We start from the raw sequence: 94648 nt of genomic DNA on the forward strand, positions 1-94648 counted from the left end.
TCGGCGATCTGGGCGTCGGAGAAGCCGTGCCGCTTGGCCTCGGCGAGCAGGTCCTGGTCCAGCCGGTCGGCGGCGGCCAGCTCGTCCGCGATCTCCTTGATCAGGAACATCTGGTCCACGAACCACGGGTCGATCTTCGTCGCGTCGAAGACCTCCTCCGGGGTGGCTCCGGCGCGGATGGCCTGCATGACGGTGTTGATGCGCCCGTCGGTCGGCCGGACGGCCTCTTCGAGGAGCTGCTTCTTGTCGCCGGGCTCGCCGACGAAGGTGAACTGCGAGCCCTTCTTCTCCAGGGAGCGCAGCGCCTTCTGGAGCGCCTCGGTGAAGTTGCGGCCGATGGCCATGGCCTCGCCGACCGACTTCATGGTGGTGGTGAGGGTGGAGTCCGCGGAGGGGAACTTCTCGAAGGCGAACCGGGGCGCCTTGACGACGACGTAGTCGAGCGTCGGCTCGAAGGAGGCCGGCGTCTTCTCCGTGATGTCGTTCGGGATCTCGTCCAGGGTGTAGCCGACGGCCAGCTTGGCGGCGATCTTGGCGATCGGGAAGCCGGTGGCCTTGGAGGCGAGGGCCGAGGAGCGCGACACACGCGGGTTCATCTCGATGACGATGATCCGCCCGTCCTCGGGGTTCACCGCGAACTGGATGTTGCAGCCGCCGGTGTCGACGCCGACCTCGCGGATGATCGCGATGCCGATGTCGCGCAGCCGCTGGTACTCGCGGTCGGTCAGCGTCATCGACGGGGCGACGGTGATCGAGTCGCCGGTGTGGACGCCCATGGGGTCGAAGTTCTCGATGGAGCAGACGACCACGACGTTGTCGTTCTTGTCGCGCATCAGCTCCAGCTCGTACTCCTTCCAGCCGAGGATGGACTCCTCCAGGAGCACCTCGGTGGTCGGGGAGAGCGTCAGGCCCTGGCCGGCGATGCGGCGCAGCTCGTCCTCGTCGTGGGCGAAGCCGGAGCCGGCGCCGCCCATGGTGAAGGAGGGGCGGACGACGACGGGGTAGCCGCCGAGCGTCTCGACGCCCTGGAGCACGTCGTCCATGGAGTGGCAGATGACCGAGCGGGCGGACTCGCCGTGGCCGATCTTCTTGCGGACCTCTTCGACGACGTCCTTGAAGAGGTCGCGGTCCTCGCCCTTGTTGATGGCCTCGACGTTGGCGCCGATCAGCTCGACGCCGTACTTCTCCAGCACACCCTGCTCGTGCATGGAGATCGCGGTGTTGAGGGCGGTCTGGCCGCCGAGCGTCGGCAGCAGCGCGTCCGGGCGCTCCTTGGCGATGATCTTCTCGACGAACTCCGGGGTGATCGGCTCGACGTAGGTCGCGTCGGCGATCTCCGGGTCGGTCATGATCGTCGCCGGGTTGGAGTTGACGAGGATCACGCGCAGGCCCTCGGCCTTGAGCACGCGGCACGCCTGGGTGCCGGAGTAGTCGAACTCGGCGGCCTGGCCGATGACGATCGGGCCGGAGCCGATGACCAGGACGGACTGGATATCGGTGCGCTTAGGCACGCTGGCCCTCCATCAGGGATACGAAGCGGTCGAACAGGTAGGCGGCGTCGTGCGGGCCGGCTGCCGCTTCGGGGTGGTACTGGACGCTGAAGGCCGGCTGGTCGAGGAGCTGGAGTCCCTCGACGACCTGGTCGTTCAGGCAGACGTGGGAGACCTCGGCGCGGCCGAAGGGGGTCTCGGAGACCCGGTCGAGCGGGGCGTCGACGGCGAACCCGTGATTGTGCGCGGTGACCTCGACCTTGCCGGTCGTACGGTCCTGCACCGGCTGGTTGATGCCGCGGTGGCCGTACTTCAGCTTGTAGGTGCCGAAGCCGAGGGCGCGGCCGAGGATCTGGTTGCCGAAGCAGATGCCGAAGAGCGGGGTCTTGCGGCTGAGGACCTCGCGCATCAGGGCGACGGGCTGGTCGGCCTTCTCGGGGTCGCCGGGGCCGTTGGAGAAGAACACCCCGTCCGGCTGGACGGCGTAGAGCTCCTCGGCGGTCGCGGTGGCGGGCAGCACGTGCACCTCGATGCCGCGCTCGGCCATCCGGTGCGGGGTCATGCCCTTGATGCCGAGGTCGACGGCGGCGACGGTGAACTTCTTCTCGCCGACGGCCGGGACGACGTAGGTCTCCTGGGTGGCGACCTCCTCGAAGAGGCTGGCGCCCTTCATCTCGGGGGCCTGGCGCACCTCGGCGATCATCGTGCCCTCGTCGGGCAGCGCGTTGCCGGAGAAGATGCCGACGCGCATGGCGCCGCGCTCGCGCAGGTGGCGGGTGAGCGCGCGGGTGTCGATGCCGCTGATGCCGACGACGCCCTGGGCGCGCAGCTCGTCGTCCAGGGAGCGGCGGGAGCGCCAGTTGGAGGGCACGCGCGCGGGGTCGCGCACCACGTATCCGGCGACCCAGATCCGCTTCGACTCGGGGTCCTCGTCGTTGATGCCGGTGTTGCCCACGTGCGGGGCCGTCATGACGACGACCTGGCGGTGGTACGACGGGTCGGTGAGGGTCTCCTGGTAGCCGGTCATGCCGGTGGAGAACACCGCTTCGCCGAAGGTCTCCCCCACGGCCCCGTAGGCACGGCCGCGGAAGATCCGGCCGTCCTCCAGGACGAGTACGGCGGAAACCTTCGCGGCTTCCCTTGTGGAGGTCGTCATCGTGCGCCTTCCGTGTCGTTGCTCTTGTTGATCATGGCGTTCAGGGTGTCGACCCACTCGTTGTGTTCGGCCGCGCGGTCCGAGCGGAACCCGGAGTCGATCAGCCGGTCGCCGTGGGCCCAGGTGACGACGAGCAGGCCGCCCTCGGTGAGGACCTTGCCGGCGATGCCCTTGTCGAGCCGGGCCTCGCGCAGTGCTCCGGCCGGGACGAAGAAGTCGGTGGCCCCGGGGCGTACGACGTCCAGTCCCGCGTCCGTCAGCGTGAGCTCGACCCTGCTGCGGGTGCCCAGGCCGTGCGCCACGATGCGGTCGAGCCACTGCCCGGCGGTGGTGGAACCGTGGTAGCGGCCGCTCATCGTCAGTCTCGCCGGACCGGGGCCGGTCGGCATTCCAGGCAGCCGCGGGCCGTCCTCGTCGGGGGCGGCGGGCGCCGGGCGGGTCGGCAGCTCGGGCAGGTCGCCCTGGAGGGTGCCGCGCCACTTCCAGCCCTCGCGCATCAGCCAGTAGACCAGCGCGACGAAGAGGACGAGGCCGACGAGCCAGCCGATCCGGGCGGCCCAGTCGGTCACCTCCGCCGACTTCTGTCCGGCGGCGATATAGGTCGGTTGCAGAGATGTCACGCGAGCTTCCCGTCGACGAGCGTGGCCCGGCCCCGCAGCCACGTGTGCGTCACACGGCCCGGCAGCTCGCGGCCCTCGTACGGAGTGTTGCGGCTGCGCGAGGCGAAGCCCGCGGGGTCCACGGCTCCACGGTATTCCGTGTCGACCAGCGTGAGGTTGGCGGGCTCACCTGCCGAGACGGGACGTCCGTGGCCGGTGGCCCGGCCGATCACGGCGGGCTTGACGGACATGCGGTCGGCGACGCCGGCCCAGTCGAGCAGGCCGGTCTCCACCATCGTCTGCTGGACGACGGAGAGGGCGGTCTCCAGGCCGACCATGCCCATGGCCGCCGCGGCCCACTCGCAGTCCTTGTCCTCGTGCGGGTGCGGGGCGTGGTCGGTGGCGACGATGTCGATGGTGCCGTCGGCGAGCGCCTCGCGCAGGGCGAGCACGTCACGCTCGGTGCGCAGCGGCGGGTTGACCTTGAAGACCGGGTTGTAGCTGCGCACCAGCTCGTCGGTGAGGAGCAGGTGGTGCGGGGTGACCTCGGCGGTGACGTCGATGCCGCGGGACTTGGCCCAGCGGACGATCTCGACGGAGCCGGCGGTCGACAGGTGGCAGATGTGGACGCGGGAGCCGACGTGCTCGGCGAGCAGCACGTCCCGGGCGATGATCGACTCCTCGGCGACGGCGGGCCAGCCGCCGAGGCCCAGCTCGGCGGAGACGACGCCCTCGTTCATCTGGGCGCCCTCGGTCAGCCGGGGCTCCTGGGCGTGCTGGGCGACGACGCCGCCGAAGGCCTTCACGTACTCCAGGGCACGGCGCATGATCACGGCGTCGTCGACGCACTTGCCGTCGTCGGAGAAGACCGTGACGCCGGCCGCGGACTCGTGCATCGCGCCCAGCTCGGCGAGCTTCTTGCCCTCCAGGCCGACGGTGACGGCGCCGATGGGCTGCACGTCGCAGTAGCCGCCCTCCTGGCCGAGCCGGTAGACCTGCTCGACGACGCCGGCGGTGTCGGCGACCGGGAAGGTGTTGGCCATGGCGAACACCGAGGTGTAGCCGCCGCTCGCTGCGGCCCGGGTGCCGGTGAGCACGGTCTCGGAGTCCTCGCGGCCCGGCTCGCGCAGGTGGGTGTGCAGGTCGACGAGGCCCGGCAGCAGCACCCGGCCCTCCGCCTCCACGACCTCGGCGCCCTCGGCGCTGAGGCCGGTGCCGACCTCGGCGATGGTCTCGCCGTCGATCAGCACGTCCTGCGGCTCGCCGCCGAGCACCTTCGCACCGCGAATAAGGATCTTGCTCATCTGTCTTACTTCTCCTCGTCCGCGGAAAGGGTGTGCGCGGAGCGCTCGCTGGAAGGGTGGGGGTGGGAGACGGGCGGGCGGGTGTGGGTGACGGCGGGCTCGTTGCCGCCCAGCAGCAGGTACAGCACCGCCATGCGGATGGACACGCCGTTCGTCACCTGCTCGATCGCCGTGCACCGGTCGGAGTCGGCGACCGCGGCGGTGATTTCCATGCCGCGGACCATCGGGCCGGGGTGCATCACGATGGCGTGCTCCGGCATCTTCGCCATCCGGTCGCCGTCGAGGCCGTAGCGACGCGAGTACTCGCGCTCGGTCGGGAAGAAGGCCGCGTTCATGCGCTCGCGCTGGACGCGCAGCATCATCACCGCGTCGGACTTGGACAGCGTGCTGTCGAGGTCGTAGGAGACCTCGCAGGGCCAGGACTCGACGCCGATGGGCAGCAGCGTCGGCGGGGCGACCAGGGTGACCTCGGCGCCCAGGGTGTGCAGCAGGTCGACGTTGGAGCGGGCGACCCGGCTGTGCAGGATGTCGCCGACCAGCGTGATGCGCCGGCCCGCCAGGTCCCTGCCGAGTCCGGCGTCCCGGCCGACGAGCCGGCGGCGCATGGTGAACGCGTCGAGCAGGGCCTGCGTGGGGTGCTGGTGGGTGCCGTCGCCCGCGTTGATCACGGCCGCGTCGATCCAGCCGGAGGTGGCGAGGCGGTACGGGGCCCCGGAGGCGCCGTGCCGGATGACGACCGCGTCGACGCCCATGGCCTCCAGGGTCTGGGCGGTGTCCTTCAGGGACTCGCCCTTGGAGACGCTCGACCCCTTGGCGGTGAAGTTGATGACGTCCGCCGAGAGCCGCTTCTCGGCGGCCTCGAAGGAGATCCGGGTGCGGGTGGAGTCCTCGAAGAAGAGGTTGACGACGGTGCGGCCGCGCAGGGTCGGCAGCTTCTTGATCGGCCGGTCGGCGACCCGGGCCATTTCCTCGGCGGTGTCGAGGATGAGCACGGCGTCGTCGCGGGTGAGATCGGCGGCCGAGATGAGATGACGCTGCATCTGTCAGGCTCCGTAAGGCAGTTCAGGCATATGGGGGCATACGGGCGCGCGGAGGCGCACTCAGGGGACGTACCGCTGAGTGGGACTACTGCTCGCCGGCCGGGGAGGTCCGCTTCACACCGAGCAGCACGGTGTCGCGACCGTCCTCCTCGGCGAGCTGGACCTTGACCGTCTCCCGCAGCGACGTGGGGAGGTTCTTGCCGACGTAGTCGGCGCGGATGGGCAGTTCGCGGTGGCCGCGGTCGACGAGGACCGCCAGCTGCACGGCGCGCGGACGCCCGATGTCGTTCAGCGCGTCGAGGGCGGCGCGGATGGTGCGGCCGGAGAAGAGCACGTCGTCGACGAGGACGACCAGCCGGCCGTCGATGCCGTCACCGGGGATCTCGGTGCGGGCCAGCGCACGCGGCGGGTGCATGCGCAGGTCGTCGCGGTACATGGTGATGTCGAGGGAGCCGACCGGGATCGTGCGGCCGGTGATCGCCGCGAGCTTGTCGGCCAGCCTGCGGGCCAGGAAGACGCCCCGGGTGGGAATGCCGAGGAGCACCACGTCGTCGGCGCCCTTGGCGCGTTCGACGATCTCGTGGGCGATGCGGGTCAGCACCCGCGCGATGTCGGGACCCTCGAGAACGGGCCGCGCATCGGACTCGTACTGCTGCTTGTCCTGCTCGGTGTCCATACGAAACGGACCTCCTTCTCCGCCTCACGGGACGGATCATTAAAGGACGTCGGATTTGCGCCACCCACGGTACCAGCAAGGCAACGCGCCTGATCACACCCGCGGAATCACCCGTACGGCGGCTGCCGGGGAGGGGCGGGTACGGACCTTTCGGCTTGACGGGGGAGAGTAACGCTGCGTAACCTCACAGTGAGTCACCAGCCGCGCGGCGGAGCCGCACGTTGATACAGCGTCCGGGGAGCTATATGTCCAGCGAATACGCCAAACAGCTCGGGGCCAAGCTCCGCGCCATCCGCACCCAGCAGGGACTTTCCCTCCACGGCGTCGAGGAGAAGTCCCAGGGCCGCTGGAAGGCAGTCGTGGTCGGTTCGTACGAGCGCGGCGACCGCGCCGTCACCGTGCAGCGTCTCGCCGAGCTGGCGGACTTCTACGGGGTCCCCGTGCAGGAGCTGCTTCCGGGCACCACGCCGGGCGGGGCCGCCGAGCCGCCGCCGAAGCTGGTCCTGGACCTGGAGCGCCTGGCTCACGTGCCGGCCGAGAAGGCGGGCCCGCTCCAGCGGTACGCGGCCACGATCCAGTCCCAGCGCGGTGACTACAACGGCAAGGTGCTGTCGATCCGCCAGGACGACCTGCGCACACTCGCCGTCATCTACGACCAGTCGCCGTCGGTGCTCACCGAGCAGCTGATCAGCTGGGGCGTGCTGGACGCGGACGCGCGCCGCGCGGTCTCCCACGACGAAGGCTGATCCCTTCCCCCGCTTGTGAAGAAACGTGCCGCCGGGGTGGCCGGAACACATCGTTCCGGCCACCCCGGCGGCTTTCTGCGCGCCGCGCGGGCCCCGGGGGCACCGGCGGGCCACCGGGCTCCCGCGAGGGCTCAGGGGGGCACAGGAACGCCGGAGGGCCCGCAGCGGGTGCGCTGCGGGCCCTCCGGCGTTTCGTACGTCGTCATCCGGCGCCGTACGACCAGGTCTCGCTCCGGCGGAACCGCCGGTGCTAGGCCTCGTCCCGGCGGAGCGACGGCTTCAGGTCCTTCAGCCGGCCCAGCAGGCCGTTGATGAACGCGGGCGACTCGTCCGTGGAGAACTCCTTCGCCAGCTGGACCGCCTCGTCCAGCACCACGGCGTCGGGGGTCTCGTCGACCCAGATCAGCTCGTAGGCACCGAGACGCAGGACGTTGCGGTCCACGACCGGCATCCGGTCGAGGGTCCAGCCGACGGAGTACTGCGCGAGGAGGTCGTCGATCCGGCGGGCCTTCTCGGCGTACCCCTCGACCAGCTGCATCGTGTACTCGCTGACCGGCGGCTGCCGGGTGTCGGACCGGGAGTGCCGGATCCAGTCCGCGAGGACCGTCAGGACGTCCACATCGCGCTGGTCGCCCTCGAAGAGGATCTGGAAGGCGCGCTTGCGGGCCGTGTTGCGGGCAGCCACGGTTAGCTGTTCACCCGGCCGAGGTAGTCGCTCGTACGGGTGTCGACCTTGATCTTCTCACCGGTGGTGATGAAGAGGGGCACCTGGATCTGGTGGCCGGTCTCCAGGGTGGCGGGCTTGGTGCCACCGGTGGAGCGGTCGCCCTGGACACCGGGCTCGGTCTCCTGGATGGTCAGCTCGACGGCGGCCGGCAGCTCGACGAAGAGCACCTCGCCCTCGTGCTGCGCGACGGTGGCGGTGAAGCCCTCGATCAGGAAGTTGGCGGCGTCGCCGACGGACTTGCGGTCGACCATGAGCTGGTCGTACGTGCCCATGTCCATGAAGACGAAGTACTCGCCGTCCATGTACGAGAACTGCATGTCGCGCTTGTCGATCGTGGCCGTCTCGACCTTGACGCCGGCGTTGAACGTCTTGTCGACGACCTTGCCGGAGAGCACGTTCTTCAGCTTGGTGCGCACGAAGGCCGGGCCCTTGCCGGGCTTGACGTGCTGGAACTCGACGACGGACCAGAGCTGGCCGCCTTCGAGCTTGAGCACCAGGCCGTTCTTGAGGTCGTTCGTGGAAGCCACGGTTGCGGAATCTCCTGGACTGACGTGGACGACCAGAAGACACGCGCTACAGCGCGAGCAGCTCCTTGGTCGTGATGGTGAGCAGTTCGGGTCCGCCGTCCGCCTCGTGGCGCACGACGAGCGTGTCATCGATCCTGACACCGCCCCGGCCCGGAAGGTGGACCCCCGGTTCGACGGTGACCGGCACGCAAGCGTCCAGTTTACCCATGGCCGCGGGGGCCAACTGCGGGTCCTCGTCGATTTCGAGCCCGACACCGTGCCCGGTCATCGCCGGAAGGCCCTCGGTGTACCCCGCGGAGTCCAGTACCTGGCGGGCCGCGCGGTCCACGTCGCGGTAGGCCGCACCGGGCGCCAGCGCCTCGCGTCCGGCGCGCTGAGCGGCGAAGACGAGGTCGTACAGCTCGATCTGCCAGTCCGCGGGAGAGGTCCCGATGACGAACGTCCGGCCGATCTCGCAGCGGTAGCCGCGGTACACGGCGCCCAGGCAGACGGAGAGGAAGTCGCCCTCCTCGACCCGTCGGTCGGTGGGCCGGTGGCCCCGGCGCCCGGAGTTCGGCCCGGTGGCGACGGAGGTCGCGAACGCCCGGCCGTCGGCGCCGTGGTCGACGAGACGGCGCTCCAGCTCCAGCGCGAGGTGGCGTTCGGTGCGGCCCACCAGGATGGATTCGAGGAGTTCGCCCAGGGCCTGGTCGGCGATCTCGGCGCCGATCCGCAGGCAGGAGATCTCCTCCTCGTCCTTGACGACGCGCAGCTGCTCCACCGCGCCGCCCAGGTCCGCCAGCCGCAGCCGGGGGGCCACCGAGGCGAGGGCGCGGTGCCGCCGCACCGTCAGGTGGTGTTCCTCGACCGCGAGGGACTCCGCCCCCTGCTCGAGGGCGAGGCCGGCCGCCGTGACCGCCGCGTCCCCGCCGGGCGCCGGGAGCAGCTGCACCCGCAGCGCCTCGTCGGGCCGCCCCTCCACGGGGTCGCCGCTCGGCAGGGAGGCGCAGAGCAGCAGGTCCTCGGATCTGCCGAGCAGCAGGACGGCGCCCTCCGGTGCCGTACCCGCGAGATACCGCACGTTGGCCGGGCGGGTGACGAGCGCCGCGGCGCTGCCGCCCGCCGTGCTGCGTTCCCGGAGCCGCTCGCGGCGTACCGCGTACACCTCTGACATGTTCCGAGCCTACGAGCGGTGGCCGGATACCGCCGGTCCAGCGGGGCCGACCGGGCGGCGGTCATGCCCGCCCGCGGCGGCGCACGGGACGCCGGCGGGGCCGGGGCGTCCTCAGGCGCCGCAGGTCACCACTGGGGCGGGCTCGCGATCGAGCGGGCCAGGACGTCGTCCAGGATCCGCGCGGTGGCCGGTACGTCGAGCTGCGAGTTGTCGATGATCGGCAGCCCGGAGCCGTACCAGCCGGCCATCCGGCCGTGGATGCGGGCGACCTCCTCGTCGCTGAGGCGGCGGTTGCCGGAGCGCTCGGCGTTGCGCTCCAGGACGATCTCCAGGCCGGGCAGCAGGACGACCGGCAGCAGGCCCGGTCCCACGTGCCGCTTCCAGCCACCGAGGCCGACGACCGGGCGGTCGGGGAACACGGCGTCGTCGAGGATGCAGGAGATGCCGTTGGCCAGGAAGTTCCGTGCGGCGAAGCCGCAGGTCCGGCGGGCCAGGCGGTACTGCGCCTCGGAGTGGTCGTTCCACCCCGACTGGGGGTCCGCGAAGCCCGAGCGGACCCACTCGCGCACGTCGTCCAGGCTGATGTGGGCCGTGGGGACCCGGCGGTGCTCCGCCCAGTACTTGGCGACGCTGGTCTTGCCCGCGCCGGCCGGGCCGATGAGCAGGACCGCGAGCGTGGTGGCGGCCGGGTCGGGGGTGCCCGGGGCGGGCGGCGGGGACGGCATGGCCACGGGGCCGCCCGGGGGCAACTGCACATGGCCGGTGGTGTCCCTCGGGGGCGGTGCGGGCACGTGGTGCGCCGGGGGCTGGTGCGGGGCCTGGGCCGGCGGGACCCCTGGGGGTACGGGCGCACCGACCCCGGGAGGTACGGGCGCTCCGGCGAAGCCCGGGGCGGGCGCGGGTCCGGGACCGGGTCCCGGGTGCTGTCCGGCAGATGACCAGCCGGCGGCCGGTCCGTGCCCCGGCTGATGGGGCGGCGGCAGCGGAGCCCCCACTGCGTGCTGCATCCGGTGCCACTCCGTCTCGTGTCTTTCGGCTCGCTCGCCTCCGGGGCGCCCGCGTCGACTTCCGGAAGCCCGGCCGCGGCAGGACCCGCGGGTCCTGGCGCTCTCCCCCTCGACACCGACACGCCTTCGAACTCGCTCGCCGCAGGCAATTGGCGCTGGCAGCGGGGCCCGAACCCCGCTCCGTACCGAACGGTACCGTCCCCGGCCGCCGTTGTGTGAACGGCCGGGGACGGCCCGGAGTGCCCGTGTGCGGAGCCGGACCGGACCAACCGGTCCGGAGTGGAACTACTCGCCCACCTCGCCGTAGGCGGCGAGCAGGACGGCCGGGTCGGGGCCCTCCAGGACGGTCGGCTTGGCCAGGCCGTCCAGGACGATGAAGCGCAGCAGGTCGCCGCGGGACTTCTTGTCGACCTTCATGTTCTGCAGCAGCTTGGGCCACTGGTCGTAGCGGTAGTGCAGCGGCAGGCCCACCGCCTGGAGGATCGTCCGGTGCCGGTCGGCGGTGGCGTCGTCCAGGCGGCCCGCCAGCCGGCCGAGTTCGGCGGCGAAGTGCATGCCGACGGAGACGGCCGCACCGTGGCGCCACTGGTAGCGCTCGTTCTTCTCGATGGCGTGGGCCAGGGTGTGCCCGTAGTTGAGGATCTCGCGGAGCCCGGACTCCTTGAGGTCCCCGGAGACGACCTCGGCCTTCACCCTGATCGAGCGCTCGATGAGTTCGGCGGTGTGCGGTCCGGCCGGGGTGCGGGCCGCCTGCGGGTCGGCCTCGATGAGCTCGAGGATCGCGGGGTCGGCGATGAAGCCGGCCTTGATGACCTCCGCGAGTCCCGACACGAAGTCGTGGACCGGCAGGGAGTCCAGCGCGGCCAGGTCGCAGAGCACCCCGGCGGGCGGGTGGAAGGCGCCGACCAGGTTCTTGCCCTCGGCGGTGTTGATGCCGGTCTTGCCGCCGACCGCCGCGTCCACCATGCCGAGCACGGTGGTCGGGATCGCGATCCAGCGCACGCCGCGCAGCCAGGTCGCGGCGACGAATCCGGCGAGGTCGGTGGTGGCGCCGCCGCCCACGCCCACGATGACGTCGGTGCGGGTGAAGCCGGAGGTGCCCAGCGCCTTCCAGCAGTACGCGGCGACCTCGGCGGTCTTGGCCTCCTCGGCGTTCGGCACCTGGATGGCGATCGCCTCGAAGCCCTGCCCGGCCAGGTCGGCGCGCAGCGCCTCACCGGTGTCGGCAAGCGCCTCGGGGTGGATGACCGCGACGCGCTTGGTGCCCTCGCCGATCAGACCGCCGAGCTCTTCGAGGAGTTGGCGGCCGACCAGGACCTCGTAGGGGTCGGTGCCCGCCGTGCCGCCGACGTGGATCCGGGTCACTGCCTCGCTCATGCTTCCTTCAACTCCAGTGCGTCGAGGACCGCCTGGGCGACCTCTTCGGGGGTGCGGCCGTCGGTGGCGATCACCGCGCCGGCCACTTCGGTGTACAGGTGGCGGCGGGCCTCCATCAGCTCGCGCCACTGCCGGCGCGGGTTGACCGCGAGCAGCGGGCGCGCGGTGTTCAGCCCGGTGCGCTGGACCGCCTCCTCGACGTCCATCGAGAGGTAGACGACCCGGTGTCCGGCGAGCAGCGTCCGCGTCTCCTCGTCGAGGATCGCGCCTCCGCCGAGCGCCAGAACGCCGTCGTGCTCGGCGAGCGCCCGGTGCACCGCGCGCTTCTCCACGGCACGGAAGGCCGCCTCGCCCTCGTCGACGAAGATGTCGGCGACGGTGCGGCCCTCGGCGGCCACGATGTCGTCGTCGGTGTCCCGGTAGGCGCAGCCCAGCCGCCCGGCGAGCAGCGCGCCCACCGTGGACTTGCCGACGCCCATCGGTCCCACCAGCACGACCAGGGGCGCGGGGCTCACCGGATGGCCAGGTTCTCGAGGTACGAGGTCACGTTGCGGCGGGTCTCGGGGACGCTGTCGCCGCCGAACTTCTCGGCCACGGCGTCGGCCAGGACGAGCGCCACCATGGCCTCGGCGACGATGCCGGCGGCCGGGACCGCGCACACGTCCGAGCGCTGGTGGTGGGCCTTGGCGGCCTCGCCGGTGGCCACGTCGATGGTGGCCAGGGCGCGCGGCACGGTCGCGATGGGCTTCATCGCGGCCCGTACGCGCAGCAGTTCACCGGTCGTCAGGCCGCCCTCGGTGCCGCCGGAGCGGCCGGTGGAGCGGCGGATGCCGTCCTCGGTGTGGACGATCTCGTCGTGCGCCTGGGAGCCGGGCACCCGCGCCAGGTCGAAGCCGTCGCCGACCTCGACGCCCTTGATGGCCTGAATGCCCATGAGCGCGGCGGCGAGCCGGGCGTCGAGCCGCCGGTCCCAGTGGACGTGCGAGCCGAGCCCGACCGGTACGCCGTAGGCGAGCACCTCGACGACGCCGCCCAGGGTGTCGCCGTCCTTGTGGGCCTGGTCGATCTCCGCGACCATCGCCTTCGAGGCGTCGGCGTCGAGGCAGCGCACCGGGTCGGCGTCCAGCCGCTCCACGTCGGCGGGCGTGGGGTACACCCCGTACGGCGCCTTGGCGCCCGCCAGCTCGGTCACGTGGCTGACGATCTCGATCCCGGCCGTCTCCTTCAGGTACGAGCGGGCCACGGCGCCGAGGGCCACCCGGGCCGCGGTCTCCCGCGCGGAGGCGCGCTCCAGGATCGGCCGGGCCTCGTCGAAGCCGTACTTCTGCATGCCCGCGAGGTCCGCGTGGCCGGGCCGGGGCCGGGTCAGCGGGGCGTTGCGGGCCAGGTCGGCGAGGATCTCCGGGGCGACCGGGTCGGCCGCCATGACCTGCTCCCACTTGGGCCACTCGGTGTTGCCCACCATGATCGCGACGGGCGAGCCGAGGGTGAGGCCGTGCCGGACGCCGCCCAGGAAGGTGACCTCGTCACGCTCGAACTTCATCCGGGCACCGCGTCCATAGCCGAGGCGCCGCCGGGCGAGATGGTCCGCCACCATGTCCGTGGTGATCGGTACGCCGGCGGGAAGTCCCTCCAGCGTCGCGACAAGTGCGGGACCGTGGGACTCCCCCGCGGTCAGCCAGCGCAACCTGCTCAACGGTGCTCCTCATGCTCGCGCCCTGGTACTGCTGCTGCGTACACGCGTCCTCGCGTACGGCGACGGCGCGACCGGGTGCGCGGCCCTGGCCCGCCACCTCCGATCCTCCCACGTCCGGCGGCGGGCACCGGCCGCAGGTCCATCAGGCGGACGGCTCCGGGGACGCGTGGGCGCCTCAGCGGCCCGCGAGGGCGTGCTCGCCCGCCTTGCGCATGGCGTCCAGCGGCGCGGGGGAACGCCCGGTCATCTGCTGGACCTGGAGCACCGCCTGGTGCACGAGCAGGTCGAGCCCGCTGACCACGGCACCGCCGTACGCCGACCAGCGGGCGGCGAGATCGGTGGGCCAGGGGTCGTACAGCACGTCGAACAGCGTGGCGGGCCGTTCGGGCACGGCGGCGGCCAGCGCGTCCGTGGTGCCCGCCGGGGTGGTGGCGATCACCAGGGGCGCGCGCAGGGCCTGCGCGGCGTCCGCCCAGTCCGCGGTCCGCACGTCGAGGCCGAGCCGCTCGCCCCACTGCCGCATCTCGGCGGCCCGGGCCGCGCTGCGCACGTACGCGACGACCTCGCCGGTGCACACCCGTGCCAGCGCGGCCAGCGCGGAGGAGGCGGTGGCGCCGGCGCCGAGCACGGCCGCCGAGTCGACCTGCTCGATGCCCCGCTCGCGCAGGGCGGCGACCATCCCGGGGATGTCGGTGTTGTCGCCGACGCGCCGCCCGTCCTCGGTGAACACGACCGTGTTCACCGTCTCGACGGAGGCGGCCGTCTCGCTGATCTCGTCCAGCAGCGGGATGACCGCCCGCTTGAGCGGCATGGTCAGCGACAGTCCCGCCCACTCCGGGCCGAGCTTCCCGACGAACTCGGGCAGCGTCTCCTCGTCCACCTCGAACCGGTCGTAGGACCAGCCGTCGAGTCCGAGCCGCGCGTACGCGGCCCGGTGCAGGACCGGGGAGAGGGAGTGCGCGATCGGGGAACCCAGGACGCCCGCTCTGCGCCCGCCACCGGTGCCGCTCATTGGCCCTTCTGTTCGTCGAGGTACTTCTCGCGGTTGCGGTTCTGCTCCTCGTTCGTCTCCGCGAACAGCGTCTTGTCCTCGCTGACGGAGACGAAGTAGTACCAGTTGCCCTTGGCGGGCTTGAGCGCCGCCTCGATGGCGACCTGACCGGGGTTGCCGATCGGCCCGGGCGGCAGCCCCTTGATCTTGTAGGTGTTGTACGGGTCCTTGAGTTGGCGCAGCTCGTTGACGGAGCCGGTGGCGAGCTTGGACTCCCCGCGGAGGTAGTTCACTGTCGAGTCGAAGTCGAGGAGGCCGTAGGTCTCGGTGTTGTCCGGCTTCAGACGGTTGTAGACGACCGTCGCGACCTTCTCGAAGTCGTGCTTGTACTTGCCCTCGGCCTGGACCAGGCTCGCGACCGTGAGGACCTGCAGGGGGTTCTTCAGGTCCAGGTCGTCGGCCTTGGCCTCGATGCCCAGCTCGGCGTACTTCTCCTTGGCCAGGTCGACCATCTGCTCCAGGACCTCCTTGGGCTTCATGCTCTTGGCCACCGGATAGGTCGACGGGTAGAGGAATCCTTCCAGCGGGTCCTTGATGTCCTTGCCCGTGTTCGCCCAGGACGGCAGGCCGAGGTCGGACCACTGCTTCTCTGCGACGCCCTTGGTCGTGCCCTTCTTGAGTTCGAGGGCCTTGTCGACCGCCGCGTAGACCTGGGCGTTGCGCTCGCCCTCGAACACCGTGAGGTTGTTCCGGCTCTTCGGGTCGAGCATCAGTGCGACGGCGCTCTCGGCGGACATCTGCTTGTTGAGCAGGTAGGAGCCCGCCTGGATCTGGCCGCCGTCGGGGTTGTTCGACTGGGCGGTGACGAAGGCGTCGACGCTCTTGACGACGTCCGCGTCCTTCAGCTTCTGCCCGATCGCGTAGCCGAGGGCGCCCTTGGGGATGACGACCGTGACCTTCTCGCCCGTGCCGTCGCCCGCGTAGTCCGGCGCCGAGCCGAAACGGTTCTGGTAGAACTGGTACCCGAAATATCCGACACCGCCGAGGCCGCCGCCGAAGACCAGGACGACCACGAGGCAGGCGCATCCGCTGCGCCGCTTGCGGTCCTTGCCGCCGCCGCGGCCCCGCCGGTCCCCGCGCCCGCCGCGGCCGGTGTCGTCCGTGTCGCCGTCGGAGTCGTCGTCACCCGCGAAGAAGGCGTGCTCGCCCTGGTCGGGTCCCGGGTCCCAGTCCGTCTGCGGCTCGGGTTCGGCACGGCGCCGGGCGGGCGGCTCGGGCGGCGGGTACGCGTCGGGCGTCTGGTAGAAGTCGGGCTGCTCGCCGCCGGGATACGCGGCCGGCTGGCCCGCGTACGGGTCGACCGGGTCGCCGGGGTACGGGACTTGGGGGTGCGCTCCGGTGGTGTAACCGCCGTTGTCGTAACCCTGCGCCTGGCCCTGGCCGGCGTACTGCTGCTGATCCTGGCCGGGGTACTGCTGCCCCTGGTCCGGGTACGGCCCGCCCTGGCCCTGGAACTGCTGCCCGCCCTGGTCGTACTGCTGCTGCCCGTACTGCTGCTGGTTCTGGTCGGGGTAGTGCCCCTGACCGCCGTACTGCTGCTGGCCCTGCTGGCCCTGGTACGTCGCCTGGCCGGTGCCCCAGTCGCCCTGCTGCGGCTGCTGCGGATGGTGCTGTGGCTGGCCGCCGTAGGGGGACTGACCCTCGTGGGCCTGTCCTCCCCATCCGCCGTCCCCGTACAACGGGTCCTCCGGATGCCACGGTTCGGAGCCTGGGCCCCGGCCATACTCAGTCATCGATCCCCTAGAGCCGCGAGGCGGTGGCTGCTGGCGCTTGTGGCACGGCTCCCGTTCGCCTCTTTCGCTGTGCGGCGGCTGTTCGAACACCGCCGCATCGCGCGGAACGTTACCGTATCGCGATCAGATGACCACTTCGACGCCCTCGCCGGGCGCCGTGCCTGACGCCCGTTCGGACTCCAGGGCCTGCTGGAGGATGACGACGGCCGCCGCCTGGTCGATGACGGACCGGCCCTTCTTGGACTTCACGCCCGAGGCGCGCAGTCCCTGAGTAGCCGTCACCGTGGTCATTCTCTCGTCGAGGAGCCGCACCGCGACGGGTGCGATCCCCCGGGCGAGCTCCTCGGCGAAGGCGCGGACCTTGACCGCGGCGGGGCCCTCGCCCCCCTTGAGGGAGCGAGGGAGTCCGACCACGACCTCGATCGGCTCGTACTCGTCGACGAGCTGCCTCAACCGGCGCTGTGCCGCCGGGACATCGCGTCCCGGCACCGTCTCCACCGGGGTCGCGAGGATCCCGTCGGGGTCGCACGAGGCGACCCCGATGCGGGCGTCCCCGACGTCGATCGCGAGCCGGCGTCCTCTGCGCATCGGCCGGCCCTACTTGGCCGTCTCGGCGACGAGGCGCTCGACGGCGCCGACGGCCTCGCCGATGGCGGCCGGGTTCTGGCCGCCGCCCTGGGCGACGTCCGGCTTGCCGCCACCGCCGCCGCCGAGGGTCTTGGCGGCCGCGCGGACCAGCTCGCCGGCCTTGAGGCCGCGCTCGCGGGCCGCCTCGTTGGTGGCGATGACCGTGAGCGGCTTGCCGCCCACGGTGCTGAACAGGGCGACGACGACGGCCCGTCCGCCCTGGATGCGCCCGCGCACGTCGAGGACCAGCCTGCGCAGGTCGTCGGCGCTCGTGCCGTCCGGGACCTGCCCGGTCACCAGCGCGATGCCGTGGACGTCCTTGGCGGACTCGGCGAGACCGGCGGCGGCCTGGAGCACCTTCTCCGCGCGGAACTTCTCGATCTCCTTCTCCGCGTCCTTCAGCTTGCCGAGCATGGCGGAGATCTTCTCGGGGAGCTCCTCGGGGCGGCCCTTGACCAGCTCCTGGAGCTGGGCGACGACCGTGTGCTCACGGGCCAGGAAGTTGTACGCGTCGACGCCCACGAGGGCCTCGATGCGCCGTACGCCGGAGCCGATGGACGACTCGCCGAGCAGCTTGACCAGGCCGAGCTGGGCCGTGTTGTGGACGTGCGTGCCGCCGCACAGCTCCTTGGAGAAGTCGCCGATGGTCACGACGCGCACGCGCTCGCCGTACTTCTCGCCGAACTCGGCGATGGCGCCCTGCTTCTTGGCCTCGTCGATGCCCATGACCTCGGCGTGCACGTCCAGGTCGCGGGCGAGCACCTCGTTGATCTGCTGCTCGACGTCGGTCATCACGGCCGTGGGCACGGCCGACGGGGAACCGAAGTCGAAGCGGAAGCGGCCGGGCTGGTTCTCGGAACCGGCCTGGGCGGCCGTCGGGCCGAGGGCGTCGCGCAGCGCCTGGTGGGTGAGGTGCGTGGCCGAGTGGGCGCGGGCGATGGACTTGCGGCGGCGCACGTCGATCGTGGCCTGGGCCTTGGCGCCGACCGTCACCTCGCCGACCTGGACGACGCCCTTGTGGACGTAGACCCCGGGGACCGGCTTCTGGCAGTCGCGGACCTCGATCACGGCGCCGGTGTCCACCCGGATGCGGCCGGTGTCGCCGATCTGGCCACCGCCCTCGGCGTAGAACGGCGTGCGGTCCAGGACGATCTCGACCTCGTCGCCCTCGGTGGCGGCCGGCGAGGAGGCGCCGTCGACCAGGATGCCGACGATCGTGGACTCGCCCTCGGTCTGCGTGTACCCGACGAACTCGGTCTCGCCGGCGGCGTCGGCGATCTCGCGGTAGGCACCGAGGTCGGCGTGGCCGGTCTTCTTGGCCTGGGCGTCGGCCTTGGCGCGCTCCCGCTGCTCCTTCATCAGGCGGCGGAAGCCGTCCTCGTCCACGGACAGGCCCTGTTCGGCGGCCATCTCCAGGGTGAGGTCGATGGGGAAGCCCCAGGTGTCGTGGAGCAGGAAGGCCTTGTCGCCGGAGAGCACGGTGCCGCCGGCGGACTTGGTCTCGGTGACGGCAGTGTCGAGGATGTTGGTGCCGCCCTTGAGGGCCTTGAGGAACGCGGCCTCCTCGGCGAGGGCGACGGTCTCGATGCGCCGGCGGTCGGAGACGAGCTCCGGGTACTGCTGCCCCATCATCTCGATGACGACGTCGATGAGGTCCTTGACGACCGGGCCGGTGGCGCCGAGCAGCCGCATGTTGCGGATGGCGCGGCGCATGATGCGGCGCAGCACGTAGCCGCGGCCCTCGTTGCCGGGGCTGACGCCGTCGCCGATGAGCATGACGGAGGTGCGCATGTGGTCGGTGACCACGCGCAGCGAGACGTCGGAGCCGTGGGCGGCGCCGTACTCGACGCCGGTCAGCTCAGTGGCCTTCCTGATGACCGCCATGGAGGTGTCGATCTCGTACATGTTCTGCACGTCCTGCAGAATCATCGCGAGGCGTTCCAGGCCGAGGCCGGTGTCGATGTTCTTGCTGGGCAGCTCGCCGAGGATCTCGAAGTCCTCCTTCGAGGTGCCCTCGCCGCGCTCGTACTGCATGAAGACCAGGTTCCAGATCTCCACGTAGCGCTCGTCGTTGACGGCCGGGCCGCCCTCGACGCCGAACTCGGGGCCGCGGTCGTAGTTGATCTCGGAACACGGGCCGCAGGGTCCGGGGACGCCCATGGACCAGTAGTTGTCCTTCTTGCCGAGGCGCTGGATGCGCTCGGCCGGCACGCCGATCTTCTCGCGCCAGATCTTCTCGGCCTCGTCGTCGTCGAGGTAGACGGTCACCCATAGGCGCTCCGGGTCGAGCCCGTAACCGCCCTTGTCCTGGGGCGAGGTGAGCAGCTCCCAGGCGTAGGTGATGGCGCCTTCCTTGAAGTAGTCGCCGAAGGAGAAGTTGCCGCACATCTGGAAGAAGGTGCCGTGGCGGGTGGTCTTGCCGACCTCTTCGATGTCGGGCGTGCGCACGCACTTCTGCACGCTGGTGGCGCGCGAGAACGGCGGCTTGACCTCACCGAGGAAGTACGGCTTGAAGGGGACCATGCCCGCGGGGACCAGGAGCAGAGTCGGGTCGTCCGCGATGAGCGACGCCGAAGGGACGACGGTGTGACCGCGCTCCTCGAAGAAGCTCAACCAGCGGCGGCGAATCTCGGCCGACTCCATCAGTGGTCCTCATTCCGGTTGTACGAGTACGTCGACCTCTCGACGTACTTGGGGTTGCTGCGGTTCTCGATGGCGGCGACGCGCCGCGGTGCGGGCAGCTCGGGGTCCGTCTCGGCGTTCAGCCCGAGTGCCTCGTCGAGTTCGGCCTGGCGCTGGGCCATGCCCTCGCGGACGTCGAGCGCGAAGTCCTTGAGCCGGTGGCCCGCTTCGATCGCCTTGTTCGCGGCCTGTGCCGCGAGGCTCTCGGGCGTCAGCTGCCTGATCTTGCGGTTGACCTTGGTGGTGGCCCACACGCCGGCGGCTGCGCCCGCGGTGAACCAGAACGTACGGCGGAACATCGCTGCGTCAGTCCTTCTTCCGCTTTCCCCGTCGCGCGGACGGGACGGTGCGTCCCACGATCACGGTGCGGCGGGACGCCCTGGGTGGCTCGTTCTCACGTCGGACCCCGAGTGCCCGGCGGACGCCGTAGCCGAACGCCGCGACCTTCACGAGGGGGCCGCCGAAGGTGGAGGCGACCGTCGTGGAGAGCGCCGACGCGTTCGACGTGACCTCCTGGACGTCGGAGGCGATGGCGTCCACTCGCTCGATCTGGGTCTGTGCGGAGCGCACCGCCGTGGAGGCGTCGGCCAGCAGCGGGACGGCCTGGTCGGTCACGTCCGCCACGAGCTTGGTGGTCGCCCTGAGCGTCTGGGCCAGCCTCGCCAGCGCGACGGCGAGGAAGGAGACCAGGATCGCCCAGAACACGGCCACCAGGATCCCGGCCACCTCTCCACCGGACACTGATTGCACCCGCTCCCTGATACGTGCCTGAACATCGAAAAGTCGTCCCCCGAGCCTATCGCGCCGGGGCCGCGGCTCCGCACCGGATTACCGGCGCCCCCGGCGGGAGTTCCGCGAATCGATTGTACGGAGAGCACATGGGTCAGTACGCTGCGTATCCCATGCACCGTTCTCACCCGGCCCCGCGCGCGGGCTCCCCGCCCCCCGGCAATCTTCCCCTGGAACTCAACGTGTTCGTGGGTCGCTCGGCGGAACTGGGGCGGCTGGACGAGGCCCTGCGCTCGGCGCGGCTGGTGACGGTGACGGGCATGGGGGGCGTCGGCAAGTCGCGGCTCGCGGCGCACGCGGCGGCACGCACCGGCCTGTCCGGCGGGGCGTGGCGGGTGGAGCTGGCGGCGGTCCGCGAACCGGAGCTCGTCGAGTACGCGGTCGTCGAGGCCCTCGGGCTGACGGACCACACCTCCAGGCTGCCCCGCGAGGTGCTGGCCGGCCATCTCGCCGAGCGCGAACTCCTGCTGGTCCTGGACGGTTTCGAGCATCTCGTGGACGCCTGCGCCTCGCTGGTGGGCGAGTTGCTGCGGACGGCGCCGGGGCTGCGGGTGCTGGCCGCGGGGCGCCGGCCGCTGGAGGTGGAGGGCGAGCGGCTGTTCCCGCTGGCGCCGATGACCGGGCCGGAGGCCGCGGAGCTGTTCGCGGAGCGGGCGGCGGCCCGGGTGCCCGGGTTCGCGGTGGACGAGGCGAACCGGGCGGACGTTCTGGAGCTGTGCCGGCGCCTGGACGGGATCCCGCTCGCCGTCGAGCTGGCGGCCGGCCGGCTGAGCACCCTCTCCCCCGCGCAGCTGCTGTCGCGCCTGGAGGACCGGTTCCGGCTGCTGACGGGCGGCGGCCGGGACGTGCCGACGCGCCACCAGACACTGCGTACGGCCATCGGCTGGAGCCACGAGCTGTGCACCCCGCGGGAACGGCTGCTCTGGTCGCGCCTGTCGGTGTTCGCGGGCCGGTTCGACCTGGAGGCCGCCGAGTACGTGTGCAGCGGCGACGGCCTGCCCGCCGACGACGTCCTGGACGTGCTCGGTGAACTGCTCGCCCAGTCCGTGGTCTCCCGCGAGGAGACCCCCGTCGGCGTGCGCTACCGGATGCTGGACACGGTCCGCGCGTACGGCGCCGAGTGGCTGGAGGCGATGGGGGACGCGGAGCGGCTGCGGCGCCGCCACCGCGACTGGTTCATGGGGCTGGCCACCTGGTGCGAGCTGGACTGGTTCTCGCCGCGCCAGGGCGAGGTCGCCGCGCGCGTGGAGGCGGAGCTGCCGAATCTGCGCTGCGCCCTGGAGCACTGTCTGACCGAGCCGGGCGGGACGCATCTGGGCCAGTACCTGGCGGGCAGCCTCTGGTTCTACTGGGTGGGCTGCGGCAGGCTCGCCGAGGGGCGGCACTGGCTGGACCGCTGCGTCGAGCCGACGCCGGAGGACGGGGCGTATGAGCAGTCCCGGCTCAAGGCGCTGTGGGTGCTCGGTTACGTGGCGGTCCTCCAGGGCGACCCGGTGGCCGCTCTCGCCGCGCTCCAGGAGTGCCGCGAGGAGGCGGAGCGGAGCGGGAACGCGACGGCGGTGGCGTACGCGGAGCACCGCACCGGGTGTCTGGCGCTGGTGACGGACGACATGCCGCGCGCGGAGAGCCTGCTCGGCTCGGCGCTGGACCGCTATCACGAGATCGGCGAGCTCAACAGCAACGTGCTGATGGGCCAGGTCGAGCTGGCGATGGCGAAGGCGTTCCAGGGGGATCTGCCGGGCGCGGTGAAGCTGTGCGACGACGTCCGCCGGGTGTGCGAGGACCACGGGGAGCGCTGGGCACTGGCGTACGCGCTGTACGTGCTGGCCTACGGGGCCTGGGCCGAGGGCGACCGGCGGCGGGCCCGGGATCTGCTGGAGGAGTGCCTCGGCATCGGGCACACCTTCCACGATCTGCTCGGCACGGTCCTCGCGGTGGAACTGCTCGCGCTGGTCACCGCGGAGGACGGCGATCCCGCCGAGGCCGCGGTGCTGCAGGGCGCGGCGTCCCGGATGTGGCCCTCGGTGGGCCTGCCGCTGTTCGGTTCGGCGTACTACAACGCGCCGCACGAACGCTGCGAGACGACCGCCCGGGAGCGGCTGGGCGACGAGCGGTACGAGGAGTGCGTACGGGCCGGGGCGCGGCTGGGGCAGGAGGCGGCGGTGGCCCGGGCGCTCGGGCGGCGCGGGGAGCGCACGCTCGGCGCGGTGCCGGCGCCGCGGACGATGCCGGCGTCCGTGGACATGCGAAAGCCCGCCGCCTCGCCCACCCGGAAGGGCGGGGAGACGACGGGCTGACACGCAGTGGTGCTACATCCGCCGGAAAGCGATCAGCGGGCGTAGTACTCGACGACGAGCTGCTCGTCGCAGATCACCGGGATCTCCTTGCGGTTCGGCTCGCGGTCCAGGCGGAAGGCCAGGGCGCGGAGGTTCACCTGGAGGTAGCGCGGGGTCTCGCCGTCGGGGGCGAAGCCACCCTCACGCGCGACCTCGAACAGCGGCTTCTGGCGGCTGCGCTCACGGACCATGACGACGTCGTCCGGCTTGACCCGGAAGGACGGCTTGTCGACCTTCTGGCCGTTGACCTCGATGTGGCCGTGGACGACCATCTGGCGGGCCTGGTAGATCGTGCGGGCGATGCCCGAACGCAGGACCAGCGCGTCGAGACGGCGCTCGAGCTCGATGACCAGGGCCTCACCGGTCTTGCCCTGGGTCTTGGCGGCACGCTCGTAGGCGCGGACGAGCTGGCGCTCGGACACGTCGTACTGCGCGCGCAGACGCTGCTTCTCGAGCAGACGGACCTTGTAGTCCGAGTTCTGCTTGCGGCCGCGGCCGTGCTCGCCCGGCGGGTAGGGGCGGGCCTCGAAGTACTTGACGGCCTTCGGGGTCAGCGCGATGCCGAGGGCACGCGACTTCTTGACCTTGGGGCGGGACTGGTTCGGCATGAACCAAACACCTCATGTTTTCGATACGAATACGGCTTCACCAGGGTTAGGGGAGGTCGCAATCCGCAGCCGGGGAAACCCCGCGGGCCCTTGACGGACCTGCCGGGCAGCCGCTCCCTGGTCTGGGCACATACGTGCAGCACGCGAGTGGCCCACCGACCTGTTCCCGGAGGTCCGGGAGGGTGGTGGGCTGCCCGCGACACCTTCGACGGTGCGCGACGCTCCTGGATCCCCCGCGCCTTGCGGCGCACGGGGTTCCGGCTGGATGTCCCGTTCTGGTGGTGCCGACCGGAGCCGGGCACGGGACGCAGCGCTTCAGGGAGTCTACAGGGTGGTCAGGGCCGCCCTCGACCGAGGCGCTTGCGGGTCCATTCCACCGCGTCCGCGTAACGTGCCTCGGCGCCGTGGCGGGAGGGTGTGTAGTACTCCCGGTCCTTGAGCTCCTCCGGTGCGTACTGCTGGGCGGCGATGCCCTCGGGGAGGTCGTGCGGGTACACGTACCCCTGCGCGTGGCCGAGCTTGGCGGCGCCCTTGTAGTGCCCGTCGCGCAGGTGCATCGGCACGGGGCCCGCGTGGCCCTTGCGGACGTCCTCCATGGCGGCGCCGATCGCGGTGGTCGCGGCGTTCGACTTGGGGGCCAGGGCGAGGGCGATGGTGGCGTGGCTGAGGGTGAGCGCGGCCTCCGGGAAGCCGATCATGGCGACGGCCTGGGCGGCGGCGACCGCGATCGGCAGCGCGTTCGGGTCCGCGAGACCGATGTCCTCGCTGGCGGAGATCATCAGGCGGCGGGCGATGAAGCGGGGGTCCTCACCTGCCTCGATCATGCGCGCCAGGTAGTGCAGGGCGGCGTCCACGTCCGAGCCGCGGATGGACTTGATCAGGGCGCTGGCGACGTCGTAGTGCTGGTCGCCGTCGCGGTCGTAGGTGACGGCGGCGCGGTCGACCGTCTCCTCCAGGGTCTGGAGGGTGATCTCCGGCTCGCCCTTGTCGAGCGCGGACCCGGCGGCGGCCTCCAGCGCCGTCAGGGCCCGTCGGGCGTCGCCGCCGGCGATCCGCAGCAGGTGCTCCTCGGTGTCCCCGGGGAGGGTGACGGCCTCCTTGAGGCCGCGCTCGTCGGTGAGGGCCCGGCGCAGCAGTGCGCGCAGGTCGTCGTCGGTGAGCGGTTCCAGGGTCAGCAGGAGGGAGCGGGACAGGAGGGGGGAGATCACCGAGAAGTACGGGTTCTCCGTGGTCGCGGCGATCAGGGTCACCCAGCGGTTCTCGACGGCCGGGAGGAGGGAGTCCTGCTGGGCCTTGCTGAAGCGGTGGATCTCGTCGAGGAAGAGGACGGTCTCCTTGCCGAAGCCACCGGTGGCACGGCGGGCGCCCTCGATGACCGCGCGCACCTCCTTGACGCCCGCGGTGATCGCGGACAGCTCGACGAAGCGCTTGTTCGTGGCCTTGGAGACGACGTAGGCGAGGGTGGTCTTGCCGGTGCCCGGCGGGCCCCAGAGGATCACGGAGGACGGTCCGGCGGGGCCGCCGCCGCTCTCGCCGACCAGTCTGCGCAGGGGCGAGCCCGGCTTGAGGAGATGCTGCTGGCCCACGACCTCGTCGAGGGTGCGCGGGCGCATCCGGACCGCCAGGGGGCTGCTGGACGGGTCCTTCTCCTGGCGTTCTTCGGCTGCGGCGGTGAACAGGTCGGGCTCCACGTACGAAACCCTATGTCACACCACTGACAACGCCCCCGGGCCCGGTGGACCGGGGCTCCGGCGGGGTCAGCTGGTCCAGAAGTCCCACCAGCGGGTCAGGATCAGCATGCCGATGATGCCGATGTGCAGGACGGGCAGCACCCAGGTGAACTCGCCGAAGAAGCTCCTGACCCAGCGCGGGGTGGGCAGGAAGCCGTTGCGGACGTTGGACGAGGTCACGTACCAGAACATGAGGATGGTGGCGACCCACGCCAGGCAGCACCACAGGCACAGCGAGTTGATCCGGTACAGGGACTGGAACTGGAGCCAGGTGCAGAAGCCGACGCCGAAGAGGGTGCCGGCGTTGAAGGTCAGCCAGTACCAGCGCGGGAAGGTGGCCCTGGCGAGCAGGCTGACGCCGACGCAGACGACGACGCCGTAGGCGACCAGTCCCAGCATCGGGTTGGGGAACCCGAAGACCGAGGCCTGGTCGCTCTTCATGATGTTGCCGCAGGAGACGACCGGGTTGAGGCTGCAGCCCGGTACGAAGCCCGGGTCCTCCAGCAGCTTGAACTTGTCGATCGTGATGACCCAGGCGGCGAGCAGACCGGCCGCACCGGTGATCACCAGCAGCAGGGCGAGGGCCGCGCTGCCGCCCACCGTCCGGGGGGCGTCGACGCGCTCGTCGTCGAGGGAGACGTCGTCCTTGACTGTCGTCTTGCTCATCACGCCGATCCGTTGCTGGGTGGGGGCTTCGCGGGCACGGTCATTGTGCCGCACGCGCCCGCGTGTCCACCGTTCGATGGACATAAGGAGGTACGGACGGACGTCCCGGAACGTTCGGTTCGCGCCGACGCTGGTCGGCATGACGACACACGCGGACGGGCTCGTGGTGGACGTACGGGGACTGCGCAAGCGGTACGGGGACGTGACGGCGGTGGACGGCGTCGACCTGGGCGTCCGGCGCGGGGAGGTGTTCGGCCTGCTCGGGCCGAACGGCGCCGGGAAGAGCACGACGGTGGAGATCCTCCAGGGCGAGCGGGTCCGGGACGCGGGGCACGTCGCGGTCCTGGGCGCGGATCCGGCGAGGAGCACACGCGCGTGGCGTTCACGGATCGGTGTCGTCCGGCAGGACGAATCGGCGCCCGCGGAGTTGACGGTGCGCGAGACGGTGCGGCATTTCGCCCGCTACTACCCGAAGCCGCGGGACCCGGAGGAGGTCATCGCCCTGGTGGGGCTCCAGGAGGAGGCGGACACCCGGATCAAGGCGCTGTCCGGCGGCGAGCGGCGCCGCCTCGACGTGGCGCTGGGGGTGACGGGCGATCCGGAACTCCTGCTCCTGGACGAGCCGACGACCGGCTTCGACCCGGCCGCCCGCCGCCGCTTCGGGGAGATGATCCGGGAGCTGGCCGCCGGGGGCACGACGGTCCTCATGACCACGCACCAGCTCCACGAGGCGGAGACGCTCGCGGACCGGATCGCGGTCGTCGTACGGGGACGGGTGGTCGCCGAGGGCGCTCCCTCCGTCCTGCGGGAACGTCACGGCACCGCGGCGGACGTCGAGTGGACGGAGGCCGACGGCACCCCGCGCCGCGAGCGCACCGGGACACCGGCGCGGACGGTGGCGCGACTCGCCGCCCGCTTCGGCGGGGAGGTCCCGGGGCTGCGCGTGAGCCGCCCCACCCTGGAGGACCTCTATCTGCGGCTGACCGGACAGGAGGGCACCCGATGACCACGACGGCGGCGGTCCGCACCGCGAAGCGTTCCGCGCGGCGGCTCCCCGGTGCCTGGGGCCTCGGGCTCGCCCGCGGCGCGCTGGAACTGCGGCAGTTCTTCCGCCGCCGCGACCAGGTGGTCTTCACGCTCGCCTTCCCGGTCGTCCTGCTGTTCCTCTTCGCCTCGGTCTTCGACGACGACGTGCGGGGCGCCGGGGTCACGGCGGCCCAGCTGTACGTCCCCGCCATGACGGCCGCGGGCATCATGTCCGTCGGCTTCCAGTCCCTCGGCATCTCCGTCGCGGTCGAGCGGGACGAGAAGGTGCTGCGCCGGCTGCGCGCGACGCCGATGCCACCCGCCGCGTACTTCCTGGGGAAGATCTGGCTGGTTCTCGTCAGCGGTGTCCTGGAGACGGCGGTCCTGCTCCTCGCCGGGGTCACCCTGTTCGGCGCCGCCGCCCCCTCCGGCGCGGACGGCTGGTTCCGCCTCGTCTGGATCTTCGTCCTCGGCCTGACGGCGTGCGCCCTGCTCGGCATCGCGGTCGGCTCGCTCCCGGCGTCCGGCAGGAGCGCCACCTCGGTGATCGTCCTGCCGTTCCTGGTGCTCCAGTTCGTCTCCGGGGTGTACGTCCCGGTCGGCAGCGTGTCGGACTGGATGCCGGCCGTCGCCGCCCTGTTCCCGCTGAAGTGGATGTGCCAGGGCCTGCGCGGGGTCTTCCTGCCCGACTCGGCGCGCGTCCTGGAGCAGGCGGGCGACTGGGAGTTCGGCCGCGTGGCCCTGGTGCTCGGGGCATGGTGCGCCGGAGGATTGCTGCTGTGTCTGCTGACCTTCCGGTGGAAGAACCGGCGCGAGGGATGACGGGCCCGGGCGGCGCGCGCGGTTCGTACACCTGGGAACGCTCGTTCCGGCTCTGGGACTCGTACTTCGCGGTCGTGTGGCTGGCCACCCTGGTCTTCGTGCTGGGCACGGCGCGGCCCGGGCCGCCCTACCGGATCGCCTCGGCCGCCCTGCTCGCCCTGCTGGTCCCCTGGTACGTGGCCGTGGGGCGGCCGGTGCTCGGCGGTGACCCGCCCGACGAACGCCGGGCCCTGCGGTACCTCGCCGGGGCCACGGCGCTGTTCCTGCCGTCGGGGATCCTCGTCGGCGAGACCCGCCTGATGACGTTCGCGCTCGTCCCCCAGTGCTTCATGGCGCTGAGTCCGCGCCGGGCGCTGCCGGCCGTGACCGTCCTCAACCTCGCGCCGGTGGCCGGCTGGCTCCTGCTCTGGCGGCCGAGCGGCGCGGACGCCTTCTACAACTCGGTCTTCGCTGTGGTCACCCTGGTCTTCTCAGCGGCCGTCGGCGGCTGGACCGCCCGGGTCGTCGAACAGAGCCAGGAACGCGCCGCGCTGATCGCGGAACTGGACGCGGGCCGCCACGAGATCGCCCGGCTCTCGGCCGCCCATGGCGCGCTGGCCGAGCGGGAGCGGTTCTCCAGGGAGATCCACGACACCCTCGCGCAGGGCTTCACCAGCCTGCTGATGCTGGTCCAGGCCGTCGAGGCGGAACTCGACGGCGATCCAGCCGAGGCGCGCCGGCATCTGGCGCTCATGGCGCGGACGGCGCGGGAGAACCTCGCCGAGGCGCGCGCCCTGGTCGCCGGGTCCGGGCCCGCGGACCTCGACGGCGCCTCGCTGCCCGACGCGCTGCGCCGGCTCGCCGTACGCCACGGCGCCGCCCTCGACGTGACGGGTGAGGTGCGCCCGCTGCCCGCCGGCACCGAGGTGGTCGCGCTGCGCTCCTGCCAGGAAGCGCTCACCAACGCCCGTAGGCACGGCGGGATTTCGGCTTCCGTCGGCCTCTCCCTCGCGTACGCCGGCACGGCGCTCACCGTCTCGGTACGGGACGACGGCTGCGGTTTCGACCCGGAGGCGCCGGCGGGCGGCTACGGTCTGGCGGGACTGCGCACACGGGCGGCGGAGGCGGGCGGCACGGCCCGGGTGAGCAGCGCCCCCGGCGAGGGGACCCTGGTGACCGTCCGGCTTCCGGCACCGCCCGCGAGGAGTGCGCCGTGATCCGGATCGTGCTGGCCGACGACCATCCCGTCGTACGCGAGGGGCTGCGCGCGATGCTCGGAGCCGAGCCCGATCTCGACGTGGTCGGGGACGCGTCCAGCGGGCCGCGGGCGGAGGCGCTGGCCGCCGAACTCCGGCCCGACATCGTCCTGATGGACCTGCGGATGCCGGGTGGCGGGGGCGTCGAGTCGATCGCGCGGATGACCGGGGCGGGGCTGCCGTGCCGGGTGATCGTGCTCACCACCTACGAGACGGACGGCGACATCCTGCGGGCGGTGGAGGCGGGTGCGGCGGGCTATCTGCTGAAGGACCTGCCGCGCGGTGAGCTGGCGGAGGCGGTGCGGGCCGCCGCGCGGGGCGAGACCGTGCTGGCTCCGTCGGTGGCCGCCCGGCTGGTCGACCGGCTGCGGTCCAGACCGGAGCGGCCGCGGCTGTCCGAGCGGGAGACCGCGGTGCTCGCCCTGGTGGCCGAGGGGTGCACGAACGCCGAGATCGGCCGGCGCCTGTTCATCGGCGAGTCGACCGTGAAGACCCATCTGCTGCGGGCCTTCGGCAAGTTGGGGGTCGACGACCGGACGGCAGCGGTGACGAGCGCGATGCGCTGGGGGCTGCTGGGCTGAGGTCCCGCGCCTGCGCCCATGGGCCGGAAGCGGCCGGATCCCCGCCGGTGCGACGAGGATCCGGCCGGCCGCCGTCAGCCCAGGCGGGACTCCAGTTCCGCCACGATCTCGTTGACCCCGACGGCCGTCTGCTCGCCGGACTCCATGTCCTTGAGCTGGACGACACCCTCGGCGAGGTCCCGCTCGCCGGCGACGATCGTGTAGCGCGCGCCGCTGCGGTTGGCGTTCTTCATCGCGCCCTTGAGGCCCTTGCCGCCGTAACTGAAGTCGGCGGCGATGCCGACCTTGCGCAGCTCGTTGACCTTGGCGAAGAGGAACCGGCGGGCCTCGTCGCCGAGCGGGACCGCGAACACGCTGGTGGCCGAGGGGAGTTCGAGCGAGACACCCTCCGCCTCCAGGGCGAGGACGGTGCGGTCGACGCCGAGCGCCCAGCCGACGGAGGGCAGCGCGGGCCCGCCGATCATCTCGGACAGCCCGTCGTAGCGCCCGCCGCCGCCGACCGCGGACTGCGAGCCGAGTCCGTCGTGGACGAACTCGAAGGTCGTGCGCGTGTAGTAGTCGAGGCCGCGCACCAGCTTCGGGTCGTCCTCGAAGGAGACGCCCGCGGCCGTGATCAGCTCGCGCACCTCCTCGTGGTACGCCTTGCAGGCGTCGCACAGGTAGTCGCGCAGCAACGGCGCGCCCACCAGCTGCTTCTGGACGTCGTCGCGCTTGTCGTCGAGCACGCGCAGCGGGTTGATGTCGGCGCGGCGCAGCGTCTCCTCGTCGAGGTCGAGCCCGCGCAGGAAGTCCTGGAGCGCGGCCCGGTAGACGGGGCGGCACTCCTTGTCGCCCAGGGAGTTCAGCAGGATGCGGAACTCGCGCAGGCCCAGCGAGCGGTACGCCTGGTCGGCCAGGATGATCAGTTCGGCGTCGAGCGCCGGGTCCTCGGCTCCGATCGCCTCGGCGCCGACCTGCGAGAAGTGGCGGTAACGGCCCTTCTGGGGGCGCTCGTAACGGTAGTACGAGCCCGAGTACCAGAGCTTGACGGGGAGGTTGCCCGCCTTGTGCAGGTTGGCCTCCAGCGCGGCGCGCAGCACGGAGGCGGTGCCCTCGGGGCGCAGGGCCAGCCGGTCGCCGCCCTTGGTCTCGAAGGCGTACATCTCCTTGGTCACGATGTCGGTGGACTCACCGACGCCGCGCGCGAACAGCTCGACGCTCTCGAAGCCGGGCGTCTCGATGTACCCGTAGCCGGAGGTGCGCAGGGGGGCGGAGATCGCCTCGCGCACGGCGAGGTACCGGGCGCTGTCCGGCGGGATCAGGTCGTACGTGCCCTTGGGGGCCTTGAAGGTGCTCACGGAAGGTCTCGTCACATTCCTCGTCGGGGAGCCTCGGATGCTCCCTGGCCGCCGGCGGCCACCTGCCGCAGATACGGGTTGGTGGCGCGCTCCTGGCCGATGGTCGTCTGGGGGCCGTGGCCGGACAGCACCACGGTCGAGTCGTCGAGCGGCAGGCACACACGGCCCAGCGAGGCGAGCATGTCGTCCATGTCGCCGCCGGGCAGGTCGGTGCGTCCGATGGAGCCGGCGAACAGCAGATCCCCGGAGAAGAACACGGACGGCACGTCCGCGCTCTCGGGCATCCGGAAGGTCACCGACCCCTTCGTATGGCCGGGCGCGTGCGCGACGGAGAAGTCGAGGCCGGCGAGCTTCAGCTCGGCGCCGTCGGTGAGTTCCCTGACGTCGTCCGGCTCGCCCACGGTGATCTCGCCCATCAGCGGCATCCCGATGGAACGGCCGATGCCCTTCTCGGGATCGCTCATCATGTAGCGGTCCCGGGGGTGGATCCAGGCCGGTACGTCGTGCGCTCCGCACACCGGCACGACCGAGGCGACATGGTCGATGTGGCCGTGGGTGAGGATGACCGCGACGGGCTTGAGCCGATGCTTGGCGAGTGCGTCCTCGACTCCCTGGGCGGCCTGGTGGCCCGGGTCGATGATCACGCACTCCTCACCCGCGGCGGGGGCGACCAGATAACAGTTGGTCCCCCAGGCCCCTGCGGGGAACCCGGCAATGAGCACGATCGTCCTTCGTTTGTGTCGTACGAGGTCATACGGCGTCGTACGGGGCGGGTGGCTGCGGATCAGAGCCTACCGGCGCTGCCGTTTCCTCAGCGAACCCATATACGGTACGGGGCACACGCAGGCGGTCGGCTCACAAGACGCACGCGTCCCACTTGACGAACGAGACGCACGAGGAGAAAACCCGGTGGTCAGCCAGGAGCAGCGGCGGCGTCAGCTCGCCCGGGAGAAGTTCTTGCGGCAGCAGCAGCGGCGTACGGCCGCGCGGCGCAAGACGCACGCACGCAACGCGGTGATCGCGTCGGTCCTCGGCGTGGTCGTCGTGGGCAGTGTCGTGTCGTACGCGACCGGGGTCTTCAAGGACGACGGCAAGAAGACCAACGCGGGCGCGGAGGTGACGCCGAGCCCCTCGACGCCGAGCAAGGCGCCGGACCCGTGCGAGAAGCCCGCGGCGGGCAAGGTGGCGAAGCTGAGCTGGAAGAAGGAGCCGGCGGTCACCATCGACAAGTCGGCCGCCTACACGATGAAGCTGGCGACGACGTGCGGTGACATAGACGTCGACCTGAAGACGGCGGCGGCGCCGCACACGGTGAACTCGTTCGGCTTCCTCGCCGGCAAGGGGTTCTTCGACCACACCAAGTGCCACCGCCTGGTCACGAACGGCATCTACGTCCTGCAGTGCGGTGACCCGCAGGGCACCGGCGGCGGCGGTCCGGGCTACACGATCCCGGACGAGAACCTGAAGGACAAGAGCCTCAAGAGCGGGGTCTACCCGGCGGGCACCGTCGCGATGGCCAACACCGGCCAGAAGCACACCGGCGGCAGCCAGTTCTTCCTCGTGTACCAGGACAGCAAGCTGCCGCCCACCTACACGCCGTTCGGAACGATCTCCAAGTCCGGCATGACGGTTCTGAAGAAGATCGCCGCCGCCGGTGAGAGCACCGGACAGGGCGACGGCGCACCCAACGCGACCGTCGTGATCAACAAGCTGACCGTGTCGAAATCCTGACCGCCAGCTGCGAAATTTCGGTCGCGCGGGATGCGGACAGCCGCCCCGCCGGTCGCCTATGTTGGCCGTGACGAAACTGTGGACGATGCCCGGGGGCGCTGAAGCCTCCCGCAGGCATCATGTGGAGGAGGCGCTGTGAGCAGCGACCCGTGGGGCCGCGTCGACGAGACGGGGACCGTGTACGTGCGTACGGCCGACGGCGAGCAGGTCGTCGGTTCCTGGCAGGCCGGCTCCCCTGACGAGGCGCTGGCCTACTTCGAGCGCAAGTACGAGGGCCTGGTTGTGGAGATCGGCCTCCTCGAGAAGCGAGTGAAGACCACCGACCTGTCCGCGAAGGACGCCCAGGCCGCGATCGCGCACATCCGCGAGCAGGTCGACGCCCATCACGCGGTCGGTGATCTGGACGCGCTGCGCAAGCGGCTGGACAAGCTCGTCGAGACGGTGGACGCGCGCCGGCAGGAGCGCAAGGAGCAGCGGGCCAAGCAGTCCGACGAGGCGCGGCACGCCAAGGAGGCCCTGGTCACCGAGGCGGAGGAGCTGGCGCAGAGCGACCAGTGGCGGGCGGCCGGTGAGCGGCTGCGCTCGCTGGTGGACACCTGGAAGGGGCTGCCGCGGCTCGACCGCAAGTCGGACGACGAGCTGTGGCACCGCTTCTCGCACGCGCGCTCGGCGTTCTCCAAGCGGCGCAAGGCGCACTTCGCGTCGCTGGACGCGCAGCGCGAGGAGGCCCGCAAGACCAAGGAGAAGCTGGTCGCCGAGGCCGAGGCGCTGTCCGGTTCGACGGACTGGGGTCCGACGGCGGCCCGCTACCGCGAGCTGATGGCGGACTGGAAGGCCGCGGGCCGCGCCCAGCGTGAGCACGAGGACGATCTGTGGAACCGCTTCCGCGGCGCCCAGGACGTCTTCTTCGCGGCGCGCAGCTCGGTCTTCGCCGAGCGGGACGCGGAGCAGTCGGAGAACCTGAAGCTCAAGGAGGAGCTGGCCGAGGAGGCCGAGAAGCTCGTCCCGGTGCAGGATCTCAAGGCCGCCCGGGCCGCCTTCCGCTCGATCAACGAGCGCTGGGAGGCCATCGGCCACGTGCCGCGCGACGCCCGGCCGAAGGTCGAGGGCCGGATGCACGCGGTGGAGCGGGCTCTGCAGGAGTCCGAGGAGGCCGAGTGGCGCCGGACCAACCCCGAGGCACGCGCGCGTGCGGAGGGTCTGACCGGTCAGCTCCAGGCCGCCGTGGACAAGCTCCGCGGCCAGATCGAGACGGCCCGCTCGGCGGGCAACAACGCCAAGGCCGACAAGCTCCAGAAGGAGCTCGACGGCCGTCAGGCGCTGCTGGACCAGGCCCTGAAGGGTCTGCAGGAGTTCGGCGGCTGACACCCGCCCGTCGCCCGCGGGCGGCTTTCCTCCGGCGCGGCCCGGCGGTGGTTCCCCCACCGCCGGGCCGCGCCGCGTTCAGGAGGCGGTGCGCGGTCCGCCCTGCTCGGCGATGTGCAGGGCGTGCTTGAGGACCTCACAGGCCTGGATGTGGTTCCCGGACTCCTGGAGGAGATCGGCGAGCCGCCGGCACACCAGGATCGCCTCGGGCCCGTACAGCTTGTGCACCTGCTGGAAGGCGAGTTCCAGTACCTCGACGGCCTCCGCGACCTGTCCGGACTCGGCGAGCAGTTCGGAGAGTTCCAGCTGCACGGCGAGCAGGTCGCCCTGTCCGTGCGTGGTCTGTTCCTGGAGGGCGAGCCGCAGCACGGGCAGGGCGTCGCGGGAGTTGCCGGCGGCCCGCAGCGCCCGGGCCACGGCGAGGCCGGTGGCCACCATCGCTGCGCGTACGTCGGCGGCGAGGACCGGTCCCGCGGGAGTGCGCCGGCCGGCGCGGGCCTTGTTGCGGGCGAAGGGGAGCCGTCCCACGCCGTTCTCCTGCGAACGCTGCGGCAGGGGGCGGTTCTTGGCGCGCAGGCGTTCCTCCAGGACGCGGTAGAGGGTGTCCAGGTCGATGAGTTCGGGGCCGTCCTGGACGCCGCCGCGCAGGACGGTGAGGAGTTCGCCGGTGAACGCGGTGTAGCGCTCGCCGTCGGGCGCGAGGGCCAGCCGGTCGCGGGGCGAGGCGGTGAGCACGAAGGCGCCGTCGACGGCGGCCTGGGCGGCGAGCACGTCGCCGCCGACGAGGGTGCGGGCGGCGCGGCCGCTGAAGCAGCAGTCGAGGACGACGACCTTGCGGCGGGCGCGGGAGGCGCGCAGGGCGGACCGCAGGTGCTGGTAGGCGACGGCGGTGTAGCCGAGGTGGTCGCGGGAGTCGCCGAGCGCGAGGTACAGGTCCGCGGACTCGGAGTCGCGCATGCCGTGCCCGGCGTAGTACACGATCAGGGTGTCGGTGGCCTCGTCGCCGGCCTGGTGCACCGGGTCGAGCATGGCGAGGGGGCTCTGCGGATCGGTGACGACCGTGCAGTGCTGGACCGGGAGTCCCCAGACCGTGGCGTCGCACAGCTCCGCGGCGAGGTCGACCACGTTGGCCTCGACGGCGGGCAGTTGCGGCAGATGCCGGTAGGAGGCGGTCCCGATGAGGACGGCGCGGGAGCGGGCCGGGTCAGGAAGCGTCGAGGTCACTCTCGGCTTCCTCCCGGTCGAGGACCGCGACGATCCTGCGCAGCGTCTCCTCGTCGCGCGCCGCCTCCGCGGTGAGCAGCACCTCGACCTCGCCGCGGCGCAGGGTGACGGACGGCGCCCGGCGCCGCGAGGTCTGCCACTGCAGGACGGAGACGACCAGGGAGGCGGTGGACAGCCCGCTGCCGAGGGCGAGTTGGAGCACGTCGAAGCCGGTTCCCATATGGTGCGCGGGAGTCGGACCGCCGGTGACCCGGGCCCGTACGTCGAGCGTCTCGTCCGCGTGCAACCAGCGCAGCAGGGACCGGAGTTCGTCCTCGGCGCCGGGTGCTCCCCCGGCGCCCGGCGGCGGTTCGGCTCCCGCGGCCGCCGGGACCGCTGCGATCCCCGCGACGAAGTCAGTCATCGATCCCGTCCGTTCCTCGGCCGACACGTCTGTTCACGCGCGAGAACAGGTCCAGTGCCTGGTCTCCGGCGTCCAGCCTGGCCAGGCACACGGCCTGCCAGTACTGGCTGGTCAGGGTGGTGAGGTGGTCCGGGCCCAGGGACGACAGGCACACCGGCACGATCACCGACAACATCTGTGCGGCCTCGCGGAGTTCACCGCGCAGCACCAGGTTGACCGCCTCGCGCTGCCGGGACAGCGCGTTCTGCGGGGTCATGCTGCTGAGCACGAGCCGGCGGGTGGCGTCGCTCAGCGTGGGCGGCGCCAGCCTGCCGGCCATGCGGAACGACTCCCGCGGCCGGATCTCACCGTCGTCGTCCGCAGGACCCGCCGCGCCGGCGCCCCACGACGGGCCGGCCCGGTCCCAGTCGTACTCGGGCGCCTCGACCTGCGGCCGGAACACCTCTCCCTCGTGACCGGGGCCGGGTGAGCCCTCGGGCGGTGGCCCGCCCTGGGCGGCGACCGGTCCGGCGAGGCCCTCCAGCGCCTCCTCGCGGATGTGCCCGGCCAGCAGCCCGGCCAGCAGCGCGGTGCCTCCGTCCGCGAGGCCGCGCAGTTCGTGCCCGACCTCCTCGACCCGCTGCGGCCGGTCGGCCGGGTCCTGCCGGCAGAGCCGGTCGACGAGCCGGGTCAGCCCGTCCGGGTACGCCGGTTTCCGGCCGGCCAGCGGCGGGATCCCGTCGCCGAGGGCCTTCTCCACGATCGCTCCGACGTCCACGGTCTCGCCGAACGGCAGCTCGCCCGTGATCATCAGGTACATGCACGCGCCCAGCCCGTACAGGTCGGCGGCGGGTTCCGGCAGCACCCCGCGGATCGCCTCGGGCGCGATGAACTGGGGGGTGCCCATCAGCACACCGGTCCGGGTGATCACCGCCTCCCCGGCGAGACGGGCGAGCCCGAAGTCCTGGAGGACGACCCGCCCTGCCCGGTCGATCCCGACGTTCGAGGGCTTGACGTCGCGGTGCAGCACCCCCGCCTCGTGCGCGGCGGCGAGGGCGTCCGTGACGCCGAGGGCGACGGAGGCGACCGCGGCCGGCGGCAGGGGTCCCGCGGTCGCCACGAGGTCGGCGAGGCTCACACCGTCGAGCACCTGCATGACCAGGTAGGGGGTGCCGTCGTGCACCCCCGTGTCGTACAGCGTGACGACCGAGGGATGGTCGATCCTGGCCAGGGCGCGGGCCTCGCGCATGAAGCGCTCCAGCGCCTCGTTGTCGGCGGCCAGTCCCTCGACGGCGGTCAGCATCTTCACCGCGACGCGGCGGCCGAGCACCTCGTCGACCGCCTCGTACACCACACCCATGCCGCCCCGCCCGAGCAGTCCCACCGGGCGGTAGCGGCCGGCCACTAAGCCGACGTTCTCCATCTCGTCCCCCGTCGTGCGGTCAGGGCCTGCGCGCCGACGTCACCCGGTACACGTCGTACACGCCCTCCACGCCGCGTACGGCCTTCAGGACGTGGCCGAGGTGCTTGGGGTCGCCCATCTCGAAGGTGAAGCGCGAGGTGGCGACCCGGTCGCGGGAGGTCTGCACGGCCGCGGACAGGATGTTGACGTGCTGGTCCGACAGGACGCGCGTGACGTCCGACAGGAGCCGGGAGCGGTCCAGGGCCTCGACCTGTATGGCGACCAGGAAGACCGAGGACTGGGTGGGCGCCCACTCGACCTCCAGGATCCGCTCCGGTTCCCGGGACAGCGAGTCCACGTTGACGCAGTCGCTGCGGTGCACCGAGACACCGCTGCCGCGGGTGACGAAGCCGATGATCGGGTCGCCGGGCACGGGCGTACAGCAGCGGGCGAGCTTGACCCACACGTCGTCGACGCCCTTGACGACGACGCCGGGGTCGGCGTTCGAGCGCCGCTTGCGGCTGCGGCCGCGGGCGGGCGGGACGCTCTCGTCGATCTCCTCGGTGGCCGCCTCCTCGCCGCCGAGCGCCTGCACCAGCTTCTGCACGACGCTCTGCGCCGCGACGTGCCCCTCGCCGATCGCCGCGTACAGCGACGAGATGTCGGGGTAGCGCATCTCGTGCGCCAGCGTGACCAGGGAGTCGCCGGTAAGGATGCGCTGGATCGGCAGGTTCTGCTTGCGCATGGCCCGCGCGATGGCGTCCTTGCCCTGCTCGATCGCCTCGTCGCGGCGCTCCTTGGAGAACCAGGCCCTGATCTTGTTGCGGGCCCGCGGCGACTTGACGAAGCCGAGCCAGTCCCGGGAGGGACCCGCGCCGGCGGCCTTGGATGTGAAGACCTCGACCAGGTCGCCGTTGTCCAGGGTCGATTCGAGCGGGACGAGACGCCCGTTGACCCGGGCCCCTATGGTCCGGTGCCCGACCTCGGTGTGCACGGCGTAGGAGAAGTCGACCGGGGTGGCGCCCGCCGGGAGCGCTATCACGTCGCCCTTCGGCGTGAACACGAAGACCTCGTTGCGCGAGAGGTCGAAGCGCAGGGACTCCAGGAACTCGCCCGGGTCCTCGGTCTCCTTCTGCCAGTCCAGGAGCTGGCGCAGCCACGCCATGTCGTTCAGGTGGTCGTCCTTGCCGGTGGTCCTCGGCTGGTCCGAGCGGACCTTGGAGGTGCCGGCGACGGCCTCCTGCTTGTACTTCCAGTGCGCCGCGATGCCGTACTCGGCGCGGCGGTGCATGTCGAACGTGCGGATCTGCAGCTCGACCGGCTTGCCGTTGGGCCCGATGACCGTCGTGTGCAGCGACTGGTACATGTTGAACTTGGGCATCGCGATGTAGTCCTTGAACCGGCCGGGGACCGGGTTCCACCGCGCGTGCACCGTGCCGAGGGCCGCGTAGCAGTCGCGGACGGTGTCCACGAGGACGCGGATGCCCACCAGGTCGTAGATCTCCGCGAAGTCACGGCCGCGGACGATCATCTTCTGGTAGACGCTGTAGTAGTGCTTCGGGCGGCCGGTGACGGTCGCCTTGATGCGGGCCGCGCGCAGGTCGGACTGGACCTCGTCGGTCACTATGGCGAGGTACTCGTCGCGCTTGGGGGCGCGCTCGGCGACCAGGCGGACGATCTCGTCGTACATCTTCGGGTAGAGGATCGCGAAGGCGAGGTCCTCCAGTTCCCACTTGATGGTGTTCATGCCCAGCCGGTGGGCCAGCGGCGCGTAGATCTCCAGCGTCTCGCGCGCCTTCTTCTCCTGCTTCTCGCGCTTGAGGTAGCGCATGGTGCGCATGTTGTGCAGGCGGTCGGCGAGCTTGATGACCAGGACGCGGGGGTCCTTGGCCATGGCGACGACCATCTTGCGCACGGTCTCGGCCTGCGCGGCCTCGCCGAACTTGACCTTGTCGAGCTTGGTGACGCCGTCGACCAGCAGGGCGACCTGGTCGCCGAAGTCCTTGCGGAGCGTGTCGAGCCCGTACTCGGTGTCCTCGACCGTGTCGTGCAGCAGGCCGGCCATCAGGGTGGCCGGGTCCATGCCCAGTTCGGCGAGGATCGTGGTCACCGCGAGCGGGTGCGTGATGTACGGGTCGCCGCTCTTGCGCTTCTGGCCGCGGTGCCAGCGCTCGGCGACCTGGTAGGCGCGCTCGATCTGGCGGAGCGTGGACGTCTCGATCTTCGGGTCGTTGCCGCGCACTATCCGCAGCAGGGGCTCCAGGACCGGGTTGTACGGGTTGGAGCGCTGGACGCCGAGGCGGGCGAGCCGGGCGCGTACGCGGTTGGAGGAGCCGCCGCCGGTGCGGGCGGGCTGGCCGGCCGCCGGACGGACCACCGGGGTGTGCGGGGAGCGCTCGCCCTCGGACGGAGCCGGCTTGGGACGCGGCTGCTCGGCCGCCCTCTCCTCGGGCGCCGCCTGGGCGTGCTCGACCGGCCCGTGCGTGACGCTCTTCGCGGGCTTGTCCGCGGGGCCCGAGGTCGGTACGGGCTGGGCGGCTGGGGTTCCCCCCTGGCGGTCAGCACTGGGGGCGAGTGGCTGGGCCTCGTCTGGCAAGAGGACTCCTCGTGCGCTTTCCGGGTCCCCCGGTCAGGCTCCGGAGAACCCATGGTAGCGATCCCGGGCTTCGAACTCGCCTTCGGCCGGTGGGACGGCCTCTTACAGCGGAAACACCGAAGGCGGGCACCGGATTCCTCCGGGCCCGCCTCCATGGCGTCGAACGGGTGTCCAAGGCTGCCGCGCGGGCGCCGGAAGCGCCCGTGAGAAGCGGCTCAGACCTGGAGCAGCGCCTCCAGCGGTGCGCCCTGCAGGGCCTGCTCCAGACGGGCCCGGCCGCCCAGGAAGCCGAGCTCCATCAGGACCGCGACGCCCGCGACCTCGGCGCCCGCCCTGCGGATGAGCTGGAGCGAGGCCTCGGCGGTGCCGCCGGTGGCCAGGACGTCGTCGACGACCATCACGCGGTCGCCCGCGGTCAGGTCCTCGGCGTGCACCTCGATCTCGGCGGAGCCGTACTCCAGGTCGTACGTCTGGCTCAGCGTCGCTCCGGGGAGCTTGCCGGCCTTGCGTACGGGGATGAAGCCGACGCCGGCGCGGACGGCCGCCGGAGCGCCCAGGATGAAGCCCCGGGCCTCCAGGCCGACGATCTTCGTGGCGCCGTGGCGCACCGTGATCTCGGCCAGGGCGTCGGTCAGCGCGGTGAACGCCGCCGGGTCCGCGAGCAGGGGCGTGATGTCCTTGAACACCACACCCGGCTCCGGGTGGTCCGCGACGTCGCGGATGCGGCTGAGCAGTAGCTCCTCGATGCCGGTCATCGGCGCTTGCCCGACGGCCGGCCGCGGCCGCGGTTGCGGGACGCGGGCTGGTTGCGCGGGCCGACGACCGCGGGGGCGGCGTCCTGCGGCTCGTCGTCCTCGTCGTCCAGGCCGTCGGCGACGACCGGGGCGTCCAGCGACTCGCCCCGCGCGGCGGCCTGCGCCCGCTTGGCGAGGACCCGCTTCTTGAGGGCCTTCATCTGCGGCTCGCGCTCCTTGAGGTCGGCGACGAGCGGCGTGGCGATGAAGATCGACGAGTACGCACCGGCCGCGAGACCCACGAACAGCGACAGCGAGATGTCGTTGAGCATGCCGGCCCCGAGGACACCGCCACCGATGAACAGCAGGCCCGCGACGGGCAGCAGCGCGACCACCGTCGTGTTGATCGAACGGACCAGGGTGCTGTTGATCGAGCGGTCCGCGACCTCGCTGTAGGTCCAGCGGGTCTGCTTGGTGAGGTCCTTGGTCTGTTCCTTGAGGCTGTCGAACACCACGACCGTGTCGTAGAGCGAGTAACCGAGGATCGTGAGCAGGCCGATCACGGTTCCCGGGGTGACCTCGAAGCCGACCAGGGCGTAGATGCCGACCGTGATGGTGATGTCGTGGATCAGGGCGACGAGGGCCGCGAGGGCCATGCGCCACTCGAAGGCGATCGCCAGGTAGATCACCACCAGGACCATGAAGATCGCCAGACCCTGCCAGGCCTTGTTGGCGATCTGGTCGCCCCAGCTGGGACCGACCAGGTCGGCGTTGATCGACTCGGAGTCGACCTTCAGGTCCTTGGCCAGCTCGTCCTTGATCTGGTCGGACTTGCCGGTGTCGATCCCGGCGATCTGGATGCGCAGTCCGCCGTTGCCGAGCTTCTGGACGATCGCGTCGTGGCCGGAGGCCTCTTCCGCGTAGGTCTCGGCCTGGGACACCGAGACGCTGGTCCGCTCGGTGGTGAAGACGGCGCCGCCCTGGAACTCGATGCCCATGTTCAGGCCGCGCACCGTCAGGCCGAGGATGGCCGTGATGGTGATGAGGATCGAGACGCCGTACCAGATCTTGCGCTTGCCGACGAAGTCGTAGCCGATCTCGCCGCGGTGGAGCCGGGCGCCGAGGGTGCCGAGTTTCGACATCTCACGCCTCCTTCGTGTCGACGGGGGCGGACGCGCGACGGGTGCGGCGCAGCGGAGGCTGGGCGCCCAGTCGCTTCGGGTCGAGGCCCGACCAGCTGTGACCGCTTGCGAAGAACTTCTTGCGGGCGAGGATCGTCATCAGCGGCTTGGTGAACAGGAAGACCACGACGACGTCGAGCAGGGTGGTCAGACCGAGCGTGAACGCGAAGCCCTGGACCTTGCCGACGGTGACGATGAAGAGCACCGCGGCGGCGAGGAACGACACGAAGTCGGAGACCAGGATGGTGCGCCGGGCGCGCGGCCAGGCACGCTCGACGGCCGGGCGCAGCGTACGGCCCTCGCGGATCTCGTCCCGGATGCGTTCGAAGAACACGATGAACGAGTCCGCGGTGATTCCGATCGCGACGATGGCACCGCAGACGGCCGGCAGGTTCAGCGCGAAGCCGATGGCCGGACCGAGCAGAGCCATGATCACGTACGTCAGGACGGCCGAGACCAGCAGCGAGGCGACGGCGATGAGCGACAGGCCGCGGTAGTAGACCACCAGGTAGATGACGACCAGGGCCAGGCCGATCGCGCCGGCGATCAGACCGGCGTGCAGCTGCTCGCCACCGAGGGCGGCGGTCACCGTGGTGACGCTCGCCTCCTTGAAGGTGAGCGGCAGCGCGCCGTACTTCAGCATGTTCGCCAGGTCCTGCGCCTCGGTCTGGTCGAAGCTGCCGGAGATCTCCGCGCTGCCGCCGGTCAGCGCCTGGCTGACGGAGGGGTCGGAGACGACGTCGTTGTCCAGGACGATCGCGAACTGGTTCTGCGGGGGCTGGTTCTGCGAGAGCTTGCCGGTGATGTCGGCGAACTTCTTGGAGCCACCGGACGTGAAGTCCATGGTGACCTTCCAGCCGGCTCCGCTCTGGGTGTCGTAGACGGCCGCGGCCTTCTTGACGTCCGTGCCGGACACCTCGGCCGGGCCGAGCACGTACTTCTGCCACTGCCCGCCCGAGTTCTGGCCGCAGGCGATGGTGGAGTCGGAGGGCTTGGCGCCCGCGCCCGCCTTGGCGCGCTGCGCCGGCTTCGTGCAGTCGAGTGCGGCGTACTGGGCCTGGAGCTTGGCCGTCGCCGGGTCGGCGCTCGCCGAGGGAGAGGCGGCCGCCTTGGGCTTGTCCGAAGCGCTCGCCGACGGGCTGGCGGTGGCCTTCAGGGCGTCGGTGACCGCACGGCCCTGCGAGGTGGCGGAGGCCGAGGGAGTCGCCGAGCCGGACGGGGTCGCCTTCTCGGAGGCCTTGTCCGTCGCCTTGTCCGTCGCCTTGTCCGAGGGAGCCTTGGAGGAGCTGCCGCTCGGCGAGGGGCTGGCCGACGCGTCACCGCCGGAGACCTCGGTCACCAGCACCGGCCGGAAGTACAGCTTGGCGGTGGTGCCGACCTGCTCCCGGGCCTGCTTGGAGTTCGTGCCCTTGGGGATGTTGACGATGATGTTCTTGTCGCCCTGCGTCTGCACCTCCGCCTCGGAGACACCAAGACCGTTGACGCGGCGGTTCATGATGTCGACCGCGGTGTCCATGTTGGTCTTGTTGATCGCGTTGGGCTGGCCGGGCTCGTTCTTCGCCTCGAGCGTGATGCTCGTGCCGCCGGCGAGGTCGATGCCGAGACGCGGGGTGGAATGCCCGGAGAGGAACATCCCCCCGGTGAGCGCCACGATGGCGATCAGGATGAGGGCCAGCGAGCGCCCCGGCCTGCTCTGGGCGCTCGCGCTCCGGCCCTTCTTCGGTGCTGCCACCTTCTCGTACTCCCTCTCGGGCCACCCGACGCCGGGTGAGCGCCGGGGCGGCCATGACATGGTGTCGGGATTCCGTGCGGAACCGCACGTCCCGGGGGAACGCCGGGCGCGAGCAAATCGCGCCGCGCTCCCGGGTCGTGCCTACTTCGCGTCGGACTCGCCGTCGGTCTTCTTCGGCTCGGCCGCGTCGGCCGCGGTGGGCTCGCCGGCCGTGGTGTCCTGCGCGTCCGCGTCCTTCTTGCCGAGGTCGACGATCTTGTCGTCGTCGGCGTCGGCGGACTCGTCGGTCCCGGTGAGGGAGGAGGCGTCGTCCGGCACGACCGCCGCGTCGTCGTCCTTCAGGTCGGGGTCGATGCCGTGGACGATGCGGTTGTACTCGTCGTCGGACAGGACGGCACCGATCGAGTTCTTCGCGAAGATCAGGTGGACGCCGGGGGCGGCGTCGAGGAGGACCGTCTCCTCACTGACCTCCTTCACCGTCGCGTACATGCCCCCGATCGTGCGGACGCCGGTGCCGGGCTGCATCTCGTTGCGCATCTGCGCGGCCGCCTGCTGCTTGCGCTTGGCCGAGCGGGTCATCAGGAACATGGCCCCGATGAGCACGATGAACGGGAGAAGGGTCAAGGTATTCACGGGACGGAGTTTCCTTCGCACGACCGCGCGGGGGGCGGCCTGGTGGATGGGGGTGGTCGGCGCCGTCCTGCAAGGGCGGCATCGGCGGAGTCTAAGCGAGTCCGCACTCATGGAACAACGCTCAGCATGACACCGGGGTTCCTGGGCAGGGAGAGTCCCGCGCCGTCACGCCCCGAACAGGTCCTGTTGTCCGGTTCCCCCCGGTGCCTGGCGGGGCGGGGTGAGTCCGAGATGCGCCCAGGCGGCCGGGGTCGCGACCCGGCCGCGGGGGGTGCGGGCCAGCAGCCCCTCGCGCACCAGGAAGGGTTCGGCCACCTCCTCGACGGTCTCGCGCTCCTCCCCCACGGCGACCGCGAGGGTGGACAGGCCGACGGGACCTCCCCCGAAGAGCTTCAGCAGCGCCTCCAGGACGCCCCGGTCGAGCCGGTCCAGGCCGCGGGCGTCGACCTCGTACACCGCGAGGGCCGCCGCCGCGATGTCCCTGGTGACGATCCCGTCGGCCTTGACCTGCGCGTAGTCGCGTACGCGGCGCAGCAGCCGGTTGGCGATGCGGGGCGTGCCCCGGGAGCGGCCGGCGATCTCGGCGGCGCCCGCGGTGTCGATCTCGACGTCGAGGAGGTGGGCGGAGCGGTGGATGACGCGCTCCAGCTCGGCGGGCTCGTAGAACTCCATGTGCGCGGTGAAGCCGAACCGGTCGCGCAGCGGGGGCGGCAGCAGGCCCGCGCGTGTGGTGGCGCCGACCAGGGTGAACGGCGGCAGTTCGAGCGGGATCGCGGTGGCTCCGGGGCCCTTGCCGACGATGACGTCGACCCGGAAGTCCTCCATCGCCATGTAGAGCATCTCCTCGGCGGGCCGCGACATGCGGTGGATCTCGTCGAGGAAGAGGACCTCGCCCTCCTGGAGGGAGGACAGGATCGCCGCGAGGTCGCCGGCGTGCTGGATCGCCGGGCCGCTGGTGATGCGGATCGGGGCGCCCATCTCGGCGGCGATGATCATGGAGAGCGTGGTCTTGCCGAGCCCCGGGGCGCCGGACAGGAGCACGTGGTCGGCGGTGGCGCCGCGCGCGCGGGCGGCGCGCAGGACGAGGTCGAGCTGCTCGCGGACCTTCTCCTGGCCGATGAACTCGCCCAGGTCCTTGGGACGCAGGGCCGCCTCGACGGCCTGGTCCTCGCGGTCGGCTGACGCGCCGACGAGCCGCTCGTCGGCGCTCTCGTCGGTCGTGTCGTCCCAGTTCATTGCTTGTGCCTCGCGGTCGCGGTGGGGTTCGGGCGGAGGGGCGGGGGGGGCGCCGGAAGGCGGTCAGCGGGTCCGGTTGAGGGTCTGCAGGGCCGCCTTCAGCAGCTGGCCCACCTGGGGGCTGCCGCCGGCGGCCTCGGCCTGGGGCTCGACGGCGGAGACCGCCTCGTCGGCCTCGCGGGTCGCGTAGCCGAGGCCGATCAGCGCGGCGTGCAGCTGGTCGCGCCAGCCTGCGGTGACGGACCTGCCGATCGCCGGGCCGCCGGCGCCGAGGGGCTCGCCGAGCCGGCCCTTGAGCTCCAGCAGGAGCTTCTGGGCGCCCTTCTTGCCGATGCCGGGGACGGCGGTGAGCGCCTTCTCGTCACCGGTGGCGACCGCCCTGCGCAGGGCGTCGGGGCTGTGCACGGCGAGCATGGCCTGCGCCAGCCGCGGTCCTACGCCGCTCGCGGTCTGGAGCAGCTCGAAGACCTGCCGCTCGTCGTCGTCGGCGAACCCGTAGAGGGTCAGGGAGTCCTCACGGACGACGAGGGAGGTGGCGAGCTTGGCGTCCTGCCCCATGCGCAGCCCGGAGAGGGTGTTCGGCGCGCACTGGACGGCGATGCCGATGCCGCCCACCTCCAGCACCGCGGAGTCGGGGGCGAGGGCGGCGACCGGGCCGCTGACGAAGGCGATCATGCGGTACGCCCTTTCGATGCGTGCAGGGCGACGGCCTGCTGGAGTCTGTTCTGAGCGGGTGCGCGCCAGATGTGGCAGATGGCGAGGGCGAGGGCGTCCGCGGCGTCGGCGGGCTTGGGCGGGGCGTCGAGCCGCAGCAGGCGCGTGACCATCGCTCCGACCTGTGCCTTGTCCGCGCGTCCGCTGCCGGTGACGGCGGCCTTGACCTCGCTGGGGGTGTGCAGGGCGACGGGGATGCCGCGGCGGGCGGCGCAGAGCATCGCGACGGCGCTGGCCTGGGCGGTGCCCATGACCGTGCTCACGTTGTGCTGGCTGAACACCCGCTCCACGGCGACGAATTCGGGCCGGTACTCGTCGAGCCACCGCTCGATGCCCTGCTCCACGGCGACGAGGCGCAGGCCCAACTCGGCGTCGGCCGGGGTCCGTACGACTCCGACACCGCACATGGTCAGGGGCCGGCCGGCGAGACCTTCGACCACCCCGACACCGCACCGGGTCAAACCCGGGTCAACACCCAGTACCCGCACCCCGAACCCCTCCGTCGACCGCCTGTTCGTGCAGGTTATCGGGTACCGCCGACAAAGCCGCGGGCCGACGGGGTGTGTGTCCCCGCCGGCCCGTGCTGTGGTCGGCCGCTCAGGCGTCGACCTTGGCCATCACGTCGTCGCTCACGTCGAAGTTGGCGAAGACGTTCTGCACGTCGTCGCTGTCCTCCAGCGCGTCGATCAGCTTGAAGATCTTGCGGGCGCCCTCCTCGTCCAGTTCGACCTGCATGGTCGGGACGAAGTTGGCCTCGGCGGAGTCGTAGTCGATGCCCGCCTCCTGGAGGGCGGTGCGGACCGCGACCAGGTCGGTGGCCTCGGAGAGGACCTCGAAGGACTCACCGAGGTCGTTGACCTCCTCGGCGCCCGCGTCGAGCACCGCGCCCAGGACGTCGTCCTCGGACAGCTCGCCCTTGGGGACGATGACGACGCCCTTGCGGTTGAACAGGTACGACACGGAACCCGGGTCGGCCATGTTGCCGCCGTTGCGCGTCATGGCGACACGCACGTCGGAGGCGGCGCGGTTGCGGTTGTCGGTGAGGCACTCGATGAGCACCGCGACACCGTTCGGGCCGTAGCCCTCGTACATGATCGTCTCGTAGTCGGCGCCACCGGCTTCGAGACCGGCGCCGCGCTTGACCGCGGAGTCGATGTTCTTGTTCGGGACCGAGCTCTTCTTGGCCTTCTGGATGGCGTCGAAGAGCGTCGGGTTACCGGCCGGGTCGGCGCCGCCCGTGCGGGCCGCGACCTCGATGTTCTTGATCATCTTCGCGAAGAGCTTGCCGCGCTTGGCGTCGATCACGGCCTTCTTGTGCTTCGTCGTAGCCCATTTAGAGTGGCCGGACATCTGCCTGTCTCCTTCGCGTAACCCAACTCTTTACGAACGCCAGAGATCCTACAAGGACTCGGGTGTCCGGTTCGCGCGCACCATGTCGACGAACAGTCCGTGCACGCGGTGGTCGCCGGTCAGCTCGGGGTGGAACGACGTGGCGAGCGCGTTGCCCTGGCGGACGGCGACGATGTGGCCCTCGTGCTCGGCGAGCACCTCGGCCGCGGCGCCGACGGACTCGACCCAGGGGGCGCGGATGAAGACGCCCTCCACGGGAGCGCCCTCGACGCCCGTCACGGCGACGGCGGCCTCGAAGGACTCGTTCTGCCGCCCGAAGGCGTTGCGGCGCACGATCATGTCGATGCCGCCGACGGTCTCCTGGCCCGAGCGCGGGTCCAGGATCTTGTCGGCGAGCATGATCATGCCCGCGCAGGTGCCGTAGACGGGCATGCCGTCACGCACGCGCGCGCGGAGGGGCTCCATCAGGCCGAAGAGCACGGCCAGCTTGGAGATGGTGGTGGACTCGCCGCCGGGGATGACGAGACCGTCGACCTCGGCGAGTTCCTCGGGGCGCCTCACCTGCCTGGCCACGGCGTCCGCCGCGGCCAGGGCGATCAGGTGCTCCCGTACGTCGCCCTGGAGGGCCAGGACGCCTATGACAGGTGCTTCGGTCATGAGTGGTTACCAGCCGCGGTTGGCGTAGCGCTCGGCCTCGGGGAGGGTGTCGCAGTTGATGCCGACCATGGCCTCGCCCAGGTTGCGGGACGCGTCCGCGATGATCTTCGGGTCGTCGTAGAAGGTGGTCGCCTTCACGATGGCGGCGGCGCGCTTGGCCGGGTCGCCCGACTTGAAGATGCCGGAGCCGACGAAGACGCCCTCGGCACCGAGCTGGCGCATCAGCGCGGCGTCGGCCGGGGTGGCCACGCCACCGGCGGAGAACAGCACCACGGGGAGCTTGCCGAGCTCGGCGACCTCCTTGACGATCTCGTACGGGGCGCGCAGCTCCTTGGCGGCGGCGTACAGCTCGTTGTTGTCGAAGCCGCGCAGCTTGGCGATCTCGTTCTTGATCTGGCGCAGGTGGCGGACGGCCTCGACGACGTTGCCGGTGCCGGCCTCGCCCTTGGAGCGGATCATGGCCGCGCCCTCGGCGATGCGGCGCAGGGCCTCGCCCAGGTTGGTGGCGCCGCAGACGAAGGGGGTCGTGAACGCCCACTTGTCGGAGTGGTTGACCTCGTCGGCCGGGGTGAGGACCTCGGACTCGTCGATGTAGTCGACGCCGAGGGACTGCAGGACCTGGGCCTCGACGAAGTGGCCGATGCGGGACTTGGCCATGACCGGGATGGAGACCGCGTCGATGATCTCCTCGATCATGGTCGGGTCCGACATGCGGGCCACGCCGCCGTCCTTGCGGATGTCGGCCGGGACCCGCTCCAGCGCCATGACGGCGACGGCTCCCGCGTCCTCGGCGATCTTCGCCTGCTCGGCGTTGACGACGTCCATGATCACGCCGCCCTTGAGCTGCTCGGCCATGCCGCGCTTGACGCGCGCGGTGCCGGTCGCGGGGCTGTCGGAGGACTGGGCGGAGTTGGAGAGCGTGCTGGACACGGGTTGACCTCACTCGGTGGAAAAGAGGGCTGCTGCAGCACCGAGGAAACGCCTGTGGACCAGGCCACAGCAAGGGCCAATAGCCAGCCGGTGGCTCATTTTCCGTTCAGCTCCCGGAAAAGCCCAGGCCACAGCGCTGTCACCGGTTCGGGGTGGGGCCGGCCGCTTCGGCGGACCCGGAGAAGGGGCCACCTCGCCGACCACGAGCCGTGCCCGCGGTGCGGCTACGACGTGGGCCGGTCCGCCAGCGCCACCGGCGGCTCGTCGTCCATCTCGAAGGCGAGCGGGAACGGGGCGTGTCCCGCGAGCCGGAACCAGCGCACCTTGCGGTGCCGGCGCAGCGCGCGGGCCGCCCGCACGGCGTCGTTGTGGAAGCGGCGGGCCATCGGCACCCTGCGCACCGCCTGCGCGAGTTCGTTCGCGGCCTCCTCGCCACCCGGCGCCGCCCGGACGGCCTCGACCTGCGCCGTCTCCCCGAACACGGCCCGCAACGCCTGGCTCAGCTCGCTCTCGGCGACCTCCCGCTGGTCCTCCTCGGCCTGCCGGGCGGCGTGGGCCGCCTCGTAGAGCACGATCGAGGCGGCCGGGTCCAGCACTCCGGAGGTGGCCAGCTCCTGGGCGACCGAGGCGCGGCGCAGGAGCTGGGCGTCCAGGGCGGCGCGCGCGGCGTCGATCCGGGCGTGCAGCCGGTCCAGGCGTCCCGCGGTCCAGCTCAGGTACAGGCCGATGGCTACGAGGCCGACGAGGATCCAGATGAGGGTTGCGGTCACGGGCCGCAAGGCTACCGGTGCGTTGCGCAGGGCTTCGCGCGGCTCCCGGGTACGCCGGCGAACGCCCTGCTCGTCCGCCCGCCGGAGCCCGATCGCCGCTCTCGTCGCGAGGCCCGGACTCCCCCGGCCGGGACGGGCCCGCAGGGGGCGACAGGGCTGGGCGGCACGGGCCCGAGCGGCGGCCGTCCGTCGCCGGGGCGCTCCCGACGCACGCCTGTGGAGTACGTCGGCGAAGGCGCCGGCGTCCGCGACGAAACGGCCGGAAGACGTCCCCGCGCCCCGTGCCTCACGCGCTCCGGACGGCCCGAGGGTCCGGCACACCCCAGGGGCTCCGAGGGCTGCGGACGTGCGCCGCGCAGCGCCCCCGCTCAGTCCCGGGCGAGTCCGAAGCGGGCCATCAGGCCGGTCCGCTCGTCGGCCGCGACCGCCGCCGCCCCGTCCGTCACCGTCTCGTACACGGAGAGGATGTCCGCGCCGACCGTCGACCAGTCGAAGCGCCGCACGTGGGCGCTGCCGCGCTCGCGCAGCTCGGTGCGGCGCGCCTCGTCGCCGAGGAGCCGCACGGCCGCGTCGGCCAGCGCGTCCGCGTCCTCGTTGGCGAACAGCTCCCCCGCCGCCCCCTGGTCGAGGACCTGGGCGAACGCGTCGAGGTCGGAGGCGAGCACCGGGGCGCCCGCCGACATGGCCTCCACGAGGATGATCCCGAAGCTCTCGCCGCCGGTGTTGGGCGCGACGTACACGTCGACACTGCGCAGGAAGCGCGCCTTGTCCTTGTCGCTGACCATGCCGAGGAACTCCACCCGGGAGCGCATCTCGGCCGGCAGGTCCTCCACGGCCTCCTTCTCGTCACCGCGTCCGGCGACCAGGAGCCGGGTCCGGGGCCGCTCGGCGAGGATCTTCGGCAGCGCCCTCATCAGCACGGGCAGGCCCTTGCGGGGCTCGTCGATGCGCCCGATGAAACCGAGGGTCTCGCCCTGCCAGTCGGGGTTGGGCTTGGCGCGCGCGAAGAAGTCGACGTCGACGCCGTTCGGGATGACGACGGCGTCGCCCCCGAGGTGCTCGACGAGGGTGCGGCGCGCGTACTCGCTCACGGCGATGCGCGCGCTGATCTTCTCCAGGGCGGGCTGGAGGATCGGGTACGCGGCGATCATCGCCCGGGAGCGCGGGTTCGAGGTGTGGAAGGTGGCGACGATGGGTCCCTGGGCCGCCCAGCACGTCAGCAGGCCCAGCGACGGCGAGGTCGGCTCGTGGATGTGGATCACGTCGAACATGCCGTCGTGCAGCCAGCGCCGCACCCGGGCGGCGCTCAGGAAGCCGAAGTTGAGGCGCGCGACGGAGCCGTTGTACGGCACCGGGACCGCGCGGCCCGCCGAGACGACGTAGGGCGGCAGGGGCGTCTCGTCGTCGGCGGGGGCCAGCACGGACACCTCGTGCCCGAGACGGATGAGGTGCTCGGCCAGGTCGCGGATGTGGAACTGCACGCCGCCCGGGACGTCCCAGGAGTACGGGCAGACGATGCCGATCCTCACGGGCGCTCCCCGGCGTCGGACGGCTCGGGGCGGGGCTCCAGGTCGGCGAGCCACAGGCGCTGCAGCATGTGCCAGTCCTCCGGGTGTTCGGCGATACCGGTGGCGAAGGCGTCGGCCAGCGCCTGTGTCATCACAGACGTCTTCTCGGCGCGGGTGCCTGACCCGGGGACCGCGACGGGCGGATGGACGCGGCCCTTCATCACGGGCGAGTCGTCGAACCAGAGCGTCACCGGCATGAGCTGGGCGCCGGTCTGCTGGGCGAGCAGGGCGGGTCCGGCGGGCATCCGGGCGGGCTCCCCGAAGAAGTCGACCTCGACGCCGGACGCGGACAGGTCGCGGTCGGCGACCAGGCAGACCAGTCCGCCCTCGCGCAGCCGCCGGGCCAGCGTGCCGAACGCCGAGCCGCCGCTGTGCGGCAGGACCTCCATGCCCAGGCCCTCGCGGTAGGCGACGAAGCGGTCGTAGAGCGACTCGGGCTTGAGCCGCTCGGCGACCGTGGTGAAGGGGATCCCCAGCTTGGTGGTGACCCAGGCGCCCGCGAGGTCCCAGTTGCCCAGGTGCGGCAGCGCCAGCACGACGCCCTTGCCGGCGGCGAGCCCGTCGGTGAGGTGGTGCAGGTCCTTCGGGTCGAAGCCGGTGCGCACGCGCTCCTCGCTCCAGGCGGGCAGCCGGAAGGACTCCATCCAGTAGCGCAGGTAGGAGCGCATGCCCGCCCTGGACAGCTCGGCGAGCCGCTCCGGGGTCGCGTCGGGCACCACGCGCGCGTAGTTGCTCTCCAGACGCTGGACGCCCTTGCCGCGCCGCTTCCAGGCGAGGTCGGCGACAGTGCGGCCGAGCCGTACCGCGACGGGCTCCGGGAGCTTCTTGACGGTGCTCCAGCCGAGTGCGTACGTCCCGTCCGTCAGCCGGTCCCGCAGACCGCTCACGAGGCCGCCTCGCTGCCCTGGGTGGCGGCGTCGGCCTCGGCGGCCTCACGGCGCACGGTGACCACCCGCTGGATCAGCGTGACGAGGCTCCCGACCGCGACGATCCACAGCGCGACGGGCAGCAGCCACTGGATGCCGGGGACCCCGAACTTGTGCAGGCCCGCGAACCCGGCTGCGACCAGCGAGATCACCAGCCGCTCGGCGCGCTCGACCAGGCCGTTGACCGCGACGGGCAGGCCGATCGACTCGCCGCGCGCCTTGGTGTACGACACGACCTGGCCGCTGGCCAGGCAGAAGATGGAGACCGCGCACAGCCCGATGTCGTCGCCGCCGCCCGCGTACCAGAGGGCGAAGCCGCCGAAGATCGCGCCGTCGGCGACCCGGTCCAGGGTCGAGTCGAGGAACGCGCCCCAGCGGCTGGAGCGGCCGAGCTGGCGCGCCATGTTGCCGTCGACCAGGTCCGAGAACACGAACAGCGTGATCACGACCGTGCCCCAGAAGAACTCGCCGATGGGGTAGAAGACCAGCGCACCCGCCATGACTCCGGCCGTGCCGAGGAGCGTCACGGTGTCGGGGCTCACCCCCCGCCGGATGAGAAACGCGGCGAACGGTGTGAGGACACGCGTGAAGAATGCACGCGCGTACTTGTTCAGCATGGCCTTCCCGAGGGTCGGTGTCGCCGCGCGGCCCCTGCTGGCCACCGGCTGGCCCATCGTAGCCACGCGCGCGCCTGTGCGACGGCCGGGCACCCGCGCCCCGTGTCACGGCGGACGCCACCGGGGTCACGGCGCGATCGCGTCCGTCGTATGGACGCACCGTGACGGGAGTGGAAAGCTCGAAGGACCGCGGGCGTCGCCGGAGCCGCCACCGCACGCGGACCGGCATGTCCGCGCCCACAGTGACCTCACCGTGCACGGGAGGCAAGGCCATGGGCGACAAGGCGAACGCACACCCCGGAGCCGCCGGCAGGGCTACGGCGGCCGACCACCCCGCGTCCGTACGGAATGTGGTGCTGGTCGGCCACAGCGGATCCGGCAAGACGACGCTGGTGGAGGCTCTCGCGCTGACCGCGGGAGCGGTGAACAGGGCGGGCCGCGTGGAGGACGGCGGCACCGTCTCCGACTACGACGAGATCGAGCACCGGCAGCAGCGTTCGGTGCAGCTCTCACTGGTCCCCGTCGACTGGGGCGGGTACAAGATCAACATTCTGGACACCCCGGGATACGCGGATTTCGTCGGGGAGCTGAGGGCCGGTCTGCGCGCTGCGGACGCGGCCCTCTTCGTCGTCTCGGCCTCGGACGGGGTGGACGGCTCGACCCGGATGGTGTGGGACGAGTGCGCGGCGGTCGGCATGCCGCGGGCCATCGTGGTCACGCACCTGGAGGCGGCCCGCGCCGACTTCGAGGAGATGACCCGCATCTGCGCGGACGCGTTCGGCGCCGACGATCCCGACGCCGTACTGCCGCTGTACCTGCCGCTGCACGGCGCGCCCGGGCCCGACGGGCACGCCCCGGTGACCGGGCTGATCGGGCTGCTCTCGCAGCGCCTCTTCGACTACTCCTCCGGTGAGCGCAAGGAGTCCGAACCGGGTCCCGAGCAGCTGCCGCTCATCGAGGAGGCCCGCAACCGGCTGATCGAGGGGATCATCGCGGAGAGCGAGGACGAGACCCTCATGGACCGCTATCTCGGCGGCGAGGAGATCGACCTGAAGACGCTCGTGCAGGACCTGGAGCGGGCCGTGGCGCGCGGGACCTTCTTCCCCGTGCTGGCCGCCGCCCCCGCCGCCGAGGGCGCCCGCCAGGGCCTCGGCACGGTCGAGCTGTTCGAGCTGATCACCGGCGGCTTCCCGACCCCCCTGGAGCGACCGGCGCCCGAGGTCACCACCCCGGACGGCCGGGCCCGCGAGGTCACGGCGTGCGATCCGGACGGGCCGCTGGTCGCCGAGGTGGTCAAGACCGCCAGTGACCCCTACGTCGGCCGCGTCTCGCTCGTGCGGGTCTTCTCCGGCACGCTGCGCCCGGACGCGACGGTGCACGTCTCCGGGCACGGTCTCGCCGACCGCGGCCACGAGGACCACGACGTCGACGAGCGCGTCGGCGCCCTGTCCGCACCCTTCGGCAAACAGCAGCGGGTGCTCACGCACTGCATCGCGGGCGATCTGGCGTGCGTGGCGAAGCTGAACCGCGCGGAGACCGGGGACACGCTTTCGGCCAAGAACGATCCGCTGCTGATGGCGCCGTGGCAGATGCCCGACCCGCTGCTGCCGCTGGCCATCGAGGCGCACAGCAAGGCCGACGAGGACAAGCTCTCGCAGGGACTGGCACGGCTGGTGGCCGAGGACCCGACGATGCGTCTGGAGCAGAACCAGAACACGCATCAGGTGGTCCTGTGGTGCCTCGGCGAGGCGCACGCCGACGTCGCCCTGGAACGGCTGCGGAACAGGTACGGCGTCCGCGTCGACGTCGTCCCGCACAAGGTGTCGCTGCGGGAGACCTTCGCGGCCGCCGCCACGGGCCGCGGCCGGCATGTGAAACAGTCCGGCGGCCACGGGCAGTTCGCGGTCTGCGAGATCGAGGTGGAACCGCTGCCGAACGGCTCCGGGATCGAGTTCGTGGACAAGGTCGTCGGCGGCGCCGTGCCGCGGCAGTTCATCCCGTCCGTGGAGAAGGGCGTACGCGCCCAGGCCGCGAGGGGGGTGGCCGCCGGCCATCCGCTCATCGACGTACGGGTCACGCTGCTCGACGGCAAGGCGCACTCGGTGGACTCCTCCGACGCCGCGTTCCAGACCGCCGGGGCGCTCGCCCTGCGCGAGGCCGCCGCGGACGCGGTGATCCATCTGCTGGAGCCGGTGGCCGAGGTGACGGTCCTGGTGGGCGACGAGTACGTGGGCGCCGTGATGAGCGACCTGTCCGGACGGCGCGGCCGGGTCGTCGGGACCGAACAGGCGGGCGGCGGACGCACCGTCGTACGGGCCGAGGTGCCGGAGATCGAGATCGGCCGGTACGCGGTCGACCTGCGCTCGCTCTCGCACGGCACCGCCCGCTTCGGCCGCCACTACGCGCGGCACGAACCGATGCCGACGCAGATCGCCGAGCGGATCCGCGAACAGGCCCGGGCCGCCTGACAGTTCGGGCGGGGCAGCACGTCGGCGGGCGGCTTCGGCCGTCCGCCGACGGATGTCCGCGGCTGCGGATACGCTGATGACCTGATCAAGTTGCGACTCGATCAGCACGATGACCTGATCAACAGGTGTGCGAGGCACGGAAGTCGGGAAAAGCCGCAGCAGCGGACGGCGGCGATGGGGGCGGCAGTGGCCACTGACGGATTCGATTTCAGTCCCGGGGCACAGGTGCCGCTCTCGGGCTCGGCGGGACAGACCGCCGCCACCTACGCCCTGGCGTCGGCGGCGTACCGGGACAACGAGGTCGCGGAGATCCTCAAGGCCAACAACGAATGGCACCAGTCGGTGGTCAAGCCCGGCCGCCGGTGGGCGTCCCTGTGGCGGCCGAACCTGGGCGAGGCCTTCGCCCGGGCCGTCCAGGACCGCATGCTGGGCGCCGGCCGCAAGCCCCTCATCCAGTCGTTCGGCACGGAGCCTCAGGTCGTCGTCGAGCACTGCCTCGCCGCGAACCGCATCCGCCGGGAGCGCGACAACTGGCTCACGGCGGTCTGGGTGCTGTGCGGGCTGCTCTTCCTGCCGGGACTCGTCGTCTGGCTGCTGGTCTTCCAGATCCGGTCGGCGGTGACGAAGCGCGGCGGCGCGCTCGCCACCACCCTGCTGGTGGCCGTCGGCGCCCTCGCCGTGCTCTTCGTGCTCAAGATGCCCTTCGGCGGCTTCTGGGGCTGGTACGCCCGCGCGACCGTGGTGATGCCGGTCGTCGGCTGGTTCTGGGCCAAGCGGATCTGCGAGCGGACCGCCCAGGACCTGCGCGAGCGCTGGGACAGCCTGCTCGCCGGCGGCGGCCTCGGCGCCAAGATCCCCGAGGCGGTGCCGGGCAGCCCCGGGGAGAACGCGGCGGAGCGGCTGCGCCAGTCCCTGGCCCGGCTCAGCGCCGAGCAGCAGTCCAACTCGGTCTTCTACGCGGGCCCCAAGGGCATACTCGGCATGGGCACCCGCTGGGGCAGCTGGCAGCTCGCCGAGAACCTGGTGCCCCGCGACCCCGACCGGGAGATCCACCCCTTCCGCAGCTGGGACGTCGTCCGGTCGATCCACGACCAGCTGCGCATGCTGGAGCGCGGCCCGCTCAACACGGGCGGTTTCCCGAAGCCCTCCATCAAGCACTGGATCGTCACGCCGATCGGTGAGAACGCCAAGGCGGTCTCCCGGCCCGAGGGCACGGACGTGGACGCGTTCCAGGTCAGGAACCACGCGATACAGGACATCTGCAACAAGCAGCAGTTCGGCGGCGGCGACCGCCACTACCTGGGCGTGCAGTGGACACTGTGGGACGGCCAGCTCGTCCTCACCATGCTGATCACGGTGACCGTGCTGCACGAGACGCTGCGCATCGAGGTCACCGGCCACGCGCTGGGCCCGGTCAACTCCCTCTTCACCACCAAGCCGGAGGCGCCCACCAAGGAGGTCGCCAAGTCCGTCAGGTTCTGGGAGACCCGCAAGGTGACCCTGCCCCTGGTCGACACGGACGAGGTGGTACGCCTCACCGCCCGCGCCCCCCTCACCTGGTACCCGCCGCTGCTGAACTGGCTGGGCGGCACGCTGACCCTGCCCGAGCCGTTCGGTCTGCGGCACGCCTGGGCGGACCAGCCCTGGCGGCACCGCTTCATGGCGGACGACGCGCTGCGCGCCGCGACGCCGGTGCTGCGCGTGGTCCACGCGGCGGCGATCAAGGTCCTGGAGGAGAACGGCGTGGACACCGAGAAGTTCGGCACCCGCTCGTCGTTCCTCAGCACCGCGGTCCAGGACGTCTCACCGCGGAAGGCGGACGTGTACGACGCGTAGCGCGTCCGGCGGGGCCGTCGACGCGGCCCCGCCCCGCGTTCCTCTAGCCCTGTGACGGCCAGGCGTCGGCCAGCATCTTCCGGGTGTCGGCGAGCAGCTGCGGCAGCACCTTGGTGTGGCCGACGACTGGCATGAAGTTCGTGTCGCCGCCCCAGCGGGGCACGACGTGCTGGTGCAGGTGCGCGGCGATGCCCGCCCCGGCCACGCCGCCCTGGTTCATGCCGATGTTGAAGCCGTGCGCCCCCGAGGCCGTACGCAGCGCGGTCATGGCCTGCTTGGTCAGGTCGGCCAGCTCCGCGGTCTCCGGGCCCGTGAGGTCGGTGTAGTCCGCGACGTGCCGGTAGGGCACCACCATCAGGTGGCCGCCGTTGTACGGGTAGAGGTTGAGCACCGCGTACACGTGCTCGCCGCGCCGGACGACCAGCCCGTCCTCGTCGGACTTGGCGGGGATCGAGCAGAAGGGACAGCCGTCGTCGGCACCCGGGCCGGTGGGCTTGTTCTCGCCCTGGATGTAGGCCATCCGGTGGGGCGTCCACAGGCGCTGGAACGCGTCCTGCGTCCCCACTCCGATCTGCTGCTCCGGCTCACTCGTCATGAGAAGCAGCATATGACTTCGCCCGTTCGCGGCGTGTCGCCGGGGTTGCGGGAAGCTGCGTCCGGGCCAAGCTGGGCCGGTGGATCCCGACAGCCCCACCGCCCGCTGGGAGCGGCGCACCGAGCTGCTGCTCACCCCGGCCTCGCTGGCCTTCCTCGGCGCGTACGCCTTCCTGGTCCTGGCGCCGGAGGCGGAGGACGCGCACCGGGACCTCGCGCTGGCCGTCCTGCTCGCCGCCTGGGCGGTGTTCGCCGTCGACTACGGGGTGCGCTGGCGGCTCAGCGGACGCCGGCTCGGCTACGTACGGACGCACGTGCTGGACACCGTGGTGCTGATCCTGCCCCTGCTGCGTCCGCTGCGGATCGTGCGCATCTACGAGGTCATGCAGCGCCGGAGCGGCCGGCCCCGGCTCAGCCTGCACGCGCGGGTGATCTCCTACGCGGGGATCTCGGCGACCCTGCTGGGTTTCACCGGTGCCCTCGCCGTGTACCAGCAGGAGCGGGACGCCCCGGGGGCGGACATGCGCACGTTCGGGGACGCGGTGTGGTGGGCCTGCTCGACGCTGACCACGGTCGGCTACGGCGACATCGTGCCCGTCACGACGGGCGGCCGGGTGATCGCCGCCGGGATGATGGCCTGCGGCCTGGCGCTGCTGGGGGCGGTGACCGGCTCGTTCTCCTCGTGGCTGATCCAGGTGTTCTCCCGGGAGGACGAGAGGCCCCCGGGGAGCTGAACTCCCGGGGGCCTCTCGTCACGCGGGGCGGGTCAGACCTGCACGCGGTCCTCGACGACCTGGAGGATCTTGGCGATCGCCTCGTCGACGGGGATGCCGTTCTCCTGGGAGCCGTCGCGGTAGCGGAAGGAGACGGCGCCGGCCGCCATGTCCTCGTCGCCCGCGATGACCATGAAGGGCACCTTCTGCTTCTGCGCGTTGCGGATCTTCTTCTGCATCCGGTCCGAGGAGGAGTCGACCTCGACGCGCAGGCCCTTCCTCTTCGCCGCGGCGGCGAACTTCTCCAGGTACTCGACGTGGGCGTCGCCGATCGGGATGCCGAGCGCCTGCACGGGCGCAAGCCAGGCCGGGAACGCGCCCGCGTAGTGCTCCAGGAGCACCGCGAAGAAGCGCTCGATGGAGCCGAACAGCGCGCGGTGGATCATGACCGGACGCTGCTTGGCGCCGTCGGGGCCGGTGTACTCCAGGTCGAAGCGCTCCGGCAGGTTGAAGTCGAGCTGGACGGTCGACATCTGCCAGGTGCGGCCGATGGCGTCCTTGGCCTGGACGGAGATCTTCGGGCCGTAGAAGGCCGCGCCGCCCGGGTCCGGGACGAGCGGGAGGCCCTGCTTCTCGGCCACCTGCCGCAGCGTCTCGGTGGCCTCCTCCCAGATCTCGTCCGAGCCGACGAACTTCTCCGGGTCCTTGGTGGAGAGCTCCAGGTAGAAGTCGTTCAGGCCGTAGTCGCGCAGCAGCCCGAGGACGAAGGTGAGCGTCTTGTCGAGCTCCTCCGCCATCTGCTCCTTGGTGCAGTAGATGTGCGCGTCGTCCTGCGTGAAGCCGCGGGCCCGGGTCAGGCCGTGCACGACGCCGGACTTCTCGTACCGGTACACGGTCCCGAACTCGAAGAGGCGCAGCGGCAGTTCACGGTAGGACCGGCCCCGCGCGTCGAAGATCAGGTTGTGCATCGGGCAGTTCATGGGCTTCAGGTAGTAGTCCACGCCCTCGTCGAGCTGCATGGGCGGGTACATGCCGTCGGCGTACCAGTCCAGGTGGCCCGAGGTCTCGAAGAGCTTCCCCTTCGTCGCGTGCGGGGTGTAGACGAACTCGTAGCCCTCCTCCTCGTGGCGGCGGCGCGAGTAGTCCTCCATGACCCGGCGGATGATGCCGCCCTTGGGGTGGAAGACGGCGAGGCCGGAGCCGATCTGGTCCGGGATGGAGAACAGGTCCAGCTCGTTGCCCAGCTTGCGGTGGTCGCGCTTCTCCGCCTCGGCGAGGAACTCCAGGTGCGCCTTCAGCTCCTCCTTGGAGGGCCAGGCGGTGCCGTAGATGCGCTGGAGCATCGGGTTCTTCTCGCTGCCGCGCCAGTAGGCGGCGGCGTTGCGCATGAGCTTGAACGCCGGGATGTTGCGGGTGGTGGGCAGGTGGGGACCGCGGCACAGGTCCTTCCAGCACAGCTCGCCGGTCTTGGCGTCCAGGTTGTCGTAGATGGTCAGCTCGCCGCCGCCCACCTCGACGTCCGCGCCGTCGTCGGTGGAGGCCGAGCCCTTGATGCCGATGAGTTCGAGCTTGTACGGCTCCCCCGCGAGCTCCTCGCGGGCCGCCTCGTCGGTCACCACGCGCCGGGAGAAGCGCTGGCCGCGCTTCTGGATCTCCTGCATCTTCTTCTCGACGGCCTTGAGGTCCTCCGGCGTGAAGGGCCGCTCGACGTCGAAGTCGTAGTAGAAGCCGTCCTTGACCGGCGGGCCGATGCCCAGCTTGGCCTCGGGGAAGAGCTCCTGCACGGCCTGCGCCATGACGTGCGCGGTGGAGTGGCGCAGGATGTTCAGGCCGTCCGGGGAGGAGATCTCGACCGGCTCGACCTCCTCGCCGTCCCGGACCGCGTACGCCAGGTCCTTGAGCTCTCCCGCGACCCGGGCCGCGACGATCGAGCGCTCACCGGCGAAGAGTTCGGCGGCCGTAGTGCCCGTCGTCACCACGCGCTCTTCCCGCTCGGAATCGCGATGGATGATCACACGGACGTCTGACACCGGTCTCTCCTGCCTGAAGGGGACGTGCGCATCCTGTGCTGCGCGCGTCGTAACAAAGGCGATCGTACCGATCCCGGGGTCCGCTCCGCGAAACGGTCGCGGACGGCGGTCCGCTCTGCGGTCAGTCGCCGCCGCAGGCCTCTTCGAAGAAGGCCGTGATCTCCGCGGTCCCCTGCGGCGACTTCATCAGCCGGTCCCGCTCCGCCTCGTCGACCTGCACGGCTACGACCCCGGAGGCGTCCGTGAGCCTGCGGAACCCGCCGCGGCTCTCCAGCCGCCCGTGCACCCGCACCGGGAGCCCGGCGAGGTGGGCGTGCCCGGCCGTCCGGTACGCCTCCTCGTCGAGGGTCAGCCGGACGTACGGGACCTCGGCGCCGGCGATCACCCGCAGCCGTACGGCACCGGGGCCACGGACCGTCGACCTGCGCATCCGTACGACCGCCCCGGTGAGCCGCACCGGCACGGACGGCTCCTCGCGGAGGTAGCGGGCGCCGGCCTCGCGCAGCGCGGGCAGGTCACCGGGCGAGAACTCGACGGGCTCGGCGGGTGCGGCGCAGCCGTCCGGTGTCCCGGCGGCGGGTGCCCACCCGACGGCGATCCGGGCGCCCTCGGTGCCGCGGACGAGGGCGATCAGGGATTCGGTGAGTTCGTGGCTGACGCCGGCCTCGACGGCCGCGTCGAAGGCGTCCATGCCGCCGGTGGCCCGCTGGTAGTCGATCGCCTCGCGGGCCGCGTAGAGCGCCTGGTGCAGCCGTACGGCGAGCGGGCGGCCCGTGGCGACGGGCACGAAGGCGGTGAGCCCGCGGCCGTCGGGGGCGGCACCGACGAGGACGCTCTCCAGGAAGGCGGCGGCGGGCCGGCGGTGCCTGGCGCCGTGGTAGCCGGCACGCGCGCGCGTGGCCAGCGCTCCGGCGAGCAGCATCTGGCGGGCGGCGGTCCGCAGTTGTTCCTCCACGGTCCAGGGCGCGGCGCCCACGGGCCCGGCGGGCGCGTCCCGCCACCACCGGATCTCGTCGCTGGGCACGGCGAGCCCGAGCAGGATGTCGCGGGCGGACGGAGAGGCGCTCCGGGACAGCGCCAGGAGCGCCTCGCGGAGCAGGTCGTCGCTGTCGGGGAAAGCCCGGCTCTCCGGGACCAGCAGGCTGGTCCCGCCGCCGCCCGGTCCCGGCGGGGTCCAGCGGCCGTAGCGTCCGGTGACTCCGCCGCGCCGCCGCCAGCCGTGCCGGCGCAGCAGCGCGCCGAGCACGGCGGGGTCCACCTGGCGGGGCTCGGGCATCCGCTCGCCGCGGGGGCCGGCCGGACGGGGTCCGGGCGGGCGCGGGGGTTCGCCGACGGGGCGGTGGGTCATGGTCTGCCTCCCGTCCCGACGCGCGTCATGATCTCGCACAGTGCCCGGTCGTCGAAGATGCGCGCGGTCGGTATCCGGACGGTGGTCCTGCGCCGGCCGGTGACGGCGTGGCCGGCGAGGTTGATCCAGTAGCAGCAGTGCCGCAGGTCGAGGCGGTCGTGCCCGGCCCGCAGCCACTGGTCCTGCGACCTCGGGACGAGCATCACGACCAGGATCTTGTGCACCGAGACCGGGGTGCGGGCGAGCTTCGCCAGATGCGCGTTGTCGAGCGTGAAGGAGAAGGCGGGGCCCGGGGGGTCCGGTGGGATCTGGTACGTGCACTTGAGCTGCACCTTGATGGTGACCTCGTCGTCGACCGTGTGCCCGGGGGCGCTGTGGCTGACGTGCCAGTCGATGCCGTTGTCCGGGAACGGCTGGGACAGGGAGCAGCCGGCGGCGGCCGCGACGGCGTGGAGGTAGCCCACCTGGAGTGTCTCCATGCACGCGGTGGTGGCGAGTGTGCCGCGATGCGGTGCCGTCCGCTGGGGCAGCAGCCCGCCCCGCTCGGGCTGCGCGATGGCCATGTCCAACAGCCCTCCGAGCCAAGGGTTTTCCCACTGCGGGTCGCTGAACTGCAAAGACCCGTACCTGTGTTGTCTCCTTCGGGCGTATGCCGCAAACAGCCCGGGTATCACCGGAACGGGCAGTGGACGGCGCGTCAGCTGCCTTGAGTGAGTGAGGAGTTGTGACCTATGACGTGCTGGTACGAGGGCCCCCTGGCCGCGTTCGACACGGAGACGACGGGCGTGGACGTCGAGACCGACCGGATCGTGTCGGCCGCCGTCGTCGTCCAGGACGCTCCCGGCGCCCGGCCGCGGGTGAGCAGGTGGCTGGTGAGTCCGGGGGTGCCGGTGCCCGAGGGGGCGACGGCGGTGCACGGGCTGACGGACGAGTATCTGCGGCGCAACGGCCGCTGGCCGTCGCCGGTGATGGAGGAGATAGCCAGGGAGCTGGGCGACCAGGCCGCGGCGGGGCGGCCGCTGGTGGTGATGAACGCGCCGTTCGATCTGACGCTGCTGGACCGGGAGTTGCGCCGTCACCGCGCCTCCTCGCTGGACCGGTGGCTGGACTCGACGCCGCTGCACGTCCTCGACCCCCGGGTCCTCGACAAGCACCTTGACCGGTACCGCAAGGGCCGCCGGACCCTGACCGACCTGTGCGCGCACTACGGCGTGGAGCTGGAGGCCGCGCACGACGCGGCGGCCGACGCGCTGGCCGCGCTGGACCTCGTACGGGCGGTGGGGCGGCGTTTCGCGGCCCGGCTGGAGCGGCTGTCGCCGGCCGAGCTGCACACGCTGCAGTCGGTCTGGCACGCGGCGCAGGCCCGCGGTCTGCAGGCGTGGTTCGCGCGGAGCGGGACCCCGGAGGCCGTGGACCCGGCGTGGCCGCTGCGGCCGGAGCTGCCGGCGGCCGCCTGAGGAGTGCCCTGGGCACACGAAAAACCGGCCCGTCGACGACGGACCGGTTCTTTCCGGGTGGGCGATACTGGGTTCGAACCAGTGACCTCTTCGGTGTGAACGAAGCGCTCTCCCACTGAGCTAATCGCCCGGGAACGCACTGAACCATACAGGTCCCGGCGGGTGTCGTTCAAACCGCTTCGAGGTACGCGCCGAGTCCGCGCCGTCCGGCCCTCATCATCAGGGCGTGATTGGCGCGGAAGACGGGCCGTCCGGGCACCGCGAGCCGGCGCATCAGCGGCTTGCGCACCTCCACCTCCTGGTCGTACCGGGCCCGGGTGCCCGTCCCGTCGGCGGTCAGCGTCCAGCGGGCCCAGCCGTCGAGATCGCCGGTCATCCCGATCTCCAGCACCCCGGCCACCGGGTCGCGCCGCACCTCCTTCGCGGTGAACACCAGGTCGTAGGGGACGAACGAGCGGATGCGGATGATCCCGGTGGTGTCGTCGACACGGTCGACCCGGCGCACCTGGGGCCACCACAGCGGGTAGTCCTCGGCGCGTTCGAGGGCGGTGTAGACGTCGCCGACCGGGGCGGGCAGGGTCCACAGGCTGCGGAAGCGGTAACGGCACCAGTCCATGTGCGGAGTCTGCCCGGCGGAGGGTTGAGTACGGCGTGAGTACGCGCACTCATGCCCGGCCGGGTGACGGGGACCAAACTCCGGAGCATGACCCACATCCCGCCCCCGATCGAGGAGTTGCGGCTCGTCGACGGCGAGCTCCGGCAACTCGACCTCCGCCGGGCCCAGTTGCTGGCCCGCCGCGCCTGGCTGGTCGGCGTCCTGCAGGCTCCGTCGGCCCGCGCGCAGGCGGCGCGGCAGCCCGGCCCTCCCCCGGCCCGCCGCCCCGAGGCCACCGCCCCCGGGGTGCAGAACCTGCTGCTGATCCTCGGCGGCACCCTGCTCACCGTCGCCGCCCTGGCGTTCACGCTGGTCAGCTGGGGCAGCCTCGGGATCGCCGGGCGCGCCTCAGTGCTGGGCGCGGTGACGGTGGCGGCTCTCGGGGCGCCGGTGCCGCTGCTGCGCCGCGGACTGCGCTCCACCGCCGAGTCGGTGGCGGGCCTCGGGCTCGCACTGACCGTGCTCGACGCCTACGCGCTGTACGAGGTGGCGTTCGCCGACCGGAGCGGTGCCGGGTACGCGGCCGTGGCGTCGGTGGTGCTGGCCTCGGTGTGGGCGGGGTACGGGTCCGTGCTCGGCGCGCGGGTCCCGTCGGCCGGCACCGAGCCGACCGCGGGCGGCGGGCGTCCGGCGCTGCGGCTGCCCCTGCCGGCGGCCATGGCGATGGCGCAGTCGCCGCTGCTGCTGTGGACGGTGGCGGCCGGTGCCGGCGCTCGCACGTCGGCGGCCGCGCTCCTGGTCACGGCCGCGCTCGACGCGGCGGTGGCGCTGCGGGTGTCGGTGCCGTCCGTGCGCCTGGTCGCCGCCGTCGGCGCGTACGGCACGGGCGCCTGGGGCACTCTGGCGGCCGGTGTGCTCCTGTGGCAGGCGACCGGTCCGGGCACGGCCGCCCCCGCGGCCGCGCTCCTCCTCCTCGCCGCGGCGATCGCCCTGGTCACGGCCCGGCGCGCGCCCGGTCCCGATCTCGCCACCGCCCTAGCGGTGGCCGGCGGCCTGGTCACGACCGGCGCGCTCGGCGGCCTCCTGCGCTCGTGGCTGCCGGACGACTGGACGGTGCCGGGCTTCCTGCTGTGCGGGGTCGCGCTCGCGGCGACGGTACGCACCGGGCTCCCCGAGCCGATGCGGCGCGGACTCCTGCTGGCCTCCGCCGCGGTGCAGGCCCTCGCGGTGCTGTGGGCGCTCCCGGTGTCCCTCGTCGCCGTACTGGGTCCGGTGAGCCGGGTGGCGCACATCTGGTCCGGCGCCCCGGCCGACGCCCGCGCGGCGGTCACCGTCGACCTTCCCTGGCCGGTGCACGCGGCGGCGGCGCCGCTCGTCTCGGCGGTGGTCGCCGTGGTCCTGGCGCTGGCGGTGCGCGCCCCGGCTTGGCGGGACAGGGCGCGCGCGGGTTCGCTGGCGCTGGCCTGGGCGACGGCGTTCGCGCTTCCCGCCGCCCTCGAACTGCCGTACGCGGCGGCCCTGTCGGTGCAGGCGCTCGCGACCGTGGCGGTCCTGGCGGCAGCGGTGTACCTCCGTCCGGCGGAGCCCTTCCTGTCCCCCCTGCCTCTGGTGGGTCTGCTGCTGGCTCTGGCCGGCTCGATGAGTCTCGCCCTCCTCTCTCTCGCCTCCGAGGCGGCGACCCTCGGCGTACTCGCCGCGCTGTCCGTGCTGTTCGCGGTGGCCGCCCGGCGGCCGCGGCCGGGGCCGGTCGCGGTGGCCGCCGCCCTCACCTGGGTCACCGCCCTCGCCTGTGCCGGCGGCGCGTCGCTCGGCTGGCAGCCGGAACACACTGCCCTGCTCGTGCTGGTGGTGCCGGCCGGGGCCGCCCTGCTGGCCGCCCGCGTCGACGGCTCGCCCCTGACCGTGCCGGTGGAGGTGACCGGGGCCGCCGCCGCACTGCTCGCCGTCGGCCTGACGGTCCCGGACCCGCCGATGCTGGCCCTGCTGCTCGCCCTGTGCGGGGTGATCGCCGCGGGCACCGCGATCCGCGAGAGCCGCCGCGGTGTGGGCTGGGCGGCCGCCGTCCTGTTCGTCCTGGCCACCTGGGTGCGCCTGGCGTCCTGGGACGTCGGTTCCCCGGAGGCGTACACCGTGCCGGTGACCGTGCCCGCCCTGATCCTCGGGGCCGTGCGGCGCCGCAAGGACGCGGGGGTGTCGTCCTGGACGGCGTACGGGGCGGGCCTGTCGGCGACGCTCGTGCCGAGCCTCGCGGCGGCGTGGGCGGACGCGCACTGGTTGCGCCCGCTGCTACTGGGTGCCGCGGCCCTGGCCCTCACGCTCCTCGGTGCCCGGCACCGACTGCGGGCGCCGCTCGTCCTCGGCGGTGCGGTGCTCGTCCTGGACGCCCTGCACGAACTGGCCCCCTACATCGCGCAGGTGGCCGACGCGCTACCCCGCTGGGTGCTTCCCGCGCTCGCCGGCCTGGTGCTGCTCGCCCTGGGCGCGACGTACGAGCGGCGCATCCGTGACGCGCGGCGGGTGCGGGAGGTGCTGGGAAGGATGCTCTGAGGCCTCCGTCGTCCGCGTGCGGCATCCGGTCGCCCAGGAAGATCGGGTGCAGCCGCGTCACCGGTCCGCTCGGCGGCGGAGGTACGACTCCGAAGACCTTCTCGTCGACGAAAAGTGACATGGTGTCGGATGCGACCGGAATACCGAGCCGGTTTCCCTCGGCCTGTCCGGCCTTCTCGACATCCGGATGGAAGTTGTCGAGGCCCGGGTTCCCCGCGTCCATCTGCCACTTGAGACCGAGGAACACACCCCTCTTGTCGTACTTCCGAAGTAATTCGACGGCGTTCCGGAATACGTCCGGTGGATTTCCGCCCGCGGCCCGAGTCCGGGGCCTCTCCCAAAAGGCGGCGTAATCCCGGAAGTCGGTCTTCACCTTGATCTTCGCGGACTTCTTGCCGGACAGCTCGATGGACTTGTCGATCTTCCGCACCCTGCGTACTCCCACCGGGCGTAACGGATCGTCACCGTCCCGCCCAGGACCCACCGTCGGCGCCACGGCTCCGGCACGAGACACCGGCCCCTTCCGGGCGCCTCGATGATTCGGACAGGAATCGGCGGGAGGCGACGGCGCCGCCCTCGGAGGAGGTCCGGAGGGGTCCGCCCCCGGTTTCGCGACCTCGCAGGTCGGACACCCGGGGCCGACGGGCCGAACACCGGACGGCGTTCTCCGCGTCACGCACAGCGGACCGAAAAACCCCTGTCGCACGGGGCATCGCTCCCCCGCGGCGAAGGAGGGACGGGTTCCGCAATCACCGAGGGTGGGCGGCCGGGGCACGAGCTGAGTCGCCCACTCAGGGACCGGAAGAACCGCGACGCACTCTCACCGGCGTCCCGCGGGGGCGGCCGTAGGCGGTGACAGCCGATGGGTCGACGGCCGGATCGGGGAGCGCCTGTCCGGTACGGGGAGATCGGCCGCCTCGAATCGCGCGGCCGCCGCGCGCCCGCAGGCGCAGCCGGACCGAGCGGCACGGCAGAGGCCTACGCCGCCAGAAGGGCCCCTGGGGGCCGCCCCTCGACCCCAGGGCTCCCGGCACCCTGCCTGACGTGTTCGGCCGCTGCGAACCGGCTCGGGCGCCGCCTGGCCCCCGTCTCGGCATCTCCGGAAACGCCGAAAGCGGTCTCCGTCCACGGACTGCGTGGACGGAGACCGCCTTCGAACTGGTGGGCGATACTGGGTTCGAACCAGTGACCTCTTCGGTGTGAACGAAGCGCTCTCCCGCTGAGCTAATCGCCCGGGCGCACGGAGAACATTACCCCATGTCAGAGGGTGGCCCGGACCAGCCGAGCGGTTCCGCGGGACGCCGGGGGAACCGCGTCATTCCTTGATCTTCCACGGCATCTCGAAGCCGAACTTCCAGACGTAGACCGCGACGAGGACCACCACGATCACCAGGCCGACGGTCGTCAGGATGATGTTGCGCCGGCGGACCCGGGGGTCGAGCGCGCGCTGTGTCGCCTCGGTCACCTTGCGCTTCGTCCAGCGCAGCACCAGCTGAGCCCAGACGAACTCGGTCGCCCAGATCGCCATACCGCCGAAGATCACCAGCCATCCCGGGCCGGGCAGCGGCAGCATGACCACGCCCGCGCCGACGACCGCGAGTCCGACGACGAAAACCCCCACCTGCCAGCTCAGGTGCAGCGCCCGCCGGGCCTGGACGAATTCCGGCGCACGCGAACCGAGCGGTCGCTCACTCTTCGATTCCTCGTCGGCCACGGCGACCTCGCCGGGCTCGTCACTCCCCGTATTCATACGACCAAACCCTACCCGAGAGAAACCGGTCACCGGAATGGGCGTACCTCGCGAACGTACTCTCGGCCGGATGAGCTACTTAAAGCCACGCAAAACACTCAGAGGGGTTTACAACGGCACCGTAGGTGGCATGTCGATTTCGCCGACGTGCGAATCCCCGAGCGCACACTGAGCGAAAGGCCCTGGCGCTTATGAACACCACGGTCAGCTGCGAGCTGCACCTGCGCCTCGTTGTGTCGAGCGAGTCCTCACTGCCTGTACCCGCAGGACTGCGGTATGACACGGCCGATCCCTACGCCGTGCACGCCACCTTCCACACCGGAGCCGAGGAAACCGTCGAGTGGGTGTTCGCCCGCGACCTCCTCGCCGAGGGCCTGCACCGGCCCACCGGAACCGGCGACGTCCGAGTCTGGCCGTCCCGGAGCCACGGTCAGGGCGTCGTCTGCATCGCCCTCAGCTCTCCGGAGGGTGAAGCCCTCCTCGAGGCCCCGGCACGGGCTCTCGAGTCGTTCCTCAAGCGAACCGACGCCGCCGTGCCCCCCGGCACGGAACACCGGCACTTCGATCTCGACACGGAGCTCTCCCACATCCTGGCGGAGAGTTAGCGAGAGACCCAGAGCCGCCCGGCGCCGTCCACTCGGGGAGACGGCTCGGGCCTGGACAACTGCATACGGCACACACCGGCGCCGTCGCCGCGGAACCCCGCGGAGGCGGCGCCGGTGCGCGTCCGGCGAGCGGCCGGGCCGTCCGGGATCGTTCCCCGGCCCGGCCCGCACCGGTCCCCGCGGGCGCCGAGCCGCTAGGCTCGGCCCCCATCGGCGGGCGCCCGCCCGACTTCTGGCCAGGGAGCGAATCGTGCTGATCACCCACGACACCCGGTGCGCCCTCGACACCGTGGTGGATCTGGTGAACACCGTGCCCGAGGACGACGCGGCGGACCGGCTCCCGGACGTCGCCGCCCTCGCGGACTTCGTACGAAAGCACGAGATCAGCGATGTGGGCGTGCTCTCGGCGCAGGACCTGGCGGCCGTGCAGGAGGTCCGCGCCCGGTTCACCGGGATCTTCGCGGCGGACGATCCGCGGGCCGCGGCCGCGCTGATCAATGAACTGGTGGCCGCCGCGGGGACCACGCCCCGGCTCACGGATCACGACGGCTACGACTGGCACGTGCACTACTTCGCGCCCGGCGCCTCGGTCGCCGACCACCTCGCGGCGGACTGCGGGATGGCGCTGGCCTTCTTCGTGGTCGCCGGGGAGCAGGAGCGCCTGCGCCGGTGCGAGGCGCCGGACTGCCGGCGCGCCTTCGTCGACCTCTCCCGCAACCGCTCCCGCCGTTACTGCGACAGCCGCACCTGCGGGAACCGTCTGCACGTGGCCGCCTACCGCGCCCGGCGCAAGGAAGCGGCGAGCTGACGGAGCCCGCAACGGGTGGCGCCAGGGGCTCCGTGTACGGCTCAGAGCAGCAGCAGATCGTGCAGCGAAGCCATGAGCAGCAGACAGCCGATCACCGCAAGGAAGATCATCAGCGGTGGCTGGGAAAGTGCGAAGAGACAACCCCGCCGTTCCTCGGAAGGGGCGGCGGTGTCGCTCTGTGTTGTGTCCAGCATCTCGCGGTGATGATGACCTACGGCAGACCCCCGGGGCGATCAACACGCCCGAAATGACCGGGAGTTCATGAATTTCGCGAACTGCGGTGATGGACTTGATCACTTGGGCGGGTCCGGCTGATCACTTTCGGCTGGGTCGTTTCGGTTCGTCGTGGAGCGCGGAGGTGCCCGCGGTCGCGAACCGCCGGTCGCGCGCCGCTCAGATGCCGTGCTTCTTCAGGATCGCCTCGATGTCGCTGAAGTCGTCCGAGGAGCCCGCCGGGCGCTGCGCCGGGGCCGGCCGCACCGCCGGTCGCGCGCCCCCGCCCTGGGAGGGCGCCGACGCCTCGGGGGCCACCGCATCGCGACGGGCGGCCCGCGCCGCCTTGCGTTCCTTGCGGGTGCCGCCGCCGCGGCGCTCCACCGCCCGCGTGGCCAGGAACAGCAGCCAGGCACAGCCCAGCACGGCGAACCCGGCCCAGGCGGTCGGGCTGAACGCGGTGTCCGCTGCCCAGCCGACCGCGCCGGTCATCACCAGGCCGACGGGCACCAGCGAGTAGGCGGCGATCCGGGCCGCGGCCAGGAAACGCTTGCGGTAGGCCGTGACCACGGCGATACCCAGCCCGGCCGCGGACACGGCGGAACAGACGGTCTCGGCAATCATCCGGTCCTCCGGCTGGGTGCGGTCGGGAAGGGGGCTTACGTCCCTTCCATCCTGCACCGGCCCCGGCCCGCTGTGCCATGCCCCGGGCGGACCTCAGGGACATCTCCGGGTCGGGGTCCTCCCCAGGTCCCGGTTGGGGTGCCGGGGCCGCGGCTGGAAGACTGGGCACCATGAACGACTCCCCCGCCGCGCGCCCCGTCCCTCCGGTCCTGGACGTCTGGTGCGAACTGCAGTGCCCGGACTGCCGCACCGCCCTGGACGATCTGCGCGCCCTGCGCGCCCGCTACGGCGACCGCCTGGAGCTGCGGCTGCGGCACTTCCCGCTGGAGAAGCACAAGCACGCGTTCGCCGCCGCCCAGGCCGCCGAGGAGGCGGCCGAGCAGGGCAGCGCCTGGCCGTACGTGGAGGCCGTGCTCGGCCGCGTCGAGGAGCTGGACCGCCGGGGCGAGCCGTTCCTCGTCGAGGTGGCCCGTGAACTCGGCCTGGACGCCGAGGAGTTCGACACCGCGCTGATCGACGGCCGGCACATCCTGATCGTCGACGCCGACCAGGCCGAGGGCAAGGCGATCGGTGTCACGGGCACGCCGACGTATGTCATCGGCGGGGAGCGCCTCGACGGCGGCAAGAGCCAGGAGGGCCTGCGCGAGCGCGTCGAGGAGATCGCCGACCGGCTGCTGGCGGAGCACGGGGCCTGACCGGTCCCGGGCCGCCGCCGTCCTACAGCAGGCTCTTGTACATGTGGTAGGCCGTCGTCTCGTAGCCGAGCGACTCGTACAGCCGCTCGGCCGGGGTGTTGCCCGCGAAGACGTTGAGGCCGACGACCGTCCGGCCGGCGGCGACCGCCTGCGCCTCGGCCAGCAGCATGAGGGAACGCCCGTGGCCCCGGCCCCGGTACGCCGCGTCGGCCTCGACGTCGAAGACGAAGGCGCGCTCCTCCTGAAGGGCCAGCCACAGGGTGCCGACCGGGGTCCCCTCGTGCTCCAGGACGCTGATCAGCACGTTCTCGGTGGCCACGCCCTGCGCGAGCAGCTGGTCGTGGTCGCGTCGCGACTTCTCGTACGCCTCCGCCTCGGGCACCCCCCGCTCGATCCACAGCTGCGCGTAGCTCTCCCTGGCCCGGGCCTCCCAGGGGCGGAACTCGTCCTCGGTCATCGGACGCGCGCGGGTGCCCGGGGGCAGCTCCGGGGGTGTGGCGGCGAGGCGCTTCTCCATGCCGCGGTTGCGGGTGACGTAACCCAGCGCGCGGGTCAGCCGGAGCGCGGCGGCGGCGTCGGCGGGCACGGACGCCTCGATCCGCCGGCAGCCCCAGCCGCGGGCCACCTCCTCGACGGCGAGGGCGGCCACCGCGCCCCGCCCGCGTCCGCGGTCGGGCTCGTCGATGCGCAGGTCGGTGGCGAGGGCGACGTCGGCTCCGTAGAGCGCGTGGGTGCTGAGGTGTATCGCGCCCACGGGACGGCTGTTCACGCAGACCTGGAAGTGGCGCGAACGCGTCCCGTCGGCGTGGTGCTGGAGCGGCTCGGTCGGCCGCAGGGTCGTGGTCATCAGGGGTGTTGTACCCGCCCCGCGCTCCGGCGTCATCCGGATTTACCGGCTGTGCACGGTCACGGGTCCAGGTCGTCGCCCGCGCGCTCCTCGAAGATCCGCATGGCCTTTGCGGTCACCGGGCCCGGCGCGCCCGGCAGTTCGCGCTCGTCGACGCGGTGCACCGCCTGCACGTCCCGCAGCGTCGAGGTCAGGAAGATCTCGTCGGCGCGCTCCAGCACGTCGAAGGGCAGATCGGTCTCCCGGGCGCCCGCCCACTCGACGGCGAGGGCGCGGGTGATGCCGGCGAGGCAGCCGGAGACGACCGGCGGGGTGTGGATCTCGCCGTCCAGGACGACGAAGACGTTCGATCCCGTGCCCTCGCACAGCTGCCCCACCGTGTTCGCGAACAGCGCCTCGGAGGCGCCCTGTTCGCGGGCCCGGGCGAGCGCGACGACGTTCTCCGCGTACGAGGTGGTCTTGAGGCCGGTGAGGGCGCCGCGCTCGTTGCGGGTCCACGGCACGGTGACGACGGCGGTCGAGTCGGGACGGCGAGTGGACGCGCCGAGGGCGACGACCAGCGTCGGGCCGTGCTCGCCGCGGTCCGAGCCGAGCGGCCCGTGACCGCCGGTGTACGTGATCCGGAGCCGGCCCAGCGGCATCGGGTTGGCCTCGATGACGGCGGCGCAGGCGCGGCGCACCTCGTCGAGGTCGGGGTCGGGCAGGCCGAGGCCGCGCGCGGAGCGGGTCAGCCGGTCGAGGTGACGGGTCAGCGCGAACGGCCGCCCGTCGACCGCCTTCACCGTCTCGAAGATGCCGTCGCCCACGGTCAGTCCGTGGTCGAAGACGGAGACGCGGGCGGACTCGGTGTCCTGCAGCCCGCCGTCGAGCCAGATCTTCACGAAAGGGTCCCTCCACTCTCCTCGTACGTCCCCGACGCTACCGCGAGCAGCCGGGAGGCCTTCAGCTCGGTCTCCCGCCACTCGCCCTCGGGGTCCGAGCCCCAGGTGATGCCGGCGCCCGTGCCGAAGCGCAGCTCCCCCGCCGTCCGGTCGATCCAGAAGGTGCGTATGCCCACGGCCAGCTCTCCGGTGCCCCGGTCGGCGTCGACCCAGCCGATGCCCCCGCAGTAGGGGCCGCGGGGCGCGGTCTCCAGGGCGTCGATGATCCGCAGTGCGCTGGACTTGGGGGCGCCGGTGACGGAGCCGGGCGGGAAGGCGGCGGCGAGGAGCTCCGGCCAGCCCGCCTCCTCGCGCAGTTCGCCGCGGACGGTCGAGACGAGGTGGACGAGCCCGGGGTGCTTCTCCACGACGCACAGGTCGGGGACGCTCACGGTGCCGGTGGCGCAGACCCGCCCGATGTCGTTGCGGACCAGGTCCACGATCATCACGTTCTCGGCGTAGTCCTTCTCCAGCAGGTCCGCCTCGGTGCGTCCGGTCCCCTTGATCGGACCCGACTCGACGGTCCGGCCGTCGCGCCGCAGGAACAGTTCCGGGGAGGCGGTGGCGATCTCGACGCCGTGCCCGGGCAGACGAATCGTTCCGGCGTACGGTGCCGGGTTGCCCCGGGCGAGCAGCGCGGTCAGCGCGTCCAAGTCGGCGTCGGACGCGACGGGCGCGGAGAGCACCCGGCACAGGTTCGCCTGGTACACCTCGCCGGCCGCGATGTGCCGCCGGATGCGCCGCACGCCCTCGGTGTACGCGGCGCGGTCGAGCGACGACGTCCAGTCACCGGCGGCCGGTCCCCGCCACCGCCCCGGCACCGGAGCGGGCACCGCCTCGGGGCGTACGTCGGCGAAGCGGGCGCAGGTCAGGCGGCCCTCGAAGTCGGCCGCGACGGCCCAGAAGCCGGCGGATTCCAGAGCCGCGGGGTCGCTGGTGACGTCGAGGAGATTGGTCGCCACGAGGCCGCCGAAGCGGGCGAGAGCAGGGAGGTCGTGCACGTTGTCGAGTCTAGGGTGGGTGACCTGCGGGCGGGCCCGGCCGCGTCCTGGCGCGGACGCACCGCAGCACGCTGCGCAAACGCGTTTTTGTGCTGGCCCCGGAATCCGCTAGAGTTCAACACGTCGCCGGGACGCGTGAGCCGACCGGAAACGACAAGCGGACGTAGCTCAGTTGGTAGAGCGCAACCTTGCCAAGGTTGAGGTCGCCAGTTCGAACCTGGTCGTCCGCTCGCAGGAAGAGGGGGATCTTCCCGACCCCCCGCACTCCTGGTGGAGTGGCCGAGAGGCGAGGCAACGGCCTGCAAAGCCGTCTACACGGGTTCAAATCCCGTCTCCACCTCCAAGGACGATTAGCTCAGCGGGAGAGCGCTTCCCTGACACGGAAGAGGTCACTGGTTCAATCCCAGTATCGTCCACTGGATCTCGTCGAAGATCCGTACCCGCGCGATTAGCTCAGCGGGAGAGCGCTTCCCTGACACGGAAGAGGTCACTGGTTCAATCCCAGTATCGCGCACGCAGTACACGCACCACGCAGCACGCCCCGCGCGATTAGCTCAGCGGGAGAGCGCTTCCCTGACACGGAAGAGGTCACTGGTTCAATCCCAGTATCGCGCACCAGCCGAAGCCCCCGGCCGTCTCGACGGCCGGGGGCTTCGTCGTGCGTCCCGCCGGAAGCGGACAGGGGCCCTCCGGTGCGGAGGGCCCCCGCTCGTCAGGACGAGAAGAGCATGCGCCCGAAGCTCTTCTGGCGGTGGTGGCCGCCGTAGTGACCGCCGTGGCCGCCCTGCGGGGCACCCCACGCCGGTGCCGGGGCCGAGGGGTAGGCCTGCGGGGCCGGAGGCGGCGGGGCGGGCTGCGACCACTGGGACTCCAGGCGGGTCAGGGACTCCAGCTCGCCGTAGTCGAGGAAGATCCCGCGGCAGCCGCTGCACTGCTCGATCTGGACGCCATTGCGGTTGTAGGTGTGCATGGGCGCATGGCACTTCGGACACTGCATGCTCGGCTCAACTCCTCGCCGTCGGTGCTGCTTCGTGTGACACCAGGACAGACACTGCCCGGCTGCGGTCGGTTGCACCCTACTTCGCGTGCGCCCGCGTCAACTCGGGCGGGAGGGCCGCCATTCGGTCGCAGGCGTCGACGACGGCGAGCTCGACCTCGTCCAGAGGGCGTTGCGCCGCCGCGGACTTGGCGATCGCCAGGGCCGCGGTCTGCACGGTGAGGGCACGGGCCGGTACGTCCAGCGCCGGCCAGGGGTCGCCGTCGGCGGGAACCGCGGGGCCGTCCGCCTGCCGGTAGGCGGACAGGAAGCGGTGCCACGCCTCGGGCGGCAGGAGACCGCAGGCGTACCAGGCGGCCGGGCGGGCCAGGTCCCAGGCGGGGACCCCGTGGCCCAGGTCGTCCACGTCGATGAGCAGCCAGCGGCCGGTCGTCTCCGGGTGGCGCACCAACTGGCCGAGGTGGAGGTCACCGTGGCAGAGGGCGCGGGGTCCGTCCGGCATCGGCGCTTCGGCGCGGGCCCAGGGCGGCAGGCCGGCCCAGGCCCGCAGGACCGGTGCCGCGGCGGGGTGCGGGCCGGCCGCCCCGAGCCGGGCGATCGCGCGGGCCGCCTTGACGGGGCCGCGCATGGCGGGCAGCCCGTCCGGCACGGGCGCCCGGTGCAGCCGGGCCAGCAGGGCGGCGGCGGCTTCCCAGGGGGCCGCCTCGGGTGTCTCCGGGTCGACCGGGGTGCCGTAGGGCCAGAAGGTCACGGGGCGGCCGTGCAGGTCGACGGGGGCGGGGCGCAGCGGCGGGAGGAGGACGCCGGAGAGGGCCGGGTGGGCGGCGACGGCCAGGCGCCGGGAGAGCTCGCGGTGGTCCGTGCCGGGGTCGTGCGCCTTGGCGACGGTGTCGCCGTGCCGGACGACGGTGCCGTCCCGCCGGTCGGCGAGCACCGCGTCGTCGTGCGCGCAGGCGGCGCCGGCGGGATGGGCCGCGCCGCGCGCCTGGGCGGTCAGCGCGGGCAGCACGTCTGCGGTCACGGGTCCCCCTCGGGTGCGTTCGGTTCGGGGCGAGCGTACGCAGGCGGAGCGCCGCCCCGGTCACCGGCGGTGGGGTCCGCGCGAGGGGGCGGGCCGGTCCGCGGCGCGCCCGGCCGGGCGCGGACATGGCAATGCCCGCGCAGCTCCCCAGCTGCGCGGGCATTTTTGCCGTCCGCCGCACCCCCGTCCCCACGGGGTTTCATGGCCGGATGTCCCCGCCCGGACCGCTCTTCCGGGCCTGGGGCGCCGCTCAGCGCCCCAGCATCACGCCCACGGACGACGCTTGTGTGACCACTGCTTCCCAGCCGCCGAAGACGACCACGAGCAGGGCCGCCAGGGGAAGGACCATCGCTGTCGCCACCAAGGGGTGGCGGCGGCCCGGGCGGCTGGTGCCGAACGCGGCGGTGTACGCCTTGCGTCCCTGCGTGCGGATCGCCGTCCGCGATGCCGTGTGGGCCATGGTCCCTCTCCTGACCGAGCTTCTGTTGTGGTTGGCAGCGGCGGGTGTCTGACCTCGGGGGACGAGTGCTGCACCCGCCGCTTGACCTCAAATCTAGGTGCGCGGCGGACGTGGGTCGTCATGCCCTCGTACCGATTGCCGGGCCTCCCGGAGGATGAGCGATGACCTGCGGCGTACTCCCCTGGGTGGAGACGAGGTCATCCATCTCAGGGTCTTCCCGGAGGGGACGTCCTGTGCGCCCCTACTGTTCCGAGCTGTCCTCCCTCGGGATCGGCTGCTCCACCAGCGCCAGCACCCGATTCGCCATGAACCGGGCGGTGCGCACCACTGATCCGCTGCGGGTGACTTCGCTCACTTCCACGACGCCCCGCCGCACCGCCGTCTCCACCCGGCGGCCCGCCCTGCTCGCCACCACCTCGTACGTACGTGTCGTGTCCCCGGCGTCCACGACTATCTCCACTCGGTCACCCTTCACGCGTTCAATCCCCCTTCTGGGACGGCTGGTTGGGATCCCGGGCAGCTCGCAGCAGGCCCGGTCGCGCGTTCTCTGACCACCTTTCAAGTTTCCCACCCGGCACTGACAATCGATCGGGTCGCGAGGGCGCGGCCTATGCGCGCACCCGGCCGTGGAAACGTAAGCTGTGGCTCGTCAAACGGACCGGGCAGCGGGGATGGACATGGCGATGATGCGCCTGAGGCGCGAGGACCCGCGTGTCGTCGGCTCGTTCAGGCTTCACCGACGGCTCGGCGCGGGCGGGATGGGCGTTGTCTACCTGGGCTCCGACCGGCGTGGTCAGCGGGTCGCCCTGAAGGTGATCCGGCCTGATCTGGCGGAGGATCAGGAGTTCAGGTCGCGGTTCGCGCGTGAGGTCTCGGCGGCCCGGCGGATCAGGGGCGGATGCACGGCGCGGCTGGTCGCGGCCGATCTCGAGGCGGACCGGCCGTGGTTCGCCACGCAGTACGTTCCCGGTCCCTCGCTGCACGACAAGGTCGCCGAGGAGGGTCCGCTGAGCGCGGCCGACGTGGCGGCGGTCGGCGCCGCCCTGTCCGAGGGCCTGGTCGCCGTGCACGAGGCCGGTGTCGTCCACCGCGACCTGAAGCCGTCCAACATCCTGCTGTCCCCGAAGGGCCCCCGGATCATCGACTTCGGGATCGCCTGGGCGACGGGCGCCTCCACCCTCACCCACGTCGGTACGGCGGTCGGGTCCCCGGGGTTCCTGGCGCCCGAGCAGGTGCGCGGTGCCGCGGTCACCCCGGCGACCGACGTGTTCTCGCTGGGGGCCACCCTCGCGTACGCGGCGACGGCCGACTCGCCCTTCGGGCACGGCAGTTCCGAGGTGATGCTGTACCGCGTGGTGCACGAGGAGGCGCAACTGCACGGGGTCCCCGACGCGCTGGCCCCGCTGGTGCGGGCCTGCCTCGCGAAGGACCCCGAGGAGCGGCCCAGCACGCTGCAACTGTCGCTGCGGCTCAAGGAGATCGCGGCCCGTGAGGCCCAAGGGCTCGCGGACGTACGGCCGCCCGCGCCGCGTACCGACCCGGACCGGCCGAGCGGACGGCTCGCCGAGCAGTACGCCGAGCAGCGCACCCAGCGGCGTCCGCAGGGCCCGCAGACCGGGCAGGGCACTCCCCCGGCCCGCGCGGGCGGCTCCCGGACGGGCGGGTCCCGGTCGGGGTCGCGGCCGGCGCCGTCGCGCAACACGACCCGCTCGGGCGGCCGGCCCGCTCCGCGCAGTGGCGCCGGGCGGCAGGGGCCCCGCACCACCGGTACCGGCCGGCGGCCCGCCAATCCGCGGCTGCTGCGTCAGCGGCTGTTCGTGTTCGTCGTGGTGACGCTGCTGGTGGCGCTGGGCATCGCGGCGGCGCAGGGCTGCCAGGGGCCGGCCCGGGGACTCGGCGGCGAGGGCGCCCGTGCGGACGCGGGGCACGCACAGGCGTACGCGCCGCCGGGCGAGGGACACCGCGCCGCTCCGTAGCTGCGGTCGGCGGGTCCCCCTGGGTGGTCAGGCCGTCGGGCGGCCCGTGGCCACGGCGTAGAAGGCGACCGCCGCCGCCGCGCCGACGTTCAGCGAGTCGACTCCGTGGGCCATCGGGATGCGCACCCACTCGTCGGCGGCGACCAGCGCCCGGGTGGACAGGCCGTCGCCCTCCGCGCCGAGCATCAGGGCCACGCGTTCCATCCGGTGGGGCGCGGCCTCGTCCAGGGTCGCGGCCTTCTCGTCGGGGGTGAGCGCGAGGAGGGTGAAGCCGGCCTCGCGGACCGTCTCCAGGCTCTTGGGCCAGGATTCGAGCCGGGCGTACGGCACCGAGAAGACGGCGCCCATGGAGACCTTCACCGAGCGCCGGTAGAGCGGGTCGGCGCAGTCCGGGGAGAGCAGCACGGCGTCCATGCCGAGGGCCGCCGCCGAGCGGAAGATCGCGCCGATGTTGGTGTGGTCGTTGACCGACTCCATGACGACCACGCGGCGGGCCGAGCGCAGGAGTTCGTCCGCCGTCGGCAGCGGTTTGCGCTGCATGGAGGCGAGGGCCCCGCGGTGCACGTGGTAGCCGGTGACCTGTTCGGCGAGCTCGGGGCTGACCGCGTACACCGGGGCCGGCAGCTCGTCGATGACGTCGCGCATGACGTCGACCCACTTGGCGGAGAGCAGCATCGAGCGCATCTCGTAGCCGGCGTCCTTGGCGCGCCGGATGACCTTCTCGCCCTCGGCGATGAACAGGCCCTCGGCCGGTTCGCGCTTGCGGCGCAGCTCCACGTCGGTCAGGCCTGTGTAGTCGCGCAGACGCGGGTCGTCGGGGTCCTCAATGGTGATGAGATCGGCCACAGGGTGATACTGCCTTGTCCTGGGTGCGGTGCCAACGGCTTGGAACGGGTGGGTTACCCGGGGTTACGCGGAGATCCCGGGCGGCGGGCTCTCCGGGTCCTTTCGGCGGCCGGTGACCTCCGGAGGGGTCGCGGGCCGGGTGCTGCACGGCTACTCGGCGAGTCCGGGAGCCGGGTTCGCGGACGCCGCCTCGTCGAACAGGTCCTTGAGGAGACCCGCGCCCACGTTGACGACCTCGCCGACGACGATGACCGCCGGGGGCTTGACCTCCTCGGCGCGCACGGTGTCCGCGACCGTCGCGAGGGTGGCGTCGACGCGCCGCTGGGCGGCCGTCGTGCCCTCCTGGACGAGGGCGACCGGGGTGTCGCCGGCCCTGCCGTTGTCCATGAGGGTGCGGGCGATGGCGCCGATCTTGTCCACGCCCATCAGGACGACGAGCGTGCCGCGCAGCCGGGCGAGGGCCGCCCAGTCGACGAGAGAGCGCTCGTCGTCGGGGGCGACATGGCCGCTGACGACGGTGAACTCGTGCGCGACCCCGCGGTGCGTGACGGGGATGCCCGCGGCGCCCGGGACCGAGATCGAGCTGGAGATGCCCGGGACGACCGTGCACGGGATGCCCGCCTCCGCGAGCGCCTGGGCCTCCTCCATGCCCCGCCCGAAGACGAAGGGGTCGCCGCCCTTCAGGCGGACCACCGCCTTGCCCTGCCGGGCGTGCTCGATCAGCGCGTCGTTGATGGCCTCCTGCGCCATGAAACGGCCGTACGGGATCTTCGCGGCGTCGATCACCGCGACGTGCGGCGGGAGTTCGGCGAGCAGGTCGCGCGGGCCGAGACGGTCGGCGATGACCACGTCGGCCTCGGCGAGCAGGCGCCGCCCGCGGACGGTGATCAGGTCCGGGTCGCCGGGTCCGCCGCCGACCAGGGCGACGCCCGGGACGCGGGTGCGGTGGTGCGGCGCCACCAGCGTGCCGTCGCGCAGTCCCTCCACCACCGCGTCGCGGATGGCGGCGGTGTGGCGGGGGTCGCGGCCCCGGGCGTTCGTCGTCAGCACGGCGACCGTGACGCCCTCGCTGTGTCCGGTGGCCGGGGTCCAGGCGGTGGCCGCGTCGGCGTCGTCGGAGCGGACGCACCAGACGCGGAGCCGCTCCGCCTCCGCGGAGGCCCGCACGTTCGCCGCCGTGTCGCTGGTGGCGATCAGGGCGTACCAGGCCTCGGCCAGGTCGCCGTCCTCGTAGGACCGCCGCGTCCAGGTGATCTCGCCCGCGTCCGCCATCGCCTCGACGGAGGGGGTGGCCCGCGGGGACACGAGGTGGACGTCGGCGCCGGCCGCGATCAGGGCGGGAAGGCGGCGCTGGGCGACCTGGCCGCCGCCGAGGACGACGACGCGGCGGCCGGCGAGACGGAGGCCCACGGGGTAGGCGGGGTGTTCGGCCATGGAGGTGCGGCTCCTCGTGCGGGGCGGTGCGAGACGGGCCCCCTGCGCCTTCGGAGCGGGCCTGACGTGCGGATTTTAAGCTGCGGGTGACAGCGGTGGCTCGGGCGGGTGCGGGTTACCTCCCCGCGCCCGGCCCCGCCCGAAACCGGGACGGCGCCCTCGGGACGCCGTCCGTGCGGTCAGGGGAGGCCCCGCGTCCTGCCGTACCGTCGCCGGGCGACGGGGCGGGACGCGGCGCTCGCGGCTACTTCTCGGTCACGCCCGCGGAGTCGAAGGTCGCCACCTCGTGCATCGCCCGGGCCGCGCTCTGCACCACCGGCAGCGCGAGGAGGGCGCCGGTGCCCTCGCCGAGCCGGAGGTCGAGGTCGACCAGCGGGCGCAGGCCCAGCTTGTTCAGGGCCGCCACATGGCCGGGCTCCGCGCTGCGGTGGCCGGCGATGCAGGCCGCGAGGACCTCGGGGGCGATCGCGCGGGCCACCAGGGCCGCCGCTCCGGCGCTGACGCCGTCCAGGATCACCGGGGTGCGCAGGGACGCGCCGCCCAGCAGCAGGCCGACCATGGCGGCGTGCTCGAAGCCGCCGATCGCGGCCAGGACGCCGATCGGGTCGGCCGGGTCCGGCTGGTGCACGTCGAGGGCGCGGCGCACGACCTCGGTCTTGCGGGCCAGGGTCTCGTCGTTGATGCCCGTGCCGCGCCCGGTGACCTCACTCGGGTCGGTGCCCGTGAAGACGGAGATCAAGGCCGCCGACGCGGTGGTGTTGGCGATGCCCATCTCACCGGTCAGCAGGGCCTTGTTGCCGGCCGCGACCAGGTCGCGGGCCGTCTCGATGCCGACCTCGATGGCCGCCCTGGCCTCCTCGCGGGTCATCGCCGGGCCGGTCGTCATGTCGGACGTGCCCGCGCGGATCTTGCGCGGCAGCAGGCCCGGGGTCGCGGGCAGGTCGGAGGCGACGCCCACGTCGATGACGCAGACCTCGGCGCCCACCTGGTTGGCGAAGGCGTTGCACACCGCGCCGCCGCCCAGGAAGTTGGCCACCATCTGGGCGGTGACCTCCTGCGGCCACGGGGTGACGCCCTGGGCGTGGACACCGTGGTCGCCGGCGAAGATCGCGACGGCCGCGGGCTCCGGGATCGGCGGCGGGCACTGGCGGGACAGGCCGGACAGCTGCGCGGAGATGATCTCCAGCATGCCGAGGGCGCCGGCCGGCTTCGTCATCCGCTTCTGGCGCTCCCAGGCCTCGCCGAGCGCCTTGGCGTCGAGCGGGCGGATGTTGGTGACTGTCTCGGCGAGCAGGTCGTGCGGCTCCTCGCCGGGCAGCGCGCGGCGGCCGTAGGTCTCCTCGTGGACCACCCACGACAGCGGGCGGCGCTTGGACCAGCCGGCCTGCATCAGCTCGGGCTCGTCCGGGAACTCGTCGACGTAGCCGACGCAGAGGTAGGCCACGACCTCCAGGTGCTCGGGCAGGCCGAGGGCGCGCACCATCTCGCGCTCGTCGAAGAAGCTGACCCAGCCGACGCCGAGGCCCTCGGCGCGCGCGGCGAGCCAGAGGTTCTCGACCGCGAGCGCGGAGGAGTACGGGGCCATCTGCGGCTGCGTGTGACGGCCCAGGGTGTGCCGTCCGCCGCGGGTCGGGTCGGCGGTGACGACGATGTTCACCGGGGTGTCGAGGATGGCCTCGATCTTCAGTTCCTTGAACTGCTTGGCGCGGCCCTTGGGCAGGGACTTGGCGTACGCCTCGCGCTGGCGGGCCGCCAGTTCGTGCATCGAGCGGCGGGTCTCGGCGGAGCGGATCACCACGAAGTCCCAGGGCTGGGAGTGGCCGACGCTCGGCGCGGTGTGGGCGGCCTCCAGGACGCGCAGCAGCACGTCGTGCGGGATCGGGTCGCTGCGGAAGCCGTTGCGGATGTCGCGGCGCTCGCGCATCACCCGCAGCACGGCCTCGCGCTCGGCGTCGTCGTAACCGGGCGCGGCCGGGCCGGTGGACTCTCGTACGTCTTCCACTGCGGCCGTGCTCTCTTCCTGGTCGGCGCCCTGGGTGTCCAGGTCGTCCGCCTGCTGTGCGACTACGGGTTCCGGGTCCGCGGCGGGCGGCTCCGGAGCGGGGGGTGCCGGGGGTGCCTCGGCCTCGCGCGGGGCGGGCACGGCGGCGACGGGTTCGGCGTCCGTCGGAAGGCCCGTGACGGGGCCGGGTTCGGCCACCGGTTCCGCGGCGGACTCCGGGACCGCTTCGGCCACCGGCGGGTGGACGGGCTCGGGTTCCTCGGCCGGGACCTGGACGGGTGCGGTCGCCTCGGGCTCTGCTGCGGGGGCGGCCTGCTGGGGCTGCTCCTCCTGCGGGGGCAGCGGCGGCACCGCCATGGCGTGCGGGGGCGTCGGGGCCAGGTGCGGGGTGGTCGGCACCGAGCCGTCCACGGGGACGAACTCGCCGACGGAACGGTGGGCGTGCCGGCCGGCGCGCTGTTCCCGGGGCGTCTCGACAGGCGCGGGCTCGGGGGACCCGGCCGCTTCCTCGGGCAGGACCTCGCCCTGCGAACGGGCCGCCTGCGTCTGGCCGAGGACCGCGTGGGGTGCCGCCGCCTGTGCGCCGACTACCGCCGGGACGCCCCGCTGCGGCTCGGCCGCGAGGCCGGAGAACTGCTGGACGTGCGCCGTCTCCGGGTCGGGGGCGACGAAGCCGGGCGCGGCGTCCGCGAGCGGCTCCTCGGCCACCGGCGCCGTCTCGGCCTCGCTCGGCTGCGGGGCTTCGGCGGGCTGCTGCTGCGGCTCCACGACGGGCGCGAAGGCGGCGGCTGCTTCCGGCAGCCCGGTCGCGGCGTCGGCCTCGAAGGCCACCGGGTCGGCGGTCTGCGTCGGGGTCTGGTGGAGCTCGGGCTCACCGCTCTGCGGGTCCGGGGCCGCGTAGAGGTGCGCGCCGGAGTCCTGGACGGGCGCGGGCTGCGCGACCTCGGCGGGGGCCGGTTGATCGGCGGACGCGGCCGGGTGGACGTCGTCGACGGGCACCGACGGCTCGACGCCCTCGGGGTGGGCCGGCGGCTGCGGAAGGTGCTCCTCCGGCCGGACGGCGTCGAAGGCGGTCTGCCCGGTGTGCGCGTCCTCCGGGCCTTCCGGGGCCTGCGGGGCCACGGGGGCGGCCGGATCCTGCGGCGCGGCCGGGTCCGCCGGGGCGTACGGCTCCGGGGAACCGAGCACGGCGTGCCGGTCGAGGGCGGTGTCGAGGGCCTGCTGGTGCAGGTAGCCCTCCGGCGCGTGCGCGGCGTCGGCCGAGGGCTGGGCCTCGGGCGCCGGTACGGCGTCGGCGGTGTCCGGAGCCGGAACGTCCACGGCTTCCGGCGCCTGGAACTCGCCGGGCGCGGCCTCGGAGGCGTCCGGCGTCTCCGCGGGCTGCGCGGCCTCGGCCGGCTGCTCGAACGCGGTCTCCGGCTCGACGGGTACGTCAGCGGCCTGTGCCGGGGCCTCGGCGGGCTCGGGGGCCTCGGGGGCCTCGGCCACGGCGGTCGGCGCCGCCTCCGGGACGACCGTTTCTGCAGCCGTCCCCCCGGCACTCGCCTGCGGCACCGGCGGCACGTCCTGCGGCTGGGGCGCGGCACCCCAGGGCGCTCCCTGCTGAGGGACCTCCGCGGCCTGCGGGACGTCCAGGTACTCGGGGCCGATGGTCGGCGGGCCGGCCTGGCGCAGGGGCGCGGGTCCCGTGGGCGCACCGGCGGGACCGCGGTCGGCGAGCGAGCGCACGGGGCTGGACGAGCCGTCCGGGATCGGCGGGCCGAGGTGCAGCGGGCGGCGGGGCGTCGTCGGCTGCGGGGCCGGGGCCGGGGGCTGAGCCATGCGGACGGCACCGAGGTCGACCGAGCCGCTGTCGCGGCCGTCCGTCTCGTGCGGTCCGGGCTCGTGGACGAGCTGCGGACCCGGCTCCTGACCGGGCACCGGGCCCGGCTCGAGCGCGAGGGGCAGCGGAGGGGGCGGCGGCACTTCGTTGCCCCACGCGCCCTGCGCGCCCGGCATGAGAAGCAGGTCGTCGTCCTCGGCGGGGGTCTCGGAGGGGTCGAGGAAGGTGTACGCACCGTGCGCGGAGGCGCCCGGCTGCTCCACCATGCCTGCGTTCTCCGGCAGTCCCTCGCCCGGGACCTGGCCGGTGTCGGTCATGCGTACCCCTCGCCCATCGGTTAGTGCTCCTACGACCAGCTCGCCCGGAACGGCGCACCGACCGCCCCCGCAATGAAGAACGAGCGTGCGTGCCCAGCGGCACGAACGACCCGCCCGTAAAGGAGACAAAGCCATTAACTGGCATTGTCCCGGTCGTCCCGCCCTCGCGACAGCGTGATCCGCGACGGTCCACTGTGGACTGCGCCACGTTGCGCGTCCTCCGGTAACGCCGTACCACACCCAACCCAAAAGGGGCGCGTTTTCCGGACATTGGCCGACGAAGCGCCGGGCACGAATGCGGTACGACGATCGGTCAGCCTACCGCGCGCGGTACGACAAGCGGATCACGGGGCGCGATCGGGCAGACGCCCTGTGAGCAGGAACGCGACGCTCCGTTCCTTCTCCGTCCAGGCCCGTGTGTCGAGTTCGACGGCCTGGATGAGGGCGCACTCGACCTGGTAACCGTGCTCGGTCAGGTCCCGGCCGACGAGTTCGGCCGCGTCACGGGTCGCCGCGTGGGTCACGATGCGCTGCGGGCGGCGGTCGGCGACGGCCGAGACCACCGCCGCTCCCCCGCCGCCGACGCGTACGACGTCGGGCTCGGGGAGGTTCTCCAGGACGTGCGGGGCGGTGCCGGGCACGACGTGCACCTGGACGCCGAAGCGGCGGGCCGACTCCTCGGTGCGGGCGCAGGCGGCCGGGTCCCGGTCCACCGCGATGACCGCGGCGCCCGTGCGGGCGGCCTCGGTGGCGAAGGCGCCGCTGCCGGAGCCGATGTCCCACACCAGGTCGCCGATGCGCGGGCCGAGGCGGGCGAGCTGGGCCGCGCGCAGCAGATCCGTTTCGCCTTCGCCGAGTTCGCCGCCGTACGCCGTGGCGGGCAGCGCCCAGCCGCGCGGGCCGGCGCCGGGTTCGCGGCCGGCGATCCAGCCGCCGCCCTCGGTCGCGGCGACGAACCCGCCGATGACGATGACGACGTTGGGGTCGCGCCAGGTGTGGTCGGCGGCCTTGTCGGAGGTGACGACGCTGACCTGCTCGCGGTCGGTGCCCAGTTCCTCGCAGATGACGAAGGTGCGGTGGACGCCTTCGAGGAGCAGACCGAGTTCCGCGGGGCCGGCACCCGGCGAGGTGAGGACGGCGACCTTGGTGTGGGCGCGGCACACGTTCACTGCGCGGCGCAGCGAGCGGGGGTGGGCGACGACCACGTGGGCGTCGTCCCAGGGCATCCCGGCGCGGGCGAAGGCGGCGGCCACGGAGGACACGGCGGGGACGACCTCGACCTCGAGGCCGAACTCGGGGGCGCGCAGGGTGCGTACGACTCCGAAGAAGCCGGGGTCCCCGTCGGCGAGGACGACGGCGGTGCCGCGGTGGTTGGCGATGCGGCGGGCGGCGAGGGCGACGCTGCCGAGGCGGACGCGCTCGGCGGTCGCGGGGATCTCGGGGAGTTCGAGGTGGTGGCCGGCGCCCGCCACCAGTGTGGCGGCGCCGAGAGCGGAGCGCGCCGCGGCGGTCAGCGGCGAGCCGTCCCAGCCGATCACCGTGACCCGGTCGGCCATCGTCGTCAGTCTCCAGAGGGTTTTTCGCAGCGTGTCAGGGGACAGCCCACGCACGGGCTCCGTGAGGGTACCTGGTGCGGCCGCACGGCGCCGCGACGGGCCCCCGGGGGGTGGAAGCGCTCCCGCGGTGTCAGTTCCAGTCGGAGTACGACGTGTAGCCGGTCGTCTCGGCGAGTTCCTCGGCGACACCGTCGAGGTCCTCCGGCAGGAGGCTCCACACGATGAAGTCGGTGCGCAGGTCGGCCCAAGTGCCGTCCTCGGTGCGGGTGCGCGCTATGCAGGCGTTGCGCAGGACGCCCTCGCTGATGCAGCCGATCTTCTGGGCGACCTGCTGGGAGGCGGTGTTGTCGGCGGCCGTGCGCAGTTCGATCCGCTCGAACTTCTGGTCGCGGAACAGCCATTGGGCGGTGGCGAGGGCGGCCTCGGAGGCGTATCCCTCACCGCGGGCCCAGGGGGCGATGATGTACGACAGTTCGGTGGACCGGATGTGCCAGTTGGTCCTGCCGAGTTGGACGACACCGACCAGGCGCTGGGTGAGGAACTCCGTGACGGCCAGGTCGAGTCCGCGGCCGGACGTGCGCTCGTCGGGCGCGTATTCGGAGATCCAGCGGCGGGCGCCGTCCTCGGTGAAGGGCTGGGGCACGGACGTCCAGGCGGCGACCAGTTCGTCGTTCATCATCTCGGCCAGGGCCGGGACGTCGTCCTCCTCGAGCGGGCGCAGCACCAACCGCTCCGTGCTGATGGAGATGCCGGGGAAGGTGCTCGTCATGCGCCGCTCCGTAACCTTCGGGAACCGTCGGGCCGTCGGAAATCGTCGGGCCTGCTGAACTGCCCAGCATGCAGCATGGAAGCACCGGAACGCACCACGGGGTCCACTCCCGGTGAAGAGTGGACCCCGTGCGGTGACGAGGGCGTCCGGCGGTGCTCACCGGCGGGACGGGACCTCGTCCGTTCCCCGGCGAACTGCCCCTCGGCGGAAGGCGCGAGGAGGTTCGCGCCCCGCGGACTCCTCGTCGCGGCGCGGCAGGACGGTCAGAAGGACGCCAGGACGGAACCGGCGTACTTGTCCTCGATGAACTTCTTCACCTCGGGCGAGGTGAGCAGCTTGGCGAGCTTCTTGACACGCGGGTCGTCCTCGTTGCCCTTCTTCACGGCGAGGAAGTTGCCGTACGGGTTGTCCTTGGCGGACTCCAGGACGAGGGCGTCCTCGGCGGGCTTGAGGTCGGACTCGATGGCGTAGTTGCCGTTGATCACCGCGGCGTCGACGTCGTCGAGGGAGCGGGGCGTCTGGGCCGCCTCCAGCTCCTTGAACTTGAGGTTCTTCGGGTTCTTGACGATGTCGCCCGGGGTCGCCTCGTTGCCCACGCCGTCCTTGAGCGTGATGATGCCGTTGGCGTCGAGGAGCTTGAGCGCGCGCGCCTCGTTGACGGTGTCGTTCGGGACGGCGACCGTCGCGCCGCTCTTGAGGTCGTCGGCCTTCTTGACCTTGTGCGAGTACAGGCCGAGCGGCTCCAGGTGCACCGTGACGACGGGCACGATGTGGGTGCCCTTCTTCTTGTTGAAGTCGTCGAGGTAGGGCTGGTTCTGGAAGTAGTTGGCGCCCACGGACCCGTCCTCGGTCGCCGTGTTCGGCGTGACGTAGTCGGTGAACTCCTTGACCTCCAGGTCGAGGCCCGCCTTCTTCGCCAGGTTCTTCTGGACGAAGTCGAGTATCTCGGCGTGCGGGACGGGGCTCGCGGCGACGACCAGCGGACCGCTGGTGTCGGAGGCGGAGTCCTTGTCCGAACCGCAGGCGCTGAGGCCGAGGGTGAGGGCTCCGGCGGCGAGGACGGCAGTGGTGATCTTGGCGGTGTTACGCACGAAAAGTGCCTTTCCTTATGGGTGAAGCGGCCCCGTCTGGGTGGGACGGGGAGTCTGGGGTCAGCCCTTCTTGACGGCGTCGGTCGCGACCGTGGCGGGGAGGGCGCCGCCGAAGGGGCGGAAGAGCAGCAGGGGGCCGGACTTGGCGCCCCGGCGGTGCAGGGCCCGCGCGGCGAAGTCGCCGCCGAACTGGAGGAAGGAGATCGCGACGGCGAGCACCGCGACGGTGATCCACATCAGGCCGGTCTCGAAGCGCTGGTAGCCGTAGCGGATGGCGATGTCGCCGAGTCCGCCGGCGCCGACCGTGCCCGCCATGGCGGAGTAGCCGATGAGCGCGATGACCGTGGTGGTGGCGCCGGAGATCAGCGACGGCAGGGCCTCGGGCACGAGGACGCTGCGTACGGTCTTCCAGGTGCTGCCGCCCATCGACTGGACGGCCTCGACCAGCCCGTCGTCCACCTCGCGGACGGACATCTCGACGAGCCGCGCGTAGAAGGGGATGGCGCCGATGGCGAGCGGCACGATCGCCGCCTCCCGCCCGATGGTCGTGCCGGTGATGGTGCGGGTGAAGCTCATCAGCGCGACCATCAGGATGATGAACGGCATCGAGCGGGCGATGTTCACGACCTGCCCGATCACCTTGTTGGCCACGACGTTCTGCAGCAGTCCGCCGCGGTCGGTGAGGACCAGCAGGAGGCCGAGCGGCAGTCCGCCGACGACCGCGATCAGCGTGGACCAGCCCACCATGTAGAGCGTGTCCCAACACGCCTGGGACAGCAGGGGCTGCATCTCCGACCAGGTCACTTGGCACCTTCCTTCACGAACGCGGACTGCTGGGCCGCCCGGCCGACGAGATCGATCTGCAGTCCCTGCTCGCGCAGGAAGCCGATCGGCACGACGTTCTCCTCGTAGGGGCCGGGGAGTTCGATGCGCATCCGGCCGACCTGCTTGCCCGCGACGGTGTCCATCGCGGCGCCCAGGATCGAGATGTCGATGTTGTAGGTGCGCGAGAGCTGGGAGATGACCGGCTGGGTGGCGGCCTCACCGTGGAAGGTGACGTCGATGACGGTGCGGTCGTCGGCGGAGGCGTCGCCGCTCACCGGGAAGAGCGCGGCGGCCAGTTCGGAGCCGGGGGTGGCGAGCAGTTCCGGGACGGTGCCGGACTCGACGATCCTGCCGTCCTGCATGAGGGCGGCCGAGTCGCAGATGCTCTTCACGACGTCCATCTCGTGGGTGATGAGCAGGACGGTCAGGCCCAGCTGCCGGTTCAGGTCGCGCAGCAGCTGGAGGATGGACCGCGTGGTCTCGGGGTCCAGGGCGCTGGTGGCCTCGTCGGAGAGGAGCACCTTCGGGTCGCCGGCCAGGGCGCGGGCGATGCCGACCCGCTGCTTCTGTCCGCCGGAGAGCTGAGCCGGGTAGGTCTTCGCCTTGTCGGAGAGGCCGACCAGGTCGAGCAGTTCGAGTGCCTTGCGCGCCCGCTCCCGGCCGGAGACGCCGAGGATCTCCAGGGGCAGTTCGACGTTGTCCTGGACGGTGCGCGAGGACAGCAGGTTGAAGTGCTGGAACACCATGCCGATGTGGCTGCGCGCCCTGCGCAGTTCCCGGCCGGCGCGCGGGCCGCGTCCGGCGAGGGCGGTGAGGTCCTGTCCGGCGACGCTCACCGTGCCGGCCGTGGGGCGCTCCAGGAGGTTGACGCAGCGGATGAGGGAGGACTTGCCGGCGCCGGACTGGCCGATGACGCCGTACACCTCGCCTTCGCGTACGTGCAGATCGACGCCGTCGAGGGCGGTCACCTCACGGCCGCGCGAGCGGTAGACCTTGGTCAGGCCCGTTGTCGTGATCACTGGGTTTCCGTCACTGTCGAGTGCAGGGCGTGGGTGTGCCCCGGCACGGGTGCATTCGGTCGGGAACGCGGCACGGTTCTCGCGATGGCGAGCGAACCGGGGAGAACGTGTGCGCGGGGGCCGGCTCCGTCACGCAGGGACTACGGACAGGGCACAGCTGTCTCGCTTCGGGGCGCGAGGCTCAGGGGTGGTGCGGGGGCCCTCAGAAGGCGCACATTCGACACATACAACGAGCACCGGGCGTCGTGGTCGCCTCGGTCGCAAGGATGCGGCTGCTCGTCGTGGTCATGGGATCAGTAAAGCAGACGTACGGACGGGTACCGGCACCCCTGTCCGAATAGCGGACAGCCGTGGACGGTGGTCCCGCGCGCGGCGCCCCTCCGTTCTCCCGCGCGTGACCAGCGGGGACGGGGCGGAGCGGCGCGTGCCGTGCCGGGAGCGCCGGGCCCGGCCTCCGTCGGCTGTGGTCAACACCACGGCGGCTCCCGCCGGTGCGCCGCGCCCGCCCGGGCCTCGCCGGGGGCGGGCGCGGCGGGCCTTTTGGTGCGTAATAGGGTCACGGCATGCTTGATGCCCTGACGGTCTCGACCGCCGTCGCCGCGCTCGTGCTCGCCGCCTGGTGCGGCTGGGCCGCCTACCGCGACCAGCCGACCAAGGACTGGCACTTCATCGGCATGGCCGTGGTGTCGCTGCTGGCCCTGGTGCAGTTGGTCGTCGGCGTCGTCCAGCTCTCGCGCGGCGAGAAGCCGGAGCAGGGCACGACGATCTTCGTGGCGTATCTGCTGGGTGCCGTGGCGTGCGTGCCGGCCGCGGGGTTCATGTCGCTGGCGGAGCGCACCCGCTGGGGCTCGGTCACGGTCGCCGCCGGCGGCGCGGTCCTCGCCGTCCTCGAGGTACGGCTCTACGACATCTGGGGAGGCTGAGATGGCGGCCGCCGACGAGCACGGGAGCGTGCGCGGGCAGGACCCGGCACCGGGCGGGAAGCGGGTCCGGCTGATCCGCGGGCCGGGCATGCTGCTGGTCTGGCTGTACGGCGTGATGGTCGTCGGGGCGGTGTCACGGTCGGCGGTGCAGATCTCGACGGAGTTCGACAAGGCCCCGCTGGCCTACTCGCTGTCGGCCGTCGCCGGGCTGGTGTACGGCTTCATCACGTACTCGCTCGTGCGGGGCGGCGAGACGGCCCGCCGGGCGGCGCTGGTGTGCTGCGCCGCCGAGCTGGCGGGCGTCCTGATCGTCGGCACCTGGACGCTGGTCGAGCCGTCCGCGTTCCCGGACGCGACGGTCTGGTCCGACTACGGGATGGGCTACCTCTTCATCCCGGTGCTGCTGCCGGTGACGGCGATGTACTGGCTCCGCCGGGCCCGCACCGACGTCTGACCGCCGTCGACGCACGGGCATCCGGAGCCCCGGGCACCGCCCGTGACGGACGGCGCCCGGCGCGGGCGAACCGCTAGGCGCTCGTGACGAAGGCGCTCGCGTCTGCGCCCTTCGCGAGGGTGACCAGGGTGAGGCGCTCGTCGACCCGCTCCCGGGAGACCGGGGCGTAGCCGTGCTTCCGGTACAGGCGCAGGTTGTGCTCGCTGCGGTGACCGGTGAACAGCTGGTAGGACTTGGCGGCTCCGTCCGCGCCCAGACGTGCCTCGATGGCGGAGAGCAGGCGTCCGCCCAGGCCGTGGCGCCGCATGCGCGGGTGGACGATGAGCTTGGCGATGCGCGCCGTGCCGTCGGCGTCGACGACGCCGCGCACGGAGGCGACCACCTCGTCGCCGAGCCGGGCCACCAGGACCGTGCCCTGGGCCAGTTCGGCCCTCAGGGAGTCCAGCGGCTGGGTGAGGGGTTCGATGCTGTAGTCGCCGTACAGCTCGGCCTCGCTCTGGTAGCAGAGGTACTGCAGCTTGAGGATCTGTTCGGCGTCCTGCTCGGTCGCCCCCGAGATGGTCACGCTCATGCCCATGTGTGCATGCCTCCCGCTCACCTGTTTACCGGTTGTCCCCCACTCCTATCCCCGCGCTTCGAGAGCCGCAACCTCCGGTGTGAGCAATCGACGCAGACATCCCAGGCATCTGGAACGTTCCGGGCCCAGGCTGCCCTGTGAGATACCCAACTCGCCTGCGATCTCCTGGTAGGTCAGGTCCTTGGGCGAGAGCAGCGCCGCCAGGAGGCGCGGGCAGCGGCCGGGCAGGCGCCGCACCGCGTCGTGCAGGGCGCGGTGGCGGGCGGCGGTGAGGGCCACCTGCTCCGGGCCCGGCCGCCGGTCCTCGGCCGGCTCGGCGCCGTACGGCCGTTCGAGGCGGCTCGTACGGCGGCTGCGGCGGGCCTCGGAGCGCACGGCGCGGCGCAGCCAGCCCTGCGGGTCCAGGGGCGGTCCGTCCGTGTCGAGGCGCTCCAGGAGGCGGAGCCAGACCGCCTGTTCCAGGTCGCCGGGTTCCGCGCCCGACGCATATGCCTCCGCCGAGGCCTCGGCCGCGAGCAGCGGGCGCAGCGTGGCAACCATGTCCGATGTCATATGCGGCACGACGCCGCCGCCCCGGCGAGTGGTTGCCGGGGCGGCCGGGTGTCACCCCATCCGGGGTCGGTGGCTCAGCCGTTGACGAAGTCCTCGCGGGCGAGCAGCGCGGTGTCCGGGTTGTCGGAGAAGACGCCGTCGATGCCGGTCGCGAAGTAGGTCCGGAAGGCGCCGAACGCGTCGCCGTAGGCGTTCGGGTCGGTGCCCTTGCGGAAGTTCGCGGGCAGGAAGGTGTTCTCGTTGCGCATCGTGTACGGGTGCAGGATCAGGCCCGCCTCGTGCGCGTCGTCGACGAGCGTGGTCGGCGTGGTGAGGTTGCCGCTCGCGTCCTTCGGGATGATCAGGTCGAGCGTGGGGCCGATTCCCTGGGCGTACGACGCGATCCACTCCAGGCCGGCGGGCTTGACGAGGTCGGCGACGGTGCGCGGGTCGCCGGACTCGACGAAGTCGTAGGGGCGGCTGCCGGCGCTGGAGAGGAGCACGGCGAGCGGGTTGCCGACCAGCTTGTCCATGCGCTGGATGCTGGTGGGCTCGAAGGACTGGATGATGACCGGCGAGTTCTTCTTGTCCTTGCCGTGCTTGCGCAGCAGCCGGGCGAGCCGCTCCTCGGTGCCGAGGCCGAGCTTGCGGAAGTAGGTGGGGTGCTTGAGCTCGGGGTAGATCCAGACCTGCTTGCCGCGCTTGCGGGTCTGCTCGTCCTGCCAGCGCAGCACCTCCTCGAAGGTGGGGATCTCCCAGCGGCCGTTGTAGATCGTGTTGCGCTGGCGGGTGCCGGGGATGCGCTCGACCGCGCGCAGCGTCTTCAGCTCGGCGAGCGTGAAGTCCTCGGTGAACCAGCCGGTGGTGGCGACCCCGTCGAGCGACTTGGTGGTCTTGCGGTCGGCGAACTCGGGGTGCGCGGCGACGTCGGTGGTGCCGCCGATCTCCGGTTCGTGCCGGCACACCAGGTGGCCGTCCTTGGTGGGCACGAGGTCGCCCGCCTCCACGACGTCCGCACCCATGTCGAGGGCCAGCTCGTACGAGCCGAAGGTGTGCTCCGGCCGGTAGCCGCTGGCCCCGCGGTGCCCGATGACGGTCGGCGTCGGCAGGCTCCGGTAGCCGCCGCCGTGCCGCCCGTCGGCTCTGGCCGCGCCGGGCAGCCCGAGGACCGCTCCGCCCGCGCCGAGCACCGCCGCGCCGAGCAGTGCCCGCCGCGCCGTACCCCGTCCCTGCTCGCCCGTCTCCTGCGTCCCCATGAGCGCTCCTCCCGCCGTACCGCCCTGCACCTGTCAAAGCGGGACGATCGTAGGTGCCCGCGGGTGACGGGAGGGAGACCTCGGACGGAACACGTGGGTGACGCTGGATGTCCTGTGGGGTCCGCGAGTTGGCGTTTCGCCCGGTTGGGGGGCGCGGGTCCGGGTACCCGGTCGGCGGCGGTCCCGGACGTCACCCGACAGGCGGTACGTCCGCGACGTCCGTCACATGTTTCCCCGGCGCGGCGGCGGCCGCGCGGGACGCCACCGCAGGTGAACGCATGTCAACATCGCGTATCCGCTCGGTGAACCCGATGTGCAATCACCGGGCGCCCGCGAGTATCGTCCTCACCTGCACATACTTCATACCGATCCCTTGACACCGGAGGGCCCGTTGTCCCGCTTCGTGCTCATCAAGGCAGTGCTCGGACCGATCATGCGCCTGATGTTCCGCCCACGGGTGGAGGGCGTGGAGCACATTCCCGGCGACGGTCCCGTCATCCTGGCCGGCAACCACCTCACGTTCATCGACTCGATGATCCTCCCGCTGGTCTGCGACCGGCAGGTGCTGTTCATCGGCAAGGACGAGTACGTCACCGGCAAGGGCTTCAAGGGTCGCCTGATGGCCTGGTTCTTCACCGGCGTCGGCATGATCCCGGTGGACCGGGACGGCGCGAACGGCGGCGTCGCGGCGCTGATGACCGGCCGCCGCATCCTGGAGGAGGGCAAGGTCTTCGGCATCTACCCCGAGGGCACCCGCTCCCCCGACGGCCGTCTCTACCGGGGCCGCACCGGCATCGCCCGGCTCACCCTGATGACGGGCGCCCCGGTCGTCCCGTTCGCGATGATCGGCACCGACAAGCTCCAGCCCGGCGGCGCCGGCATCCCGCGCCCGGGCCGGGTCACGGTCCGCTTCGGTGAGGCGATGGAGTTCTCCCGGTACGAGGGCATGGACCGCGACCGCTACGTGCTGCGGGCCGTCACCGACTCGGTGATGACCGAGGTCATGCGCCTCTCCGGCCAGGAGTACGTCGACATGTACGCCACGAAGGCGAAGGCCGCTTAAGCACCGGACGAGCGGGCCGCGGCCCCCGGCCCCCCCCCCCCCCCCCCCGCCCCGCCGCCCCCCCCCCCCCCCCCCCCCCCCCCCCCCCCCCCCGCAACGGCGCCCACAGGGACGGTCACCCCTCGGGAGAGTCGGCCCCGGCGACGGGGACCACGCACGTTCCCTTGCGCCACCACTCCGGCAGCATGG

General features: G+C 72.2%; 88 protein-coding genes and 7 tRNA genes (1 of these 95 only partly in view). 25 read left to right on the forward strand and 70 right to left on the reverse strand.

Annotated elements, in window-relative coordinates; translation table 11 throughout:
* The 6 genes from carB to pyrR all read right to left on the reverse strand — a co-directional run.
* Window positions 1–1511, reverse strand: the 5' end (the start) of a protein-coding gene (gene carB, locus ACFYQQ_RS36860) for a carbamoyl-phosphate synthase large subunit (protein ID WP_356166520.1). The gene continues 1798 nt to the left of window position 1, outside the view; only the first 1511 of its 3309 coding nucleotides appear in the window; it begins with the start codon at window positions 1509–1511; the stop codon falls past the left edge of the window.
* Complete coding sequence (carA, locus tag ACFYQQ_RS36865) at window positions 1504–2646, reverse strand: glutamine-hydrolyzing carbamoyl-phosphate synthase small subunit (protein ID WP_355780889.1); 1143 nt, start codon at window positions 2644–2646, stop codon at window positions 1504–1506. The genes carB and carA overlap by 8 nt, the downstream gene beginning before the upstream one ends.
* A complete protein-coding gene (locus ACFYQQ_RS36870) occupies window positions 2643–3266 on the reverse strand; it encodes a hypothetical protein (RefSeq protein ID WP_356166523.1) in 624 nt (207 codons plus the stop codon). Before ACFYQQ_RS36870 ends, carA begins: the two co-directional genes overlap by 4 nt.
* Complete coding sequence (locus ACFYQQ_RS36875; protein ID WP_355779196.1) at window positions 3263–4549, reverse strand: dihydroorotase; 1287 nt, start codon at window positions 4547–4549, stop codon at window positions 3263–3265. Before ACFYQQ_RS36875 ends, ACFYQQ_RS36870 begins: the two co-directional genes overlap by 4 nt.
* Window positions 4550–4554: 5 nt before the next feature.
* The gene (locus tag ACFYQQ_RS36880) at window positions 4555–5589 is read right to left on the reverse strand and encodes an aspartate carbamoyltransferase catalytic subunit (RefSeq protein ID WP_355779199.1); all 1035 of its coding nucleotides are present in this window, start codon (window positions 5587–5589) and stop codon (window positions 4555–4557) included.
* A gap of 85 nt (window positions 5590–5674) precedes the next feature.
* Window positions 5675–6265: a bifunctional pyr operon transcriptional regulator/uracil phosphoribosyltransferase PyrR gene (pyrR, locus tag ACFYQQ_RS36885; protein ID WP_355779202.1), complete on the reverse strand. Its 591-nt coding sequence runs from the start codon at window positions 6263–6265 to the stop codon at window positions 5675–5677.
* Window positions 6266–6510: 245 nt separating this feature from the next.
* Between pyrR and bldD the strand changes: the two genes are divergently transcribed.
* Window positions 6511–7011 carry a transcriptional regulator BldD gene (gene bldD / locus ACFYQQ_RS36890; protein ID WP_067366005.1) on the forward strand — a complete coding sequence of 167 codons (501 nt, stop codon included), beginning with the start codon at window positions 6511–6513 and terminating at the stop codon, window positions 7009–7011.
* A 250-nt stretch (window positions 7012–7261) separates the two neighbouring features.
* Here bldD and nusB read toward each other — a convergent pair whose 3' ends face one another.
* The 13 genes from nusB to ACFYQQ_RS36955 all read right to left on the reverse strand — a co-directional run bounded on the left by nusB (window position 7262) and on the right by ACFYQQ_RS36955 (window position 20332).
* On the reverse strand, window positions 7262–7696 hold the full coding sequence (gene nusB, locus ACFYQQ_RS36895; protein WP_355795591.1) for a transcription antitermination factor NusB: 435 nt from the start codon (window positions 7694–7696) through the stop codon (window positions 7262–7264).
* A gap of 2 nt (window positions 7697–7698) precedes the next feature.
* Window positions 7699–8265: an elongation factor P gene (gene efp, locus ACFYQQ_RS36900; RefSeq protein ID WP_355795589.1), complete on the reverse strand. Its 567-nt coding sequence runs from the start codon at window positions 8263–8265 to the stop codon at window positions 7699–7701.
* A gap of 46 nt (window positions 8266–8311) precedes the next feature.
* Complete coding sequence (locus ACFYQQ_RS36905) at window positions 8312–9418, reverse strand: aminopeptidase P family protein (protein ID WP_356166530.1); 1107 nt, start codon at window positions 9416–9418, stop codon at window positions 8312–8314.
* Window positions 9419–9543: 125 nt separating this feature from the next.
* On the reverse strand, window positions 9544–10425 hold the full coding sequence (locus tag ACFYQQ_RS36910) for a Pro-rich N-terminal domain-containing protein (RefSeq protein WP_355782103.1): 882 nt from the start codon (window positions 10423–10425) through the stop codon (window positions 9544–9546).
* A gap of 285 nt (window positions 10426–10710) precedes the next feature.
* A complete protein-coding gene (gene aroB / locus ACFYQQ_RS36915; protein ID WP_355782100.1) occupies window positions 10711–11802 on the reverse strand; it encodes a 3-dehydroquinate synthase in 1092 nt (363 codons plus the stop codon).
* Window positions 11799–12317 (reverse strand): shikimate kinase, encoded by a 519-nt coding sequence (locus tag ACFYQQ_RS36920; protein ID WP_355782097.1) that lies wholly within the window; start codon window positions 12315–12317, stop codon window positions 11799–11801. The genes aroB and ACFYQQ_RS36920 overlap by 4 nt, the downstream gene beginning before the upstream one ends.
* Complete coding sequence (gene aroC / locus ACFYQQ_RS36925) at window positions 12314–13498, reverse strand: chorismate synthase (RefSeq protein WP_355782094.1); 1185 nt, start codon at window positions 13496–13498, stop codon at window positions 12314–12316. Before aroC ends, ACFYQQ_RS36920 begins: the two co-directional genes overlap by 4 nt.
* 175 nt (window positions 13499–13673) lie before the next feature.
* Window positions 13674–14510, reverse strand: coding sequence for a shikimate dehydrogenase (locus ACFYQQ_RS36930; RefSeq protein ID WP_355782092.1), 837 nt, complete (start codon window positions 14508–14510; stop codon window positions 13674–13676).
* Window positions 14507–16282, reverse strand: coding sequence for an endolytic transglycosylase MltG (gene mltG / locus ACFYQQ_RS36935; protein ID WP_355782089.1), 1776 nt, complete (start codon window positions 16280–16282; stop codon window positions 14507–14509). Before mltG ends, ACFYQQ_RS36930 begins: the two co-directional genes overlap by 4 nt.
* A 123-nt stretch (window positions 16283–16405) precedes the next feature.
* Window positions 16406–16870: a Holliday junction resolvase RuvX gene (gene ruvX / locus ACFYQQ_RS36940; RefSeq protein WP_355782086.1), complete on the reverse strand. Its 465-nt coding sequence runs from the start codon at window positions 16868–16870 to the stop codon at window positions 16406–16408.
* A 9-nt stretch (window positions 16871–16879) separates the two neighbouring features.
* On the reverse strand, window positions 16880–19552 hold the full coding sequence (alaS, locus tag ACFYQQ_RS36945) for an alanine--tRNA ligase (protein ID WP_355782083.1): 2673 nt from the start codon (window positions 19550–19552) through the stop codon (window positions 16880–16882).
* The gene (locus tag ACFYQQ_RS36950; RefSeq protein ID WP_355782080.1) at window positions 19552–19890 is read right to left on the reverse strand and encodes a DUF6167 family protein; all 339 of its coding nucleotides are present in this window, start codon (window positions 19888–19890) and stop codon (window positions 19552–19554) included. The genes alaS and ACFYQQ_RS36950 overlap by 1 nt, the downstream gene beginning before the upstream one ends.
* Before the next feature lie 7 nt (window positions 19891–19897).
* Window positions 19898–20332 carry a DUF948 domain-containing protein gene (locus ACFYQQ_RS36955; RefSeq protein ID WP_355782105.1) on the reverse strand — a complete coding sequence of 145 codons (435 nt, stop codon included), beginning with the start codon at window positions 20330–20332 and terminating at the stop codon, window positions 19898–19900.
* Between the two features lie 161 nt (window positions 20333–20493).
* On the opposite strand from ACFYQQ_RS36955, the gene ACFYQQ_RS36960 reads away from it, so the two are divergent.
* Window positions 20494–22677 (forward strand): ATP-binding protein, encoded by a 2184-nt coding sequence (locus ACFYQQ_RS36960; protein WP_388906907.1) that lies wholly within the window; start codon window positions 20494–20496, stop codon window positions 22675–22677.
* A 32-nt stretch (window positions 22678–22709) separates the two neighbouring features.
* Here ACFYQQ_RS36960 and rpsD read toward each other — a convergent pair whose 3' ends face one another.
* The 3 genes from rpsD to ACFYQQ_RS36975 form a co-directional block, all read right to left on the reverse strand.
* Window positions 22710–23324 carry a 30S ribosomal protein S4 gene (gene rpsD / locus ACFYQQ_RS36965; protein WP_355793228.1) on the reverse strand — a complete coding sequence of 205 codons (615 nt, stop codon included), beginning with the start codon at window positions 23322–23324 and terminating at the stop codon, window positions 22710–22712.
* Window positions 23325–23659: 335 nt separating this feature from the next.
* Entirely contained in the window at window positions 23660–25015 is a 1356-nt protein-coding gene (locus ACFYQQ_RS36970; protein ID WP_356166545.1) for a replication-associated recombination protein A, read from the reverse strand.
* A gap of 66 nt (window positions 25016–25081) precedes the next feature.
* Window positions 25082–25720, reverse strand: a complete 639-nt coding sequence (locus ACFYQQ_RS36975) for a vitamin K epoxide reductase family protein (RefSeq protein ID WP_356242167.1) — start codon at window positions 25718–25720, stop codon at window positions 25082–25084.
* Between the two features lie 139 nt (window positions 25721–25859).
* On the opposite strand from ACFYQQ_RS36975, the gene ACFYQQ_RS36980 reads away from it, so the two are divergent.
* The 4 genes from ACFYQQ_RS36980 to ACFYQQ_RS36995 are packed head-to-tail and all read left to right on the forward strand — an operon-like array spanning window position 25860 to window position 29384.
* Entirely contained in the window at window positions 25860–26726 is an 867-nt protein-coding gene (locus ACFYQQ_RS36980; protein WP_355792134.1) for an ABC transporter ATP-binding protein, read from the forward strand.
* The gene (locus ACFYQQ_RS36985; protein WP_355792137.1) at window positions 26723–27568 is read left to right on the forward strand and encodes an ABC transporter permease; all 846 of its coding nucleotides are present in this window, start codon (window positions 26723–26725) and stop codon (window positions 27566–27568) included. The genes ACFYQQ_RS36980 and ACFYQQ_RS36985 overlap by 4 nt, the downstream gene beginning before the upstream one ends.
* Window positions 27565–28764 (forward strand): sensor histidine kinase, encoded by a 1200-nt coding sequence (locus ACFYQQ_RS36990; protein ID WP_356166554.1) that lies wholly within the window; start codon window positions 27565–27567, stop codon window positions 28762–28764. The genes ACFYQQ_RS36985 and ACFYQQ_RS36990 overlap by 4 nt, the downstream gene beginning before the upstream one ends.
* The gene (locus ACFYQQ_RS36995) at window positions 28761–29384 is read left to right on the forward strand and encodes a response regulator transcription factor (protein WP_356242157.1); all 624 of its coding nucleotides are present in this window, start codon (window positions 28761–28763) and stop codon (window positions 29382–29384) included. The genes ACFYQQ_RS36990 and ACFYQQ_RS36995 overlap by 4 nt, the downstream gene beginning before the upstream one ends.
* A 74-nt stretch (window positions 29385–29458) precedes the next feature.
* On the opposite strand, the gene hisS is transcribed toward ACFYQQ_RS36995, so the two are convergent.
* Both hisS and ACFYQQ_RS37005 read right to left on the reverse strand, forming a co-directional pair.
* The gene (gene hisS, locus ACFYQQ_RS37000) at window positions 29459–30721 is read right to left on the reverse strand and encodes a histidine--tRNA ligase (RefSeq protein WP_355788892.1); all 1263 of its coding nucleotides are present in this window, start codon (window positions 30719–30721) and stop codon (window positions 29459–29461) included.
* An 11-nt stretch (window positions 30722–30732) separates the two neighbouring features.
* Complete coding sequence (locus tag ACFYQQ_RS37005; RefSeq protein WP_355788895.1) at window positions 30733–31443, reverse strand: MBL fold metallo-hydrolase; 711 nt, start codon at window positions 31441–31443, stop codon at window positions 30733–30735.
* Between the two features lie 187 nt (window positions 31444–31630).
* On the opposite strand from ACFYQQ_RS37005, the gene ACFYQQ_RS37010 reads away from it, so the two are divergent.
* A complete protein-coding gene (locus tag ACFYQQ_RS37010; RefSeq protein WP_355788897.1) occupies window positions 31631–32452 on the forward strand; it encodes a peptidylprolyl isomerase in 822 nt (273 codons plus the stop codon).
* A gap of 135 nt (window positions 32453–32587) precedes the next feature.
* Window positions 32588–33817, forward strand: coding sequence for a DUF349 domain-containing protein (locus ACFYQQ_RS37015; protein WP_356242155.1), 1230 nt, complete (start codon window positions 32588–32590; stop codon window positions 33815–33817).
* 78 nt (window positions 33818–33895) lie between these two features.
* Here ACFYQQ_RS37015 and ACFYQQ_RS37020 read toward each other — a convergent pair whose 3' ends face one another.
* The 18 genes from ACFYQQ_RS37020 to pgsA form a co-directional block, all read right to left on the reverse strand.
* Window positions 33896–35041 carry a caspase family protein gene (locus ACFYQQ_RS37020; RefSeq protein WP_388906915.1) on the reverse strand — a complete coding sequence of 382 codons (1146 nt, stop codon included), beginning with the start codon at window positions 35039–35041 and terminating at the stop codon, window positions 33896–33898.
* On the reverse strand, window positions 35022–35444 hold the full coding sequence (locus ACFYQQ_RS37025; protein ID WP_355785033.1) for a hypothetical protein: 423 nt from the start codon (window positions 35442–35444) through the stop codon (window positions 35022–35024). Before ACFYQQ_RS37025 ends, ACFYQQ_RS37020 begins: the two co-directional genes overlap by 20 nt.
* The gene (locus tag ACFYQQ_RS37030) at window positions 35437–36846 is read right to left on the reverse strand and encodes a serine/threonine-protein kinase (protein WP_355785036.1); all 1410 of its coding nucleotides are present in this window, start codon (window positions 36844–36846) and stop codon (window positions 35437–35439) included. Before ACFYQQ_RS37030 ends, ACFYQQ_RS37025 begins: the two co-directional genes overlap by 8 nt.
* A gap of 19 nt (window positions 36847–36865) precedes the next feature.
* Complete coding sequence (locus ACFYQQ_RS37035; RefSeq protein WP_355785039.1) at window positions 36866–39421, reverse strand: RelA/SpoT family protein; 2556 nt, start codon at window positions 39419–39421, stop codon at window positions 36866–36868.
* A 215-nt stretch (window positions 39422–39636) separates the two neighbouring features.
* The gene (locus tag ACFYQQ_RS37040; protein ID WP_356166566.1) at window positions 39637–40176 is read right to left on the reverse strand and encodes an adenine phosphoribosyltransferase; all 540 of its coding nucleotides are present in this window, start codon (window positions 40174–40176) and stop codon (window positions 39637–39639) included.
* Entirely contained in the window at window positions 40173–41297 is a 1125-nt protein-coding gene (gene secF / locus ACFYQQ_RS37045; RefSeq protein ID WP_356166569.1) for a protein translocase subunit SecF, read from the reverse strand. The genes ACFYQQ_RS37040 and secF overlap by 4 nt, the downstream gene beginning before the upstream one ends.
* A gap of 1 nt (window position 41298) precedes the next feature.
* The gene (secD, locus tag ACFYQQ_RS37050; RefSeq protein ID WP_388906920.1) at window positions 41299–43068 is read right to left on the reverse strand and encodes a protein translocase subunit SecD; all 1770 of its coding nucleotides are present in this window, start codon (window positions 43066–43068) and stop codon (window positions 41299–41301) included.
* A gap of 141 nt (window positions 43069–43209) precedes the next feature.
* Window positions 43210–43701 (reverse strand): preprotein translocase subunit YajC, encoded by a 492-nt coding sequence (yajC, locus tag ACFYQQ_RS37055; RefSeq protein ID WP_355786099.1) that lies wholly within the window; start codon window positions 43699–43701, stop codon window positions 43210–43212.
* Window positions 43702–43866: 165 nt separating this feature from the next.
* A complete protein-coding gene (ruvB, locus tag ACFYQQ_RS37060) occupies window positions 43867–44937 on the reverse strand; it encodes a Holliday junction branch migration DNA helicase RuvB (RefSeq protein ID WP_356166577.1) in 1071 nt (356 codons plus the stop codon).
* A 63-nt stretch (window positions 44938–45000) separates the two neighbouring features.
* Window positions 45001–45612 carry a Holliday junction branch migration protein RuvA gene (gene ruvA, locus ACFYQQ_RS37065; protein WP_355789872.1) on the reverse strand — a complete coding sequence of 204 codons (612 nt, stop codon included), beginning with the start codon at window positions 45610–45612 and terminating at the stop codon, window positions 45001–45003.
* Window positions 45609–46139, reverse strand: coding sequence for a crossover junction endodeoxyribonuclease RuvC (gene ruvC, locus ACFYQQ_RS37070; protein ID WP_355789875.1), 531 nt, complete (start codon window positions 46137–46139; stop codon window positions 45609–45611). The genes ruvA and ruvC overlap by 4 nt, the downstream gene beginning before the upstream one ends.
* A 109-nt stretch (window positions 46140–46248) precedes the next feature.
* Window positions 46249–47001 (reverse strand): YebC/PmpR family DNA-binding transcriptional regulator, encoded by a 753-nt coding sequence (locus ACFYQQ_RS37075; RefSeq protein WP_355789878.1) that lies wholly within the window; start codon window positions 46999–47001, stop codon window positions 46249–46251.
* A 48-nt stretch (window positions 47002–47049) separates the two neighbouring features.
* Complete coding sequence (gene pdxT / locus ACFYQQ_RS37080) at window positions 47050–47658, reverse strand: pyridoxal 5'-phosphate synthase glutaminase subunit PdxT (protein ID WP_355789881.1); 609 nt, start codon at window positions 47656–47658, stop codon at window positions 47050–47052.
* Between the two features lie 6 nt (window positions 47659–47664).
* Window positions 47665–48588, reverse strand: a complete 924-nt coding sequence (pdxS, locus tag ACFYQQ_RS37085; RefSeq protein ID WP_355789884.1) for a pyridoxal 5'-phosphate synthase lyase subunit PdxS — start codon at window positions 48586–48588, stop codon at window positions 47665–47667.
* 224 nt (window positions 48589–48812) lie between these two features.
* Window positions 48813–49358 (reverse strand): hypothetical protein, encoded by a 546-nt coding sequence (locus tag ACFYQQ_RS37090; RefSeq protein WP_356166586.1) that lies wholly within the window; start codon window positions 49356–49358, stop codon window positions 48813–48815.
* 368 nt (window positions 49359–49726) lie between these two features.
* Window positions 49727–50887, reverse strand: coding sequence for a glycosyltransferase family 4 protein (locus ACFYQQ_RS37095; RefSeq protein ID WP_355794017.1), 1161 nt, complete (start codon window positions 50885–50887; stop codon window positions 49727–49729).
* The gene (locus tag ACFYQQ_RS37100; protein ID WP_388906928.1) at window positions 50884–51813 is read right to left on the reverse strand and encodes a phosphatidylinositol mannoside acyltransferase; all 930 of its coding nucleotides are present in this window, start codon (window positions 51811–51813) and stop codon (window positions 50884–50886) included. The genes ACFYQQ_RS37095 and ACFYQQ_RS37100 overlap by 4 nt, the downstream gene beginning before the upstream one ends.
* A complete protein-coding gene (gene pgsA, locus ACFYQQ_RS37105; RefSeq protein ID WP_355791168.1) occupies window positions 51810–52526 on the reverse strand; it encodes a phosphatidylinositol phosphate synthase in 717 nt (238 codons plus the stop codon). The genes ACFYQQ_RS37100 and pgsA overlap by 4 nt, the downstream gene beginning before the upstream one ends.
* Window positions 52527–52741: 215 nt before the next feature.
* On the opposite strand from pgsA, the gene ACFYQQ_RS37110 reads away from it, so the two are divergent.
* Window positions 52742–54937 (forward strand): elongation factor G-like protein EF-G2, encoded by a 2196-nt coding sequence (locus ACFYQQ_RS37110; RefSeq protein WP_355791171.1) that lies wholly within the window; start codon window positions 52742–52744, stop codon window positions 54935–54937.
* A gap of 174 nt (window positions 54938–55111) precedes the next feature.
* A complete protein-coding gene (locus tag ACFYQQ_RS37115) occupies window positions 55112–56773 on the forward strand; it encodes a hypothetical protein (protein ID WP_356166592.1) in 1662 nt (553 codons plus the stop codon).
* Between the two features lie 43 nt (window positions 56774–56816).
* Here the strand turns inward: ACFYQQ_RS37115 and ACFYQQ_RS37120 are convergent, their stop codons facing one another.
* Window positions 56817–57380 carry an HIT domain-containing protein gene (locus ACFYQQ_RS37120; protein ID WP_355784474.1) on the reverse strand — a complete coding sequence of 188 codons (564 nt, stop codon included), beginning with the start codon at window positions 57378–57380 and terminating at the stop codon, window positions 56817–56819.
* 67 nt (window positions 57381–57447) lie between these two features.
* On the opposite strand from ACFYQQ_RS37120, the gene ACFYQQ_RS37125 reads away from it, so the two are divergent.
* On the forward strand, window positions 57448–58101 hold the full coding sequence (locus tag ACFYQQ_RS37125; protein ID WP_355784477.1) for an ion channel: 654 nt from the start codon (window positions 57448–57450) through the stop codon (window positions 58099–58101).
* A gap of 32 nt (window positions 58102–58133) precedes the next feature.
* On the opposite strand, the gene thrS is transcribed toward ACFYQQ_RS37125, so the two are convergent.
* The 3 genes from thrS to ACFYQQ_RS37140 form a co-directional block, all read right to left on the reverse strand.
* On the reverse strand, window positions 58134–60110 hold the full coding sequence (gene thrS / locus ACFYQQ_RS37130) for a threonine--tRNA ligase (RefSeq protein ID WP_355784480.1): 1977 nt from the start codon (window positions 60108–60110) through the stop codon (window positions 58134–58136).
* A 121-nt stretch (window positions 60111–60231) separates the two neighbouring features.
* Window positions 60232–61458, reverse strand: a complete 1227-nt coding sequence (locus ACFYQQ_RS37135) for a hypothetical protein (RefSeq protein WP_388906933.1) — start codon at window positions 61456–61458, stop codon at window positions 60232–60234.
* Window positions 61455–62021 carry a DUF4365 domain-containing protein gene (locus tag ACFYQQ_RS37140; protein WP_355793927.1) on the reverse strand — a complete coding sequence of 189 codons (567 nt, stop codon included), beginning with the start codon at window positions 62019–62021 and terminating at the stop codon, window positions 61455–61457. The genes ACFYQQ_RS37135 and ACFYQQ_RS37140 overlap by 4 nt, the downstream gene beginning before the upstream one ends.
* A gap of 168 nt (window positions 62022–62189) precedes the next feature.
* Here ACFYQQ_RS37140 and ACFYQQ_RS37145 point away from each other — a divergent pair, with 168 nt between their 5' ends.
* Window positions 62190–62915, forward strand: a complete 726-nt coding sequence (locus tag ACFYQQ_RS37145) for a 3'-5' exonuclease (protein WP_355793928.1) — start codon at window positions 62190–62192, stop codon at window positions 62913–62915.
* Between the two features lie 58 nt (window positions 62916–62973).
* Here ACFYQQ_RS37145 and ACFYQQ_RS37150 read toward each other — a convergent pair.
* Both ACFYQQ_RS37150 and ACFYQQ_RS37155 read right to left on the reverse strand, forming a co-directional pair.
* A tRNA-Val gene (locus ACFYQQ_RS37150) sits at window positions 62974–63045 on the reverse strand.
* Window positions 63046–63084: 39 nt separating this feature from the next.
* Entirely contained in the window at window positions 63085–63531 is a 447-nt protein-coding gene (locus tag ACFYQQ_RS37155) for an SRPBCC family protein (protein WP_355793929.1), read from the reverse strand.
* Between the two features lie 87 nt (window positions 63532–63618).
* On the opposite strand from ACFYQQ_RS37155, the gene ACFYQQ_RS37160 reads away from it, so the two are divergent.
* The gene (locus ACFYQQ_RS37160) at window positions 63619–66057 is read left to right on the forward strand and encodes an SCO7613 C-terminal domain-containing membrane protein (RefSeq protein ID WP_388906938.1); all 2439 of its coding nucleotides are present in this window, start codon (window positions 63619–63621) and stop codon (window positions 66055–66057) included.
* A gap of 1159 nt (window positions 66058–67216) precedes the next feature.
* On the opposite strand, the gene ACFYQQ_RS37165 is transcribed toward ACFYQQ_RS37160, so the two are convergent.
* Both ACFYQQ_RS37165 and ACFYQQ_RS37170 read right to left on the reverse strand, forming a co-directional pair.
* A tRNA-Val gene (locus ACFYQQ_RS37165) sits at window positions 67217–67291 on the reverse strand.
* An 81-nt stretch (window positions 67292–67372) separates the two neighbouring features.
* Window positions 67373–67807 (reverse strand): TIGR02611 family protein, encoded by a 435-nt coding sequence (locus tag ACFYQQ_RS37170; RefSeq protein WP_356166610.1) that lies wholly within the window; start codon window positions 67805–67807, stop codon window positions 67373–67375.
* A 191-nt stretch (window positions 67808–67998) separates the two neighbouring features.
* Here ACFYQQ_RS37170 and ACFYQQ_RS37175 point away from each other — a divergent pair, with 191 nt between their 5' ends.
* Together ACFYQQ_RS37175 and ACFYQQ_RS37180 are read left to right on the forward strand one after the other, a co-directional pair.
* Window positions 67999–68412: an SsgA family sporulation/cell division regulator gene (locus ACFYQQ_RS37175; protein WP_003959770.1), complete on the forward strand. Its 414-nt coding sequence runs from the start codon at window positions 67999–68001 to the stop codon at window positions 68410–68412.
* A gap of 250 nt (window positions 68413–68662) precedes the next feature.
* Window positions 68663–69220 carry a CGNR zinc finger domain-containing protein gene (locus tag ACFYQQ_RS37180; RefSeq protein WP_356166613.1) on the forward strand — a complete coding sequence of 186 codons (558 nt, stop codon included), beginning with the start codon at window positions 68663–68665 and terminating at the stop codon, window positions 69218–69220.
* Window positions 69221–69261: 41 nt separating this feature from the next.
* Here the strand turns inward: ACFYQQ_RS37180 and ACFYQQ_RS37185 are convergent, their stop codons facing one another.
* Window positions 69262–69414 (reverse strand): hypothetical protein, encoded by a 153-nt coding sequence (locus ACFYQQ_RS37185; RefSeq protein WP_167459210.1) that lies wholly within the window; start codon window positions 69412–69414, stop codon window positions 69262–69264.
* A gap of 199 nt (window positions 69415–69613) precedes the next feature.
* The gene (locus tag ACFYQQ_RS37190; protein WP_356166617.1) at window positions 69614–70057 is read right to left on the reverse strand and encodes a hypothetical protein; all 444 of its coding nucleotides are present in this window, start codon (window positions 70055–70057) and stop codon (window positions 69614–69616) included.
* Window positions 70058–70227: 170 nt separating this feature from the next.
* On the opposite strand from ACFYQQ_RS37190, the gene ACFYQQ_RS37195 reads away from it, so the two are divergent.
* The gene (locus ACFYQQ_RS37195; protein ID WP_356242115.1) at window positions 70228–70752 is read left to right on the forward strand and encodes a DsbA family protein; all 525 of its coding nucleotides are present in this window, start codon (window positions 70228–70230) and stop codon (window positions 70750–70752) included.
* A 22-nt stretch (window positions 70753–70774) separates the two neighbouring features.
* Here the strand turns inward: ACFYQQ_RS37195 and ACFYQQ_RS37200 are convergent, their stop codons facing one another.
* Genes ACFYQQ_RS37200 through ACFYQQ_RS37210 form a run of 3 tightly spaced genes read right to left on the reverse strand, consistent with a single transcriptional unit; the run spans window position 70775 to window position 73520 of the window.
* Window positions 70775–71599 carry a GNAT family N-acetyltransferase gene (locus ACFYQQ_RS37200; protein WP_355795585.1) on the reverse strand — a complete coding sequence of 275 codons (825 nt, stop codon included), beginning with the start codon at window positions 71597–71599 and terminating at the stop codon, window positions 70775–70777.
* A gap of 59 nt (window positions 71600–71658) precedes the next feature.
* A complete protein-coding gene (locus tag ACFYQQ_RS37205) occupies window positions 71659–72480 on the reverse strand; it encodes an aminodeoxychorismate lyase (RefSeq protein WP_356242112.1) in 822 nt (273 codons plus the stop codon).
* Complete coding sequence (locus tag ACFYQQ_RS37210) at window positions 72477–73520, reverse strand: chorismate-binding protein (RefSeq protein WP_388906945.1); 1044 nt, start codon at window positions 73518–73520, stop codon at window positions 72477–72479. Before ACFYQQ_RS37210 ends, ACFYQQ_RS37205 begins: the two co-directional genes overlap by 4 nt.
* A 157-nt stretch (window positions 73521–73677) precedes the next feature.
* On the opposite strand from ACFYQQ_RS37210, the gene ACFYQQ_RS37215 reads away from it, so the two are divergent.
* From ACFYQQ_RS37215 to ACFYQQ_RS37235, 5 genes are all read left to right on the forward strand, one after another.
* Window positions 73678–73750: transfer RNA gene (locus ACFYQQ_RS37215), tRNA-Gly, on the forward strand.
* Between the two features lie 39 nt (window positions 73751–73789).
* Window positions 73790–73863 (forward strand) — tRNA-Cys (locus tag ACFYQQ_RS37220).
* A gap of 1 nt (window position 73864) precedes the next feature.
* Window positions 73865–73936 (forward strand) — tRNA-Val (locus ACFYQQ_RS37225).
* Window positions 73937–73962: 26 nt separating this feature from the next.
* Window positions 73963–74034, forward strand: a tRNA-Val gene (locus tag ACFYQQ_RS37230).
* A 29-nt stretch (window positions 74035–74063) separates the two neighbouring features.
* A tRNA-Val gene (locus ACFYQQ_RS37235) sits at window positions 74064–74138 on the forward strand.
* Window positions 74139–74232: 94 nt separating this feature from the next.
* Here the strand turns inward: ACFYQQ_RS37235 and ACFYQQ_RS37240 are convergent.
* From ACFYQQ_RS37240 to ACFYQQ_RS37255, 4 genes are all read right to left on the reverse strand, one after another.
* Entirely contained in the window at window positions 74233–74517 is a 285-nt protein-coding gene (locus tag ACFYQQ_RS37240) for a zf-TFIIB domain-containing protein (protein ID WP_356166631.1), read from the reverse strand.
* A gap of 79 nt (window positions 74518–74596) precedes the next feature.
* Window positions 74597–75538: a phosphotransferase family protein gene (locus ACFYQQ_RS37245; RefSeq protein ID WP_388906948.1), complete on the reverse strand. Its 942-nt coding sequence runs from the start codon at window positions 75536–75538 to the stop codon at window positions 74597–74599.
* Between the two features lie 250 nt (window positions 75539–75788).
* Entirely contained in the window at window positions 75789–75998 is a 210-nt protein-coding gene (locus ACFYQQ_RS37250; RefSeq protein WP_356166637.1) for a hypothetical protein, read from the reverse strand.
* A gap of 241 nt (window positions 75999–76239) precedes the next feature.
* Window positions 76240–76473 carry a hypothetical protein gene (locus ACFYQQ_RS37255; protein ID WP_121404330.1) on the reverse strand — a complete coding sequence of 78 codons (234 nt, stop codon included), beginning with the start codon at window positions 76471–76473 and terminating at the stop codon, window positions 76240–76242.
* A gap of 196 nt (window positions 76474–76669) precedes the next feature.
* Here ACFYQQ_RS37255 and ACFYQQ_RS37260 point away from each other — a divergent pair, with 196 nt between their 5' ends.
* Window positions 76670–77974 (forward strand): serine/threonine-protein kinase, encoded by a 1305-nt coding sequence (locus tag ACFYQQ_RS37260; RefSeq protein WP_356166681.1) that lies wholly within the window; start codon window positions 76670–76672, stop codon window positions 77972–77974.
* A 27-nt stretch (window positions 77975–78001) separates the two neighbouring features.
* Here ACFYQQ_RS37260 and ACFYQQ_RS37265 read toward each other — a convergent pair whose 3' ends face one another.
* From ACFYQQ_RS37265 to ACFYQQ_RS37300, 8 genes are all read right to left on the reverse strand, one after another.
* A complete protein-coding gene (locus ACFYQQ_RS37265) occupies window positions 78002–78820 on the reverse strand; it encodes an RNA methyltransferase (protein ID WP_356166641.1) in 819 nt (272 codons plus the stop codon).
* Window positions 78821–78970: 150 nt separating this feature from the next.
* Complete coding sequence (gene cobA, locus ACFYQQ_RS37270; RefSeq protein ID WP_356166644.1) at window positions 78971–80254, reverse strand: uroporphyrinogen-III C-methyltransferase; 1284 nt, start codon at window positions 80252–80254, stop codon at window positions 78971–78973.
* Window positions 80255–80498: 244 nt separating this feature from the next.
* Window positions 80499–84395, reverse strand: a complete 3897-nt coding sequence (gene cobT / locus ACFYQQ_RS37275) for a nicotinate-nucleotide--dimethylbenzimidazole phosphoribosyltransferase (RefSeq protein WP_388906953.1) — start codon at window positions 84393–84395, stop codon at window positions 80499–80501.
* A gap of 344 nt (window positions 84396–84739) precedes the next feature.
* On the reverse strand, window positions 84740–85951 hold the full coding sequence (gene cbiE, locus ACFYQQ_RS37280; RefSeq protein WP_356166650.1) for a precorrin-6y C5,15-methyltransferase (decarboxylating) subunit CbiE: 1212 nt from the start codon (window positions 85949–85951) through the stop codon (window positions 84740–84742).
* 130 nt (window positions 85952–86081) lie between these two features.
* Window positions 86082–86720 carry a GNAT family N-acetyltransferase gene (locus ACFYQQ_RS37285; protein WP_355793632.1) on the reverse strand — a complete coding sequence of 213 codons (639 nt, stop codon included), beginning with the start codon at window positions 86718–86720 and terminating at the stop codon, window positions 86082–86084.
* Window positions 86721–86983: 263 nt separating this feature from the next.
* Window positions 86984–87811, reverse strand: a complete 828-nt coding sequence (locus ACFYQQ_RS37290) for a MetQ/NlpA family ABC transporter substrate-binding protein (protein ID WP_355793634.1) — start codon at window positions 87809–87811, stop codon at window positions 86984–86986.
* A 60-nt stretch (window positions 87812–87871) separates the two neighbouring features.
* Complete coding sequence (locus tag ACFYQQ_RS37295; RefSeq protein ID WP_356166654.1) at window positions 87872–88615, reverse strand: methionine ABC transporter permease; 744 nt, start codon at window positions 88613–88615, stop codon at window positions 87872–87874.
* Window positions 88612–89655: an ATP-binding cassette domain-containing protein gene (locus ACFYQQ_RS37300; protein WP_355782189.1), complete on the reverse strand. Its 1044-nt coding sequence runs from the start codon at window positions 89653–89655 to the stop codon at window positions 88612–88614. Before ACFYQQ_RS37300 ends, ACFYQQ_RS37295 begins: the two co-directional genes overlap by 4 nt.
* Window positions 89656–90218: 563 nt before the next feature.
* Between ACFYQQ_RS37300 and ACFYQQ_RS37305 the strand changes: the two genes are divergently transcribed.
* Complete coding sequence (locus tag ACFYQQ_RS37305; protein WP_356166657.1) at window positions 90219–90578, forward strand: hypothetical protein; 360 nt, start codon at window positions 90219–90221, stop codon at window positions 90576–90578.
* A gap of 1 nt (window position 90579) precedes the next feature.
* Window positions 90580–91032 carry a hypothetical protein gene (locus tag ACFYQQ_RS37310; protein ID WP_388906959.1) on the forward strand — a complete coding sequence of 151 codons (453 nt, stop codon included), beginning with the start codon at window positions 90580–90582 and terminating at the stop codon, window positions 91030–91032.
* Window positions 91033–91105: 73 nt separating this feature from the next.
* Here ACFYQQ_RS37310 and ACFYQQ_RS37315 read toward each other — a convergent pair whose 3' ends face one another.
* The 3 genes from ACFYQQ_RS37315 to ACFYQQ_RS37325 form a co-directional block, all read right to left on the reverse strand.
* The gene (locus ACFYQQ_RS37315) at window positions 91106–91609 is read right to left on the reverse strand and encodes a GNAT family N-acetyltransferase (protein ID WP_355796069.1); all 504 of its coding nucleotides are present in this window, start codon (window positions 91607–91609) and stop codon (window positions 91106–91108) included.
* Between the two features lie 45 nt (window positions 91610–91654).
* Window positions 91655–92161: a sigma-70 family RNA polymerase sigma factor gene (locus ACFYQQ_RS37320; RefSeq protein ID WP_388906962.1), complete on the reverse strand. Its 507-nt coding sequence runs from the start codon at window positions 92159–92161 to the stop codon at window positions 91655–91657.
* A 74-nt stretch (window positions 92162–92235) separates the two neighbouring features.
* Entirely contained in the window at window positions 92236–93396 is a 1161-nt protein-coding gene (locus ACFYQQ_RS37325; protein ID WP_355794235.1) for a glycerophosphodiester phosphodiesterase, read from the reverse strand.
* 373 nt (window positions 93397–93769) lie between these two features.
* On the opposite strand from ACFYQQ_RS37325, the gene ACFYQQ_RS37330 reads away from it, so the two are divergent.
* A complete protein-coding gene (locus ACFYQQ_RS37330) occupies window positions 93770–94459 on the forward strand; it encodes a lysophospholipid acyltransferase family protein (RefSeq protein ID WP_121404305.1) in 690 nt (229 codons plus the stop codon).
* Window positions 94460–94648: the final 189 nt, after the last annotated feature.

This window comes from Streptomyces sp. NPDC005496, assembly GCF_042872045.1.
Classification (GTDB): Bacteria; Actinomycetota; Actinomycetes; order Streptomycetales; family Streptomycetaceae; genus Streptomyces.

What these genes read in the sequence shown, in the direction of transcription:
- ACFYQQ_RS36990 (WP_356166554.1), top strand. Translation starts at nt 27,565, where the DNA reads ATGACGGGCCCGGGCGGCGCGCGCGGTTCGTACACCTGGGAACGCTCG.
- ruvA (WP_355789872.1), bottom strand. Translation starts at nt 45,612, where the DNA reads ATGATCGCCTTCGTCAGCGGCCCGGTCGCCGCCCTCGCCCCCGACTCC.
- ACFYQQ_RS37195 (WP_356242115.1), top strand. Translation starts at nt 70,228, where the DNA reads ATGAACGACTCCCCCGCCGCGCGCCCCGTCCCTCCGGTCCTGGACGTC.
- ACFYQQ_RS37315 (WP_355796069.1), bottom strand. Translation starts at nt 91,609, where the DNA reads ATGGGCATGAGCGTGACCATCTCGGGGGCGACCGAGCAGGACGCCGAA.
- ACFYQQ_RS36960 (WP_388906907.1), top strand. Translation starts at nt 20,494, where the DNA reads ATGCACCGTTCTCACCCGGCCCCGCGCGCGGGCTCCCCGCCCCCCGGC.
- ACFYQQ_RS37170 (WP_356166610.1), bottom strand. Translation starts at nt 67,807, where the DNA reads ATGAATACGGGGAGTGACGAGCCCGGCGAGGTCGCCGTGGCCGACGAG.
- ACFYQQ_RS37120 (WP_355784474.1), bottom strand. Translation starts at nt 57,380, where the DNA reads ATGCTGCTTCTCATGACGAGTGAGCCGGAGCAGCAGATCGGAGTGGGG.
- ACFYQQ_RS37025 (WP_355785033.1), bottom strand. Translation starts at nt 35,444, where the DNA reads ATGACTGACTTCGTCGCGGGGATCGCAGCGGTCCCGGCGGCCGCGGGA.
- ACFYQQ_RS37305 (WP_356166657.1), top strand. Translation starts at nt 90,219, where the DNA reads ATGCTTGATGCCCTGACGGTCTCGACCGCCGTCGCCGCGCTCGTGCTC.
- ACFYQQ_RS37175 (WP_003959770.1), top strand. Translation starts at nt 67,999, where the DNA reads ATGAACACCACGGTCAGCTGCGAGCTGCACCTGCGCCTCGTTGTGTCG.
- ACFYQQ_RS37160 (WP_388906938.1), top strand. Translation starts at nt 63,619, where the DNA reads ATGACCCACATCCCGCCCCCGATCGAGGAGTTGCGGCTCGTCGACGGC.
- ACFYQQ_RS36930 (WP_355782092.1), bottom strand. Translation starts at nt 14,510, where the DNA reads ATGAGCGGCACCGGTGGCGGGCGCAGAGCGGGCGTCCTGGGTTCCCCG.
- ACFYQQ_RS37115 (WP_356166592.1), top strand. Translation starts at nt 55,112, where the DNA reads ATGGGGGCGGCAGTGGCCACTGACGGATTCGATTTCAGTCCCGGGGCA.
- pgsA (WP_355791168.1), bottom strand. Translation starts at nt 52,526, where the DNA reads ATGGGCCAGCCGGTGGCCAGCAGGGGCCGCGCGGCGACACCGACCCTC.
- alaS (WP_355782083.1), bottom strand. Translation starts at nt 19,552, where the DNA reads ATGGAGTCGGCCGAGATTCGCCGCCGCTGGTTGAGCTTCTTCGAGGAG.
- ACFYQQ_RS36880 (WP_355779199.1), bottom strand. Translation starts at nt 5,589, where the DNA reads ATGCAGCGTCATCTCATCTCGGCCGCCGATCTCACCCGCGACGACGCC.
- ACFYQQ_RS37140 (WP_355793927.1), bottom strand. Translation starts at nt 62,021, where the DNA reads ATGGCCATCGCGCAGCCCGAGCGGGGCGGGCTGCTGCCCCAGCGGACG.
- ACFYQQ_RS37040 (WP_356166566.1), bottom strand. Translation starts at nt 40,176, where the DNA reads ATGACCGGCATCGAGGAGCTACTGCTCAGCCGCATCCGCGACGTCGCG.
- pdxT (WP_355789881.1), bottom strand. Translation starts at nt 47,658, where the DNA reads ATGACCGAAGCACCTGTCATAGGCGTCCTGGCCCTCCAGGGCGACGTA.
- ACFYQQ_RS37135 (WP_388906933.1), bottom strand. Translation starts at nt 61,458, where the DNA reads ATGACCCACCGCCCCGTCGGCGAACCCCCGCGCCCGCCCGGACCCCGT.
- bldD (WP_067366005.1), top strand. Translation starts at nt 6,511, where the DNA reads ATGTCCAGCGAATACGCCAAACAGCTCGGGGCCAAGCTCCGCGCCATC.
- ACFYQQ_RS37030 (WP_355785036.1), bottom strand. Translation starts at nt 36,846, where the DNA reads ATGGAGAACGTCGGCTTAGTGGCCGGCCGCTACCGCCCGGTGGGACTG.
- rpsD (WP_355793228.1), bottom strand. Translation starts at nt 23,324, where the DNA reads ATGCCGAACCAGTCCCGCCCCAAGGTCAAGAAGTCGCGTGCCCTCGGC.
- cobA (WP_356166644.1), bottom strand. Translation starts at nt 80,254, where the DNA reads ATGGCCGAACACCCCGCCTACCCCGTGGGCCTCCGTCTCGCCGGCCGC.
- ACFYQQ_RS37325 (WP_355794235.1), bottom strand. Translation starts at nt 93,396, where the DNA reads ATGGGGACGCAGGAGACGGGCGAGCAGGGACGGGGTACGGCGCGGCGG.
- ruvB (WP_356166577.1), bottom strand. Translation starts at nt 44,937, where the DNA reads ATGAACTGGGACGACACGACCGACGAGAGCGCCGACGAGCGGCTCGTC.
- aroB (WP_355782100.1), bottom strand. Translation starts at nt 11,802, where the DNA reads ATGAGCGAGGCAGTGACCCGGATCCACGTCGGCGGCACGGCGGGCACC.
- ACFYQQ_RS37310 (WP_388906959.1), top strand. Translation starts at nt 90,580, where the DNA reads ATGGCGGCCGCCGACGAGCACGGGAGCGTGCGCGGGCAGGACCCGGCA.
- mltG (WP_355782089.1), bottom strand. Translation starts at nt 16,282, where the DNA reads ATGACTGAGTATGGCCGGGGCCCAGGCTCCGAACCGTGGCATCCGGAG.
- ACFYQQ_RS36950 (WP_355782080.1), bottom strand. Translation starts at nt 19,890, where the DNA reads ATGTTCCGCCGTACGTTCTGGTTCACCGCGGGCGCAGCCGCCGGCGTG.
- ACFYQQ_RS37250 (WP_356166637.1), bottom strand. Translation starts at nt 75,998, where the DNA reads ATGGCCCACACGGCATCGCGGACGGCGATCCGCACGCAGGGACGCAAG.
- carA (WP_355780889.1), bottom strand. Translation starts at nt 2,646, where the DNA reads ATGACGACCTCCACAAGGGAAGCCGCGAAGGTTTCCGCCGTACTCGTC.
- ACFYQQ_RS36985 (WP_355792137.1), top strand. Translation starts at nt 26,723, where the DNA reads ATGACCACGACGGCGGCGGTCCGCACCGCGAAGCGTTCCGCGCGGCGG.
- ruvX (WP_355782086.1), bottom strand. Translation starts at nt 16,870, where the DNA reads ATGCGCAGAGGACGCCGGCTCGCGATCGACGTCGGGGACGCCCGCATC.
- ACFYQQ_RS37155 (WP_355793929.1), bottom strand. Translation starts at nt 63,531, where the DNA reads ATGGACTGGTGCCGTTACCGCTTCCGCAGCCTGTGGACCCTGCCCGCC.
- ACFYQQ_RS37285 (WP_355793632.1), bottom strand. Translation starts at nt 86,720, where the DNA reads ATGACGAGCACCTTCCCCGGCATCTCCATCAGCACGGAGCGGTTGGTG.
- ACFYQQ_RS37185 (WP_167459210.1), bottom strand. Translation starts at nt 69,414, where the DNA reads ATGCTGGACACAACACAGAGCGACACCGCCGCCCCTTCCGAGGAACGG.
- ACFYQQ_RS36910 (WP_355782103.1), bottom strand. Translation starts at nt 10,425, where the DNA reads ATGCAGCACGCAGTGGGGGCTCCGCTGCCGCCGCCCCATCAGCCGGGG.
- ACFYQQ_RS36980 (WP_355792134.1), top strand. Translation starts at nt 25,860, where the DNA reads ATGACGACACACGCGGACGGGCTCGTGGTGGACGTACGGGGACTGCGC.
- cobT (WP_388906953.1), bottom strand. Translation starts at nt 84,395, where the DNA reads ATGACCGACACCGGCCAGGTCCCGGGCGAGGGACTGCCGGAGAACGCA.
- secF (WP_356166569.1), bottom strand. Translation starts at nt 41,297, where the DNA reads ATGTCGAAACTCGGCACCCTCGGCGCCCGGCTCCACCGCGGCGAGATC.
- ACFYQQ_RS37145 (WP_355793928.1), top strand. Translation starts at nt 62,190, where the DNA reads ATGACGTGCTGGTACGAGGGCCCCCTGGCCGCGTTCGACACGGAGACG.
- ACFYQQ_RS37240 (WP_356166631.1), bottom strand. Translation starts at nt 74,517, where the DNA reads ATGCAGTGTCCGAAGTGCCATGCGCCCATGCACACCTACAACCGCAAT.
- ACFYQQ_RS37190 (WP_356166617.1), bottom strand. Translation starts at nt 70,057, where the DNA reads ATGATTGCCGAGACCGTCTGTTCCGCCGTGTCCGCGGCCGGGCTGGGT.
- pyrR (WP_355779202.1), bottom strand. Translation starts at nt 6,265, where the DNA reads ATGGACACCGAGCAGGACAAGCAGCAGTACGAGTCCGATGCGCGGCCC.
- ACFYQQ_RS36875 (WP_355779196.1), bottom strand. Translation starts at nt 4,549, where the DNA reads ATGAGCAAGATCCTTATTCGCGGTGCGAAGGTGCTCGGCGGCGAGCCG.
- cbiE (WP_356166650.1), bottom strand. Translation starts at nt 85,951, where the DNA reads ATGGCCGACCGGGTCACGGTGATCGGCTGGGACGGCTCGCCGCTGACC.
- ACFYQQ_RS37320 (WP_388906962.1), bottom strand. Translation starts at nt 92,161, where the DNA reads ATGACATCGGACATGGTTGCCACGCTGCGCCCGCTGCTCGCGGCCGAG.
- ACFYQQ_RS37110 (WP_355791171.1), top strand. Translation starts at nt 52,742, where the DNA reads ATGGGCGACAAGGCGAACGCACACCCCGGAGCCGCCGGCAGGGCTACG.
- ACFYQQ_RS36905 (WP_356166530.1), bottom strand. Translation starts at nt 9,418, where the DNA reads ATGTCAGAGGTGTACGCGGTACGCCGCGAGCGGCTCCGGGAACGCAGC.
- ACFYQQ_RS37200 (WP_355795585.1), bottom strand. Translation starts at nt 71,599, where the DNA reads ATGACCACGACCCTGCGGCCGACCGAGCCGCTCCAGCACCACGCCGAC.
- ACFYQQ_RS37075 (WP_355789878.1), bottom strand. Translation starts at nt 47,001, where the DNA reads ATGTCCGGCCACTCTAAATGGGCTACGACGAAGCACAAGAAGGCCGTG.
- ACFYQQ_RS36975 (WP_356242167.1), bottom strand. Translation starts at nt 25,720, where the DNA reads ATGAGCAAGACGACAGTCAAGGACGACGTCTCCCTCGACGACGAGCGC.
- ACFYQQ_RS37260 (WP_356166681.1), top strand. Translation starts at nt 76,670, where the DNA reads ATGGACATGGCGATGATGCGCCTGAGGCGCGAGGACCCGCGTGTCGTC.